We start from the raw sequence: 114,131 nt of genomic DNA, 5'->3' as shown, positions 1-114,131 counted from the left end.
GCCTACAAGGTGAATAAAAACGTCAAGCTGAGCGCCGGTCTGGATAACATCCTGAACAAGACCTACAGCGAGCACCTCAACCTGGCGGGCAACAGCGCCTTCGGCTATTCGGCCAACAGCGCGGTGAATGAACCGGGCCGCACCCTGTGGGCCAAGGTTAACGTCACCTTCTAAGCTATTCACCGGGCGATGGGTAACCGTCGCCCGGTCAGGCGATATGCGATCCGGTTCTTAGGATATGAGTTTTAAGTTTTTCCCATTCGGTTAGGCGGCGATTACTATCATCCTCAGGTTAATCATTGCCCCGGAGGGAATATGCAAAAGATCACTCGTTTTCTGGCCCTGCTCGGCGAGCTGATGATCGAAAAAGCCGAAGACACCGCACCACAGGCTGCCCAGCCTGACGATCGTGACGACGCGTTGCCACCGCGCCTTGAGCGTGGCGTTCCGCTGGCCGACCGCTTCCTGTTCATGTAATTTCCCGCGCTGTTAAATCGGACTGCGTCAGTACCGAGATCACAAAGAGAAAATGCGGCACGGAAAGCACCACGCGCCGCGTCAGCCCCACGTCCGCCAGCGCCTGGCCGGTGATGCCGCAGAAACCGGCGCCGTCCGGCGAGACCACCACCTGCTCCAATTCGCAAAATTGCGCCAGCGTCAGGTTTTCATGCAGCTTAGGGTGACCGACTCTGCCCGCCAGCACATAGCGTTCACTGAACAGCGTACGCTGACGCAGACCGGTCGGCGCCCCTTCGCGGGTGTGAAACGCCAGATCGATCTCTCCCTGTTCCGCCAGTTTGGCGATGCGTGACGGCGTGGTTTCCAGCACCGCCAGCCGGGTGCCGGGCGCCGCCGAGCGCAAACCGTTCAGCGCCGCCAGCGCCTGACTCAGCGGTTCCCGCAGCTGTTCCGCTCTGACGGTCGGACGCATGCCGCGCGGGCCGGGCAGCAGCAGCGGATCGTCAAATATCGCTCGCAGTTTGGCGAGATGCACGCTGACCGCCGCTTAGCGCGAGCCGCTCCCCTTATCGCGGCGCTGACACAGCGCCGCCCCCAAGGAGGAGTTTGGCGCCCAATCCCATCATGACCACGCCCGTAAATCTTTGCTGCCAGACCAACAAACGGGGATTGCGGGCGAGCCATTGCCCCACGGTGCCGGAGGCCATCGCGACAGAGCCCAGTGAAAGGATCCCGGCCAGCTTCTGAATGGAACCTAAAACGAGCAATTGCAACCAAACCGGCCCGTTTTCTGGGTTAACAAACTGCGGCAGAAAAGCAAACATGAACAGCAGCGACTTAGGGTTGGTCAGGCTGTTAATCGCCCCTTCTTTCACCGCCTGCCACCCGGTCATCATCCGGGGTTTCAGTGCGGCATCGGAACGCTGCCGGCTTACCTTCAGCATTTTTATCCCCAGCCAGACCAGATAGGCGGCTCCAACCCAACGCAATACGTCCAACGCCAGCGGATAAGTATGCAGCAAGGTGGCGAGACCGAGCACCAGCATGGAAACCTGCACCATGCCGGCGACAAAAACCATGCCGAAAACATTGAGCAGCGCGATACGGCGGCCTTGGCCGATACCCCGGGCCAGCGTGAGCATCATGTCCGGTCCGGGAGACAGTTCCAGGAGGGTGAGTGCAACAAGAAAAGCAATAAACGTTTCGGCCGAAGGCATGGGGTTATCACCGGCTAATCATAGGAGACGGTAATCATATTCCTCCCCGGACATTCGCAACAGCACTATCAGGCGCATCCGGGGCGTATCGTTAATTCAGGGCGGCGAGAAATGCCCGATAGCCCTGCGCGCTGCTGTCCAGCTCGTGCTGCTGAACCTGCTCTGCCGCCCCGTCCGAAGCGGCTTCCTTGCCGTAAAAGGCAAAGAACGAAGCATAGTCGGCCCGCACGTAACCGGCGGTGACTTCAAACGGCCGGAAGATTTCCTCCAGCGAGTAGCGATAACGCCCTTCACGCGCGTAATCTTCTGCGCGCACGCCCGCCGTGACCGCCAGCGCCAGTTTCTTGTTCTGCATCTTATAGCCGCTGCGGGAACCGTAGGCCCAGCCGTAGGTGAGCACGTCGTCCAGCCATTTTTTCAGCAGCGGCGGGCTGCTGAACCAGTAAATCGGGAACTGCAGCACGATGTTGTCATGCGCTTCAATCAACTGCTGTTCTTTGGCGACGTCGATCTGCCAGTCCGGATAGGCCTGATGCAGTTCGTGCACGGTATACAGCGCCGGATAGCGGCGCAGTTCCTCCAGCCAGCGTTTGTTGACCACCGAGTTCGCCATATCGGGATGGGTCACGACCACCAAGGTTTTCATACTGAGTTCTCCAGTCAGGTGTTTCGACGCATCTTAGGGTATGCTGACAGAATGTAAAATACGCACACTCACGACACATACTTACCCTGGAGAAAGTGTAAATGACCGCCGAATCCCGCTGCAGCCCAACGGGCATCAGCCTCGAAGACACCGGCTATGGCTATACGCTGTCGGTGATCAACGGCAAATACAAAATGATTATTCTCTACTGGCTGGCGCTGTATAAGCCGGTATTGCGGTTCAACGAACTGCAGCGCTGTATCGGCACCATTTCGTACAAGACGCTCAGTTCGACGCTTAAAGAGCTGGAAAAAGATCGGCTAGTGGTGAGAAAGGAGTATCCGCAGATCCCGCCCAAGGTGGAGTACAGCCTGTCCGAGCGCGGGCGTTCGCTGATCCCGGTGATCGACATGATGTGCCACTGGGGGGAACAGCACCGGCCGGAACCGCCGGTGCCATAAGGGGTTAATTGTCCGCCGCCGCTGAGGTTGCCGGCGCGGGTTCATCGTGCTCGACCAACGCGTCTGCCGGCCGGCACTGGCGCAGCGTGCGCACGCTGCAGGCCACCAGCACGCCCAACAAGGCGGCGAACGCACCGAACGACAGCACGCTCATCAACGGGGTAAACATCTTGCCCAGAACGCCGAGCCCCAGCGCGCCGATCGAATCGCCGGTCACGTCCTGTGCGGTGCCGAGGCTGTTCACCCGCCCCAGCAGATGGTCCGGCGTGTTGCTCTGGATCAGCATGAACTGCAGAAGTGAGGCGATGGCATTGGCATAGCCGTAGCACACCAGCGCCAGCAGCGCCGGCGCCAGATGGCTGAACAGCCCCAGCGATGCGATGGCGGTGAACGCGACGATCGCGGCGGCCAGAATCAGCACGCCAGGGCGAGAGAAACGCCCCACCCAGCCGCTGGTCAGCGCGCCCAACATCGCACCGAGCGGCACTGCGGAGTACATCAGGCCAATAGAGGAGGCCCCGACGTGGTAAGCGTCCTGCGCCAGCGCCGGGAACAGCACCCTGACGGCGCCGACGATGCTCATCAACATCCCCAGCAACACCACCGAGCCGACCACCTTATTGCGCCAGACAAACTGGAAGCCGCTGGCGAGCGCGCGCAGCGGATGTTCCGGCTCCTGCTGCTGCGGCAGCAGCGTCGGCAAGCGCACCAGCGGCACAAGGGTGCCCAGCGTCCCGGCCGCCGCGACGGCGAAAGCGAGACCGACGCCGCCGAACACGATGATAATCCCGCCCAGCGCCGGCGCCAGGATCGCGCCGATGCGCACCGTCACCATGCTCAAGGCCCCCGCCGCCGCCAGGTTTTCACGCCCCACCAGCAGCGGGATCACCGCCATCAGCGCCGTCATGCCCAGCGCGCCAAAGAATCCGTCCCAGGCTGCCAGCAGGTAGAGCGCCCACAGCGACGGCGCCGGGGCGAAGGCGTTCAGACTCAGGGCGACAAAGCCCAGCCCGCAGGTGCCGCGCGCGAACAGGATCAGCTTGCGGCGATCGTAGCGATCGGCGAGTACCCCGCCCAGCATCAGGCCGATAAACATGCCCACCCCGTCCAGCGCCACCGCCACGCCCACCTGCAACGTGGAGCCGGTCATCGCCTGGATCTGAATCGGCACCCCCACCGCCAGCATGCCGAGGGAAAACACCGACAGCATGCGGGCGCAGAAAATCGCACGAAAATGCGCATTGCTTCTCAGCAAACTGAAATCAAGAAAAAAAGAAGGTCTGGCCATAGTGTCCTGCATATCATGTTTTAGTACGGGCCGTGGCGCACGCCCCGGCCCGGTTGCGTTATATCAACCCGTATTGCCGCGTCAGCAGCGAATGCAATAGCGGCCCAAGCGTCTCCAGCGAGGCCGGCGACAGGATGTCTGCGTGCTCGCAGCCTTGGTGATGGCAGATCAGCCCATCCAGATACGGCGCCCACACGGCGTTGATATCCATCTCTGGCGGCAGCGTCCGGTCGGCGACGAACAGCGTCGCCGTGCCGTGGAAACGCTGACTGCGCGCCTGAGAAAGAAGGCGCACCGCGTCGCGGTAGTTGGCGACAATGCTGTCAAACATCGCCGCCTTCTCCGCCATCAGCGCCGGATCGCCATGATCTTCCGCCATAAACTCGGCCTGCTCCTGCGCCACCTCCTTCTGCGCCTCCTCCTCGGTGGGGCCGGTCCAGTCCTGGCCTTCCGGCGGATAGGTATCCAGCATGCCGAGGAACGCCACCTCCTCCCCCTGCTGCTGCAGACGCGCGGCCATCGAATGCGCCAGCGTGCCGCCGAGCGAATAGCCCAGCAGGTAGTAAGGCCCCTGCGGCTGCAGGCGGCGCAGAGTGGCGAGATGACGATCGACCATCTGCTCAATGTCTTCGCAGGTGGCGATGGCGCCATCCGGCCTTGGCGACTGCAGCCCGATGATGGGGTAGCTCCCCGGCAGATAACGGCTCAGCCCCGAGTACTGCCAGGCGAAACCGGAAGCCGGGTGCAGACAGAATAGCGCCGGGCCTTGGCCGGCCCGCAGCTGCAGGCATTCGCCGACGCCGCGGCTTTCGGCCGAGTTGGCGGCCTGCACGTCATCAAGCAGATGCGCCATCTTCTCCAGGCTACGGGCGAACATGATTTGCCCGACGGTCAATGGCCGAGGGACGCGCCGCCGCAATTCCGCCGCCAAACGCATCGCCAGCAGCGAGTGGCCGCCCAGTGCGAAGAAGTCGTCGTCGGCGTACACGTTTTCACGGCCCAGCAGTTCCCCGAACAGCGCCGCCAGCAGGCGCTCGCTGTCGCTGTGCGGCGCGCGGCCGCTCTGCGGGTTCAGCTGCGGCCGTGGCAACGCCTTGCGATCCAGCTTGCCGCTGGCGCTGAGCGGGAAGCTGTCGGTCATGACATAGCTGACCGGCATCATATGCGCCGGCAAACGCGCCTCCAGCGCCTGATGCAGTACGGCGGTATCCAGCGTCACCCCCGGTTGGGCGATCAGCCAGGCGACCAACTGCCGCATATCGGCGCCGCCCAGTCCCGTCGCGCCCTCGCCCAGTTCGATGGCGTGCACCGCCGCTTGCGCTACCCCCGGCTGCGCCAGCAGCGCCTGCTCGATTTCACCCAGCTCGATGCGCTGGCCGCGGATCTTCAGCTGATCGTCGCTGCGGCCCAAATACTCGACGCTGCCGTCCTCCAGCCAGCGGGCGATATCGCCGGTGCGATACATGCGAGCGCCGTTGCCGGCGGGATCGGCGACAAACCGCTGCGCCGTTAATCCCGGCCGATGCAGATAGCCGTCGGCCAGCTGAATGCCGCGCAGGTAGAGATCGCCGGCGCAGCCGACGGGCACCGGCCGCAGCATGGCGTCGAGAATGCTCAGTTGGGTGTTCCAGACCGGTTTGCCGATCGGCACGCCGGCGCCGCTCACCGCCGCCAATGCTTCGCCGGACGCCGGTTGATAGGTAACATCGACCGCCGCCTCCGTCGGACCATACAGGTTATGCAGCGGCGCGGCGACCAACGCCTGGTAGCGGGATGCCAGTTCACACGACAACGCCTCACCGCTGCAGAACACGCGTTTCAGGCTGGCGGCGGCGCGCTGCGGCGCCCGTTCGTTCAACGCCTCAACCCAGATAGCCAACATCGACGGAACGAAATGCAGCGTGGTTACGCCATAGTCGTCGATCAAGGTCGTCAGCGCCTGCGGATCGCGGTGCGCCTCCGGCGGCGCCATCACCAGACGCGCGCCGACCATCAGCGGCCAGAAGAACTCCCAGACGGAAACGTCGAAGCTGCACGGCGTTTTCTGCAGGACCACGTCCTGCGCATCAAGCGCATACTCATGCTGCATCCAGAACAGACGGTTGACGATCGCCCGGTGGTTCACCACCACCCCTTTCGGCCGCCCGGTCGAGCCGGAGGTATACAGCACGTAGGCGGGATAATCGCCGTTCCCCGCCGGTGGGCGCGGCGCAGGCACACGCCCGCTGTCATCCAGCGCATCGAACCGCAGCGTCGGCGCCAGCGCGGCGAAGCGGGCATCCAACGCGCTCTCGGTGATAATCAGCCGTGGTTTGGCGTCCTCCACCATGTAGGCCAGCCGCTCGTCCGGATAGCCGGTATCCAGCGGCAGCCAGGCGGCGCCGGTCTGCACAATCGCCGTCAGCGCCAGGCTGAGGCGCACGGAACGCGGCAACGCCACCGCGACGATGTCCCCCGGCTGAATGCCAGCCGCCGTCAGCCGTTCGGCCAACAGCGCGGCCTGGCGCTGCATGTCACGGTAGCTGAGACTGTGCCCGGCGTCCTGCAGCGCGATGCGTTCCGGCGTGCGCCGCGCTTGCTCGGCGATCGCCTGATGCAAGGTGGTGTCCGCCACCGCCTGCCCGGTGCGGTTGACTGCCGCGACCAGCGCCTGCTCCTGCGGCGTTTGCAATTGCCAGCGCGGCAGCGGCAGATCCGGCTGCGCTATCCACTGTTGCAGCAGCGCCATCAGCCGTGCGGCGAAGCGTTCAGGCTGCGGCACCGAATCGCGGTATTCCATCAGCAGACGCAGGCGCTCGCCCGGCAGCACCAGCAGCGTCAGCGGATAGTGGGTATAGCCTTTGTTACGGATGGCATCGCAGCGCAAGGAACCTGCGCCGCCAAGCAAGGCGTCGTTGTCCGGGTAGTTTTCCACCACCAACAGCGTATCGAACAGCGTGCCCGCCCCGGCCAGATGCTGAATCTCCCCCAAGCCCAAATCGTCGTGCTCCAGCAGTTCAATCTGCCGATGCTGCAGTTCGGTCAGTTGATCCGTCAACGAACGGTCATGCTGCAGACGAACCCGCACCGGCAGCGTGTTGCTGAACAGGCCAACGTGTTCCTCAATCCCTTCTATCTGGCCAAAGCGGCCGGAAACCGGCGAGCCGAACACCACGTCCTGATGGCCGCAGCAGCTGGCCAGCTGCTGCGCCCAGATGCCCTGCATCAGGGTATTGAGCGTCAGCCCGCGTTCGCGACACAGGGTCAGCAAGCGCCTTTCCTCGGCCGGCGGCAGCGTCATTTCCAACTCATGCACGCGATCGTTATGCGATTCACCGAACAACAACGTCGGGCGCACATCCTGCAGCGTCTCGCGCCAGAGGCGGCGCGAGGCGTCGGCATCCCGCGCGGTCAGGCGGCGCACGATATCGGCGTAGTTCGAGCGCAGCGGCGGCAACGCCTGCTCGCCTTCACGCAGGGCCAGCATCAGATCGTTGAGCACCACCGGCGTCGACCAGCCGTCGACAATCAGATGGTGTGCGTTAAGGAACAGCGTGTAGCGTTCGCTATCGCCGTGTTTGATCCGCCGCGCATGCAGCATCGCACCCGGCTGATTAAACAGATCGCGCCGCAACTCTTCCTGTTCCAGTTCATGCAGCGCCTGCGCTTCTTGCTCTTCGGACAGCGGCGGCAGCTTACGGCTGTCCAGCGGCCAATGGCTTTCCTGCGGTATCAGCTGCAGCGGTTCCCCCTCGCGGTTGAACCGGGCGGCCAGCTGCGGATGGCGGCGGATCACCGCATTCAGCGCTTGCTGGAGTTGATGTTCGTCCAGCTCGCCGCAGAGGCTCAGGCGCGTCAGCGAGTTATAGCTGCCGCCCTGCTGCGCCGTCTGCGCATGGAACAGCAGGCCATGTTGCAACGGCAACAGCGGCAACGCCGCGGCCAACGGCCCGCACTCTTGCTCCCAGGCGCGCACCGTCTCATCGGCAACGTTCGGCTGGGCGATCTCGGCCGCCACCAACGTTGCCGCCGCGCGTTCGGGATGACGCTCGGCAAACTCGCACAGTGAACGCACCGCTTGCTCGATGCCGCTGTGCAGCTGCGCAATGTCGCTCTCGCTGAAAATCGCCTCCAGCCAGCTCCAGTTGATCGCCAGGCAGGCGCCGTCGCGCCGCTCTTCGACAAAGATATTCACCTCCAGGCCATACGACAGCGCCTGCTGCGCATCCTGCGCCACGGCGAAGGCGTCGCGGAAGCGGGTTTGGCTGCGTTGCGGCGTCCAGTGTCCCTCATCCTGGCTGAAACGCCCGAGGTAGTTGAACAAGATCTCCGGCGCATTGCGCTGCGCCAGCGCCGCCAGTTCGTCACGCTGCGGATGCAAATAACGCAGCTGGCCATAACCGACGCCGCGATCGGCCACCGCTCGCGTCGCCCGTTTCACCGCACGCACGGCCTCATTGTGCTCAGCGTCATGCAGTTCAATGTGCAGCGGATACTCCGCCGTCAGCCAGCCGACAGTGCGGGCCAGATCGAGTCCGTCGTCCAGTTCGGCGCGGCCGTGCGACTCCAGAGAGAAACGCAGCGAAGCAGCCTGGAAACGGCGGCGGCAGGCCTGAGCCAGCGCGCACAGCATGATCTCTTCAACCTGCGCGCGGTATCCCTGCGGCAATGTGCCGAGCAGCGCGGCGGTCAGCCGGCTGTCGAGCAGCGTGCGTTTTTCCGATACGTCGCCAGTGCGATCGCTAAGCGGATCCAGCGCGCGTCGCCCCAAACGCGGTGCGCCGTCCGCCAGCATCCGCCGCCAGAACGGCAGCTCGGTTTCCCGGCGTTCAGCGTCGGCTCGTAGGCGTGCAGACCACTCATAGAGCGAGGTTTCTTCCGGCGGCAAGGTGATCGGCTGCCCCTGCATGGCGCTGTCGGCCACCTGCCGCAGCTCGTCGAGCAGGATGCGCCAGGAAACGCCGTCGACTACCAGGTGATGGATCGCCAGCACCAGCCCCAGGCTCTGCCCGTCGCGCTGCAACAGGATGCCTTGCATCATGGTGCCGGCAGCCGGTTCGAGATGGTCAAGTGCGGCATCAAACGCCTGTTCCGCCGCTAACTCTAGCTCACCGGACACGGTATCAACCTGCATCAGCTCACCGGCGGCGGCGGTTTCAACCACCAACTGACCGTCGCGGATCCGCGCGCCCAGCGCCGGGTGCGCCGCACGCAACTGCTCCAATGCATAACGCAGCTGTTCCGGTTGCAGCTCGGCAGGCACGCGCAGAAAAACGCCGTGCGCGAAGCGACGATGCATATCGCCCGTCTCGGCAAACCAATGCAGGATCGGCAGCCCGTCGATCGGGCCTTGTTGCACGCTGCGCGCAGCCTGAGAGTCTACGGCCAGCGGCTGCATCGCCTGCGCCATGCGCGCGGGGGTGTGCAGCGCGAAGATCTCGCGCGGCCGCAGCAGATACCCTTTGCGCCGCAGGGCGGTGCCCAGCCCCATCGCCGAGATGCTGTCGCCGCCGAGCGCGAAGAAATCGTCGTCGGCGCCGATGCGATCCATCCCCAGCAGCTGCGCCATGGCGCCGCAAATCAGCCTTTCCTGCTCGGTGGCCGGCTCGCGAATGCTTTGCGCCAGCGTCTCCTGCGGTTTGGGCAGCGCCTGGCGGTCAATCTTGCCATTCACGTTAAGCGGCAGCTCCGGCATCACCACCAGGATCGCCGGCACCATATAATCCGGCAGACGCTGCGTCAGCTGCCCCAGCAGCTCGCTTTGCAGCGAGGGTGAGGCACGGCGCGCGTCATCCTGCACCGAGCAGTAACCGATCAGGCGATAGGTGGCGCCGATCGGCTCGGCGATCGCTACCGCCCGCCCCACGTCCGGCAAGGCGGCCAAGGCGCTTTCCACCTCACCCAGCTCGACGCGGAAGCCGCGCACCTTGATTTGGTGATCGGTCCGGCCAATGAACACCAGCTGGCCCTCCGCGCTCCAGCGCATCAGATCGCCGCTGCGGTACATCACCTCGCCTTCGGCGAACGGATTGGCGACAAAGCGCGCCGCCGTCAGATCCGGGCGCCGCAGGTACCCGCGCGCGATGCCTTTGCCGGAAATGTACAGCTCGCCCGCCGCGCCGATCGGCACCGGCTGCAGGCGGCCGTCGAGCAGCCAGACTTCGGTATTGGCGAGGGGACGGCCAATCACCGGCTGTTCGGCGGCCGTGACCGGCGCGCCGAGGGTATCGACGGTGTATTCGGACGGGCCGTAATAGTTGTGGATTTCCACCTCCGGATGCTGCTGCATCAGGTTCCACAGCGTCGGCGTTGCCGCCTCGCCGCCGATCATCACGAACGCCGGCAGCGGGAACTGCCCCTTCAGCAGGCCGCAGTCCACCAGTTGCGAGAAGAATGACGGCGTGATGTCCAGCAGATCGATCGGCGTCTTTTGGGTTTGTTCGAGCAGCGCCCAGGGATCGCGGCGCAGCTCCTCATCGAAGATGACCAGTTCGCTGCCCATCATCATGCAGAACAGCGGTTCCCAGGAGGAGTCGAAAGAGAACGAAGCGGTATGGCCGGCGCGCAGGCGGCGCGCATGGCGAGCCTGGAATTTTTCGATCGCCGGGCCAAACAGCGAGGCCTGATGCGACAGGAACAGGTTCAGCAGCCCGCGGTGCGTGGACATCACGCCCTTGGGCTTGCCGGTCGAACCGGAGGTGTAAATCATATAGGCCAGATGCGCCTCGTTCAGCGGCGCACGCCGTTCGGCATCCGTTATCGGCGCAGCTTCGGCGGCCGCGCAGCGCGCCAGGCACGCTGCGTCGTCCAGGCACAATACCTGTGGCAGATCCGGCATATTGGCCTGCGTAGCGCGGTGGGTCAGCAACATCGCCGGCCGCGCGTCGTCGCACATCAGCGCCAGGCGTTCACGCGGGTAATCCAGATCGAGCGGCATATAGGCCGCACCGCTGGCCAACACGCCGAACAGCGCGACCAGCGTGTCCACCGAGCGCGGAATGCCGATGGCGACCACGTCTTCCGCGCCGATGCCGCTTTCGATCAGCACTCGCCCCAGCTGCATCACCCGTTCGGAGAGCTGACGGTAGCTGAGGCGCACATCGCCGCAGGCCACCGCCAGCGCCTCGGGCTGCCGCTCAACCTGGCGCTGAAACGCATCCATGATCGACACCATGCCCGTCGGCGGCGTCAGATGCGCGCCGCGCCCCCAGGCCGCGAGCTGTTTTAACTCCCCTTCGCCGATCAACGCCAGTTGACCGTTCGGCTGGTGCGGCTGTCGCGCCAGTTGCTGCAGCCAATGGCCGATGCGCTCCGCGTGGTGATGCAAGGTGCGCGGCGAGTATTTGGCCGGGTTGGCCACCAACGACAGCGTCAGCACGCCGTTGCGAAAGCCGATCTCAAACTCGAGATCGTCGACCGGCCCCATCGCCAGCGTATGGGTAACGGCCGCCTGCCCGTCGAAGGACAAGGCGCTGTGGTAAACCTTGACGTTGATCACCGGGCCGTACAGTTCCTGATGGCCGCCGACCAGACCGAGATCGCGTTTGATCTGCTCCGCTTCATAGCGTTGATGGCGGCGCGCCTGTTTGATTTGCGCCACGGTCGCCTGGCAGACGTCCGCCAGCGACATCTCCGGCGTCACATTCAGCAGCAGCGGCAGCACGTTAACCACCGGGCCGACCGCCGCCAGCGCCTGGGAGCCCATACGGCGCATGAAAGGAAAACCGAGTGAAAAACGGGTTTCGCCGCTCATGCGCGCCAGATACATCGCCAGCGCCGCCGTGACGATATCGGCCGGTTGCAGCGACTGCAGCGCGCCATCGCGCAGCGCTTCGTCAAACAGCGATTCCGGCAGCACCAGCGCCTGTTTGAGCGGCCGGGCGCCCGGTTCAACCTCCCGACTCTCCGTCGATAACGACAGCGGCGACGGCAAATCGCGCAGATGCTGTTGCCAGAATTCGGCCGCCCGCCGGCGCGCCGGCGACGTTTGCCATTGCTGAAACTCTTCCACCACCTTGCCGAACGGGGTAAACGGCGATGCCGCCGGCGACAGCCCGTGACGCAGCGCGCGATAGATATCGGCGATCCGACGGGTGATGGCCTCGAAGCTGAAGCCGTCCAGGGTCAGATGATGAAAGCGCTGGTACCAGAACCAGCGATCGGCGCTGACGCGGATCACCGCATGGCGATAGAGCGGCCGTTCGCCGTCCGCCGGCAGCTCCTGCGCCAGATCGTCGTTCATCAGCGCCAGCGCCGCCTGCTCGGCGTCCGGCCGCGCGCTGAAATCGAACCACTCCGGCGCCTGCACGCGTGCGGGATCGGCTATCAGCGGTAAACGCTGCACCGGCTGGCCGTCCTGCGCCTCAAAGAATCGCGCCTGAACCGTATCCGCTTCGGCCAGCCCCTGACGGATCGCGCGCTCCAGCGCCGAACGATCGATAGCGCCGTGCAGTTCGGTGTAGTGCGCCACGGCGAAGCTGTTGCGGCGCAGAGCGATTTGGTCGGCGATCCAGATCCCCGGTTGCGCAGCAACCAGCGGATAATCCCGATACTCGACCTGAGTATCCGGTAAAGAAAGCGTTTCTGACATGGTGTCTGTCCTTTCCCTCAAACGGAATATATCGATTGTGCCTGGCGCTTAACGCGCCGCATCCGCCGCTTTCAGCGCCGCCGGCCGCATGTCCTGCCAGTGCGTTTCGATGTAGTCGATGCACTCGCCGCGCGACGCCGGCCCCATCAGCACGCGCCACCCCTGCGGCGTATCGGCAAACTGCGGCCACAGCGAATACTGCTGCTGCGCGTTGACCAGCACGGAGAAACGGAGGCTTTCGTCATCGAACGGGTTTTGTTGTTCCTGAGTCATTTGCATTACCTGTCTGTCAAAATGTGGGATTACTTCATTGCGGAAAGCAGCCGGCGCACGCCGTCCACCAGGCCGCCGCGCCAGCAGAGCGCGTCATGTCCGCCGGAATACACGCGGTAGTCGGCGCGGTGCCCGGCCGCCGTCAGCGCCTGGTGCATCTGGCGATTGACGAATTCGATGTCCGCCTCCCGATCGCCGGCCTGTTGGATCACGGTGAGCTTGGGTGCCGCCGCGTTGCGCTGCCGAACCTGGCGTATCAGCCAGCCTTCCTCCAGTTCGTGGCGTTTTTCAAACTGGGTCACAAATTGCACCGTAGGCCACCAGAAAGAGCCGGACTGGCTCAGCACGTGGCCGAAGCGCTCTGGCCAGTGCAAACCGGCGTATAACGCCGCCAGCCCGCCGTAGCTCTGGCCGGCGACCACGGTGCGCGCCCCAGTCTCGCTGAACGCTTCGCGGCGCTGCGCCTGCGGCAGCAGTTCGTCGATCACCGCCTGCCAGAAGACGGCGTTGCAGGGCAGCTCGTTTTCCCGGTATTCACCATCGATAGCATCGATCAGCAACCAGCACGCGGGCGGCAACTGCCCTTTTGCGGTTTCGTTCTCGATCACCGGCAGCAGCGCATGCCTTTCGATCCAGTTTTGGCCGTCGAGCAGCAGCACCAGCGGGCGGTTCGCTTTCACCGCCGCGTCGCCGCTGGCATACAGCCAAACGCGCCGCTGGTTACCCAGCCGTTCGCTGAGCCACTGAAATCGCTGTAGCCGCGCCTCATCCAGCGGCCGATCGGCGGCCTGCCAGGCGCTTTGATCGTCGGCATCCGGTCCTTGCGCCAGGGATACGGGCCGCGGGCGATGAGACGGCCCCAGCGAGAGCCGATTCAGCGGATCGGCGATCGCCAACGGGAACAGCGATACCCACCAGGCACGCTGCTGGCGGTCGCGTAACGTTTCGTCGTCGCTGAAGACGGGGGGGAGATCTCGCTCGGTAATGGGGATCAGGCTGTAGCTGCCGCGCCAGCGGCGATCGATAACGGCCGAGCCGTACCAAACGTCGGTGCCGGGGAGCCGAGTCAGGCTGCTGGGGGACGTGCTGTGGTGATCGGTAATGCCGTTGATATCGGCGTAAACGCGGCATATCGGCGAGTGCCGTTGATCGCCGGCGGGGTCGCGCCATAGCCAGGTCATTTTGACGTGGCGTTCGTCGAGCGCGTCGACGATGGGCGTGCCCTGCGCGGCAACCTTCTGCCACCACGCGGATTGCCCTACCGCCTCTTCACGCAGCCATTGCGCCGCCAATCCCTCAAGGTCGTTTCCTGGCCTCTTTTCCGGCAAAAACTCCATAGCGCCCCTTACATAACATGAGTGATTTTTACAAAACCTGACAATCGTATTGATACTCATTATCATTTTCAATACTATTTGTCGGATTTTTACCGTCGTGCACATACGGCGTCTCCGCGTCGACGGGTGAATACCGCTCGCCGATATTTCGGGGTTTATCAGGGTGGCATAACACACAACGCAGGTATGCAGGAGAGATAATGAAGATTAAAAACAAAGGGATAGCTAACGGGAATGCGGAGGCGATGTCCGCCAGGCGTCTGTTGCTGGGATCGGCGCTGGCTTTACTGCCCTTGGCGCAAAGCGCGTCGGCCGCTGCGGACGAGACGATTTTGGTGACCGCCGACGCGCAAAACAGCCTGACCGCTCCGGTCAAAGGGATCGTCGCCAAAGAGAGCGCCGCCGGCACTAAAACCGCTGTCCCGCTGCGCAAGACGCCGCAGTCCATCTCGGTGGTCACGCGTGAGCAAATGAACGACCAGGAGCCGGCATCGGTCGCCGACGCGCTGAACTACACCAGCGGGGTAATCACCACCTACCGCGGCAACTCCAACCGCAATGACGAAGTGATCAGCCGTGGCTTCCGCTATGCGCCCAAGCTGCTCGACGGCCTGCACTTTGGCCTCTCGAGCCAAAACGGCGGCGCCGGGCAGATCGATCCCTGGCTGCTGGAGCGCGTGGAGATGGTGCACGGCCCGGCCGGCGTGCTGTACGGTCAGGTCAGCCCCGGCGGCGTGGTAGTGATGACCAGCAAGCGCCCTACCGCCCAGAGCATTCACGAAGTTAAATTCAGCACCGGCAACCGCCATCTGGCGGAAACGGCGTTCGATTTCGGCGGCAAGCTCAACGACGACAACACCCTGTTCTATCGCCTGAACGGCATCGCCAGAACCGAACATGAGTTCGTCAAAGACAGCAAGCAGCAACGGGTGGCCATCGCCCCGGCCTTCACCTGGCTGCCGAACGAAGACACCAGCTTTACGCTGCTGACCAGCTACCAGAACGACCCGAAAGCCGGGTCGCGCAACTTCCTGCCGCGTGCCGGCACGCTGTTCCCGACCAGCGCGGGCTATGTGCCCTATGACTTCAACGTCAGCGAGCCCAGCTTCAACAAATCGCGGCGCGAGCAGGCGTCGATCGGTTACAGCCTCGAACATAACTTCAACGATGCGCTGTCGTTTACCCAGAACCTGCGCTTCACCCACCGCGATGAAGACTATAAATATCTGGTCTATAACGTAAATTCTGACGTTAACGACCACACCGTCACCCGCATGGCGCAGCATGAAACGCAGATGACCAACGAGTTTGGCGTGGATAACCAGCTGAAGGGCCTGTTCGATACCGGCGAGGTGAAACACACCGTGCTGGGCGGGCTGGATTATCGTTACAGCCATATCGATTCGAAGATGTATCGCGATCGCGGCAACGACTACCCGATCGACTGGGCTAACCCGACGCATAGCAGCATTGACGGCAGCGCGCTGACGCTGGCTTCCAGCGACTTGAAAACGCTGAATCAGGTCGGGGTGTATCTGCAGGACCAGCTGGAGTGGAATAACTGGAACCTGCTGCTGTCCGGCCGCCAGGACTGGTCGCAGGTCAACACCCGCGATCGCACCGCCGGCGGCAAAGAGCAGACCTACAACGATGCCCAGTTCACCGGCCGCGCGGGCCTGCTCTACGCCTTCGACAACGGCATTTCGCCGTATGTCAGCTACAGCACCTCGTTCGATCCTAACCTGTATCCGAGCGCGCCGGGCGCCGATCCGCTCAAGCCGACCACCGGCAAACAGACCGAGGTGGGCGTGAAGTACCAGATCCCGGGCGGCAATACCCTGCTGACCCTCTCCTGGTTCGACATTACCCAGCGCAATGTGGCGTCCTATAACCGTCTCACCTCCGCCTATGAGCAGATTGGCGAGGTGAAATCCAAGGGGATTGAGGCGGAAGTGCACGCTCAGCCGACGCCGGCGATCAAGCTGACCGCCGCCTATACCTACACCGACGTAGTGACCAAAGACTCCAACTCGGCGGACGAAATCGGCCACAGCCCGGCGGGCATCCCGCGCCACGCGGCGTCCGCCTGGGGCAGCTACAGCTTCCTGAGCGGCGCGCTCAACGGCCTGACCGTCGGCAGCGGCGTGCGTTACATCGGCGATGCGCCGGCCGACGCCACCGGCCAGTACGACGTGCCGCACTACACGCTGTACGACGCCATGGTGAAGTATGACCTCGGTCAGGCTTCGTCGGCGCTGCGCGGCGCTGCGCTGCAGCTCAACGTGCAGAACCTGACGGACAAGAAATACGTTTCGTCGTGCAGCGGTGAGTACGCCTGCTTCTACGGCAGCGGCCGCAGCATTATCGCTTCGGTCAACTACCGCTGGTAACGACAAGGGGCGGCCATCGCCGCCCCTTTCTTCCGCCTTTCTCGCCGCCTTTACTCCTGCTTCAATTCCCGCAAGTGTTTGTACACCGTGGCGCGCCCCATCGACAGCACGTTGGCGATGTAATCCGCCGCGCTTTTGGCCTTGAACGCCCCCTGATGATAGAGATCGCTGACCAGCCGCCGTTTCTGCTCGCGGCTCAGCGCGCCGAGCGCAGCGTTCTCGCGCCGCAGCCAGTCATGCAGGAAGGTGTTGATCTTCTCCTGCCAGTCGTCTTTGAACAGCTGTTGCGGCTGCGGCTGCAATCGCGTGACCGATAAAAACATGTCCAGCGCATTGCGGGCGTCCTCGAACATCGCGGTGCTCAGGTTGATGCACAGCAGATAGCTGGGCTTGCCCTGCTCGTCGCGCGCGGCGATGCTCACCGAACGCATTTTTTTGCCGTCCCAGTTCAGCTTTTCATAGGGGCCGGTCACGCCGGCGCCGCCATCGAGCTCGAAGTCTTCCAGCCCGGCGTCATCGCCCGGTTTGCGCTTCGACAGGTTGTTCGCCAGATAGGCAATCTTGTTGGTGGCCAGATCGTGGATCACCACTTCCGCATTCGGGAAAAACAGCGCGGCGATGCCGTCGGCGACCGATCGCAAAAGGTCGAGTTGAGAAGAAGAGTTCGGCACGCTGGGGGTCTCCGTATAGCCCGGTTTGGTTTGCGGTTCAGCCGCTTAGCATACCGCAGTTGCCGCCGCTTGCCGAGCGGAGCGGCGGCAAGCGGCGTATCCTTCGCCGGTTATTCCGCCTCGGCGCCGCGCCGATAAAACACGTAGCTCTCGCGCGCCACGCTGTCGCGGACCCGATAGCGCCAGATCAGGCCGAGCGTGGTAAACCACAGCGGCATGCTGCACAACGCGATCAGCGTATCGCGATCGAACACCATCAGCACCAGCGTAAAGGCGAAAAATGCCAGCGTCAGCCAGGCCATCGCTACCCCGCCCGGCATTTTGAAGTGGGAAGCGGCGTTCAGATCCGGCCGCTTCTGGCGATACACCAGGTAGGCGACCAAAATCATGCCCCAGCTGTAAACCACCAGGATCGCCGCCACGGTAGAGACGATGGTGAACAGCGTCATGACGTTCGGCACCAGTACCAGCAGCAAGGTGCCGGCCACCATGCAGAAGCAGGAAAACAGCAGGCTGCGGATCGGAATGGCCGTGGTGCGCGACAGAATGCGGAACTGACCGTGGGCGTGCTTTTCCATCGACAGGCTGTACAGCATGCGGGTGCTGGAATACACCCCGCTGTTGGCCGAGGACATCGCCGAAGTCAGCACCACGAAGTTGATCACCGCGGCGGCGGCCGGCAGCCCCGCCCGATCGAACAGCATCACGAACGGGCTGCTGTCCGGCGAGATGTGGCTCCATGAGGTGACGGCGATAATGGTCAGCATCGAGCACACGTAGAAGACGATGATGCGGGCCGGGATCGCGTTGATCGCCTTCGGCAGCACCTTCTCGGGGTTTTTGGTCTCCGCCGACATCGTGCCCAGCAGCTCGATGCCGGTGCAGGAGAAAATGGCGATCTGGAAACCGGCGAAAAAGCCGAAGATGCCGTGCGGCATGAAAATGGCGGGATCGGTGACGTTATGCAGCGAAGCGGTCACGCCGTCCGGCGAAGTCCAGCCGCTGAACACCATCCAGGCGCCGGTAGCGATCAACGCGACGATCGCCACCACCTTGATCATCGCGAACCAGAATTCGGCCTCGCCGAACATCTTGACCGACAGCATGTTGAACAGACACAGAAACCCCAGCGTCAGCAGCGCCGGCAGCCAGGGCGAAACGTTCGGCAGCCAATATTGCACGTAGCCGCCGCACACCACCACGTCGGCAATGCAGGTTACGACCCAGCTCAGCCAGTAGGACCAGCCGAGAAAAAAGCTGGCGCGCGGCCCCAGGTATTCGGAGACAAAATCGGCGAACGAGCGGTAATCGAGCCGGGTGAGCAGCAGCTCCCCCATCGCTCTCATCACCATGAACATGAAAAAGCCGACGATGGCGTAAGTCAGCACGATGGAGGTGCCCGACAGCGCGATGGTCTTACCGGAGCCCATAAATAGCCCGGTGCCGATGGCGCCGCCGATCGAAATCAGTTGAATGTGGCGCGCACTCAGCCCGCGCTGCAGGGTTTGGGCACAGTGAGGCCCCTCGGCTGAACCTGGGCTCAGCCGATCGCAGTGGTTTTTTGTCATGGTGTTACCTGTCCGTCGTTAAGGCGATTAAGCAACCGATGCGCGGTTGCAGCAGGAATGAAACGCCCGCGGGCGCTCTAACCGGCAAAAAAATTGAGACCAAACGCTGCCCGCCCCGTTGTGACAGGGAGGTAATAATAATGGGTACCAAGAAAATGCTCTCGTGAGCCGTCGTATCGCCCACGTTTGGCGTACAAAGCCTGAGCGTGGTGGGTAAACACTACAATATCAAATGGTTATACTTTCCCTTGTGCAACAAAAAAACGACGCCGGAGCCGTTTTAACATTAATTTAACTCTGGCGAGGGGAAATGCCATTGTCAACATGGCAGTTAAATAAAATGAAACTTTTTGATCACATTCAAGCTTCTGAAAAATAGATAGAAAGGGTTTTTATGCGCTTTATATGCATAAATTATGCATGTGATCGCTCACCGCCGACAAAAAGTAATTAACTATTCATTTACCGCTCTGCAGGCGGCGAAAAACCGTCCGCTGGCCCGATGAGAGGGGGGCTAACAACCGGCATAATTAGTGGTAAATTTAGCGTCGCAAAGTGTTATGCGCTTGCTAATCCACGGTTAAACGAAATAAATACCTCTAATATATAAAGGTTGGTTATGGAAAAGCTATCCTACGCTTCAGACAGCAGCACCACCGCTTGGGCTACATATCTGCAACAAATCGATCGCGTCGCCCCTTACCTCGGTGACCTGTCACGCTGGGTTGATACGCTGCGTCACCCTAAGCGCGCTTTGATTGTCGATATCCCGCTGCAGATGGACGATGGCACCATCCGTCACTTCGAAGGCTTCCGCGTACAGCACAACCTGTCGCGCGGGCCGGGCAAAGGCGGCATCCGCTTCCACCCTGACGTCGATCTGAACGAAGTGATGGCCCTGTCCGCCTGGATGACCATCAAGTGTGCCGCGGTCAACCTGCCGTACGGCGGCGCCAAGGGCGGTATCCGCGTCGACCCGTTCAAACTGTCTGAAGGTGAACTGGAGCGACTGACCCGCCGCTACACCAGTGAAATCGGCTTCATCATCGGGCCACAGAAAGACATTCCTGCGCCGGACGTCGGCACCAACGCCAAAGTGATGGCCTGGATGATGGACACCTACTCCATGAACCACGGCACCACCATCACCGGCGTGGTCACCGGCAAACCCATCCACCTCGGCGGCTCCCTGGGCCGTGAGAAAGCGACCGGCCGCGGCGTGTTCGTCACCGGCAGCGAAGTGGCCAAGCGTCTGGGCGTGCAGATCGAAGGCGCCAAAGTGGCGGTACAAGGCTTCGGTAACGTGGGCAGCGAAGCGGCCCGTCTGTTCGTCGGCGTCGGCGCGCGCGTCGTCACCATCCAGGACCACTCCGCTACCCTGTTCAACGCCGACGGCATCGACCTGGCCGCGCTGACCGAATACCAGGCCAAGCACAAGCAGATCGCCGGCTTCCCTGGCGCCAGCGAGATCGAAAGCGAAGCGTTCTGGTCGGTCGACATGGACATCCTGATCCCTGCGGCGCTGGAAGGCCAGATCACCCGCCAGCGCGCCGAAATCCTCAGCGCCAAACTGGTGCTGGAAGGGGCTAACGGCCCAACCTTCCCAGAAGCGGACGACATTCTGCGCTCCCGCAACATCACCGTGGTTCCGGACGTTATCTGTAACGCCGGCGGCGTAACGGTCAGTTACTTCGAGTGGGTGCAGGACATGGCGAGCTACTTCTGGAGCGAGTCCGAGATCAACGAGCGCATGGACAAGATCATGACCGACGCGATGGTCCACGTCTGGAACAAGGCCTCCGAGAAAGAGTGCAGCCTGCGCACCGCCGCTTACATCGTGGCCTGTGAGCGCATCCTGACCGCACGTAAAGAGCGCGGCATCTACCCTGGTTGATACCCGTATTCCGGCCTGCCCCGGCAGGCCGGATTTTCCTCAGCGCAAACAGCGTTTCAACACCTTACCGGTACTGGTCATCGGCAAGCGTTCGACAAACTCGACGATACGCGGATACTTGAACGCCGCCAGCCGCTCCCGGCTCCAGGCGATCAGCGCTTCTTCCTCGATCGGTTCTTCCGTTTCCTTCAATACCACCACCGCTTTGATCTCTTCGCCCAGCGAAGGATGCTCGACACCGATCACCGCCACCAACGACACCGCCGGATGGCGAATCAGCGCCTCTTCAATCTCGCGCGGATAGACGTTGAACCCGCCGCGAATGATCATGTCCTTGGCACGATCGACGATAAAATAGAAGCCGTCGGCGTCGCGGCGCGCCAGATCGCCGGTGCGAAACCAGCCGTTTTCCAGCACCTCCGCCGTCGCTTCGGGGCGATTCAGATAGCCTTTCATGATGTTGTAACCGCGCACCGCGATCTCCCCCACCTGATCGACACCGTCGATCGGCTGCCCGGTGACGTCGAGCAAGCGAACCTCCACGCCCCAGATCGGTTGGCCGATGGAGCCGGGTTTGGTCACGCGGTGCGGATGGTTAAAGGTGGCGACCGGACTGGTTTCCGACAGCCCATACCCTTCGAGAATGTTGACGCCGAAGCGGCGCGAGAAATCCTCCAGGATCTGCACCGGCAGGCTGGCGCCGCCGGACACCGCCATACGCAGCGTGCTGCGCAAGCGTTCGATATCCGTGTGCTCATCCAGCGCATTCAACAGCGCCCAATACATGGTCGGCACCCCGGCGAAAAAGGTGATGCCGTGCCGTTGCATCAGCGCGATGGCCTGTGCGGCGTCGAAGCGCTCGACCAGCACCAGGGTGGCGGCGGCGGCAAATCCGGCGTTCATCTGCACCGTCGAACCAAACGTGTGGAACAGCGGCAAGGTTACCAGGTGACGATCGGGATTCGCCTCTGAGCCGTCGAACAGCCGCACCGATCCCAATGCGTTGAGCACCAGATTGGCGTGGGTCAACTCCGCACCCTTGGCCCGGCCGGTGGTGCCGCTGGTATAGAGCACCACCGCCGTGTCGCTTTCGAGCGTCGCGGCAGACGCGAACTCAGTGGACTGTGCGGCTATCGCCTGGCTGAAACGCTCCCCCTCGAGCGGCAGCCGATCGCCGATAATAAACACCTCGCGGCATTGTTCCGCCTTCGCCGCCACCCGCAGCGCCTCTTCCCCCAACGGCAGAGTGCTGCTGCCTTCGAAACAGAACAGCGCCACCGCCGCCGAATCCGCCAGGTAATAGTCGAATTCGGCGCTTTTAAGCAAAATATTCAGCGGCACCACCACGGCGCCGCTTTTGAGGATGCCGTAGTAGATAGCCGGAAACTCCGGCCGGTTTGTGCAGGCCAGCGCCACCCGTTCACCGGGCTGCACGCCGCGCGCGACCAGCAAATTCGCCACCCGGTTGGCCATTTCATTCAGCGCCCGATAGCTGAGCGGGATATCGTCCTGTATCACCGCCGGCCGCTCCGGCCAGGTACGCGCACTCTCTTCAAGCAAGGTTGCCAGATTCAGCATCGGGGATTCTCCCTGGGGTTGAGCGACGAGAAAAGCGCCGCAGTATCACGAGTATAGATAGGCGCTTTGCGGTTCGCATTCCAAGGGGGGCTGGGCTATACCTTAGGCATTCCCCCTCCTGCAGGAGTTGTGATCATGAGCAAGAAAAAGATCCTGATGCTGGTCGGCGACTACGCCGAAGATTACGAAACCATGGTGCCGTTCCAGGCATTGCAGATGATCGGCCATTGGGTGGACGCCGTGTGCCCCGGCAAAGCCGTCGGCGACTATATCCAGACCGCGATCCACGATTTTGACGGCGCGCAGACCTACAGCGAGAAACCCGGCCACCGTTTCACCCTGAACGCCGACTTCGCCGCCGCCAAAGAAGAGCACTACGATGCGCTCTTGATCCCCGGCGGTCGGGCGCCGGAATACCTGCGTCTGAACCCCGACGTGATCGCGCTGGTACAGGCGTTTGACGCCGCGAAAAAACCGATCGCCGCCGTTTGCCACGGTCCGCAGCTGCTGGCGGCGGCCGGAGTGTTGAAAGGCCGCACCTGCAGCGCCTACCCGGCCTGCGCACCGGAGGTGCGGCTCGGCGGCGGTCATTATGCGGAGATCGGCATCGATCAGGCGCACGTCGACGGCAATCTGGTCACCGCCCCGGCCTGGCCGGCGCATCCGCAGTGGCTGGCGAAGTTCGCTGAGGTATTGGAGCAGTAATGCGGCGCTAACGGAGCTGCTCGATCAGAAAATGGATGTCGTACAGCCAGCGTTTGGCGCGCGCGGAGCGCACCAGCATAGACACGCACAGCGGCCGGGTGTGTTCTTTACAGGCGGAGGGAGAAAACCAGCGCCCGGTATTGCTCGGCGGCTGGAAATACAGCTCGTGGTTATAGTTGCCGCTGTCGACGCCGAAGGTGTCGAAGTAGCGGCGCATCAGCGTGTTGGAGTCGCTGAACGACAGATTGAGCACGGTGTTAATCTCGGTTTCCGGGGTGATGGCCACGCCCTTCTGCAGCCGCCCTGATGCGTTGAAGGCGGCGATAAGCGCGATGACCTGTTGCTGAATGTCTTCTGCCATGACGACCTCGAGCCGATATGAAGAAAAAGTGAGTGCAATTACCTGTCTGACTCTGCCCGCCGCGGCGAGTTCGGGCCGCCGCGCGGGTTTTCCGTTTCTTTACACTTTCCATAAAAAGCGCGCGCAGCCAAACGCCCGGCGCGCGCGGTCGAAGGTTAGCGGCTGAGCGTCGTCTTGTCGGCGATGACGCCATCCCCCTGCCGCTCGGCGGCAACCCCGCCGCCCAACACTTTATACAGGGTCGCCTGATTATCGTACGCCGTCTGCTGCGCGGCGATCAGCGACTGCTGCGCCGTATACAGCGTGCGCTGCGCGTCCAGCACGGTCAGATAGCTGTCCACGCCCTGGCGGTAGCGCAGTTCGGCCAGACGATAATATTGCTGCGCCGCCGCCACATAGCCGGTTTGCGCCGCCAGCTGCTCCCGCAGCGTGGCTTTGCGCGCCAGCGCGTCGGCGGTTTCCTGAAATGCCGTCTGCACCGCTTTCTCATAGGTGGCGACATACAGATCTCTCTGCGCTTTGCTGTAGTTCAGTTGCGACGTGTTATAGCCGCCGCTGAAAATCGGCAGGCTGATGCTCGGGGCGAATGACCAAACGCCCGCGCCGTGGCTGAACAGCGACGAGAGTTCACCGCTGCCCACCCCGCCGCTGGCGGTCAGGCTGATCGACGGGAAGAACGCCGCCCGCGCCGAGCCGATATTGGCGTTGGCGGATTTCAGGTTATGCTCCGCCTGCAGCACGTCCGGCCGCGTCAGCAGCACCTGCGAAGAAACCCCGGCCGGCAGGTCGCGCATGATCCCGCCCAGCGTGTCGATGCCGCCGGGCAGCAGGTTTTCCGGCACGCTTTGTCCCACCGCTAAATCCAGCGCGTTTTTCGCCTGCGCGGCGCTGGTCGCATAGCTGGCGGCGTCCGATCGCGCCTGTTGATAAACGGTCTCCGCCGACGCCACGTCGACCAGCGACGAGATGCCGTGCTGCTGGTTCTTGCGTGTCACCTCCAGCGACCGTTTGGCGCTTTCCATCGTCTGCTGCGCCACCGCCAGATTGCTGCGCTCGGCCGCCACCGCCACCCAGTCGGTGACGATGTCGGCGATCAACGTCAGGCGGGTACTTTTCGCCGCCTCCGAGTTCGCCAGATAGGTTTCGAACGCCGCCCGCGACAAGCTGGCGTTTTTGCCGAACTGTTTTGCTCGTCCACCACCAACGCGGTGGCTTCGCCCTTGGCGTTGCGGGTGATGCCCTGCTGCGGCGCCAGAATGGCTTTGGGATCGACGCCGTTATCCACCGTGGCGTGGATATACATGCCGGGCAACAGCTCATGTTCGGGGTTGGGGAACACCGCGCGCAGCGTGACCGAACCGGTGGCCTCATCCACCGCCACCTCGGTCAGCTCCAGCTTGCCGGGGTGGGCATAAGACGTGCCGTCCTCCAGCTTAATGGCGACCGGCGTGACCGCGCCGCGCTGTAACGCCGCCTGTTGGCGCCGCAGTTTAAGCAGTTGGGCGCTGGACTGGGTCAGATCGACATAGATCGGATCCAGCGCGCGGATGGTGGCCAAGGCATCGGTCTGGCCGGCGGTGACCAGCGCGCCCGGCGTCACCGACGAAATACCGATGCGCCCGGCGATCGGCGCACGCACCTGGGTATAGCCGAGATTGATGCGCGCCGTCTCCAGCGCCGCCTGGTACTGCGCCACCGACGCCACGGCCTGCAGATACGCGGCTTTGGCGTCGTCTGCGTCCTGTTTGGAAACGCCGTTTTCTTTGACCAGCGCCGCATAGCGCTGCGATTTGAGCCGGGTGGATTGCACCGTAGCCTGGGCGTTTTTCAACTGGGCGGCGGCCTGATCGTAGCTGGCCTGATAGCTGGCGGGGTCAATTTGATACAATGCCTGCCCGGCTTTCACCTCGGCCCCTTCGGTAAACAGCCGCTGCTTGATGATACCGTCGACCTGCGGCCTCACGTCGGAGGTCATGGTGGCGTTGACCCGGCCGGTCAACTCGCTGCTCAGGGTCACTGACTGGCCGCGCAGCGTGACCACGCCGACCTCCTGCTCACCGCCTGCGCCCGCCAGCGCACCGGCGTTTTGCCCATCGCAGCCGGCCAGCAACAGCGACAGCCCCAGCGCTAAAAGCGTTTTCCTCTGCATTGCAATACGATCCTATTGAGAATGACTATTCTCAATATATCGAATGCCGCAATGCGCTTCTGAAAGGGTTGCGTAAGGATTGCGTAAAATCTTTTCGGGCTGGAAAACGCGCAGCGCGGTGGGTTTATCCTAATCTGCGCGCAAGCGTCAGCGCCAAAATCGTGGCGATGCTGATACCCGCCGCTCCCAGGAAAACGGCGGATGAACTGCCGGGAATGGACGCCATAAAGGATGACAAGAACTGGCCGGAGAAAATCGCCATCGATAAATAGGCCAGATTTCGCCCCCGGGTGCGGGGGGAGCTTTTTTCTACGGTCATATGATTAACCAACGGCACCGAGAAGCCGAACCCGCATCCCATCAGAATGCCGCCGGCAACAAATGCCGCAGTGCCGTGCGCAGAGGCGAAGAGCAGATGCGCTGCGGCATAACAGACAAACGCCGCGCCAAGCGCGCCGTTTTCTCTGAGTAAAGCCACCAACCTGGGCATCAGCGCGGCGGCAAAAACGGCGATAAGCGAGATAAACGACAGGAAGTATCCCGTTTGCGCCGCCCCGATATTCATGTGGTGGAAATGCTGCGGGATGATAATGATCCCGGTGAAGAAGCAGATCATGGAAAGCACAGCGGAAAAATAGACCGCGGTTAATCTGCCGGCGCCGGTGGAAATGGCATCACCGCGCTGAACGTTGTCTGATTCGCCCACATCGGACTGGGGTTTGGGCACAAACAGCAACTGCATCGCCAGCAACACCCAGGCGACAAGATACAACAGGAAGGGCCAGCGCCAGCCGAGCGTCGCCAACAGCCCGCCGATAAACAGAAAGATGACGCCGCCCAGCTCGATCGACATGCCTTGCGAAGCGATCATTTTCAAGCGCGCCTGCCCGCTGTAAAAAGCAGAAATCAGACCGGTGCCGGCTGACATCACGATCGCCGTGGCGCCGCCAAGCAGCAGGCGGTCGAGCATCACCGGCCAAAAGCCGCGCAGGAACAGCCCCCCCGCCCCAAGCAGGCCATACAACAACAGCCCCCAGCTGAGCGCCGCGTAAGCGCCCGCCCTGTCAATAAAACGTCCGGCGAAGGGGCCAAATATCACCACGCCCAACGACGGCACGGTGACCAGCCAACTGGCCGCGGAAGGCGTGCCCAACTGGCTCGCGATCTCCGTCAAACCAGGAACGATCACGCAACCGACCATGATCGTCAGACAGGCCACGGCCAAGAGCGTAAACGCCGCCATTTTTCTTAATTCACGCATAGAGTGCCTCACTGAAAATATCCGATATATGGATATGATATCCACAATTCGGACGGTATTCTTGAGGCTTCTGCCCAACATGTCAACGCGCGAACTGTAAATCGAATGTCAATCCTACCCTGCCAACGTCGGCAACCCTCCAGTTATTACCTGCAATGGCTGGCAGGCGCTTTTTGGCAATCCATGCGCTTTGTCACTCAATGAGCGTTGACATCGCCCACATCCGGCAACAGAATAATAACCATTATTCGGATGAATGATCCATCATGCGGATAATTCGAAATCAATATCAACCACACCACATCTCGCTGCCGTCAAGTCGGCGACAACCTAAGTGAGGATCTCATGAGTAAAGAAATTTCACGTCGTAATATCATCAAGCGCATTCCGCTGTTGGCTGGCGGCGCCTTGCTTTCTCAATCCCTGCTGTCTTCCGCCATGGCGGCGCCATCATCCGCCCTACCGGCGGCGGCGCGGAAAGGCGCGTTTACTGATGCGGGCGCATCGCTCGATAAGTCATTGATTTCCTACTATCAGGTGCCGATGCAGAAACGCTTGAAGATCAATGAGAAAGGCATTCAGGGCAAGCCCTACGCCGAGTTCTTCGACAGCAATCTGGATGCGCCCGTAGAGATGATCCGCGCGCTGGAACAGGGGCCGTTGGCAAAAGAACACATCCTTCAACCCACGAAAGCGGGCCTGAAAACCCTATTGGAACGTTTTGACGAGTTTCCGGTATCGGGTTACGCCGTCGTTGAGGATGGCGGCCCCTGCGCCTATGCGCAAAGCCGCCATATTTTTCCGGGCGTGACCACGGAGATGTTCAAGTGGTGGTTCTGCTGGCACCCGATCGAGAGCGAACGCTATTATCTGTGGTTCCCGCATGCTCATATCCACAACTCGGTTGTCGATCCCAAGCGTCTGGCGGATACCCGTCTGTCCTACGCTGAGCGGCTGTACGGCAACCCGAACCACATTACCGAGTACATTGGCGATAACTATCTTGACGGCGTTATCCATTTTAATGCGCCGGAAAGCTTCGGCGTCGAGAGCGAGTTGCTCAAAAAGCATCGCTTTACCTTTAACGCCAGCGGCATCATCACGCCTTATGATGCGCAATCAACGCCGCTGGTGTTGATGATTCATCTGGGTCGCGACACGCCGCAAGGGATGGAAATGGTCAACCGTTACTGGATCGGCACGCATGAATCCTGGGATAGATTCGATAAGTTCCCGGACGGCGGAAAACGCTCCCGCGAATACATCACAAAAGCGGGGATGACGAAAGCGTCGCTGGAAGGCTTTGCTTATGAAATGGCCGTCCACGATATGACGGAGTTTTCTTCGCTCGGCCGTTTCCTGCCTGAAATTTATGCCCGGTTCGGCAACAGCTGACTGCCGCCTTCCCCTCGCCAACGCAGCGCCGGGGGCGAGGCATGCTTGCCCATGCGGCGTTTAGCGCCTGCCGGGCCAAACGCCCCGGCTTGTTATGCCAGCATCGCCTCGATTTCCGCTTTGCACTGCATCAGCGAACCGAGCAGATGGTCAAACTTTTCCTCGAAGCGCATGGCCGGAACCGCAATGGATATGGCGTAAAGCTCGTTGACGCCGATATTGAGATAAACGCCGACGCCACAGACGCCGCGAGCGTGCTCTTCGCGATCGATGGCGTAACGACGGATCCTGGTTTCCCGAATGTCCTCCAGTACGGATGAGACGGTTCTGAGGGTATTATCCGTTCTGACATCCGGCTGGCCGCCAAGCAGATCCGCAATCTTTTCGTCAGGCAGCTCGGCCAGAATGGCTTTGCCATGCGCCGTGCAGTGGCACGGAAAGGCGGTGCCAACGGCTGATACGACGCGAAGTTCCTGATCGGAAACAAACTGGCCTACCGATACCGCGTGGCTGCCGCGGTAAACGCACAAATCGACGGTTTCACGCGTGCGGCGGCCCAGCGTTTCCATCGCCGGTTTTGCAAGGGTGATCACATCCGTATGCGCGGAAGCCGCCAGGCGGGCGAGCGCCGGCCCTAATTGAACGCCGCCGCTGCCCATGATGAGCAGCTGTTGCGATTCAAGCGAGGTGACCAAACGGTGTACGGTGGTGCGCGGCAGCCCCGTTTCCCGGGACAATTGAGAGATGGTCATGCCCTTCGGTTGAGTTTCCAGCGCCCGCAGCAGGGTGGCGGCCCGGGCAATCACCTGTGAGCCGCTATTATCCGCGTCATTACTCATCGTGATGTTCCACATTAAATGGGGTCAGGGACGAAAGAATATCACAGGTTGTCCACATATTGGATAGGTGGACAAGATCCATGGAAAATCCCCCGCCTACCTGCCTCATCACAAATACCAGGATTTTTTTAGAGCAACACAGTGAGATAAAAGCAATAGCTCCCCCATGATATTCAGGATGGCAGTCTGCCCATGCTTCATCATCGCGCAGGCGCCTACGCCAACAGCCTCGCGTACCTACGGCTTTTTACGGCTTCGCCAATCTGAACACCGTTTTGGTGTGCCAATAGTAGTCGATCGCCGCCGCGATATTCGGCATCCAACCGTCCGGCTCATAGGGCACGAAGCCGGAAAAACCCAGCCTGCGGGCAGAGACCTGGAACCCCGCGCCGGAGAAAATGCGCGCATAGTCGTCCAGCGAGCGATCCTGCACCACGGTATGCGTCTGTTCAGCGACCCTTGCGCGCCATTGCGGCCACAGCGGGTTGTCGGTGTGGCAACCGGTCACCGCATAGTAAACGCCGCCCGGTTTCAGCGCCCGCAGCATATCGGCGGCATGCTGCGCGATATCTTCGATCAGGTAGATGACTTCATGGCTGAAAGCGATATCGAAATGGTGATCCCAGCCTGTCAGCCGCGTGTCGGTTTGATAATCGATCGGCAGGTTTCCTTTCAGGCGATTGGCGTGTTCGACGGACTGGCGGGCGATATCGACGCCTAGCCCTTCACGAAATGGCCGGATTTGGTGCAACAGACGCAGAAAACCGCCCTGATTGCAGCCGAAGTCCAGCACCCTGACGCCGGACAGTTCGTGTTCCGGCACCAGAGTTAGCAGATGCCGCCAGATAGGTGCATGGCCTTCGGCCATGGCCTGCTCTGCGTGCGGATCGCGATACCAGGTGGGAATGCTCAAGGGTGAGTCGTTCATGATGGCCTCCTTATGTTTCCACTCAGCCAACCACAGCCTATGGCGACAAACAACCGTGCGCGCATTTTTTGAACATTCACTGCTCTGGTTTGCCATGCACCGGCAGCTGGCTGGTCACGCAGTGAATGCCGCCGCCGCCGGCCGCGATGGCGTCGATCTCCAACTGCACCACCTTGCGCTGCGGATAGAGCGCCGTCAACAGCTCAAACGCCGCTTTATCCGCCTGCGGATCGCCAAACTCAGGGGCGATCACCGCGCCGTTGATCACGAAATAGTTGATGTAGCCCGCCGCAAAATCGGGATTGTGGCGGCTGAAACGACTGTCGCGCGGCGCCAGCGGCGGCGAAAGCGTATGCACCTGCAGCTTGCGGCCGTCGGCGTCGGTCGCTGCCTTGAGGATCGCCAGATGCGCCTGGGTAACCGCATGATCATAAGAGGCCGGATCGGTGTCCAGGTTGGCCACCACCACGCCCGGCCGCACGAAACGGGCATAAAAATCGACGTGGGCATCGGTGATGTCCCGGCCTTTAATGCCCGGCAGCCAGATAATTTTGCGCAGGCCGAGCATCGCCTTCAGCTCCTGCTCCACCCGATCGCGGTTCCAGCCTGGATTACGGTTTGCATTCACCCAACTGCTCTCGGTCATGATGCCGGTGCCGCGCCCATCCACCTCAATGCCGCCGCCTTCCCCCACCAGCGCGCTGCGGCGCGGCTGAGCGACGCCGTATTTTTTGGCGGCGAACGCCGCCAGACGCGCATCCTTGGCATGCTGCTGCTTATCGCCCCAGCCGTTGAAGTTGAAATCCACCGCGCCCAGCGCACCGGCGTCGTTGATGACGAAATTGGCGCCAATGTCACGCATCCAGATGTCATCCAGCTCGGTGACGACATAGCTGACGTTCTGACTGCCGCAGGTGGCCTCCGCCAGCTGCCGTTCGTGCGCGCGGCAAAATACCGTCAGCGGCTGAAACTCGGCGATGGCGCGGGCGATGCGCCCCTGCGCTGCCTGCACGTCCGCCGTGAACCCGCCCCAGATGGCCTTCTGGGCGCCGAAGGCGAGAAACGCCCGCAGCTGAGGTTCCCCTTCGTCGGGCATCCGCCAGGCCGGATTAAGCGCAGCTTCTGCGTGACCGCGTAATGGAAAGCCCAACGATGCCGTCAAGCCGACGCCGGCCACCGCCGAAAGCTGCTTGATGAAGGTGCGACGCGATGACATAAACGACCTCTTTTAATTAATTTAAATTCAAATGGTTAACCGAATTTTTCACTCTCCGGCACTTGAATCCCATGCTAGTCTTCCCCTGCCACCGCGACAAACGATATATTTAGTGGATATCTGATTAGACAGGCTTATCGATAATGTTAAAACACTGGCCCCCTTTGAGCGCACTGCGCGGTTTCGAAGCGGCGGCGCGCCTGGGCAGTTTTCATCAGGCCGCCGAAGAATTGCACCTGACCCAGTCGGCCATCAGCCAACAGATCCGCAGCCTCGAGGCGTTTTTGGAACAGCCGCTGTTCTTCCGCACCGGCCGCAGCGTAACGCTGACCGACGCCGGCCACGATTTGTTCAGCACCGCACAGGTGATGCTGCAACAGTTGGCCGTCGGCATTCGCCGTTTGGATCAGTACCGCAAACCCAACCAGCTGATCGTCAACACCACCCCGGCCTTTGCCCGCCACTGGCTCGCGCCGCGGCTGGGCGAGTTCAATCAGCGGCATCCGCAGATCGATCTGTGGCTGTTCACCAGCTTTGAACCGCCGGATATGGCGACGGACAGCATCGATCTGGCGATCCGCGACGATCTCAGCGCGCAGGCGGACTGCACCTTTAACGTTCTCTGTACCGACCGGCTCTATCCCGCCTGCCACCCCAGCCTGCTGGCGTTGGCGCCGGAGCAGCGCGTGACCTTGCACGGCGAACGCGAGATGGACTGGAGCCACTGGACGGTGGCGGGCGGCGCGCACGTCGGCCAACGCGACAGCGGGCTGAACTTCTCCGATCCTGGTCTGCTGCAGGACGCCGCCTGCAACGGCCTCGGCATTGCGTTGGTCAGCCAACTGCTGGCGCAACACGCGCGCGACGTCGGGCTGCTGCAACCGTTAACCGAGCAACGCGTGCGCGGCGCCAACTGGGCGTGGCTGCTGCACCGCGACAGCGAACACAATCCGCTCGCCCGTCACTTCTGCCAATGGCTGCAGTCGGCGCTGCCCGCCGGCGCATAACGCGTCACGTCACGATTTGCTACTCTGGTCAGGCGGCCCCGCCTGACCGCTGCTACCTTCAATAAAGCGTCGCAACAACCCGAAGAAAACGCGCTAACCTGCTGTTTCAAAATAATTAGTTGAATTCACCTGATAACTGAACATCGCTAAAAGGATCTTCTATGTCTGCCGGTTTATTGAAAACGATAGCTCTGAGCGTGGCCCTTGCCTGCACCGTTCCCGCCGCCTTTGCCGCCGATCTGACCGCCGGCGCGGTCGCCGCCCCGGATCAGTATGGCGCCAAGGTCGCCGCGCACATTCTGCAGGCCGGCGGCAACGCGGTCGACGCGGCGGTCGCCACCGCCTTTACCCTCGCGGTGACCTACCCTGAAGCCGGCAATATCGGCGGCGGCGGATTTATGACGCTGTATGTCGACGGCAAGCCCTATTTTCTCGACTACCGCGAAGTGGCGCCCAAGGCCGCCAGCAAGACCATGTATCTGAACGAGAAAGGAGAAGTGATCGAAAATCTCAGCCTGGTGGGCAGCCGCGCCGCCGGCGTGCCGGGCACCGTGCTGGGGTTGTGGGAAGCCCATAAACGCTTCGGCAAACTGCCGTGGGCCGAACTGCTGACGCCGGCGATCGGCTACGCCCGGCAAGGTTTCACCGTAGCGGATCAGCAGTATCAGTACCGTGAAGACGCCAACAAGCTGTTCGCCGGTAAAACCAACTTCGGCGACTATTTCGGCGCCATGAAGCCCGGCACGGTGTTCAAACAGCCGGAGCTGGCCGCCACCCTTGAGCGCATCGCCAAATCGGGCGCCGACGATTTTTATCACGGCGAAACCGCCCGCCTGCTGGTGGCGCAAATGCAGCGCGACAACGGGCTGATCGGCGCGGCGGATCTGGCCGACTACCGGGTGAAATGGCGCGAACCGATGCGCATCAGCTGGCGCGGCAACACCGTGTATACCGCCCCGCTGCCCAGCTCCGGCGGCATCGCGCTGGCGCAGCTGCTGGGGATAAAAGAAGATCGCGCCGCCGACTTCAAGGACGTGCCGCTGAACTCGGCGCGCTATATCCACCTGTTGGCGGAGATCGAAAAACGCGTGTTCGCCGATCGCGCCGACTACCTCGGCGATCCGGATTTCACTAACGTGCCGGAAGCGCAGTTGATCGCCCCTGATTACCTGCAAAAACGCGCCGCCGAGATCAATCCGCAGGCGATCTCACCGACCGAGCAGGTACGGCCGGGGCTGGAAACCCACCAAACCACCCATTTCTCGATCGTCGATGCCGCCGGCAACGCCGTCAGCAACACCTATACGCTCAACTGGGACTTCGGCAGCGGCGTGGTGGTCAAAGGCGCCGGCTTCCTGCTCAACGACGAGATGGATGACTTCAGCGCCAAACCGGGCGTCGCCAATGCCTTTGGCGTGGTGGGCAGCGACGCCAACGCCATTGAGCCGGGCAAACGCATGCTCTCCTCGATGAGCCCGACCATCATCACCCGCGACGGCGACGTCACCCTGGTGATCGGCACCCCGGGCGGTTCGCGCATCTTCACCTCGATCTTCCAGGTGATCAACAACCTCTACGATTACCACCTGCCGCTGGCGCAGGCGGTGGCCGCCCAGCGCGTACACCATCAGCTGTTGCCGAAAGACACCGTCTACTATGACAGCTTTGCGCCGCTGACCGGCAAACCGGCGGACGAGCTGAAGGCCATGGGCTACACCCTCGAAGACCAGGGCTGGAACATGGGGGATATTCAGGTCATCCGCATCGATGGCCGCACGCCGGAAACCGCGTCCGATCCGCGCGGCCGCGGCGTGGGCCTGGTGGTGAAAAAGTAACGCCCCGGCGGCCCGCCTCAGGTTAGACGGGCCGCTACTTCCCCGCATTGACTGCCGCTGCGCCCTTTCTTACTCATCTATACTGAAGCGACAGGCTCGCGTTTGACGACGGCGGCGTCTGCCTTCCTTCTTAGACGATAACGAAAATATTAATTTTAAATCAATCACCTGCATTTATCGTAAGCGGTGTCGGAGGCAATCAATAATGGCGAAAAGACGAGCAGTACCCGGTGTCCATCCCTACGATGGGCCCGCCGGCGGTTGGGGCGCGCTGAAAGCGACGGCCATCGCCGTGCGCACACAGATGGATACCCTGGAAGCGCCGGTGACGCTGATGCGTACCAACCAGCCCGACGGGTTTGACTGCCCGGGATGTGCGTGGCCGGATAAAGAGCATCGCTCCACCTTTCAGTTTTGCGAAAACGGCGCCAAAGCCGTGACCTGGGAAGCGACCAGCAAGCGCGTGACCCCAGAATTCCTGGCGCAAAATACCGTGACCTCACTGCTGCAAAAAACCGATTATCAGTTGGAGGACTACGGCCGTCTGACCACGCCCCTGTTTTATGACGCCGGGACGGACACCCTGCGCCCGCTGGCCTGGGACGAGGCGTTCCAACGCATCGCCGCCGTCTTGCAGACGCTGCCGCCGGAACAGGTGGAATTTTATACCTCCGGCCGGGCGTCCAATGAAGCGGCCTACCTGTTCCAGCTGTTTGCGCGTGAATTTGGCAGCAATAACTTTCCCGACTGCTCCAACATGTGCCATGAGCCGACCAGCGTTGGCCTGCCGCAGTCGATCGGCATCGGCAAAGGCACTGTCTCGCTGGACGACTTTGACAGCGCGGAGCTGGTTATTTCCATCGGGCACAACCCGGGCACCAACCACCCGCGCATGATGGGCACGCTGCATGAGCTCGCGCGCAAAAAAGTGCCGATCATTGTGTTTAACCCGCTGCGCGAGCGGGCGCTCGAACGTTTCACCGATCCGCAAAACGTCATCGAAATGGCGACCTACAGTTCGACCCCGATCGCTTCAACCTACTATCAGGTCAAAGCCGGCGGCGATGCCGCGGCGCTCAAAGGCATCGCCAAAGCGTTGCTGCAGTTGGATGATGAGCATGGCAATGCGCTGGATCACGCCTTTATTGCCGAGCACACTGAAGGGTTTACGGCTTTCGACGCCGATCTGCGGGCCACCCGTTGGGAAGCCATTGAGGCGGAAAGCGGTCTGACGCGTCAGGATCTGGAACAGGTCGCCGCCGCTTACGCGAAATCCAACGCCACCATCGTGACCTACGGCATGGGCATTACGCAGCACAATAAAGGGACGGCCAACGTGCGCCTGATCGCTGACCTGCTGCTGCTGCGCGGCAACATTGGCAAACCGGGCGCCGGCATTTGCCCGCTGCGCGGCCACTCTAACGTGCAGGGCAACCGCACCGTCGGCATCACCGAAAAACCCTCGGCCGAATTTTTGGCGAAGCTGGAAACGGTGTTTGGCTTCACGCCGCCCAAAGCCCACGGTCACGATGCCGTGAAATGCATGCAGGCGATGATCGACGGCGCTTCGAAAGCGTTGATTTGCCTGGGCGGCAACTTCGCCGTGGCGCTGCCGGACCCCGAGCAGAGCTTCCCGGCGATGAAAGCGCTGGAGTTAAGCGTGCATATCGGCACCAAACTCAATCGCAGCCATCTGTTGGTGGCGAAAGAAACTCTCATTCTGCCCTGCCTGGGCCGTACCGAGCTGGACCTGCAGGCCGGCGGACGGCAATCGGTGACGGTGGAGGATTCGATGTCGATGGTGCATGCCTCGTCCGGCAAATTAAAACCGGCGTCGGAACTCCTGCGTTCGGAACCCGCCATTGTGGCCGGCATGGCCAAAGCGGTGATGCCCGCCAGCAAAGTGCCCTGGGATGAGTTGGTCGAGGATTACGATGTGATCCGCGATCTGATCGAAAAAACCATCCCCGGCTTCGACAATTACAACGCGCGCATTCGTCAACCCGGCGGTTTTCGCATGCCATTGCCGCCGACAGAACGCCAGTGGCCGACGGCGACGGGCAAAGCGATGTTTTCGGTGTTCAGCGGGTTGCACGAAGACCAGATTGCGGCGGAACAAAATACGCTGCGGCTGATCACCCTGCGCAGCCACGATCAGTACAACACCACCATCTATGCCTTGGATGACCGCTATCGCGGGGTTTTCGGCAGGCGCGATGTGCTGTTTATGAATGACAGCGATCTGCAACGTTTGGGGCTGGAGCATGGCGACGTGGTCGACCTGGAAACGGCGCTGCCCGGCAGCACCCAACGCCTGGAAGGCATCACGGTGATCGCCTACAACATCTCGGCCGGATCGGTCGGCGCCTACTACCCGGAAGCCAACGTGCTGGTGCCGTTGCATTACATCGATGAGGAGAGCGGTACGCCTTCGTACAAATCGGTGCCAATCCGCGTGAAGCTAAGATCCAAAGAGGTGCGCGCGGTCGATATCGCCTGACGGAAGCGGTTTGAGCCTTTCTCCGCATGGAGAAAGGCTTCTCCCCTTTATACCTGCGCCACCAACACATTAACGTTGGCGGGGAAAACCAATCCTTCCAATGCATTACCGCTGTCGGAGGTCACCAGATAATCGACCTCGGGCCATTTGGCCACCAGCGTCATCGCATGCCCGCGCAGCTTGTTTTCGTCGGCCAGCACAATGCACTTGCGGCTCTGCGCAATCATTTTGCGCGCGATGGCCGCCTCATTGACGTTTTGATCCATCACCCCGGTCTGCACATTAACCGCACCGGCGCCGATAATGGCGTAATCGGCGAAAAACGCTTCGATATTATTCAACGCGATCGCGCCCAGGCACGCCATTTTGGAGTCGATGAACTGCCCGCCGATCAGCACCACGTCGATGGAGTCATTTTCCAGACAGACGTTGGCGATCAGCGGCGAGTTGGTGATGACCGTCAACTGATCCACCGTCGCCAACTGCCGAGCGAACTCCAGCGTGGTGGAGCCGAAATCCACGAACACCGTATCGCCCGGTTGGATCAGCGTCACCGCTTTCTCCGCGATGGCGCGCTTCTCAGCCTCGGCGATTTTGGCCCGCTCATTGAATTCATGCTCGAACTTGAACTGGCTGCTGACCGCGCCACCGTGGATCTTCTTGATCAGCCGATAGTCTTCCAGCTTGTTCAGATCGCGCCGAATGGTTTCCTGCGAAACCTGGAATTTATCCGCCAGCTCATTCACGTAAACCCGGCCGTTGGCCTGGATCAGCGCCAGTATTTCATTGCGCCTTTCCACGGAATTAGAGATATCCATTCACATTACACTCGCTGCCTTAAGTAAGAGTGACTGCTTCCGCCGAGACTCGCGGCGTTAACTGACGGAATACTACGGGTTTCATGGCGTTAGACGCAAGCCGTAGCCGCCGTTCATCCGGTGGGTTCGATGCTGATGTGCAGCGCGTCACGCTCGCCGTCGGGCGGCAAGGCGATGTTGCGCAGCAGGATCCGCCGTTCCGGCAGGCAGCGATGCGTTTTGCGGTACAGCACTTTCTCCCCCAGCCGCACCACCACCGAACCGGACACCGCCTGTTCCACGCGCATATTGATCGTGACCGTGGCGGGTTTGCCGATCAGCGCCACGTTGGCAGGCGCGGTCAGGCGGATCCGCTCGTCATGCCGCACCGGGAGGATTTGCCGCGCCGGCGGCAGCGTGCGCTGCAGCGAACGGGCAACGGCTTCGCCGACGAGCAGCCCTTCCTGATAACACTGGTCGCCCATGTCTGCCGGATGCAGCATGTTACCGACGGCGAAATAGGCGGCGTCGGAACAGCGGCCGAACTGATCGGTCAGCGGGCAGCCGCTGTCCGGCCGCTGCGCCAGGTGGCTCTGGCGGATCAGCGTATACTCCCCGGTGAAGCGGCCGGTGAAGATCAGGCTATCGCAGGCGATGCGCCGTTTCTCTCCCTGGCGATTCTCCACCTCGATGGATTCGACCCGATCGCGGCCGGCAATGTCGGTCACCCGCGAATAATAGTGGATCGGCACCCCCATCAGGCGCGCATAGAGCGCGCTCAGCCGCCAGGCGACGGGCCTGCCGCCGCTTTCAATCATGGCGACGGCGCGCACGCCGGCGTTGCGCAGCGTCCACAGCGCGGAGAAACTGACCAACTCGGTGCCGACCACCACCGGCGCCTTGCCCGGCTGCAGCCCGCGCAAATAGACGAACTGCTGCAGCGCGCCGGCGGTCAGCACGCCCTGCGGCCGCAGGCCGCTCACCAGGCGTGGATGACGCGGCGTCTCGCGCACGCCGGTCGCCAGGATCACCCGCTGCGCTTTCAAGGTGCTGACGCCACGGCGGTCCGTGATGGTCAGCTCACCGTCTGGTTTGATGGCGAGCACCGTCACGCCGGTACGGATCTCTACCTGCCCGGCGCGCGCCAGTATCTTATCGACATAGGTGGACCCCAGCATCGGCCGGTAAAAAGTCTGCAGCCCGAAGGTGGGATGTCGGCAGTGCCTGGGCACGCCGCCCGCCTGTTGTTCCCGCTCCAGGATCACCACATCCTCGATGCCCGCCTGCCGCAGCGCGGTCGCCGCCGCGATCCCCGCCGGCCCGGCGCCGACAATCGCCACCTGATACTCAGTTTTCATCAATGCTCCCTACGGCCAGCGTTTGGCCAAAACGATCGCCCACCATTTCCTCCACCCGGCTGCTGCAATAGAAACCGTTGCAGCGCCCCATCATCACGCGCGTGCGGCGCCGCAGCCCGCCGATGCATTCCGGCGGCACGGCGGAATCGAACGCCGCCTCTATCTCCCGCTGGGTCACCAGCTCACAATGGCAAACGATGCCGCCGTTGTCCGGGCGCGCATAATCGCGCAGCGCATAGTCGGCAAGCATCGGCATCTGCGGCCAATGCACGGTCTGCGGCGTTGTCAGCGTGAAGCACGGCGTAAAGTGGTCGCGATAGAGCTGCTCCACGTATTGCGCGATGCCGAGCGCCGCCGTCAGGCCGGTGGAGCGAATGCCCGCCACGCAGATCCACTGCCGATCGGGATAGTGCTGAATGCGGTAGTGTTTCTGTTCGGTCGCCGGGCGTAATCCGGCATAGCTGGCGGTCACACTGTAATTCGCCAGCGTGGGCAGCAGCCGGGTGCCCTGTTCGATCAGCTCGCGCATTTTGGTTTCGTCCACCGTCGCCGTCTCGCGATCCTGCTGCTCTTCGGCGGTCGGCCCGAGCAGCAAATTGCCGAAGATGGTTTTCGACAGCAGCACCCCTTTGGTGATCGCCGTCGGCACCGGCAAGATGATGGCGTTGACCTGACCGGCGGCGGCCTTATCGAACACCAGGAACTGCCCTTTGCGCGGGCGGATTTCAAACTCGGGCTGATGGCAGAAACTTTCTACCCGGTCGCCCTGATTGCCGGCGCAGTTGATGACGATTTTGCCGTGAAACTCGCCCCGGTTGCTGGTTAGCCGCCAGCCGGTCGGCAAGCGTTCGGCGCCGGTCACCTCGGTATTGAAGCGATAGTCGCCGCCGTGTTTGACACCTTGCGTCAGGTACGCCAGCGGCGTGCTCCAGGGATCGATCACGCTCTCCCCCGGTACCTCTACCGCCGCCAACGCGCCGGGCGCCAGTTGCGGCTCACGGCGATACAGCTCGGCGGCGTCGATCTGCGCCACGTCCAGCACGCCGTTGTCATGCGCCTGCTGCACGATCGCGGGCAGCGCCGCCAGCTGCTGCTCGTCCCACGCCACCACCAACGCGCCGGTAGGCAACAACGGCAAATTCATCCGTTCACGGATGGCGATAAACTCCCGGTAGCCGGCCTGCATGCAATGCAGTTCCAGGCTGCCGCTCGGCGCATCGAAGCCGGTATGCAGCAGCGCGCTGTTGGCTTTGCTGGCGCCGGACAGGATATCGCCCCCCTTTTCCAACAGCAGCGTACGGGCGCCCATCAGGCAGAATTTGCGGAATACCGCACACCCGACCACACCGCCGCCAATCACGACAATGTCCCAATCCGTTTGTTCTTCCATCATGCTGATGTCCCGTTTTGATGTGATAACCACAATAAAACCACACAATAACCGCATTTGAAATGATAAAAACAACACAACTCCCAAAAAAAGGCCGCAAAAGGCGGTGATAAGCAAAAAGTATGAGGTCGATCACGCGGGGTTATTTTATCTTGTGATTTATGTTGCTTTAATGTGTGAAATTGAAGATAGATTATTAAAACAGTCACACAACCAACACCAGGCACAATAAAAAAACAAAACCTATAAGAGAGCGAAGCAATGATGAATCAACGTTATGCCGCGATTGATCAGGGAACCACCGGCACCCGGGTCGTGGTGTTCGGCGAAGACGGCAGGCACCATTCGCCGGCCAGCATGCCGCACAAGCAGATCACCCCCAATCCGGGCTGGGTGGAACACGACGCCCTGGAGATTTTGGCGAATATCCGCCGCTGTCTCAGCCAGTGCGACATGGTGGATGCCATCGGTTTAGGGCATCAGGGCGAAAGCCTGCTGGCCTGGGACGCCGACAGCGGCCTGCCGCTGTACAACGCCATCGTTTGGCAAGATCAGCGCACCGAGCCGGAGATCCAGCGCCTGAAACGCGAAGGCGTCGAGCCGCTGGTGATGGCGAAAACCGGCCTGCCGCTCGATACCTACTTCTCCGCCAGCAAGATGGGCTGGCTGATGAACAACGCGCCAGGGGCCAGGCAGCTGGCGCAACGCGGCCGCCTGCGGCTCGGCACCATGGACGCTTTCTTCCTGTTCCACCTGTGCGGCCGGCACCTCACCGACTATAACTCGGCCTCGCGCACCTCGTTGTTCAACATTCATACCCTGCAGTGGGACGAGGAGCTGTGCCGTTTGTTCGGCGTACCGATCGACAGCCTGCCCGAGGTCAGAGACAACATCGGCCACTTCGGCGACGTCGCGCTCAACGGCAAACCGGTGCCGCTGACGGCCTGCATCGTCGACCAGTTTGCCGGCACATACGGCCACGGCTGCCATCAACCGGGGCAGATGAAGATCACCTTCGGTACCGGCGCCTTTTTACAGGCGATCACCGGGCCGCGCCCGATCGACGCCGGCGAGTCCGGCCTGTTGCCCACGCTGTGCTGGAAGCTGCCCGGCAGCGAGCCGGTGTATGGCCTGGACGGCGGCGTTTATAACGCGGCCTCCGCCATTAACTGGGCAAGAAAGATAGGCCTGTTCAACGATTTCGATGAATTCGGCGATTTTCCGGCCCAGCCGGCCATCGCGCGCGGCCTGGCCTTTGTGCCCGCGCTCTCTGGGCTGGCCTGCCCGTACTGGGATCGCTCCGCCGCCGGGATGTGGGCCGGCCTGTCGCTGGAAACCGAACGCAAGGATCTGCTGCAGTCGATCCTCGAAGGCATCGCCATGCGTTCCGCCGAGGTGATCAACGCCATGGATAAACTGAAACCGATCGGCGACAGCATTTCGGTGGACGGCGGCCTGTCCGCCAACCGCTATTTCACGCAGTTTCTCGCCAACCTGATCCAAAAGCGCATCGTCTCTCCCGCCAATAAGGAGATCACCGCCCAAGGCGTTGCGCTGTTGGCGCGTAAAGGACTGGGGGTGGAACATCCGCTCAAGGTGCTCAACCGCTATGAAGTGACGGAACCCGCCGAGGTCGATATGGCGGTCTGGTTTGCCCGTTATCAGGAAATCATCGCGCGCTCGCGCGGCTTACGTTCATCGCAGGAGGAACACCATGGCTGAGTTCGGTAATTTCATCATCTATATCATCATGGCCGGCACCCTGATCGGCGCGTTGGCGTCGATCGTCAAGCCGGAAGGCGAGCTGGGGCGTGAGTTCGTCAACGGCATTCATGCCATCGGCCCGGTGTTTCTCGCCCAGGCTGGCATCATGGCCGCGATCCCGATCATCTCTTACCTGATCATGTACAGCATCGGCCCCTTCTTCTCGGCGCTCGGCTCAGACGCCTCGATCGCGGCGCTGGCGGTGATCGCCGTGGACATGGGCGGCTACCAGTTGGCCGACGCCATCGCCGCCAACCGCGATATGTGGATCGTCGCCATGCTGGTGGGTTACACCTCCGGCGCCAGCATCGTCTACCTGATCCCGGTCGGGCTTATCATGCTGAACCGCGACGACCATAAATATCTGGCGTTGGGTGCCATGGCGGGCCTGATCAGCATTCCGTTCGCCGTGCTGATCGCCCTGGTGACCATCACCTTCAATAACCTGCCGGTCAGGGAGATCATTTCCACCACCTCGCCTGCCGCGCACTATCTGCAGCTGGACTTGCTGCAGGCGCTGCGGCTGCTGTCCCCACTGTTCGCCCTGTGCTTCCTGTTGGCACTGGGGCTGAAGCTGCGGCCGGCGGCCATGGTGAAAGGATTCCTGATCTTCGGCAAGGCGGCGGACGCCTTTATCAAACTGGTGTTGGCGCTGTGCATCATCGAGCATTTCACCGGCGTGTTTAAAAAGGTGTTCGGCGGCTGGGTATTCGATCCGTTATTTGCCGACAAAGACGAATTATTCCGCGCTATCGAGATTGCCGGTTACATCGGCATTATGTTGGCGGGCACATTCCCCATTTGTTATTTATTCCAGCGCTATTGCCGCAAGCCGATGCATTTCATCGGTAAAAAGCTCGGTTTATCGGATACCGGCGCGCTGGGCTTTATTATGGTATTGGCCAATATCATCGCCGTTTATCACCTGTTCAAAGGCATGCGGGCGCGCGATAAGGTGCTGTGCGTGGCCTTCGGCATCTGCGCGCAGGCCACGTTGGGCGATCACCTGGCGTTTACCGCCAACTTCCAACCTTCGCTGGTGTTGCCGATCATGATGGGCAAATTCCTCGGCGGCATGATCGCCGTGCTGATCGCCATAAAAATTTCAGTGCCGGAGGCTGAATTGCTGGAAAAAGAACAGACGCAAAGGCAATCGACGGCCATCGCCGCCGCCGCTCGCTAAATTTATCCCTAAGCCATAAAAATAAACGGGGCGCCGCCTCACGGGGAAGCTGCGCCCTTTTTTCGTCCCTGACAACAATTATTGAGAGAACAAACGCTAATGAGAAAAATATTTTTAGCCTGCCCCTACAGCCACGCCGACGCCAACGTCGTGCATCAACGCTTTATCGCCTGCAACGACGTCGCCGCCGCTATCGTGCGCGCCGGCAACGCCGTTTTTAGTCAGGTCAGCATGTCGCATCCGATCAATCTCTGTTTGCAAGATCTCGACAAAACTGCCATCGGCAAGCTGTGGGCGCCGATCGACGCGCTGTTCATGGCGGCGATGGATGAATTGATCGTGCTCGACTTGCCGGGTTGGCAAGAGAGCGGCGGCATCAAGCGCGAGATGGACGCTTTCGCGGCGCGCGGCTGCCGCGTCAGCCTGTGGTCCGAGGTCGCAGGCGAGTTCAACTGAGGCGTGCGCCCCGCCGCTTGGCGCGACGGGGCAGCGGCCTATTTGCCGTTGGCCAATTCACCGTACACCACCTGGCCGCGGAAACCGCGCCGCACCTGCTGGAACAGCTCGCGGAACGCCGGGTAATCCTGCGCCTGGCACAGCGCTTCCTTGCCGCGAATGGCGTTCACCTGCAGGCGGTGATTGACGGTCACCTGCTGCCCGTCGCGCCGCCACGCGACGCGATAGTCGCCCGCCGCATTGCGGAATTGCCGATCTTTCGGAATGGCGATGATCGGCACGTTGGCCGGCAGCTGCAGACGGTAGGTTTCATCGTAGCGCTGCGCGGTGCAGTAGAACGGCGTTTCGTTGCCCGGCGCCGCCGTGGTGGTATACAGCGTGCGGAACGATTTGCCGCCGGGCGGGTTGGGCAAGGTCATGCCGCCCACCACGCCGAAATCGACGTAGTCGTCCGCCTTGAAGCGGAAGCGGTAACCGAACTGCTTTTTGAGATCCAGCGGATCGCTGTTCATCGCCACCTCGCCGCTGCCGTCGATGCCGGAGGCGGACATGATCGTCGCTTCGGCCTGCGCCCGGTTCTGGCGGTTGATCTGCGAGAAGTAGCCCCGCAGGTCAATCTCTTCCACTTCGCTCAGCCGGCGCTCGGTCTCCCCCTGCAGATTGCCCGCCTTGTCGAACACGAAATCGACGCTCAGCGCGCTCTTGACCGGCTGCTCGTCGCTGCCCGGGGTGCGCGCCAGCCTGGCGTCGCGCGTGAGCAGTACCGGCGCGCCCAGATCGCCCTCCGGCAGTTGCCCGAAACGCGCCCAGGGATTGGTGGAATCGAGGTACAGTTTGAATTCCGGCACATAGGTGATGGCGTGATTAAAGCGGCCGAGCAGCGGCACGTTAGGCAGTATCGGGCCTTCGTCCATGCCGATCAGCACCGGCGAGCTTTCGATGCCCTTGGCGGCGAGCAGCGCCTCCAGGATCACCACGTGATCCTTACAGTCGCCATAGTGGTTATCGAGAATGCTCTGCGCCGAATTCGGCTCCAGCCCACCATTGCCCAGATACACCGCCACATAGCGAATGTTTTGCGCCACCCAGCGATAGAGGGCCTCCGCCTGCTCGCGCCGATCGCTGATGCCGGCGGTAATGTTGTCCGCCAGCGCCTGAATGCCCGGCGTCACCTTTGCCGCCGCGCCGGCCTTCAGCTGGTAGGCCTTGGCCAACTGCGGCCACTCGCGGTAGGTGCTGGCCATGATGGTCGGGCTGAAGGTCCAGCTGTCCGCCGCCCAGTTTTGCGCCTTCATCGGCGCGCTGCGCGAATAATGCCAGCGCCAGTGCGCTTGGCCGTTGCGGATCTGCGGTTGGTCCCCGCCTTCAACGCCGCGCGTGAAGATATGCATCGGCAGCTTGGCCGGCGCCTGCAGGGTCACTTCGGCGTCGTCGAACTGATCGAAAACGCTGAACGTCTCCCACAGGCCGAAATAGTCGGGGAAATACGGGGTGTTTTGCGTGCGGCGCAGCTCATACACCACGCGCGATCCCGGCGCCAGGTTGGAGAACACGATGACGCGCACTTTGCGGTCGGCATACAACGGCGCCGTGGCGCTGGAGTAGCTCTCCTGGGTGTAGATGCGGTCGGGCGCCACGTCGTGGCGCTGGCCGTCGGCGGTCAGCGTATAGGCGGCGACCACCTCCAGCGTTTCCATTTTTTCGCTGTAGCTCAGGCGGATCTGGCTGAATTTCTCGATCGCCGCCTTGGTCTTCAGCAGCACTTCGTAGCTTTCCGTCTTCACGTTGGTGGCGTTGGCGTTAACGCGATAATCCGCGCGATAGCGCACGAAGCTGAAATCGTTGTTGGCCGTGTCGTTCTGGCCCTGATCCGCCGCGGCGGGCGGTGCAGCGGCCAACACGGTGGCCGGATGCGTCGCCGTCAAACCGGCGAGTAACAGTATGGAAGGAATAGCGATTTTCATCTTCGGTCCTTGAAGGGTGTTAAGCAGCGACACCGGGCCATACGTCCGTCCCGGCGTCAAAACAGGCGGGCACACTAATATAATTGAGAATCATTTTCAATAAACGAACCATCAACGCCCGGGTTAGCCCTGCTCGATCAACATGACGGCGGTGGTCTCCGGCTCCAGCGCTTCGAAAATATGCTCGCGATCGGCGGAGTAACTGATGTAATCCCCGGCGCTCAGCACCTGCGGCTGATCCGCCGGGCCAAGGCGCGCGCGCCCGCTGCTGATGATCACATGCTCGACGGTGCCCGGCGGATGCGGCCGCGAGCATTTCGTTTCACCGGGTTGCACCCGCAGCCGGTAAATGTCGCGCTGCGCGCCCGGTGGACAAGTGGCCAACAGCGTGGCGGCGTAGTTGCCCTGCTCCGACAGCGCCGGCGTTCCCTCATGGGCGCGGATCACTTGCACCGGCCTGCTCGGCTGTGAAATCAGCCGGCTGACCGGCACATCCAGCGCCATCGCCAGCGCCCACAGCGTTTCCAGGCTGGGGTTGCCGCTGCCGGCTTCGAGCTGCGACAGCGTGGACTTGGCGATACCCGCGCGCTTCGCCAGTTCGGTAACGGACAGATTCAATCGCTCCCGCTCACGGCGGATTGCCGCCGACAAGAGGCCAATCGGCGTGATGTTCTGCATTAGGCTCTCGCTCATTGTTCGTTATACCATTCAATTGTTCGGCTTGACGAACGGCGTCAACCGTGTTCATCATAATGTTCGATTGTTCATTTTAATGATTAAGCGACTTCACCACAAGCACGGTCAGGCCGCGAGGGAAACGACATGAAAACGAAAACGCGCGGCGCAGTGCAAATGATCCTCGCCATGACGATCTCCGGCACCGTCGGTTGGCCGGTGATCGTGTTAGGGCAGCCGCCCGCCACGGTGGTGTTTTGGCGCTGCGCGTTCGGCGCGCTGGCGATGCTGGCCACCTGCGCCGCGCTTGGGCAACTGAAATCAGGCGCCATCAACCGACGGCAGCTGGCTTTCGCCGTCCTGGGGGGCCTCGCGCTGGTGCTCAACTGGACGCTATTGTTTGCCGCCTATGCGCATGCCTCGATCGCTGTCGCCACCGTGACCTACCATGTTCAACCGTTTATGTTGGTGGCGCTGGGAGCGCTGCTGTTCGGTGAAAAACTGACGGCTAACCGGCTGGGCTGGCTTCTGCTGGCGTTCGCGGGGATGGTGTTGATCGTCACCGGCCGGCAAAGCGGTGGCGGCAATGGCGACTATCTGCTGGGCGTGGCGCTGGCGCTGGGGGCGGCCCTGATGTACGCCCTGGCGGCGGCGATCGTCAAACAGCTGGCCGCGCTGCCGCCGCAGCTGATCGTGTTGATTCAGCTGACCGTCGGCGCGCTGGCGCTGGCCCCGTTCGCCGGTCTGGCCCACCTTCCCGCAGATTCGTTCGACTGGCTGCTGCTGGCGACCCTCGGTCTGGTGCATACCGGGTTGATGTCCACGTTGCTCTATGGCGCGATCCAGAAAATCCCCACCGCTCTGGTCGGCGCGCTGTCGTTTATCTACCCGGCAGTGGCGATCGTGGTGGACTGGGCGGCGTTCGGGCACCGTCTCAGCCTGTTGCAGCTGCTGGGCACGCTGGCCATTCTCGGCGCGGCGGCGGGCATGAACTTCGGCTGGCGATGGCCGCCCGCCGCGCACCGGGCCGGTAAAATCGGTTAATCCCGCCTGACGGGCAAGCTATGCACAATAAGGCATTCGCCTTGTGTCCGGCGCGGTGCTATTTATTTAAACCGTGTAGGGTAGAAGGAGTGTTCTATGTGGCATCACCGCCTGCAACGGCGCATCCGTTTCAGCTACTGGAACGAACTGTGCGTCACAAAAAAATAAGGGAAGGCGCAAGCCTTCCCTTTTGTCATTCACCGCTCGGGTCAAAAACGGTCGGTTTTCACCACCTCGTCGAACGGCAGCTTGCCGATGCGCGGGTAAGGTTGCCCCGCCGCCTTGCCGATAGCGACCATCAGCGCGATCTGATAATGCGCCGGCTTATTGATAATCTCGCCCACCGCGTCGAAATCAAAACCGTCCATCGGGCAAGAGTCGTAGCCCTGCGCCTTGGCCGCCAGCATCAGCGTCTGGGCGAAGATGCCGCTGCTGCGCATCACCTCGTCGCGCTGCACCTGCGGCTTACCGCGATAATACTGATCGACGGCCGGGATCATGAATTGTTGCACCGGCTCCGCGGCCTCGGCCCAGACGGTTTTTACCTGTGACTCCCAGCTCGACAGATCGCCGCACAGCACGACCAGCATCGACGCGTCGGTCACCTGCGCCTGCCCCCACGCCGCCTCGCGAATTTTCTCGCGCTGCGCGCGATCTTCAATCAGCAGCGGGCGCCAGTGCTGCAGGTTAAACGCGCTGGGAGCGCCCTGCAGCGCGATAGTCAGCAACGCTTTTTTCTCTTCGAGCGTCATCACGTGCTGCGCATCGAACTGCTTGGTGGCGCGGCGCTGGCGGATTGCGTCTAACGTATTCATTTTACTGCCTCTGTCCATGTGAAAAGCTCTATTGTCGCCAACGCGGCGTGGCTGTCCAGCCCCCGGCGGCTATTTCTGCGCGGTTTCGGCGCGCAAGCGGCCGACCTGCGCCGCCAGGTCCGGCCACGGCGCCTGACCGGCGTAATGCTGCCGCAGGTAGTTGAGCAGGATGGCGATTTGCGCGTCATTCAGGTTATGGCGAAAGCCCGGCATATAGCCCAGCTCGGCGTTCGCCGGCCGCTGTATGCCGTCCAGCACCACGCGAATGGCGTTGTCCGGCGCCTCGGCGAACAGGTTGGTATTCAGCGCCAGAGACGGGCGCACCCCCGCCATCTGCGCGCCTTTTTCCTGCGCATGGCACGCCATGCAGGCACCGGAAAACAGCCGCGCCCCTTGCGAACTCAGGGGCTCGACCTGGCGCTCCGCCTGAGCGTTCAAAGTTGCCGCCGCGGCCTGCGCCGCCGCTTCCGGATGATAGCTGCGCAGATAGACGGCGATCGCCTGCAGGTCGGCCTGCGGCAAGCGCGACAGCCCTTCTTCGATCACCGGCGCCATCGGGCCGGCGGCGACGCCGTGGTTGGCCGAGTAGCCGGTGCGCATGAAATCGACCAGATCCTGCTGTGACCAGGCGAGCGGCGCGGGCGAGCGGCCGGTCAACGCCGGCGCCGTCCAGCCTTCCGCCACGCCGCCGGCCAGGTGCTCGCCGCCGGTTTTCTCGCCGAACAGCACGTTGCGCGGCGAGTGGCAGGCGCTGCAGTGCCCCAACCCTTCGACCAGGTACGCGCCGCGGTTCCAGTCGGCGCTTTGGGCTGGCTGTTCCGGCAACGCGCCCGGCGTCAGGAACAGCAGGTTCCAGGCGAAGATGCCCTGGCGAATGTTGAACGGAAAGTGCAGATCGGTGGCCGGCGGCCGGTACTTGACCGGCGGCTGCGACATCAGATAGGCATACAGCGCCTGCAGATCGTCGTCGCGGGTGCGGGTAAAGGCGGTATAGGGAAACGCCGGATAGAGATAGCGGCCCTGGCGATCGACGCCGTGGCGCATGGCGCGTTCGAACGCCGCGTAGCTCCAGCTGCCGATGCCGGTTTCCACGTCCGGCGTGATGTTGGTGGTGTAAATGGTGCCGAAGGGGATCTCCATCGCCAGCCCGCCGGCGTTGCGCTCGCCGCCCGCACGGGTGTGGCACACCGCGCAGTCGCCGAGATCGGCCAACGTTTTGCCGCGCGCGATCTGCGCCTCGCTGAAACTGTGGGTCGCATCGGCGGCGAGAGGCGCAATCTCCGGCTGCCAACTGGCGACCACGCCGGCGACCACCACGGCGATCACCGTGACGCCACCCCACCCGACGATTTTTTTCATCTTACTCATCTTTGCTGTCCTTGTTCGTTACGGGGGGTTAATGGCCGGCCTGAGCGCGCAGCGCGGCGAGCACCCGCGCCGGTGTGAACGGCACCTCGCGCAGGCGCACGCCGAGGGCGTCAAACAGCGCGTTGCCGATCGCCGCCGCACTCGGCACCGAGGCGGACTCTCCTGCGCCCATCGGCGCTTCGTCCGGGCGGTCGATCAGCTGGATATCGACCTGCGGCAATTCGTCGAAGCGCAGGATCGGATAGCCGCCCCAGTCCAATGACGTCACGCCCGACGCGTTGAAGGTCACAAACTCTTTCAGCACCCGGCTGGCGGACTGGATAATGTTGCCGTGCACCTGATGGCGCACCCCGGCCGGATTGATCATCCGGCCGCAATCATGCGCCACGAAGATTTTATCGAGCGTGATCTGCCCGGAAAGGCGATTGACGCTGAGATCGCACACCCAGGCCGCCCAGGCGGCGCCGAAGCCGGGAAATTTGCTGTGGAAATAGCGCGCATAGGCGAAGCCGCGGCCGCTCACCACTTCGGCGCCGGCGGCGCGCGACCGGTGCGCCGGGCCGTCTTGCCAGTTCGCCTGGCGCTTCAGGGCCTCAATCAAGGCCACTGTGCGCGGATCGTTCAGGTAACGCAGGCGAAACGCGATCGGATCTTCGCCGGCGCGCCAGGCCAGCTCGTCGATCCAGGACTCATGGGCGAACACGTTGGGCAGCGCCGAAACGCCGCGCATCCACGAGGCCCGCACGATCGGCGCGGCGTCCTGGCAAATCACCCGCATGTGCGGATACTCGTATTGCGGAATGGCGGTGCGATCGCCCATCTGTTGCACGTCAGCCCGGTTGGCCACCTTGCCGGTCAACACCAGCGGCAAGGTCACCGCATTGTTGGAGGGATAGCTGGTTTTCAACTCGTAGGCCGCCACTCGGTTTTGCGCGTCGAGGCCGCCGCGCACCCGGATCAACTGACCGGTGCCCTTCGGCTCCCAGCCGGATTCCTGTTCGCGCATCAGCTGCACCCGCACCGGGCGGCCGGTCGCCCGCGCCAACAGCGCCGCGTCCGCCGAGACGTCGTCGGCGCAGTTGCGGCCATAGCAGCCGGAGGCCTCCATGCGGGTGATATGCACCTGCTCAGGCGCCAATTCCAGCAGCGTGGCGATATCTTTGCGCAGATCGTGCGGGTTTTGCGTGCCGGACCACACCTGCGCCCGCCCGTCTTTAACCTCCGCCACTGCGCAGGAAGGGCCGATCGAGGCGTGCTGATGGTAAGGCCAGACATAGTCCGCCCGCACTTCGGTATGCAGCGATGCCAGCGCGTCGTCCGTGCCCGCATCGTCGCGCAGCACGCGGTCGGTTTTCGGGTTGGCTGCCAGCGCGGCGGGCAGCGCCTCCGGCGACAGGTCCGGCAGGCCGGCCCAGGGTTTCCATTCGGTTTTCAGCCGGCGCATGGCGGCGATCGCCTGCTCTTCGCGCTCGGCCACAATGCCGATGAAATCGTTGATCACCACCAGTTTCACGATGCCCGGCAGATGCGCGATCGAACTTTCATCCACCGACAACAGGCCGCCGCCCAGCGGCGCGCTGCTGTCGGCGCCTGCGTAAGGCGGGCGCACCACCCGGCCATGCAGCATGCCGGGCAAACGCAGATCGTGCACGTAGGTCAGCGCGCCGCTGACCTTGGCCGGAATATCGACCCGGGCGACGGCGCGGCCGACATAGCGGCTCTGCTGTTCACCGTTCAGCGGCACGTTTTTATCCAGCGCCACGTGCAGATTCTGCCCGCTCGCCAGCTGCGCATAGCTCAAGGCGCGCCCCGGATTCTTGGTCACAAACACCTGCCCCGCCGCCGCCGTCAGCTGGTCGGCCGGCAGTTCGAAGGCTTTGGCCGCCAGCGCCGTCAGCATATGCCGCACCTGCGCCGCCGCCTGGCGCAGCGGCACCGACGTCACCTGAAGGGTGGCGCTGGCGATAGTTGGCCCCTGATCCGGCGTGCGTTGCGTATCGCCGAGGATCATCGTGACGTGCTCGAACGGCACGCAAATTTCGTCGGCGACGATCTGCGCCAGCGCGGTGCGAATGCCGGTGCCGAGATCGACGTGGCCGTTGAATGCCGTCACCCGGCCGTCGGCGGTGAGGCTGATAAAACTGTCTACCCTGTCCAGCGGCAGCTCGGCAGGCGTTGGGGCGGGCTCGGCGGCGAAGGCGTTAAACGGTGCGGGCAGCAGGCTGCTGACCATCACCACACCACCGGCCTGCAGCAGCTGGCGGCGGGTCAGTTCGAGGCGGCTCATGCTTGCCTCCGTGCAGCCAGCAGCGCGCGGGCGCGTTCGGCGGCGCGCAAGATCTCAAGATGGGTGCCGCAGCGGCACAGGTTGTAGGCCAGCTCTTTCTTGATCGCCTGTTCGTCCGCCTCGGGTTCACGTTCGAACAGCGCGACCAGCGTCATGATCATACCGTTGACGCAGTAGCCGCATTGCGCCGCCTGCTCATCGATAAATCCTTGCTGCACCGGGTGCGGCGTTTCCGGCGTGCCCAGGCCTTCCAGCGTGGTGACGGACTTGCTTCCTACCGCGGCCAGCGGCATTGAGCAGGAGCGAGCGGCGACGCCGTCGATAAGAACGGTGCAGGCGCCGCACTCCCCCAGGCCGCAGCCGTATTTGGGGCCATTCAAGTGCAGATCGTTGCGTAACACGTACAACAGCGGGGTCTCGGGCGAGATATCGCCGAGTGGAACCACCCGGCCATTAACATTGATTTCCATGGTGAAACTATCCCTTAAACAAACGGATTTAATCCGTAACATCACTGCGTCGAATAATTGAGCAGCATGCTAATAATTATCATCAAAAGACTTGATAATGTTAAGGGAATGTGGCCGCCATGGCTTTAACGAAAAGTGGGTATTTTCTATAAATTTCCGATAGATAAGCCCGGTTTTATGATTGCGTCCCGTGATTATTGGCGTTCGTCAACGCGGCCTCGGCACCGTCGACCAACAGCCGCACGCTGGCTTCGAACAGCGCGTCTGCGCCCTTATCCTGCAAAGTTTCCCAGCCTTCGCACAGCAGCGGGTAACGCTGGCGATCGGCATCATTCAGCGTATCGTCCGGCTGCATTTGCTGCTCTTCCAGCACCCAGCCTACGACGAAGCGCCCGACGGCGAACAGCAAATTCACCGCGCGTTCAGGCGTCAAGCCCGCCCGGCACAGCAGCGCCACCTTGGCCTCGATAATGGCGAATTGCGGCTCCTGCGGCCGGGTGCCGGCATGCAGACGCGCGCCGTCGCGGTAAGCCAGCAGAGCCCGACGGAAATTGCTCGCATTGGTGACGACCCAATCCTGCCAGGCCATATCGGCGGGCAGTTCTTCACGGTGATCCAACATGATGGTTTCCGCCATCGCTTTCAACAGCTCGGCTTTGTTCTTGAAATGCCAATAGAGCGTGGGAGATTGCACGCCGAGATGTTGCGCCAGGCGACGGGTGCTCAAAGCATCGATGCCGATTTCATTCAGCAGCGCCAGCGCTCCGCGCAGGACGGTTTCACGCGTTAAACGTATCGCAGTATTTTTTTCGCTCATCTCTCTATCACTGATAGGGTAACTATGGAATACTCAATACTCTATCACTGTTAGAGTCACAATCTTGAAAAAAACCATGCTGGTTATTTTGTTGACGGTGTTGCTGGATGCGGTGGGCATCGGTCTGATCATGCCGATCCTGCCGGCGTTGTTGCGTTCGCTGGGCGGTCTTGACGCCGGCAGCCTGCACTACGGCGCCCTGCTGGCGGCCTATGCGTTAATGCAATTTCTGTTCTCGCCGATCCTCGGCGCGCTGAGCGATCGTTTCGGCCGGCGGCCGGTGCTGTTAATTTCACTCGCCGGCGCCGCGGCCGACTACCTGCTGATGGCGTTCGCGCCGACGCTGGCCTGGCTCTATCTGGGCCGGTTGCTGGCGGGCATCACCGGCGCCAACATGGCGGTCGCCACCGCTTACGTTACCGATATTACTCCTGCCGGCCAGCGCGCGCGGCGTTTCGGCCTGGTGGGCGCGGTATTCGGCGTCGGTTTTATCGTCGGCCCGCTGCTCGGCGGTTCGCTGGGCGAGTGGCATCTGCATGCGCCCTTCCTGGCGGCGGCGGCGATGAACACCGTCAACCTGGCGATGGCGTTTTTCCTGCTGCCGGAATCGCGTAAACCCCGCGCCCGCGCCGCCGAGAAAATCCGCCTCAATCCCTTTTCGTCATTGCGACGGCTGCACGGCAAACCGGGCCTGCTGCCGCTGGCCGGCATTTACCTGATCATGGCGCTGGTTTCACAGGCGCCGGCCACGCTGTGGATTTTATACGGCCAGGATCGTTTCGGCTGGAGCATGATGGTGGCGGGCCTGTCGCTGGCCGGTTACGGCGCCTGCCACGCGCTGTCGCAGGCCTTCGCCATCGGCCCGCTGGTCGCGCGGCTCGGCGAACGCAAGGCGCTGCTGATCGGCCTGACCGCCGACGCGCTGGGCCTGGTGCTGTTATCGATCGCCACGCGCGGCTGGGCGCCCTTTGCGCTGCTGCCGTTCTTCGCCGCGGGCGGTATGGCGCTGCCCGCGCTGCAGGCGTTAATGGCGCACAAAGTGGACGACGACCATCAGGGTGAGCTGCAAGGGACGCTGGCCAGCATGGGCAGCCTGATCGGCGTCGCGGGGCCGCTGATGGCGACGGCGCTGTATGCCGCCACGCGCGATGTCTGGCCCGGCCTGGTCTGGGCGTTGGCCGCCGCCCTCTATCTGCTGGTGCCGCCGTTGCTGGCGCGTTCGCGCGAGCGTGACGCGGCATAGCGTAGAGATCCCCTTCTCCCGCTTAAGCTCATTTATGGCTAAGCAAGGCATTATTCAGCATAAGCGGGCGCTTTACACGCCAGTGCGCCGCTCATTATCATCGCCCTTATCCCGCCGCAGGAAAATTTGAATGCTGTTTCATGGTGTTACGCCCAGCGCGTATCGCTATTGTTCACTTCGCCTATCGGAAAATCAGGATGAGAAAACTCACAACGCCGCTGATCGCCGCACTGCTGCTGGGCCTGTTTAGCCTGCCGGCCGGCGCGCAGGAGAAACCGCAGCAAATCACCATCGGTTACCAGAAAGCCAACATTTTTGCGCTGCTGAAATACCGCGGCACGCTGGAAAAAGCCCTTGAGCCGCAGGGCGTCAAGGTTCGCTGGATAGAATTCCCCGCCGGCCCGCAGATGTTGGAGGGGTTGAACGTCGGCAGCATCGATCTGGCGGCGACCGGCGACGCGCCGCCGGCCTTCGCGCAAGCCGCCAAGGCCGATCTGGTTTATTTGGCGCATTCGCCGCCCAGCCCGAAAACCGAAGCCATCGTGGTGCCGCAGGATTCGCCGATCCGCTCCGTGGCCGATCTGAAAGGCAAACGCGTGGCGTTGAACAAAGGGTCTGACGTCAATTACCTGCTGGTGAGCGCGCTGGAACAGGCCGGCTTGAGCTACAAGGACATCACGCCGGTCTATCTGCCGCCGAGCGATGCCCGCGCCGCCTTCCAGCGCGGCAGCGTCGACGCCTGGGTGATTTGGGATCCCTACTACGCCGAGGTGGAAACCCGCGCCAACGCCCGCCTGCTGAAAGACGCGGAGGGCCTGGTGCCGCACTATACCTTCTATCTCGCCAGCCGCCGCTTTGCCGAAACCTACCCGGACAGCGCCAAACAGGTGATTCAACAGCTCGGCGCGCTGAGCGACTGGGCCAACGAGCATCCACAGGAAGCGGCGGCGATCCTCGCTCAGAGCACCGGTCTGGATCAGGCCATTTGGGCCAGAGCCATCGCCCGCATGCCGTTCGGCAGCCAGCGCATGTCGCCGGAGGTGTTCAGACAGCAACAGCAGTTGGCGGATAAATTCACCGCCATCGGGCTGCTGCCGGTTAAGGTGGATGTCAACGCCGCCCGCTGGTCCGAAGATAAGCCCGAGGCGCCATAGCCTTTGCCGCGCTTTGGTTTTAGAAAGCAGAAACCGGCATTTTGCCGCCGGCATCAGCCGGCCTATGCTAACCCTGTGTGATGAAACGCGGTTTCATGGCATGTCTTCCGGAACGTTTTGCTTTAATTTGTTCGTCGTGAACCCTGGGCCGCCCCTGACTGGTGCGGCTTTTCTTTTTGTTCGGCAGTGTCGGCGGCGGCGAATTTTGCTATGGTAACCCGCAGATAAATGTCCCGTTTTCAGCCGCCGGATCGACTCATGTTCACCCATAAAGCAATCGCCGAGCTCAACGCCCTGGAGCTGATGGTTTATAACTACGTCAGCAAACACAAAAATCAAGTGATGTACATGACCATCCGCGAGCTGGCCGAGGCCGCCGGCGTATCCACCACCACCGTGCTGCGATTTTGCAAAAAAATGGGTTGCGACGGTTATTCAGAATTTCGCATCCGTTTCAAACTGTATCTGGAGCAAAGCGATGCGCCGCCGGTCGATTCCGGCATCGGCGAAATTCTCAGTTTTTTTAAAAGCGTCAGCAACGACGAATTTAATCAGTTACTCGATGAAGCGGCGCATCATATCGCCGCCGCCGAGCGGATTATTTTCGTCGGCATCAGCACCTCTGGCGCCTTGGGGAAATATGGCGCGCGTTTCTTTTCCAACGTCGGGAAATTCAGCACCCATATCGACGATCCTTATTATCCCGTCAACAGCGATATGTATAAAAACGCGGTGGCGATCATGCTGTCGGTTTCCGGCGAAACCGAAGAGATCCTGCGGCTGGCCAGCCAATTCAGTCTGCACCACTGCAAGATCATCAGCATCACCAACAACGAAACCTCTTCGCTGGCGCGGCTGGCGGACTTTAATCTCTCCTACCACGTGCCGCAGCATTTGATCGGCGGCCATCACAATATCACCACGCAGATCCCCGTGCTTTACATTATTGAAACCATCGGCAAACGGCTTGGGCATATTAATTCGGCAAAATAAAACAGGCTGTTTTTTTATTGTGACAAATCACTTTGTCCGGCGATTTGTTATATCGTGACATTTCTTTTGGTCTTGTTACTCTATTGGCAATGCGAACGTTATTATCCTTCATTAAATAAGATGAGACATTGACGATGAAACAGTTGCCGAAAGATTTTCTGTGGGGAGGCGCGGTCGCCGCGCACCAGGTTGAAGGCGGTTGGGATCGGGGCGGCAAAGGCTCAAGCATCGCCGACGTGCTGTCCGGCGGTTCGCACGGCGTCGATCGCGTGATGACCGACGGCGTGCTCGACGGCTACCGTTACCCCAACCATGAAGCGGTGGACTTCTACGGCCGCTACAAACAGGACGTGGCGCTGTTCGCCGAGATGGGCTTCAAATGCTTCCGCACCTCGATCGCCTGGACGCGCATCTTCCCGAACGGCGACGAAGCAGCGCCAAACGAGGCCGGCCTGCAGTTTTACGACGATCTGTTCGACGAGTTGCTGAAATACGGCATCCAGCCGGTGATCACCCTGTCGCACTTCGAAATGCCTTACCATTTGGTGAAAACCTACGGCGGCTGGAAAAACCGCCGGGTGGTGGAATTTTTCGTGCGCTTTAGCGAAGTGGTGATGCGCCGCTACCGCGAGAAGGTGAAGTACTGGATGACCTTCAACGAGATCAACAACCAGAGCAACTACCGCTACCCGCTGTTCGGTTACTGCTGTTCCGGCGTGGACTACACTCAGGAAGACAACCCGGAGCAGGCGCTGTACCAGGTATTGCACCACCAGTTCGTCGCCAGCGCGCAGGTGGTCAAACTCGGCCATCAGATCAACCCGGAGTTCAAGATCGGCTGCATGCTGGCCTGCGTGCCGTTCTACCCTTATTCCTGCAAGCCGGACGACGTGATGTACGCCGTGGAGGCGATGCACCAGCGCTATCTGTACACCGACGTGCAGATGCGCGGCTACTACCCAAGCTATCTGCTGCGCGACTGGGAACGCAAAGGGCTGAAGATCGAGATGCAGCCGCAGGACGCACAGATCCTGCGCGAGGGCTGCACCGACTACATCGGCTTCAGCTATTACATGAGCAACGCGCTGCAGGCCAACGCGGTGGAAGGCAGCGACGGCATGTTCGGCTTCCCGGGCAACGTGCCGAACCCGCACGTCAAGGCTTCCGACTGGGGCTGGCAGATCGATCCGGTCGGGCTGCGCTACTCGCTGAACGTATTGTATGAACGTTACCAGAAACCGCTGTTTATCGTGGAGAACGGCTTCGGCGCCTTCGACAAGGTGGAAGCGGACGGCCAGATCAACGATGACTATCGCATCGACTATCTGCGCGCCCATATCGAAGAGATGAAAAAAGCAGTGATTGAAGACGGCGTAGACCTGATCGGCTATACGCCGTGGGGCTGCATTGACTGCGTATCGTTCACCACCGGCGAGTACAGCAAGCGCTACGGCTTTATCTACGTCGATAAACACGACGACGGCACCGGCACGCTCGAACGTTCGCGCAAGAAAAGCTTCGACTGGTATCGCCGGGTGATCGCCAGCAACGGCGAACAGCTTTAACCGCACGGCAGACCAATCAGGGGCGATATTCGCCCCTTTTTACTTTATTGCGCCTTACTCCGCCGTCTGCCCGGCGGCGAGGTACTTCGCCATTTCCGCCGGCGGCACCATGCCGCCGCCGGTCGCCCACACCAGATGCGTCGCCTGCGCCAGGCTTTCCGCACTCACCCCTTGCCCGCTAAGCTGTTGCGCATTGGCCTCCATGCGCCACGGCCCGGCCATGCCCGCCAGGGCGGAGGGTTCCAGCTGGATATGCTCGTGCCTGTCCAACAACCCGAGCAACGCGAACATCTCTTCGTCGCTCAGCGTGTAAAATGCGCTCAGCAGGCGCTCCATCGCCCGGCCGACAAAACCCGAGGCGCGCCCCACCGCCAGCCCGTCCGCCGCCGTGCGGTTGTCGATGCCGAGATCTTGCACCGCAATGCCGTCATGCAACCCGCTGTAGACGCCGAGCAGCATGCAGGGGGAATGGGTCGGTTCGGCGAAAATGCAGTGAACGTGATCGCCGAACGCCAGCTTGAGACCAAAGGCCACACCGCCCGGCCCACCGCCGACGCCGCACGGCAGATACACGAACAGCGGATGCTGCGCGTCCACCACAATGCCCTGTTCGGCAAACTGCCGCTTCAGGCGGCCGCCCGCCACCGCGTAGCCGAGGAACAGGGTTTGCGAGTTTTCATCGTCGATAAAGAAGCAATTCGGATCGTTCGCCGCCTGTTGGCGCCCTTGCTCGACCGCCACGCCGTAATCTTCGGCGTATTCCACCACCGTCACGCCATTGTCGCGCAGCTTCTGTTTTTTCCACTCTCGCGCATCCGCCGACATGTGCACGCTGACATCAAATCCCAGGCGGGCGCTGATGATACCGATGGATAATCCCAGATTGCCCGTCGATCCGACGGCGATGCGGTACTGGCGGAAGAACTGACGAAACGCATCGGAACACAGCCGGGCGTAGTCGTCGCCGATCTGGAGCAGCCCCGCCTCCAGCGCCAGTTTCTCCGCGTGCGTCAGCACCTCATAGATGCCGCCGCGCGCTTTGATTGAACCGGAAATCGGCAGATGGCTGTCCTTTTTCAATAGCAGACGCCCGCCCAACGCCTGCCCATAGCGCCGATCCAACGCCTGCTGCATGGCGGGGATCGCCACCAGCTCGGACTCGATGATCCCCTTTGTCGGCTGGGTTTCCGGGAAGGCCGCGGCGAGATAAGGCGCGAAACGCGCCAGGCGCTGCTCGGCTTCGGCCACGTCGGCGGCGGTCAGCCCGACATGGGGCAAGCCGGCGGCCAGCGTGGTCGCACGCGGATTGAACCAGGTGATCGGCTCGAGGGCGACCATTCGTTGCAGCAGCGGATGCTGCGCAACCCACGGTTGGATCTGTGATTTTTGCATAAGAGTCCCTGACTGATTTGGCGTTGCCGTCACCATGCCGTGAACGCCGGCGGCTGACAAATGATAAATTCTGAGTTTGAGGTGCAATAGATTGATGCAAACGCGGCGTTAGCCTGCCGTCACGCCAAACAGCATGCCCACGCCTGAGGAGACCGCCATCGCCAGCGCGCTCCAGATCAGGATACGCGCCACGCCCGGCAAGATCGGCGCCCCGCCGGTTTTCGCGGCGATGCCGCCGAGAACGCCGAGAGAAATCAGCGCCGACGCCACCAGCGCCGCTCGCGTCCAGTCGAGCGGTGCCCACAGCGCCACCAGCAGCGGCAGCAGCGCGCCGAGGGAGAAACTGAGGGCCGACGCCAACGCGGCCTGCAGCGGCCGGGCGCGGGTGACGGAGGAAATGCCCAGCTCGTCGCGCGCGTGCGCCTCCAGCGCATCATGCGCCATGAGCTTTTCCGCCACCTGCCGAGCCAGCGCCGGATCCAGCCCGCGATGCACGTAGATTGACGTCAGTTCGCGAAACTCCCCCGGATAGTCTTCGAGCAACTCCGCCTGCTCTTCCGCCAGCGCGGCCTTTTCGGTATCCGCCTGCGACGAGACCGACACATACTCACCGGTGGCCATCGACATCGCCCCGGCCACCCACCCGGCGACGCCGGCGATCATCAGCGCGGAATGCGCGGCGCTGGCCGCCGCCACGCCCAGCAGCAGGCTGGCCGTCGAAACGATGCCGTCGTTGGCGCCGAGCACCGCCGCCCGCAGCCAGCCGATGCGTTCAATACTGTGCCGCTCTCGATGCATCCTTTCTCTCCTTCGTTCTCTTACCGCTAGCCCCGCGCCGCCGCTTCCAACCCGGCGATGTCGATTTTGCCCATCAGCAGCATCGCTTCCGTGACCCGCCGCACACGAGCGGCGTCGGGATCGTTCATCAACTCCGTCAGGCGCCGCGGCACAATTTGCCAGCACAGCCCCCAGCGATCGCGCAGCCAGCCGCACTGCTCCGCCTCGCCGCCCTCGCTCAAGGCATCCCACAGCCGGTCGACTTCCGCCTGATCGTCACATTCCACCATCACGGAGAAACTGTGGTTGAACGGATCCAGCGGCCCGGCTTCGATCGCCGCGTAGCGCTGGTCCCCCAGCGTGAAAGAAGCCAGTTTCACGCTGCCGGCCGGGCCGCTCGGCGTATCCGCCGGCAGGTCGGAAAACCAGTTCACGGACGAACCGGGGATCAGCGCGACATAGCAATTCAGCGCCGCTTCCATGTCCTTTTCAAACCACAGATGTTGCGTAATTCTGGCCATTTGCGCCTCCTTTACGCATCGAGGATCGGCGCGAACCCGCCAAAGATCATGCGTTTGCCGTCAAACGGCATCTCACCGAGCGCCTTCATGCGCGGATCGTTCATCATTTTCTCGTTGGCGGCGTCGCGCACCGCTTTGGAGGGGTACTCTATCCAGCTGAACACCACCACTTCACCTTCTTGCGCCTTCACCGCGCCGCGAAAGTCGGTGAGCTTGCCGTCGGGCACGTCATCGCCCCAACACTCCACGATGCGCGTGGCGCCAAACTCTTTGAACAGCGGCGCCGCTGCGGCCGCCAACCGGTGATAAGCCTCCTTGTTGGCGGCCGGTACCGCCACCACAAAACCGTCTACGTATTTCATCCTGGTATCCTCTTGTCTGATTAAGGACAGTCGGTTCAGCGCGGGCGACGTTGCCTGCGCCCCCTACCAGTCTAGACGGCGGGCGCGCAACCCGGATCGGAAGTTCAGCGCTCAGGATCGTTCGGTGGGTCAGAGTCCGGCGTGGCGACCCGGTTACGGCCGGCGTTTTTCGCTTTGTATACCGCCAGATCCGCCAGTTTGAGCAAGTCGGCCAGGCTGTGGCCGGAACCGCCCGGGCAGGTCACCATGCCGATGCTGACGGTGATCTGCAGCGGATGGCCGGCCGGCATGGTGATCGATTCCGCCTCAATGCGTTGCCGCAGCCGTTCAGCCAGCTGCAACCCTTGCTGTGGCTGGCCGAGCGTCGAGACGATAGCGAACTCTTCGCCGCCCATGCGGCCGAACAGATCATCGACGCGCAAATCGGCGGCGATCGCACGGGTAAAGGCCATCAGCGCCTGATCGCCGCCGGCGTGGCCGAAACGATCATTGATCGATTTGAAGTAATCAATATCAAGCATCATGACGCATACCAACTCGCCCTTTTGGTCAATCATCCGCTCGCCGCGCTGCATAAACGCATTGCGCGTCAGCACGTGGGTCAGCGCATCGTGGTTCGCCACATGCTCCAGCGTGCGCAGCAGCGCGCTGCGCGCATAGTTCATGCTGGCCACGGCGATGGGCCCCAGCGCCAGCAGCGCGATGCCCAAACGCATCGATACCGCGTTTTGCAACACCTGCATGTCGAGCGTCGTGCTAAGCAACCCGAAATCGATCGCCAGATGGCACCACAGCACATAAATCAGCACCGCAATCATGGTGCAGAACAGCGAAAAGGACATCGCCAGCCACAGCAGCACCGGCATGGGAAAGATCACCGCCCCGGGGCCGCCGATCAGCACGCTGCAGATCGCCGCCAACGCCAGCAGCGCCAATACTGCCAGTTTTCGTCCCGCGCGCGGCCATTGGCTGCGCTGCGTCACTATGCTGCGGGCCGCGCGCAAGCGATGCCGCCAATCGGCGGGAAACGCCAGAATAAACGGCATCAGCGTGACGTAGTTGGTGAACTCGGATGAGAACCACAGTGCCAGCGAGGTCAAATAGGGCCTGCCGAACAGCCACTGCGAGGCCGCCGCGCCCACCAAACCGGTCGCGGCGGCGGCGGCCAGGCAGATGCCGAACAGGTACATGCTGGAGGCGCCACGCTGCAGCATACGCGCTGGCGGCGACAGCCGCATGTACAGCAGATACCCCACCACCACGCCGGTCAGATTGGCGGCGTTCAGCAGCAGCGCCTTTTGCAGCGAACTGCCGGTCAGCAGGTCCGCCGCCAGATAACCCAGCACCGCCATGCCCCAGCCGGCGCGCGTGGCCCACTGCGGGCGACGCACCAGAAACGCCAGCAGTACGGCGTTTACCGGCCAGAATATCGCCAAAAATCCGACGGGGCGGCTCACGATGCCCAACAGGCAAACCGCGAACACCAACAGAAAGACGGTGAGTGCGGGCCAAATTTTCCGGGCATCGGACAACGAGGTGGTTTGCATCTTGGATCCAGAGACTTCTGCTGCGTAAGGTGACAATCTGTTCGTGTCACAACCGTCGACGATGAGGAGAAGATAAGCGGCCGACTCGCCTATTATTGCCAGTTTTGCTGGCCCGGACATCTGTTTATTCATCTAGGAAAAATATATTTGTGTATCAATATATTGACGACACCCGCATACCTGGCACAGAAACGGCTAAAGCGGACGCTTCACTTTGAACATTTCACGCCCCAGTTGGCCTGTTACCGGTAAAAACCGCCGTCTTTTTCCTCAAAAGCAAAATAAGATTGGGCTATGTGGGGTTGTTTTTTCATCCCGCGTCAAAACGCCTTGCGATACATCACAAAACCGGGACGCTCCGCCACCTTGTCGTACAGCCGCATGGCGATCTGGTTGGTTTCGTGGGTATTCCAATACACACGCGGCAACCCCAACTGCTGCGCACGCTCGTAAACCGCCGCGATCAGCGCCCTCGCCACCCCTTTGCCGCGCACCGCCTCTGCGGTGAACAGATCCTGCAGATAGCAGTTGGGCTGCAGCTGAATGGTGCTGCGGTGCAGAAGATAGTGCGTTAATCCAACGACCTGCCCCTGATGCTCGGCGACCAGAGCGTACATCGGTTCATAGGCGTCGAAAAAACGCCGCCAGGTGGTCTGTGTCACCTCATCCGGCAGCGCCGTTGCCCCCTCCCGGCCGTAAAAGGCGTTATACCCTTGCCACAGTGCCAGCCAGGCGGCGTAATCCCGTTGTTCCAACGATCTGACCACGATGCTTTCGCTCATGATGTCCTCTTCGATGATGCCAAAATGCCCCGCCTCCAGCATAGAACAACGAGCGTCAACGCGCAGGCGGCGGCATCACACCGGCGAGAAAATCCAGCAGCGCGCGGTTGAACAACGCCGGCCGCTGCAGCGGCGCGAAGTGGCTGCCCCCCGGCAGCGTCACCAGACGAACGCCGGGGATGCGGTGGCTCAGGTAAGCGGCGCGCCCTGCGCGGCAAAGCGGGTCAAATCGTCGTCGATTTGCATCTTTCTCCCCTCATTCGCCGAGGTTGAGCATCAATACGGCATCCAGGGAGTATAGTTCGCAGCGGCAAGCGGTGCCGTTCGCTTTCCCGGCATATACTTAAAGGAGGAATCGCAATGGAGGACGGTGAGATGAAGAAGATAATTCTCGTGTTTTTGACGTTGATGCTGAGCGGTTGTATCGGCGGAGGCGGCGGCCCATCGAATGCGCCTTCGGCATCGCCAAATGAACCTTACACCTGCACCAAATCCAGCGCCAACAGCGACTGCTCGCAATCGGTGGAACCATCGATGTACTAGCCGCGCTCGGCGGGCCGTCGCTTAACGGCCCGCCGCCTCAAACCGGCACTAGGAGGAGTGCTCCTCTTCATTGGCCTGATATCGCGTCGCCTGCTGCTTCATAAATACCACTTCCTGCGGGCTGGACAGGCTCACTTCCTGCGCGCGCAGCAGCTTGAGGATATTGAACAGCAGTTCGCTCTTGGTGGCGCCGACCATGCGCGGGCTCGGCACATAGCCGGTCACGCTCAGGATAATGCCGTCCGGCCCCAGTTGGCTGAAGCGCACGTAAGGCGCCGGCGTGTCCAGAATGGTTTCGTACTCGTTATAGGCGCTGAGCAAGATATTGCGCACCTGCTCCGGATCGATCGAGGTCGGGAACGTCAACGCGATGGTCACCACGCCTTGCGCGTTGCCCATGGTGGCGTTACGCACGTTCTGAGAGATCAGCTGCGAGTTCGGTACGATCATGGTGGAACGGTCGCTGAGCTGGATTTCGGTAGCGCGCACGTTGATGCGCCGCACGTCGCCCTCCACGCCGCCGATGCCGATCATATCCCCGACCTTCACCGGGCGTTCGGTCAGCAGGATCAGGCCGGAAATAAAGTTCTTCACAATCTCCTGCAAACCGAAACCGATACCGACCGACAGGGCGCTGACGATCCACGCCAGGTTGCTCCACTGGATGCCCAGCGCCGCCAGGGTGATCAGAATCACCAGCACATAGCCGATATTGCTGAACAGCGTCACCAGCGAGGCGCGGATGCCGACGTCCGAAATGGTCTTCGGCAACAGCTCAGAGCCAAGCCAGCGCCGTACCGCACGCAGGATGTAGATGCCGATCGCCAGGCAGATCACGGCGTTGAGCAGGTTGCCGGGCACGATGTTGAAACGCTGCAGCCCTTCGCCGGTCAGGATGGAGACGATTTTCTCCATCAGCGAGCCCGGCGTGGTGCTGCCGAACGAGCCGTTGAACAACGCGATAATCATCAACAGCAACAGTGAACATTTGGCCAGCGCGGTGGTGATGATCGACATCTGCTCCAGATGGCGATCCTTGAAGCTGAGCGTTTTCTTCAGCATCTTGCCGCTGACGGTCTGCGGCGAAAACAGCGCGGCGCACAGGTCGGTGGCGAACAGCACCATGAAGTAGAACGCCATCAGCACCAGCACCACCCAGATCAGCTGGTAGGTCAGGAAACGGGCGAAGGCGATGTAGCCGATAAGCAGGGAAAGCAGGATCACCACCGAACACACCAGGGTGACGATGTGCACCAGCCCGCCGACCAGCGTGCGTTTTTCCAGGTGCGCGCCCTGCTGCTCCAGACGGCGACGAATGCGCTGGCCGCGCAGCGGCGCCGCCAGCAGCACCATGCCGATCAGCCCCGCCACCAGGCCATTGCCGAAGATGGTGGTGGCCAATGAGGCGCTGACGACGTTGTTGATCAGCTCCACGGTGCCGAACGCCAGCGCCAGACCGGCCAGCAGCGGCGAGAAGTAACGCAGCCCGGCGGCCACTTCATTGTCCAGCGAAGCCAGACGCCACGACGGGCGATTCAGCGACAGCGCCGCACGCCCCAACCCGGCGATCAGCGCGCAGAAAATCCCCAGACGGTTAAAGCCTTCGGCGAAGTCTTCCAGCATCACCGGCAGCGGCTGCACGCGGATAAAGACGTAATACAGCAGGTTCAGCGCAATCGAGGTGGTGATCACCGTCACCGCCACGGTGATGATGGCCATAAAGCTGCGGCGCAGGCGCCCGTCCGGCAGGAAGCGAATGCTGATCCAGGCGAGGAAACGCTCGGACAAATAGCGCCCCCAGGACCAGACGATCACCGCCAGCGCCAGCAACGCCAGCGTGCCGTACCGCCATTCGTCCTGCCAACTGGCGTCCCAGGCCGCTTTCATCTCGGCGTTGAACTGGTCCAGCCGCTGCACGTCATCCGCTGACGGCTGCACCACCGGCGTCCAGAATTTGACGCCCAAAATGCTGCCGGTGTTCAGCGCCAGCTGGGTTTTGAACGCCACCCGACGCAGATCGCTGATCTGCTGGCCCAGATCGAAGGCGCTGGTCTTGATGGCCTGCGCGCGTTTTACCGCATCGTCCAACTGCTTCTTGCTGCTGTTCAGCGCATTGCGCTGCTGGGCGACGGCCGGGGTTTCCGGCAGCGCGCCGGCCGCCGGGGCCGGCCCCAGCACGTCCAGCTGCGCCTGCAGTTTTTCCTGCACCGGCTGCAGATCGGCGGACAATTTATCCATGCTGGCGACCAGATCGTCCGTCGCCAACCGCAGCTTGCTGAGCTGGGTGTCGGTCGTCGCTTTGGAAACCAGCTGCTTCATGCTGTCCAACTGCTTTTGCGCGGCTTTCAGCTGCGTAGCGGGATCGGGCGCGCTTTCGGCGGCGGGATCATCCTGGGTGGCGGCGACGGCGGCGAACGGCGTCAGTTGCATACCCAACAGCAATAATAACAACAGCAGGAACGGGCGAGGCTTTAACATAAATTCAGTGCTCAGCATCATTATCTGATAGACAGACGAACAGGCGGCGGATGAACCGTCGCTTAACCATAAACGCTAATTATAATAGCTGCTTAATGTCGGCCGAAATACAGTAATTATTCCCATTGTGTGCCACGCGCCCGCGCTCGCCTTAGCTTGCTGATAATTCAGGCGCTTTTACACTGGCGATACGGCATGAAGCGCTCTATAATCCAGCCACCGATTAACCTGCAACCAATAAAAGGAGACTTACTATGCTGACGTGTGAATTGGTTTTTCACTCACACTTCTTTGGTAATCGTCGCCGCTCAAGCATTACCGGTATCGCGCTGCGATAACCCAGCTTGAGCGAAGCTTACTAAATCCAGGATCTTCCCTCCGGCTTACCGGGTTGTCGTCAGCAATATTTGACGATAGGCATTGTCATGCCTGTAACTCTTGAGTAAGCAATGAGCACATTACTGTCTGCACAATCTGTCGGTTACGACAACGCGTTCGGCGTCCTGCTGAGCGAGATTTCCTTCAGCCTGAAAAAAGGCGACCGCATCGGTTTGATCGGCGATAACGGCTGCGGCAAAAGCACCCTGCTGCAAATTCTCAGCGGCGACCTGCCTGCGCACACCGGAACGGTGACATTGTCACATCAATGTCTGATGGCGCGCATTGAGCAGCATCTGCCGCCGGAGCTGCACGCCAATACCCTGCTGGATGCGGTTCTGGCGCGGCTCCCTGCGGGCCAACACCTCAGCGAACGCTGGCGCTGCGAAGCGCTACTGGCCGAGCTGGGGTTTGAACCAGAGAGCTGGACGTTGACCGCCGGCACCCTCAGCGGCGGCCAGCATACGCGGCTGCTGTTGGCGCGCGCGCTGATCCGCCAACCCGATCTGCTGCTGCTCGACGAACCCAGCAACCACCTGGACCTGCCCACGCTGCTGTGGCTGGAACAGTTCTTGCGTAACTGGACCGGCAGCTTCGTGCTGGTGTCGCACGATCGCTACCTGCTCGACCAGGTAACCAACTGCACCTGGATCCTGCGCGACAAAACGCTGCAGTTCTTCCGTTTGCCCTGCTCTGCGGCGCGCACCGCGCTGGCGGAACAGGACGCCGCGGACGAACAGCGGCGCCACGCTGAGCAAAAGGAAATCGACCGGGTGGAAAAAAGCGCCAAGCGCCTGGCGACCTGGGGCAAGGTCTACGACAACGAAGATCTGGCGCGCAAGGCCAAGCAAATGGAGAAGCGCGTCGATCGGTTGAAGGAAGAACAGACCACCCTGACCGCCGGCAGCCCGTGGCGGCTGCGGCTGCAGGGAGAAGCGCTGGACGCCGATCGCCTGCTGGCGCTGCCGCACTGGGCGGTGCGCCCGGCGCCGGATGCGCCGGTGCTGTTCAGCCTGGAACATCTGCGCGTGAAAAGCGGCGATCGCATCGCCATCGTCGGGCGCAACGGCTGCGGCAAATCGTCGCTGCTGCGCCTGCTGTGGCGCGAGTATCAGCAACAAACGCAGCGCCCGGCGCTGTTCCATCCGCGCGTGCGCATCGGCTATTACGATCAGAGCCTGCAACAGCTACGCGATGAAGACACGTTGAGCGAAGCGCTGGCGCAGTTTGCGCCGCTGACCGAGGAACAGCGGAAAATGGCGCTGATCGGCGCCGGGTTCCCTTACCTGCGCCACCATCAGCAGATCCGTTCGCTGAGCGGCGGCGAGCGTTCGCGGTTGCTGTTTGTCGGCCTGACGCTGGCCAACCATTCGCTGCTGTTGCTTGACGAGCCCACCAACCACCTGGATATGGCCGGCAAAGAGGAGCTGGCGGAAACGCTGCGCCAATTCCCCGGCGCCGTCATGCTGGTCACCCACGATCGGATGCTGATCGAACAGAGCTGCAACCGCTTTTGGCTGATAGACCAGCAAAAACTGGAGGAGTGGCACGATCTCGCGCCGGTGTACCAGCGCCTGGCGGGTGAAACGCCGGCTCTGCCGACGGCGCACGAGGCCAACGCAGACGCCCCGACGCCAAACCCGCAGTTGGAAGGCGAAGAGGCGTTGCTGACCGCCCTGTTTGCCCTCGAAAGCAAACTGGAGGCCGACCTGGCGCGTAAACCGAAGCATCAAAAACCGGAGCTTCAGGCGCGTTGGCGCCGCGAGATTGCCGACATCACCGCCCGGTTGCATCTGGGCTAATCCCACAGGCCGCCCGGCGGCCTGTCAGGCTATTGACAAAGAGGGGAAAAAGCGTGGTTTTTCCCCTCTTTGTGGCGATCAGCCGAAAATCAATAAATTGATTTTCCTTGTTTTTTATTCGGTGCTCTCTGCCAACCCGGCAAGGGTATAAAGGCCGCCCGGCGGCCTGTTTTTTCCTCTTTGCAAAAACCGCGTGCCGCCGCCGGCTTGAGGCGCGACACGCTGCGCTTTTGTTATCCGCAGCGCTGAGCGACACATTACTTTCATCATTCTCTGGCAGGCTACTGCCATTCTTTTTTTCGTTATCAGGCACTCCATGACATCACTCTCTCCACGGGACATCGAGGCGCGCTACCGCTTCGCGCGTGAGATCGCCCGCGCCGCCGCCGATCTCGCCTTCAGCTTTTACCAACGCCGGCAAAGTCTGGCCGTCGAGTTTAAACAGGGCCTGCAGGACGTGGTCAGCGAGGCCGACCGCCGCGTCGAGGCGCTGATCCGCCGCATGATTAACCGGCGCTTTCCCCTGGATGGGTTTCTCGGCGAAGAGAGCGGCGGCAGCGGCGATAACGCCGCCTGCCTTTGGGTCGTCGATCCGATCGACGGCACCGCCTGCTTCCTGAACGGGCTGCATACCTGGTGTATCGCGATAGGCGTGGTGATCGACGGTGAGCCAGCGATCGGCGTGGTCTACGATCCCAACCACCGCGAGATGTTCCGCGCCTGCCGCGGCCAAGGCGCTTTCCTCAACGGGGAACCGATCGGCGTGCATGCCGGGCGCAGCGTCGCGGATGGCGTGATGGGCGTCGGGATATCACCGCGCGCCTCGGCGGCGGAATTCAGCGGTTTTCTCTGTCGCCTGCTGCAGGCGGGCGGCATGTTCGTGCGCAGCGGCTCCGGCGCGTTGATGACCGCCCAGGTGGCCGCCGGGCGCCTGCTAGGCTATTACGAACCGCATATGAACGCCTGGGACAGCCTGCCTGGGCTGGTGCTGACGCGCGAAGCCGGCGGCGTGGCGAATGACTTTATGCACCACAACGGGCTGCAACGCGGCAACCCGCTGCTACTGGCCAACGCGGCGCTCTATCCGCAATTGGCCGAGCTGATTCAAACGCCGGGCTTGATCGGCTCGACGTGCCCTATCGCGCGTGAGATGGCCGGATAAAGCGCGCGCAGCCGCCGCTCGACCCGATCGACCGCATCGTGCGCGGCGGCGATGGTTACCGCCGGCGACACCCGGCAGTGGAAGTTGACGATGATGCCGCCGTCGGTTCTGCGCGCCCGGATGTTGTGCACGTCTTGCACCTTATCCCCCTGCTCCAGCGCCGACTGCAAAATCAGCCGGATATCGGCCAGCTCGGCGGCGGAAACATCCTCGCTGGCCAGCCAGTGCGGCGTCTGCGGCTCCAGATGGGTCTCTATCTCGGTGTCCTCGCCGATCGCCTGACGCAGGATCCCTTCTATCTCCGTGGCGATATCATGCGCCTGCGCCACGCTGGCGTTGGCCGGCACAGCCAAATCCATGCCGATCGCCATGCGCGTCGGCAACTGCTGCAAGGTGACGTTCTGCACCTGCGCGCCGTGATTGGCGGCGATCGCCCGAATGCGCGTCGCCATGTCTTCGTCGCTGCGGGTCTGCGGCACCGCGATGACGGTAAACTCCGCCTTGGCATACTGCTCCCGCAGTCGTTCGACGATTTCTCGCTTGAGCGCATCGATGCGCTCCAGCGGCAAGGTGCGGCACACCGCCACCGTGATCTCGACAAAAAGTACGGCGCCGGCGTTGCGAATACGCACGCTGTCGCAGGCCAGCACCGCCGGGAAGCTGTCCAGCGTGGCGCGAATCGCCTCGGTGGCTCCGGCCGGCGCGGCATCCATCAGCGAGTCGAAGGAGCGTTTACCCAGTTTGATTGCCGCGACAAAGATAAAACCGGCGACGATCAGCGCGGCGATGGCGTCCGCACGGCCAAAGCCCAGCAGCACAAACACCATGCCCAGCAGCACCACGCCGGACGAAAGCATGTCGGAGAAGAAATGCAGCGCATCCGCTTCCAGCGCCGCGCTGTCGGTCGCCCTGGCGACGCGGTTGAGCGCCCGCACGCGGAAAAAATCGACGCAGATGGAAATCAGCAGCACCGCGATCACCACCGGCGCCGCGACGATCTCATGCGGCTGCCCAAGCAGGCTGCTGCCCGCCTCGTAGACGATCCAACCGGCGGCGCCGAGCAACAGCAACACCTCGAACAGCGCCGCCAGGTTTTCCACCTTGCCGTGGCCGAAGTGGTGATCGTCATCGGCGGGTTTATCGCTGATGCGCACCGCCAGCCAGGTGATGCTGGTGGCGATAAAATCGGTGAAAGAGTGGATCCCTTCGGATATCAGGCCAATACTGCCGGTAAAAATGCCGGCGACGAATTTGCCCGTGGCCAGCAACCCGCTGGCGATCATCGAGTTTCTGGCCACGGCCTGTTTTTCATTTTGCATGATGCTGCTCACATTCGGACGGTGATTTATTTTTTTACTTTAGAGGATAATTGCCAGACAAAGGCGATCAGCAGCATACTGCCAGAGAAAGTCAGCATGAGGCTAGTAAGAAAATTGGATTTTCCGGTGGAATAAAAATAAATCTCATTCACCCCCACCGAAATCATTAAAATGGCGTAGAGCAATCCCAGAATAAGAATCGTCATTATTATCAACTCCCGTATCAGGCCGCGCGTTCAGCGCGCCGCTAAATCCTCCCCATAATAAATAGCGATCACGGGGAGGATGCATCTAGGCGGATCTTTAGCGTTCATTAATCATCCCATTTGGTGCTCATATAGGCCGCCAACAGGCCCAACGAGCTGATCATTGCCAGGAACCCCATAAAAATAGTCATGTTTCCCATTATTTTGTCCTCAGGTTAAATGTTATCGATAAAATCCCCTTGCGTTAAATATCGGGGTTGGTCGGCATCCATGGTTTTTAACGTCCTCCTCAGGCTTGTCACATTTCCGCCCTTTACGGGCGGAGCGGTTTAAATACCCAAAACGTGTTGGGCGATTTTGAAATAAATAATCAGGCCGGTGCCATCGATAAAGGTGGCGATAAACGGCGCCGACACCACGGCAGGATCGATGCCGAGACGTTTCAGCAGCATCGGGATGATCGACGAAACAATGGCGCTCCACACGGTGATCGCCACCAGCGACAGGCTGACCACCAGCGTCACCTCCATGCCGACGCCCATGATCCAGGCGCGCACCCAGGCCGCCAGACCGATGGTGACGGCGATCAGCAGCGAGGTCGTGACCTCCTTGCGGATCACCGCGCCCAGGTTGCGCAGGCTGACCTCGCCCAGCGCCATGGCGCGCACCAGCGTCGAGGTGATCTGGGTGCCGCTGTTGCCGCCGGTGCCGATCAGCAACGGGATGAAGAACGCCAGCGCAATCGCCGCTTCGAGCTGATCTTCAAACGCTTTCAGCACGTTGCCGGTGTAGGCTTCAGCGACGAACAACATTAGCAGCCACACCGAGCGTTTGCGCCACAGCGCCCACGGGCTGGTCTCCAGATAAGGCTTGTCCAGCGGCAGGCTCGCGCCCTGGCGTTGTGCATCCTCGGTGTTTTCATCCTCGACCAGCCGGGCGATCTCACGCTCGCCCAGTACGCCGACCAGCGTGTTATTGGCCACCACCGGCACCACGTCCAAACCGCCTTTGCCCAGCAGATGCGCCACGTCGTTACGGTCATCGTCGGGTGAAACCTGGAAATAGCTGTAATCCATCATTACACCGACGGCTTTATCCTGTTCTTCGCACTGCAACAGTTTTTTCACCGACAGTGTGCCGCGCAGATGATAATCGTCCGCGGTAATAAATACCCGGCTGGGAATTTCGTCCGTTTTGAGCTGTGAAAGTAAATATTCCCGGGCATGATTGACCGTCATCGTTGCGGGAACGGTAATAAAATCGGCGTTCATATAACCGGCGACCGAAGTCTCGTCGAGAGTTTCAGTCGCGTTCAGCGCCGGAGAAGAAGAGTGTTGATGTGACTTGATCATTTTGTCAGTCCCTATTTCTGTTGTGAACTTCAACAGCGAATCGCATAGGGGCGTAACCACAGAGGGAGTGCAGACTGCCTATCTCCGCGTCCAGGTTTTAGCACTATACAACGTATCCGAGTTGTTGCTCGGAAGTTACTTTGGGCTGAACCTTAATCCGATAAAGCCTGTCTTAACCTTGGGCATCTCTCGATGTCGTCAGATCAGTAACCTGTGTTTGTATAGGAGCCTCGCCAAACGAGATACTGCATATAAACTACCGGCGCAGTATAGGCGTTGTTTTATCCGGCGGGAAGAAAAGATTGCCCGTCGTTTATGGAGTATTTAGGATAATGTTAATTAAACGGCCATTTATAAAAACGGCTGATATAAATCAGCCGTTTTTTATTTTTCAGTGTTCGAGAATGTAGACGTTTTTATCGTATAAGGCGCCCTGACGAGTAAAGTCGATCCCCTTCACGTAAGGTTTGATGAGCGTGGCGTTGGCTTCGTAGTAAACCGGCGCGACCGGCGTATCGACGGCCAGCACCGCCTCGGCCTGCTGGAAATACTGCTGCACCTGCTGCGGTGTCGGCGCCGCCGTCGCCTGATGCAGAATGCGATCGTACTCCGGATTGCGGTATTTGGGGCTGTTCTCGCTGCTGTCGGAACGGAACACGTTCAGGAAAGTAGACGGATCGTTGTAATCCGCCAGCCAGCGAGTAAAGGCCACGCCGTACTGCCCGCGGTTGATATTGTCCAGCGTGACTTTGCGCTCCTGGCTTTGCAAGGTGGCCTCTGCGCCGAGGTTCTTTTTCCACATGGCGGCGGCGGCGATGACGATCTTCTTAATGGTGGCGTCATTGCTGTACAGCACGGTAAAGCGCAGCGGATGCTCGGCGTTGAAACCGGCCTGCGCCAGCAGTTGCTTCGCCTGGGCGTGGCGTTGTTCCGGCGTCAAACCGGCCGCGGCGCCGGGCTGCAGGCTATAACCGCCCGCCCCGGTTGGGGTAAAGGTCCAGGCCGGCTGCTGGCCGTATCCCAACACTTTGCCGGCGATAATCTCTTTGTCCAGCGCCAGGTTCAGCGCCTGGCGCACCCGCACGTCGTTAAACGGCGCCTGGCGGTTGTTGAAGGCGAAATAGCTGGTGGAGAGCAGCGGATAGGTCACCAGCTGTTGCTCGCCGAGCGTTTTTTTCAGCTGCTGATACAGCTCCGGCGGCGTGGTATACCCCAATTCAACCTCACCGGCGCGAAAACGCGCCACTTCCGGGAAGCCCTGGATCGGCAAGAAGATGACCTTGTTGAGCACGGTATTGGCGTTATCCCAATACTGCGGGTTACGTTCCACCACCACCTTTTCGTTCACCACCCACTGGCTGAGGCGGAACGCCCCGTTGCCGACAAAGTGCGCCGGCTGCGTCCAGTTTTTGCCGTACTGCTCCACCACCTTGCGGTTAACCGGCAAAACCGGGAAATGCACCAGTTGCTTGAGCAGATAGGAATTAGGCTCCGACAGCGTCACCTGCAGAGTGTGCGCATCCAGCGCCTTGACGCCCAGCTCGCTCGGCGATTTGCTGCCGGCGTTGATCGCCGCCGCATTCAGCACGTAGGCCGAAGCCAGATAGCTGCCGTACGGCGAGGCGGTTTTCGGATCGGTGAGGCGCCGCCAGCTGTATACAAAATCGTCGGCGGTCACCGGATCGCCGTTCGACCATTTGGCCTGCGGCCGCAGATGGAAAGTCCAGACGTTGCCCTGATGCTCCCACGTCTGCGCCAGTGCCGGGATCACTTCACCGTCTTTTCCGACGCGCAGCAAGCCTTCGAACAGATCGTTGAAGATGTAGAACTCCACATTGCTTTCGGCCAGGTTTGGATCCAGCGTCGCCGGTTCATACCCGTTGGCGCGCACCAGTTCTTGCACCGCCGCCAGTTTAACGCCTGCCGGCACCTCTGCGGCATGGGCAGCCGTAGCATTAAAAGCCAGGAGGATTAAACCAGCCAGTTTCTTGCCATTAAATGAATATTTCACGTCGATATCCCTGATTAGTGTTTTATCGCGTTTAATATGCAATGAGACAGTGGAATAAATTAAATCATTAATCGCTATGAGTCATAACCAAAAGCGGTGTTGAATTTCTTTCATTATCAAAGAAGTACTGGCGACAGAACGATGAAAGACACGAGGATAAACGCGGAGACCGGCATTGCCGTCAGGAACGCCGTGAACCGGCGGTGACATAAATTCAGGCAATCAATACAAGATTATTCCAGCCGAAGCTTAACTTATCCTTAGGGCAATTCATTTTGTGAGCGATCGTCAAAAATAATTTAATACGAATCGTTTTCACTATCATTATTGATGTTCTTGGCTAAAATCGGCCTGCTTGCGCTCGCCAGGCGATATTCGTTTTCTTCATTCGAACGCTAAAAAGGATAACTGCATGAAGCTGCGTATTTCATCTCTCGGCCCCGTCGCCCTGCTCGCCTCCTCGATGATGCTGGCCTTTGGCGCTCAGGCGGCCTCCGCCGACCAGGGCATCGTTATTTATAACGCCCAGCATGAAAATCTGGTGAAATCCTGGGTCGACGGATTTACCAAAGACACCGGCATCAAGGTGACGCTGCGCAACGGCGGCGACAGCGAACTGGGCAACCAACTGGTACAGGAAGGCAGCGCTTCACCTGCCGACGTGTTTCTGACGGAAAACTCCCCGGCGATGGTGTTGGTGGATAACGCCAAGCTGTTCGCCCCGCTGGACGCCGCCACGCTGGCCCAGGTGGAACCACAATATCGCCCAAGCCACGGCCGCTGGATCGGCATCGCCGCCCGCTCTACCGTGTTTGTTTATAACCCGGCCAAACTGAGCGACGCGCAGCTGCCGAAGTCACTGCTGGATCTGGCCAAGCCGGAATGGAAAGGCCGCTGGGCCGCTTCGCCGTCGGGCGCCGATTTCCAGGCGATCGTCAGCGCGCTGCTGGAGCTGAAAGGCGAGAAAGCCACGCTGGACTGGCTGAAAGCGATGAAAACCAACTTTACCGCCTATAAAGGCAACAGCACGGTGATGAAAGCGGTCAATGCCGGCCAGATCGACAGCGGCGTGATCTATCACTACTACCCGTTCGTGGATGGCGCGAAAACCGGCGAGAACAGCAACAACATCAAGCTGTATTACTTCAAACATCAGGATCCGGGCGCCTTCGTCAGCATCTCCGGCGGCGGCGTGCTGGCTTCCAGCAAGCATCAGCAGCAGGCGCAGGCGTTCATCAAGTGGATCACCGGCAAACAGGGCCAGGAGATCTTGCGCACCAACAACGCCTTCGAATACGCCGTCGGCGTCGGTGCGGCCTCTAACCCGAAACTGGTGCCGCTGAAAGATCTGGACGCGCCGAAGGTAGACGCCGCGCAGTTGAACAGTAAGAAAGTTGTCGAACTGATGACCGAGGCGGGCCTGCTGTAAGGCCCGCCGGCAAACCGAGAGTTTTTGATCGTTATGTCAAACCTGAGTACCCACGCCGCGCAGACCGCGCGGCGTTATTCCGCTATCCCCCGTCACCCGCGGCCAGCGGCGATCGTGGTGGTCAGCGCCGTGTTGCTGTCGCTGCTGGCGCTGTTGCCGCTGGGATTCGTTATCGGCGTGGCGGTTGAAACCGGCTGGCAAACGGTCAAAGCACTGGTTTTCCGCCCACGCGTGGCGGAGCTGCTGTTGAATACTTTGTTGTTGGTGGTGCTGACGCTGCCGATTTGCGCCGTGCTGGGCGTGGCCCTGGCCTGGTTGACCGAACGCACCACGCTGCCGGGCCGCCGTCTCTGGGCGGTATTGGCGACCGCGCCGCTGGCGGTGCCGGCCTTCGTGCAAAGCTATGCCTGGATCAGCCTGGTGCCGTCGATGCACGGCCTGGGCGCCGGCGTTTTCATCTCGGTGCTCGCTTACTTCCCGTTTATCTACCTGCCGGCCGCCGCCGTGCTGCGCCGCCTGGATCCCGGTATCGAAGACGTCGCCACCTCACTCGGCTCCCGGCCGCCGGCGGTGTTTTTCCGCGTGGTATTGCCTCAACTGAAACTGGCGGTCTGGGGCGGCTCGCTGCTGATCGCGTTGCACTTGCTGGCGGAGTATGGCCTGTACGCCATGATCCGTTTCGATACCTTCACCACCGCGATCTTCGATCAGTTCCAGTCGACCTTCAACGGCCCGGCGGCCAACATGCTGGCCGGCGTGTTGGTGCTGTGCTGCCTGGGGCTGCTGTTGCTTGAGGCCATAAGCCGTGGCCGCGCACGCTATGCCCGCGTCGGTTCCGGCAGCGCACGCAGCCAAACGCCGCGCCGCCTTTCGCCGCCGCTCGCCGCGCTGGCGCTGCTGCTGCCGATCGCGCTGACCGCGCTGGCGTTGGGCGTGCCTTTCATCACCCTGGCCCGCTGGCTGTGGCTGGGCGGCCTCGACGTATGGCGCAACGCCGATCTGTGGCCCGCGCTGTGGCAAACGCTGTCGCTGTCCGCCGCCGGCGCGCTGCTGATCACCCTGTGCGCCATTCCGATGGCCTGGCTGTCGGTACGCTATCCGGCCCGGCTGTATCGGGTACTGGAAGGCTGCAACTACGTGACCAGCTCGCTGCCCGGCATCGTGGTGGCGCTGGCGCTGGTGACCATCACCATTCACAGCTTCCGGCCGATTTACCAGACCGAAATCACCCTGCTGCTGGCGTATCTGCTGATGTTTATGCCGCGAGCGTTGATCAACCTGCGCGCCGGCATCGCGCAGGCGCCGGTGGAGTTGGAAAACGTGGCGCGCAGCCTGGGCAAATCGCCAGCGCAGGCGCTGTGGAGCACCACGCTGCGGCTGGCGGCGCCGGGCGCCGCCGCGGGCGCTGCGCTGGTGTTCCTGGCGATCGCCAATGAATTGACCGCCACGTTGCTGCTGGCGCCGAACGGCACCCGCACGCTGGCCACCGGCTTCTGGGCGCTGACCAGCGAGATAGACTACGTCGCCGCCGCGCCTTATGCGCTAATTATGGTGGCGCTGTCGCTGCCGCTCACCTGGCTTCTTTATTCTCAATCTAAACGCACGGCGGGACTATGAGCACGCTCGAACTGCACGGTATCGGAAAATCTTACAACGCCATCAGAGTGCTGGAACATATTGACCTGCAGGTTACCGCCGGCAGCCGCACGGCGATCGTCGGCCCTTCCGGCTCCGGCAAAACCACTCTGCTGCGCATCATCGCCGGCTTTGAAATCCCCGACGGCGGCCAGATCCTGCTGCAGGGGCAAGCCATGGGCAACGGCGGCGGCTGGGTGCCTGCGCATCTGCGCGGCATCGGCTTCGTTCCGCAGGATGGCGCGCTGTTCCCGCACTTTACCGTCGCCGGCAACATCGGTTTTGGCCTCAAGGGCAGCAAACGCGAGAAACAGCATCGCATCGAGGCGTTAATGGAGATGGTGGCGCTGGATCGCCGTCTGGCGGCCCTGTGGCCGCATGAACTGTCCGGCGGGCAGCAGCAGCGGGTCGCGCTGGCGCGCGCTCTGTCGCAGCAACCCCGGCTGATGCTGCTGGACGAGCCGTTCTCGGCGCTGGATACCGGCCTGCGCGCCGCCACCCGAAAAGCGGTGGCCGAACTGCTGACGGAGGCCAAAGTAGCGTCGATCCTGGTCACCCACGATCAGAGCGAGGCGCTGTCGTTCGCCGATCAGGTGGCGGTGATGCGCAATGGCCGGCTGGCGCAGGTGGGCGCGCCGCAGGATCTTTATCTGCGCCCGGTCGATGAACCGACCGCCAGCTTCCTTGGCGAAACGCTGGTGTTGACCGCCGAACTGGCGCACGGCTGGGCCGACTGCGCACTGGGGCGCATCGCCGTCGACGATCGCCAACGCAACGGCCCGGCGCGCATCATGCTGCGCCCGGAGCAGATTCAAATCGGCTTGTCAGATCCGGCGCAGCGCGGCCAGGCGGTGATCACCGGCATCGATTTCGCCGGCTTCGTCTCTACGCTCAACCTGCGGATGGTCGCCGGCGGCGCGCAAATCGAGATCAAAACCGTCAGCCGCGAAGGCCTGCAGCCCGGTTCTCAGGTCACTCTCAACGTAATGGGCCAGGCGCATATTTTCGCCGGCTGACTCACTTAAGGCCGGGCTGCTCCCCGGCCTTCTCAGCGGCAAATCTTGTCGCGGCGCGGCTTTTTCGGCGCCAGCAGATAATCCACCACGCTTTCGTCAACGCAGCTGTCGATGCCGTTCAGCGCCAGCGTATGCCCGTCGCGTTCGCGGGTGATCAGCGGGCTTTTAAAGGCGGCGGCCATCACTTGCGCGTTGCGGTACGGGGTAGTCGGATCGTAGCGCTGGGCAACGAACAGCAGCGGCGGCAACGCGGCGGACGCCACCGGGGTGTGCGGCCGATCTTTGCCGCGGTACGGCCACAGATCGCACATTTCCAGCGGGTATTCGTGCAGCGGCAGATAGTGGGCATACAAAGCGGCGGTATTGATCTCCTGCCGCTGCCGGCGCAACTGCTGCGGATCGGCCGTCGGGTTGGCGACGTCGGCGCAGGTGATGACGTTCAGGGCGTCATCGGCATCCGGCGAATAGCTTTCGTCGATCAGATCGGAAACCTGCTGCCCGGCGATGCCGGCATCGAGCTGGCGCAGCACGGTGGCCAGCTCATGCCAGCGCTCCGGCCACAGCAGCAGCGAACGCGTGACCGTCAACACGTCGTCGGCGGAGATTTCATAGCCTGCCGCAGTGACGAACGGCTGCTCGTGCAGCTTGCGCAGCAAGGCGTGATAGCGCTGCAGCGCCTGATTGGCGCCGCCGCCCAGCTGACAGCTGTCGGTTTTACCGCAGTAGGCGGCGAAGCGCAGGAAGCTTTGCTGGAAACCCCGTTCCTGGTTCAGCCGCTGGGTGAAATCGTCCTCAGCCAGGTCCACCACCCCGTCGAGCACCAGCGCGCGCGTTTTCTTCGGAAAACGCTCGGCATACAGCGCCGCCACCTTGGTGCCGTAAGAGTACGCCACCGCCGTCAGCCCTGGCTCGCCCAGCGCGTGGCGGATCGCATTCAGATCGTTGACCGCTTCGTCGGTGCCGATATGTTGCAGCACGTCCGCGCCGGTCTGTTTGATGCAGGCGGCAATCAGGGCGCGCGTCTGGTTCTCCGCGCCGGCCACGTCGTTGTCGTCCGGTTCAGGGCGTTCGTCACCTTCGGCCAGCTGGCAGGAGATTTTCGGCGTCGATTGGCCGACGCCGCGCGGATCGTAACCGATGATGTCGTAGGATTTACGCAGCCTGGCGACGTGGGCGTCGTTGCCTAAATAGGGGTTGATGCCCGGCAGGCCCGGCCCGCCGCTGATCGTCACCACGCTGCCCTTTTTCGGCCCGGTGGCGGGCAGCAGGGTCAGCGCCAGGCGCACGGTCTGTTCGCCCGCCTGCACGGTATGAGCGGGCGGCGTGGCGTACGCCAGCGGCACCTCGAGATAGCCACAGCGCAGCCCCGGCGGCGGCGCCTCATCGAACCAACGCTGAAAGCCGCTGTTGAGACAAGATTGCCAACGAATGCCGTTTCCGGCCGCCGCCCCGTGGAGCGCAGGCTTAGCCTGAGCGGGCAACGCGGCGGCAGTCGCGGCGAGCAGCGCCAGAATACGCAGTACTGACATGGGGAGTCCTTTCAACTCAACGAATCGGTCAAAGGGTAACGGTACCCGGTTAAACCGCTAGCCAATAGAACACAAAAAGCCGCGCGGGTGAAGCCGTCACCGCGCGCCCGGCAAGACTTTTCTCTGCTCGGATTGCTCTTATAACGCACAGAATGCTGCAAAAAACGTCGTTTGCCTGCTAGGCTTAGGGTTCATTATCCCACAAGGAACAGGAGAGCAGCATGTTTGGAAAAGCGGAAGACAAAGCCAATGAAGCCGCAGGCGCGGTAGAAGAAGCGTTCGGCAAAGCCGTTGATTCGCCGGAGCATCAGGTGCGCGGCGCGGCGCGCAAATACGCCTCCCAGGCCAGCTATGCCGCCCGAGACGCCGCGGACAGCGTAAGAACGCAGGTGGAAGCCAACCCGCTGGCCGGCGTGGCCGTTGCGGCGGCGGTCGGCATCGTTTTCGGCTTCCTGCTGGGACGCAAATAAGCGGCGAACGCGCCGCTCGACAACAGGCCCGTTACGGGCCTTTTTTTCGCCTGTGTGCAAACTTTCATCTATCACAGCCATCGCTTAAAAAAACCAACGCCTTCAACTACGATTAGTTTGTGACCAGAGCGAGGCTCTGCGATCCGACGGATAACCCTATGAGGATTATCACCATTATCCATGCTGTTTAAGCCGCTCTCCTTCACGCGGCTAAGAAAGGTTGATTATGGCTCGCACCACCCCTATCGAACGTTACCGCAATATCGGCATCTCCGCGCATATCGATGCCGGCAAGACCACCACCACCGAGCGGATTCTGTTTTACACCGGGGTCAGCCACAAGCTGGGTGAAGTGCATGACGGCGCGGCGACCATGGACTGGATGGCGCAGGAACAGGAGCGCGGCATCACCATCACCTCGGCGGCCACCACCTGCTTCTGGAACGGCATGCAGCATAACTATCCGCAGCACCGCATCAATATCATCGATACCCCCGGGCACGTCGATTTCACCATTGAAGTGGAACGCTCGATGCGCGTGCTGGACGGCGCCGTGATGGTCTATGACTCGGTGGGCGGCGTGCAGCCGCAGTCGGAAACCGTCTGGCGCCAGGCCAACAAGTACAAGGTGCCGCGGCTGGCGTTCGTCAACAAGATGGACCGCATCGGCGCGGATTTTTTCCGCGTGCGTAAAATGATGATCGAGCGCCTGAAAGCCAACCCGGTGCCGATCGTTATCCCCATCGGCGCCGAAGACCGCTTCAGCGGCGTGGTGGATCTGGTGCGGATGAAAGCCATTCTGTGGGACGAAGCCTCGCAGGGCATGAACTTCAGCTTCGAAGAGATCCCGGCCGACCTGCGCGAATCGGCGCAGGAGTGGCGTGAAAACATGATTGAAGCGGCCGCCGAAGCCTCGGAAGAACTGATGGAGAAATACCTCAATCAGGTGCCGCTGAGCGAAGAGGAGATCGTCCACGGGCTGCGGGTGCGCACCGTCGCCGGTGAAATCCAGCCGATGCTGTGCGGCTCGGCGTTCCGCAACAAAGGGGTGCAGCGCATGCTGGACGCGGTGATCGAGCTGATGCCCTCGCCGCTCGATGTGCCGCCGATGGAAGGCCACGGCGAACACGATGAAATCATCACCCGCAAAGCAGACGACAACGAAAAGTTCTCGGCGCTGGCGTTCAAGCTGATGACCGATCCGTTCGTCGGCCAGCTGACCTTCGTGCGCGTCTACTCCGGGGTGCTGGCCAAAGGCAGCAGCGTTTACAACCCGATCAAAGGCAAAAAGGAGCGCATCGGCCGCATCGTGCAAATGCACGCCAACGATCGTAAGGACATCGACGAGCTGCACGCCGGCGACATCGCCGCCTGCGTCGGCCTGAAGGACGTCACCACCGGCGATACGCTGTGCGATCCCGGCGCCATCATTACGCTGGAGCGCATGACCTTCCCCGAGCCGGTGATCGCCCAGGCGATCGAGCCGAAAACCAAGGGCGACCAGGAGAAAATGGGCATCGCGCTGCAGCGCCTCTCTTCGGAAGATCCGTCGTTCCGGGTGCGCACCGATGAAGAATCCGGCCAGACCATTATCTACGGCATGGGCGAGCTGCACCTGGAGATTATCGTCGATCGCATGCGCCGTGAATTCGGGGTGGAGACCACCACCGGCAAGCCGCAGGTGTCGTACCGCGAAACCATCCGCAAGCGGGTGGCCGACGTGGAAGGCAAGTTCGTGCGCCAGTCCGGCGGTAAAGGGCAATACGGCCATGTGGTGCTGACCGTCGAGCCGAACGAACCCGGCAAAGGCTTCGAGTTCTTCGATGAGATCAAGGGCGGCGTCATTCCGGGCGAGTTTATCCCGGCGGTGAAAAAAGGCGTGCTCGAGGCGCTGAACAACGGCGTGCTGGCCGGTTATCAGGTAGTGGACGTCAAGGTGCACCTGACCTTCGGTTCTTACCATGACGTCGACTCGTCGGAACAGGCGTTTCGCATGGCGGCGATCTTCGGCTTCAAGGAAGCTTGCCGTCTGGCGGATCCGGTGATCCTGGAGCCCATCATGTCGGTGGAGGTGGAAGCGCCGGAGGATTACGCCGGCAACGTGATGGGCGATCTCTCCTCACGCCGCGGTCTGGTGCAGGGCATGGAAGAGATCCCGGGCGGCGGCGGCAAGGAAATGCGCGCCAAGGTGCCGCTGTCCGAGATGTTCGGCTACTCGACCACCCTGCGTTCGATGTCGCAGGGCCGCGCCACCTACACCATGGAATTCAGCCACTACGCCGAAGCGCCGCGCAACGTGGCCGAAGAGATCATTCACCACAGCAAGCGTTAACCCTCACGCCCGCCGCCACGGCGGGCGTCACCTCGGATTGTCCTCCAGCGCCACCACCACCACCACCACCGGTTGCGGCTTGATGCGCATGGCGTACACCACGCCGGCGATCAAACAGACGATGCCTGCCAGCGTCAGCAACGGCGGCCAGGCCTGGCGCAGCAGAAAGGTATACGCCAACCCCGCCAGAATTTCGAACACGATGAGCGGCCCCACCAACACCGTCGGCAGCCGCTGGCTGGCTTCGTTCCAGCACAGCGCCCCCAGCCAGGAGCAGAACACGCCGATGATCAGCATCAGTGGAATAAACACCTCGGGGCGCGGGCCGAACGGCAAGGCGAACGCCGGCTCGCTCAATGCCAATTGGCCGCAGACTGCCAGATAGCCCAGCAGCGCCAGCGGCAGCGTCACCAGCCCCTGCGCCGTGGCCCAGGTGGCCGGCCGCTGCGTCGGATTCTCCCGCAGCCAGCGTGAATTGCGCAGCGGGAACCAGGTCCAGCACGCCACCGCCAACACGGCCAGCCCAAGACCGCTGAGATAGCGCCAGCCGTCGATCGATACCGCATTGCCGCGCAGCTCGGCGACGTTCACGCACGCCAATCCACAGACGATCAGCAGCAGCGCCGGCGCCAGCTTGCTCCAGGCCAGGCGCCCGTCGTGCCGGCCGTAAAACAGGTTGGCGCAGATGGCGATCACCACCGGCAAGGTGCCGATGATCATGGTCGAGACCGGTGCGCCGGTGCGCTGAATGGCGCTGGCCAGGCACAGGTAGTACAGCAGATTGCCGATGGCTGTCAGCTTGAGCGCTTCCAGCCAATCCTGGCGCCGCAGCTTGCGCAGGCGGCGGCGATCAAACCAGGCCAGCGGCAAGGTAATCAGCCCAAAGGCCAGATAGCGCCCGGTGGACTGCAGCGCGGCGGGATAGTCCGGCACCAGCAGCGGGCCGACGAAAATCAGTCCCCACATCAGCCCGGCGGCCAGGGCAAACACAACGCCAATGAACATAACGACTCCGACAAACGGCCGGCGCGGCCAACCCGCCCGACAAGACAGCGGCAGAGTAACGAAAACGCGGGGAGGAATGATTGTAGCAGGTTGCTGTTTTAGCCCAATTTCACCTGTTTCTGGAAACGCACCGGCGTGACGCCGTAACGGTTAGCGAACGCGCGCGTCAGGTGCGCCTGATCGGTCAACCCCGCCGCCGCCGCCACCTGTGCGGCGGGCATGCCGCGCTCCAGCATGCGTTTAGCCTGCGACAGCCGGATCGCCATCAGCATCTGCTGCGGAGAGACGTGATATTCGGCCTTGAACTTGCGCTGGAAATGGTACGGGCTGAGCGAGACCAGATCGGCCAGTTGGTGGAGGGTTACGGCCTCGGCGTAATTATCGTGCAGGTAGCTTTTCACCACCTCGAAACGGTGCGCCGCCTCGGCTTTCTCTCGTTGACCGGTGCGGATATGCGGTTGCAGCAACTCGACGGCCTCCAGCAGCAGGCCGTCGAGCGTGAGCGGATCGTCGGTTTGCCACAGCATGGCGAGAATGGCGGACAGGCGCTGCGCCGCCCGCGGATCGTGGCGCACCGCATCAGTAAACCACTGGCTCCGATCGCCGGACAGCTGCTCCAGCGCCTCGGGCGCCAGATAGAGCATGCGGTAACACCAACCGCCCGGCGTTTCGGCTTCGCCGGTGTGCAGCTCGTCCGGGTTCATCAGTACCAGCGCGCCCGGCGCCGCCAAATGCTGCGCCCCGCGATAGCGAAAACGCTCCGCCCCGGTATCCACGGTGCCGATGGCGAAGGCGTCATGGGTATGCGGCTCGAAGGCATAGCGCTCAATGTGCGCCTGATAGAGTTCGACGCCGGGCAGATGCGACAAATGCCGGAACTGCGCGCAATCCTTCTCGAACGGAAACTGTTGTGGAACCCCTTGCACCCGACCTCCTCATCCGTGCTGACAATCTGCTCAGCATAGCCAAAACATCGCCGATTGAGTAGCCGCCCTGGTCCTTTCGTGCCCCTCGCCTGGACGATCGCCGCCATTCGGCGTAGGGTTAAGGTCCCTGTCCCATTCAGGCGCGCCGCATCGCAAAACTCAGCGGCCCCTGACCACTCCGTAAACAAGAGGCAACAATGTATCCGGATACTCAACTGTATATCGATGGACAATGGCGCAACGCGCTGGCCGGGAAAACCCTGCCTGTCACCAACCCCGCCAGCGACGAGGTCATCGGTCAGGTGGCGCACGCCGCCACAGAGGATCTCGATCTGGCGCTGGCCGCCACCGAGCGCGGATTTAACCTCTGGCGCAACACCGCCGCACACCAGCGCGCCAACCTGATGCGCAAAGCCGCTGCGCTGCTGCGCGAACGCGCCGACGCCATCGCCGCCATCATGACGCAGGAACAGGGCAAACCGGTGGCGCAGGCCAAGATTGAAATTCTCAACGCCGCCGACGTTATCGACTGGTTCGCCGGCGAAGCCAGCCGCACCTACGGGCAGATCATTCCGTCCCGCGCCCGCGACGTGCAGCAGCAAACCCTGAAACTGCCGGTCGGCCCGGTGGCCGCCTTCACGCCGTGGAACTTCCCGATTAACCAGATCGTGCGCAAGCTGTCCGCCGCGCTGGCGGCGGGCTGTTCCATCATCGTCAAAGGCCCGGAAGAAACCCCGGCCTCCCCGGCAGAGCTGATCAAAGCCTTCGCCGACGCCGGTATCCCAGCCGGGGTGATCGCGCTGGTGTACGGCACCCCGGCGGAAATCTCGGAATACCTGATCCCGCATCCGACCATTCGCAAGATCTCCTTCACCGGCTCCACCCGCGTGGGCAAACATCTGGCGGCGCTGGCCGGCCAGCATATGAAAAAGGCCACCATGGAGCTGGGTGGCCACGCGCCGGTGCTGATCTTTGACGACGCCGATCTCGACGCAGCGGCCAAAGAGCTGGCGCAGTCGAAGTTCCGCAACGCCGGCCAGGTCTGTATCGCCCCGACCCGCTTCCTGATCCAGCAAGGCGTTTATGAAGCCTTCGTGGAGAAATTCACCGCTGCCGTGCGTGAGCTCAAGCTCGGCAACGGGCTGGAAGACGGCGTGACGATGGGCCCGATGGTGCTGGGCCGCAGCGTCGACAATATCGAGGCGCTGGTGCAGGACGCTATCGCCCACGGAGCGAAGGCCAGCACCGGCGGCAAACGCGTGGCGGGCAAAGGCAACTTCTTCGAGCCGACGGTGCTGCGCGACGTGCCGCTGAGCGCGCGCGCCATGTCGGAAGAGCCGTTTGGCCCGGTCGCCCTGCTGCGCCCGTTCGCCACCTACGACGAGGCGATCGCCGAAGCCAACCGCCTGCCGTACGGGCTGGCCGCCTACGCCTACAGCCGCAACATCGCCACCGTCAATGCGCTGGGGCGCGACGTGGAGAGCGGCATGCTGAGCATCAACCACATCGGTTTTGGCCTGCCGGAAACGCCGTTTGGCGGCGTGAAAGACTCCGGTCACGGCACCGAAGGCGGCAGCGAAGCGATCGAATCCTATCTGGAAACCCGCTTCGTCACCGTCGCCGGCCGTTAATCACGTGTCTGATGAATAGCCAAACGCCCCGCAATGCGGGGCTTTTTTTTACTCGCGAGCCAGCTCGAACAGCCGTCGCGCCGCCGGGGTCAACCCCAGCATGTGTATGCAGGCATGCACCATGCCCGGCAACCGTTCGCAGCGTACCGCCACACCCGCCTCACGCAGCCGCTGCGCATACTGTTCGGCCTCATCGCGCAGCGGATCATATTCGCAACTCAGAATGGTGGCCGGCGGTAACCCGCGCAGCGTGGCGGCGTGCAGCGGTTCGCCGTAGGGTTCGCGCCGCTGAGCCAGATACTGCTGCCAACAAAATACCATCGCGTCGCGCGTCAGAAAGTGCCCCTCGACAAACTCGCAATAGCTCTCCGTCGCCATTTCGCGGCTGAGCGCCGGGTACAGCAGCAGTTGGCGCTCGATATGCGGGCCGCCGCGATCCCGCGCCAGCAGCGCGACCGCCGCCGCCAGATTGCCCCCGGCGCTGTCGCCGCCCACCGCCAGGCGCTGCGCGTCGATCCCCAACTGCGGCGCCTGTTGCACCACCCAGCAGAGCGCCTGATAGACATCTTCCAGCGGCTGCGGAAACGGATACTCCGGCGCCAGACGATAGTCGACCGACAGGATCACCCGGCCGGTGGCGTTAGCCAGCGCCTGGCAGGGCTGGTCATACAGCGACAGCGAACCGAGGCACCAGCCGCCGCCGTGGGCGAACAGCATCGCCGGTTGTGCGGCAGCGCGCCTTTCCCCCGCCGGTAGATAGGCGCGCAGCGCAATCCGGTGCCCATCGGTGGCGACCACCGTATAGTCCCTGACGCCGCCGCTCGGTGCCGCCTCGCCCTGCAGCAGACGCAAACCGGTTTCCGTGGCCGCCCGCATGTCCGCCAGCGACGCGGGCGGCGGCACATCGGCCGATGCCGTCAAAAAGGCGGCGATGCGTTCATCAAGCGGCATGCTGTTCTCCCGCCAGGAACGGTGTAATCAATGCGATAAACGCTTCATGACACTCCTCGGTGATGAAATGGCCGCAGCCGGCGACCGTTTCGCCCCGCAGATCGCGCGCATTGCCCTGCAGCGTCGTCAGCGGCGCGTCGCCGGTGGCGTGTTCCGCCCCCACGGTCAGCACCGGCATCGTCAATGGCGTGGCGGCGCGCACTCGGTTCTGGCGAACGGTCTCCGGGATCGCCCGGTAATAGTCGAATCCGGCGCGCAGGCCGCCCGGCGCCGAATAGGCGGCGATATAGACCTCAGCCGCCACCCGATCGCGCCGATAAGACCAGCGGTTGAAGATATAGCCAAGATACTCCCGTTCGCGCCCCTGGGTCAGGGTCTCCGGCAAATCCGCCAACTGGTTGAACATGAAATGCCACAGGAAGATGTTCTCCTCCGGCGCGACGAAAATCGGCGGCGGCGGCGCCAGACCGGGGATCACCGCCTCCGTCAGCACCAGGCGCTCCACCGCCTGTGGGAAATCGCTCGCCATGGCGTAACCGACCCACATGCCGATGTCGTGGCCGACCAGTTGGTAACGTTCGTGGCCCAGTTGCGCCATCATCGCGTGCAACGCCGCACCGATGCTGCCGGTGTCGTAACCGCCGACGGGCTTGTCAGAGTCGCCGATGCCCGGCGGATCGACGGCGATCGCCTGAAAACCGGCCGCCGCCAGGGCGCGCATCACATGGCGCCAGGTGTACCAGGTTTGCGGCCAGCCGGGGATCAGCAACACCGGCCGCCCTTCACCGGCTATCACGCAGTGGATACGTTGGCCATTGACCTGGGTATAGACGTGTTCCGCCCCGAGATCCTGCAACAGGATCTCGTTCTCTTGTTGTTTCATGGGGTTAACTCCCTGTGGGGTCAGGCTCAGCGAATGCCGAGCAACGCATTGATCTGCTGAGGATTGACCGGCGCACCGGCGAAGTCATCGAACACTTTGTCGGTGACATGGATGATGCGATCGCGAATGAAGGCCGCGCCTTCGCGCGCGCCGTCCTGCGGATTTTTCAGGCAGCATTCCCACTCCAGCGTCGCCCAGCCCGAATAGCCGTACTGCGTCAAACGGGAAAAAATGCCGTTGAAATCGACCTGACCGTCGCCCAGCGAGCGGAAGCGGCCGGCGCGATCGATCCATGACTGATAACCGCCGTAAATGCCCTGGCGGCCGGTCGGATTGAACTCGGCGTCCTTAACGTGGAACATGCCGATAACCTCTTTATAGATATCGATAAACTCCAGATAGTTGAGCTGCTGCAGCACCATATGGCTCGGATCGAACAGCACCCGGCAACGCGGGTGGTGGCCGACGCGTTCCAGAAACATCTCGTAGGTCACGCCGTCATGCAGATCTTCACTCGGGTGAATTTCGTAGCACAGGTTGATGCCCTGCTCGTCGCAGGCGTTGAGCACCGGCAGCCAGCGTTTGGCCAGCTCGTTGAACGCGGCGTCGATCAATCCTTCCGGGCGCTGCGGGAACGGGAACAGATAGGGCCAGGCCAGTGAACCGGAAAAGGTGCCCAGCTCGCTGAGCCCGAGCCGCGCCGAGGCTTTTACCGCCAGCAGCATTTGCTGCCGCGCCCACTCGCCGCGCGCTTTGGCATCGCCGTGCAGCGCCGGCGGCGCGAAGCTGTCGCACAGCGCATCGTAAGCCGGGTGCACCGCCATCAGTTGGCCGAAAATATGGCTGGTCAGTTCGCTGACCACCAACCCATGCTCCGCCAACATACCGGTCAGATCGTCGCAGTAGGTTTGGCTTTGCGCAGCGGTGGCCACGTCGAATAAACGCCGATCCCAGGCCGGGATCTGCAACGCGCTAAAACCGGTCTGCGCCGCCCACTCGGCAATGGCGGGCAGGCTGTTGAACGGCGCTGTCTCATCGCTGAACTGCGCGAGATGCAGGCTTGGACCTTTGAGGGTTTTCATCGTAAGCTCCAATTAGTTGTCGATTGACAAACAATAGGAGCAAAGCGTGGCGACCGCAAGCGAAATTTATAAAGGCATTGGTATTCCCGCCGATTTAGGCGATCCTATGTCGCTGAATGGCAGGTAAATTGGAGCAGCGAATGGCAGGCAGACCGCGCGAGTTCGATCGCGAACAGGCGCTCTTGAAGGCGCGAAACTTATTTTGGCGGCAGGGTTACGAAGGCACCTCGATGTCGGATCTGGTGGCGGAATTGGGTATTGCTTCCGCGCGCATCTACAAAGCGTTCGGCTCCAAAGAGCAGCTGTTCCGCGAGGCGATCGCCAGTTACGAAACCAAGGAAGGCGGCTTTGCCGATCGCGCCTTCGCGCAGGAAAGCGGCATTCGCCCGGCGCTCAAACGCCTGCTGGAAGATGCCGTGCGGCTCTATAGCCGGCCGGATCTGCCGCAGGGCTGCATGGTGGTCTCCTCCGCCGCCAGCGTCAGCGCGGAAAACGACGGACTCAAAGTTTGGCTGGCAGAGCATCGGCTGCAGCGCACGCAGCAGATCGTCGAACGGCTGCGCCAGGCGGTGCAAACCGGCGAACTGCCGGCCGACACCGACGCCGACAGCCTGGGGGACTATTTCGCCGTCTTCTTGCACGGCCTGTCGATTCAAGCGCGTGACGGCGTCACAGAAGCGCGGTTATTGGCGGCGATGAACGTGGCGCTCAGGGCATTGGGCAACCGCGCCTAATCGATTCTTGAATGCGGTTCAAACTCCGGCGCGTTTTACCTATGGCTGTGGAGGAACCGCGTTTGTGACAAAATCTGCGACGTGAGGATTGGTATTTTCCGGCTTGTGAATCAAAGCAACCTGATACGGGATCTGTTCTCCACTAAGCCGACAAAAAGAAACGTTTGCCCAGCCGCATTTTTGCATGAATTCAGGGACCAGACTGACTCCTAATCCCGAAGCAACAAGGCCGACTATCGTTTCCATCTGCACGGCTTGCTGAACAACCTCAGGAGCAAATCCTGCCTTTTCGCAGGCCTCAATGATAGCGCGATAGAGACCTGGCCCTTCCTGCTCGGGAAACAATACCCACGGCTCCCTGGCCAGGGCAGAAAGCGAAAGAACGTCGCTTGTTCCGGCAGGATGTTTACTCGGCATAACGGCAATCAGCGGGCAGCTAAAAAATGGATGGCAAGACAGTTTCGGTATGGCGTATTCAGGAACAGGTAAAACCGCAATGCCAATATCAAGCGTGTCTTCCAAAAGGCTCACAACCTGTCGCGCGGTGGTCATTTCTTTCAGTTCAAGGACGACCTCCGGACAGGAAAAGTGAAAACGGGCGACTATTTCGGGAAGCAGATGTCTGACGGCGGAAGCGACAAAACCGATGCGCAAAGCCCCCGTCATTCCCTGGCCGGCGCGTCGTGTCAGCAACATCGACCGTTCCATCTGCATCAGCGTCGCAGCCGCTTCTTTCTGTAACACTTTGCCTGCCGGCGTCAGTGCCGTTATACGATTAGTTCGTTCAAAAAGCCGGGTGCCCAACGTCTCTTCCATATGACGGATCGCAGCGGTAAGGGGCGGCTGAGCCATATGCAGGCGCTCTGCCGCTTTCCTGATATTCATGGTCTCCGCAACAGCAAGAAACTGGCGAAGCTGACGCAGGGTGAGCATATCGCGATACCTTAAACGTATTAAGAAAGCCTCACGATAGTATTAGACACACAAGCAAGGCCGCCAGAAGATGCTTTCTGTATATATTCGCGGAGCAGAAATAACAATGAGCATACTCAGATCGTTGTCACTGACTTACCGAAGCCTAAATATGTTGCTGGCCCTCCTTGTGATGTCGGCATCACCCACACTGGCTGCATCGAAAGAAAATGAAATCTCCGCGCCGATAAAGCGAACAGACAGGTACATTGTGCTTGCGGACGGAGAGCAACTCCATGTCAGGGAAGTCCGCCTGAAATCTGAAGGCAAGATACCGCAACCGCCTGTGCTGCTGATTCATGGCGCGCGGGTTCCCGGCCTCGCCTCCTTTGACTTGCCTGTCAAAGGCGGCTCTCTGGCGGCAGATCTGGCATTTGCAGACTTTCGAGTGTACATCCTCGATCTGCGGGGGTATGGGCTATCCAGCCGCCCGGCCGCGATGAATAGCCCCCCAGACCAATCGGCGCCTTTAATCCGCACTGCGGATGCCGTGGCCGATATCGCTCACGCCGTGCAGGCTATTCAGGCGTGGAGCGGCGCCCCTCGCGTTAACCTCCTGGGATGGGCGACGGGAGGACACTGGGCGGGCGCTTATGCGGCCCAATACCCACAGAATGTGGAACGACTGGTGCTCTATAACACGCTTTATGGCGGAACCACCCACCACCCGCTGCTGGGCCAGGGATCGCCGCTGGACGATCCTCAAAACCCGGGACATTTCAACGCAGCCAAATTTGGCGGCTGGAACCTGAGCACGCGGGACAGTCTGTTTGTTGCCTGGGATAACAGCATTCCCGTGGCGGATAAAACACAGTGGCGTGATGAGACAGTTAAACGCGCTTACGGTGATGCCGCACTGGCATCGGACAACACCTCGCAGCGCAGAACGCCACACAGCTTCCGCGCACCGACCGGTGCAATGGCTGACAGCTTTGAACTGGCGATGGGCAGAAAACAGTGGTCGGCAACCGCCTTAACCACCGTTCCCGTATTGGTTGTTCGCTCGGAGCGGGATTTCTGGAGCCGGCCCGAGGATGTTGACGCCATCATGAAAGATGCCCCTTCAGCCGAAAAGCTGGTCATTCCTGAAGCAACACATTTTGTCCATCTCGATAGGGATAACGCCGGCAGACAACGCTTTCTCCAGGGCGTTGTCAGATTTCTGGCGCAGCCTCAGCCCAACGACGGCGCTTGATCTTCCGGCAGATCGACAATCACCAGCGTGCCTTCGCTGCCCGGCAACACGCGGTGCGGCACGCCGGCCGCGGCCTGATACAGCTGCCCGGCCCGCACCACCACTTCTTCCCCCGCCACCTGCAGCCGCAGGCGGCCGCTGATCACCAGCAACCCTTCGCTGTAATCATGCACTTCATCCGCAATGCTGCGCGCATCCATACGCAGCACTTTGATATTGGCCGCACCGACGCGGCCCAGCACGGCGGAACGCCAGGCCTCGGGCAGTTCGGCCGCCTGCTGGTTTAAATCGAACAGCATCGTCATCCCCAGTTGCATGAAAAAACGCACTCTAGCCTGATTCTGTGCCACAGGGAAAGACGCTTTGGTTGCAGGTTATGACCGTTGGTTCTGAGGCGAGATGCGCCGGATGAACGCTTAAGACAGCAGCGCCGCGGCCTCCCGATCGGCGATAATCAACAGGTCCGGATGCAACATCAAAATGCTGGCGGGCACTGCGGCGTCGACAGGGCCGGTGACAATGCGCCGCAAAATGTCCGCTTTGTGCGAACCGTTGACGATCAGCACCAGCTTTTTGGCGGCCATCACGCTCGCAGGCCCCAGGGTGACGTAATGATCGGGCAGCCATTCAGTGCGGCCGCCCACCTCTTTGAGCAAAATGTCCGCCATATCCGGCCTGGCGGAAACCGGCACCCGACAAGTGCGGTCTTCGAAGGCAGTGGTGCCCGGCAGATTGCCGCAGAAATGCCCGTCCGCTCCGACGCCCATCACGATTGCATCCAGCCCGCCATCCTCGGCGATACGCCGATCGTGCTGGAGGTAGTTGTCCGAATTCAAGACGTGCAGTTGCCGCTCGGGGATCGCCGCCGGGCCGAAGAACATACGGTGCAGATTCTCCATGGTGACGCCATAGCCCAATCGGCCGGCGTAAGGAATTTCATCGAAATTATAGTAATGCACGTTGGCGAATTCCGCGTGGCCCTTGACGCGCGGAGCCAACAACTCATACATCCGTTTAGGCGTCGAGCCGGCGGTGATAGCCAGATTGACGCGCTGCGGGCGCAGCATGTAACTCAACAACAGGCTGGCGGCCAGCTCACTCATTTCCTGGTAGTCATTAGCGACGACAAGTTTCATTCCCTTCTCCTTTTGCAAAAAAAAAACCTAACCGCCCATCCGGCCATGTTCGATGCCGGGAGAGAAGTTAGGTTTTGCCTGATCGCGTCAGTAACAATCCGTTTCTTGTCAGGTTATGGCGGCCAGGAATGAAATGCAATCTGCACGGTGTGATAGGCGCCGCAGTTGTGACATTTCTTTTCTTGCCGGCTATCAAGCCGCGCAAATCGCCGCGCCAGGCTGGGCGGTTCGAAGGTTCCGCGCCGCCATGGCCAAACGGCGCTTAATCCCCTCGGCTTTCCGCCGCCTCACGGCGCAGCCACTGCCGCAGATTTTCGCCTTCCTGCGACAGTTCACTGTCCAGCCGAGCGCACAGGTAATAATCGCGGCCGTCGTCGATCGGCAGATCGAACATTTTGATCAACTCACCGCTCTCAAGGTAGTGGGCGATTAACGGTTCACGCATCAACGCGCACCCTAACCCCGCCTGCACCGCCGCCAACGTCAACAATCCATCCTCGAACATCGGGCCGATACTGCGCAGCGGGCGCTTGACGCCGGCCTGCTGAAACCATTGCATCCAGGTATTGCGCTCCTCGTCGTGCAGCAGCGGCAGCGTCGCCAGCTGATCCGGCGTATCGAGCAGACCGTGCAGTTTACTGAATGCCCGGCTGCACACCGGCACCATTTTTCCGGACATCAGCTTCTCGCTGCGATAGCCGGTCCACTGCCCGACCCCGAAGCGGATCGACAGATCGGCGGCGTCGCTCAGGTAATTGCGGTGGTTGGCGTAGACCACATTGATGTCGATATCCGGATTTTCACGCAGAAAACCGCGCAGCCGCGGAATGAACCAGCCCATGCCGAACAGCGGGATCAGGCTGATGGTCACCTGCCGCGACGCGGATTGTTCACGCACGTGTTCGGTCGCCTGGCGCAGCACGTTGAACGCCGAGCGAATCGAACGGTAGTACTCCCGCCCCTCGCTGCGCAGCACCAGGTTGCGCCCCTGCCGTTCGGTCAACGGCATCTGCAAAAATGCCTCCAGCGTTTTGAGTTGATGACTGACCGCCGAAGGCGAAATCATCAGCTCGTTAGCCGCCGCGCTGATGCCACCCAGGCGCGCGATGGCCTCGAACGCCCGCACGGCGCGCAGCGGCGGATCGTTCGGCAGCATCGGCAATGGCTCATCGTACTGTTCTGTTTTTTTCATATATTGACTGTTTTTGGGAAATCGACACTGAAGGAATGGATTCAATATACATAAAAATCAATGCATTAAAATCACTCGTTTTTTGTATAAGAAAGTATTTTTCCGTATTTTACAATTTTTTTAAATTCTCTACTGTGAGCCTCTGACTCATTATCTCCGGACTCTCCTTATGGATACGCTGGTACAGCAAACCGTCAACGGTTTGATGCTCGGCAGCATTTATGCGCTGATCGCGCTCGGCTACACCATGGTGTACGGCATCCTGCGCATCATCAACTTCGCGCACGGCGACGTGCTGATGGTCGGGGCGCTGAGCGCGCTGTCGACGATAAGCGTGTTGCAACACCACTTTCCCGCGTTATCGCCCTACGCCACGCTGCTGCTGGCGGCCCTGTTCGCCATGGCGGTCTGCGCCATCACCTCGATGGCGATCGAGCGTCTGGCCTATCGCCGGTTGCGTAATGCACCGCGCCTGGCCCCGCTGATCAGCGGCATCGGCGTCTCGCTGCTGTTGCAAACCCTGGCGATGCTGATCTGGTCACGCAATCCCCTGATGTTTCCGCAGCTGTTGCCGATGACGCCCATCGCCCTGACCGCAGGCAGCGCCGAACATGCGCCGGCGGTGATCACCGGCACGGCGATCGTCACGCTGGCGGTGGCCGTAGCGGTGATGGCCGGCCTCTGGCTGCTGGTCGAACACAGCCGTTTCGGCCGCGCCATGCGCGCCACGGCGGAAAACCCGCAGGTCGCCGGCCTGATGGGCATCAGTCCTGACCGCATCATCGTTCTGACCTTCGCGCTCGGCGGCGCGCTGGCGGCGGTCGCCGGCATCATGATGGCCAGCAACTACGGCAACGCCGGTTTCTCGATGGGCTTTCTGCCCGGCATCAAGGCGTTTACCGCCGCCGTGCTCGGCGGCATCGGCAACCTGCGCGGCGCGATGCTCGGCGGATTGCTGCTGGGGCTGTTCGAATCGCTGGGCACCGGCTATCTCGGCGAGTTGACCGGCGGCTTGTTCGGCAGCAACTACCAGGACGTGTTCGCGTTTCTGGTGCTGATCGCCGTGCTGGTTTTCCGCCCCTCCGGGCTGTTGGGCGAACGCATCGCCACGCGCGCATAAGGACATCATGATGACCGTTTTGACTCCCCCCGCTCCTCTGGCCAGGCCGCGTCGCGCCGGGCTGGGGCTGACGTTGTTCATTCTCGCCCTGCTGCTGGCGCCCTGGGTGGCGGGTGCCGCCGGCGGCAACTATTGGGTGCGCGTTGTCGACTTCGCCTTGCTGTACCTGATGCTGGCGCTCGGGCTGAACATCGTGGTGGGCATGACCGGATTGCTGGACATGGGCTTTATCGCTTTTTACGCCGTTGGCGCCTATCTGGCCGCGCTGCTGTCGTCACCGCATCTGACGCAGCAGTTCCCGCTGCTGCTGCAGTGGTTCCCCGACGGACTGCATCTGTCGATGCTGTGGCTGATCCCGCTGGCGGCGCTGCTGGCGGCGGCGTGCGGCATCCTGCTCGGCGCGCCGACGCTGCGGCTGCGCGGCGATTATCTGGCGATCGTCACGCTGGGCTTTGGCGAGATCGTGCGCATTCTGATGCGCAACCTGGATCGCCCGGTCAACCTCACCAACGGCCCCAAAGGCATTTCCGGCGTCGATCCGGTCAGCCTGTTCGGCCTGAAGTTTTCCGGCATGCATGAGTGGTTCGGCGTGCGTTTTTCCGGCCTGTACCTGTATTACTACCTGTTCGCCGCGCTGCTTCTGGCGATCCTGTTTATCAGCCTGCGGCTGCAGAATTCGCGCATTGGCCGCGCATGGACGGCGATCCGCGAAGACGAGGACGCCGCGCGGGCGATGGGCATCAACACCCGCAACTTCAAGCTGCTGGCCTTCGCCATCGGCGCCACCTTCGGCGGCGTGGCCGGCGCGCTGTTCGCCGCGTTTCAAGGCTTCGTGTCGCCGGAATCCTTCACCCTGCAGGAATCGATCGCCGTACTGGCGATGGTGGTGCTCGGCGGTATGGGGCACATCCCCGGCGTGATCCTGGGCGCGCTGCTGCTGGCCGCCCTGCCGGAGCTGCTGCGCAGCAGCATGGGGCCGCTGCAGCAGGCGCTGTTCGGCCAGGTGCTGATCGACCCGGAAATCATCCGCCAACTGTTCTACGGCCTGGCGCTGATCCTGGTGATGCTGTATCGCCCAGCGGGCCTATGGCCGGCTCGCCATGCCGGGAGGAACGCCGCATGACGCCGCTGCTCGCTTTAAATCACGTCAGCAAACGTTTCGGCGGCCTGACGGCGGTGGATGACGTCAGCATGAGCATCCGCCAAGGGGAAATCTACGGCCTGATCGGGCCGAACGGCGCCGGCAAAACCACCTGCTTCAACCTGATCACCGGCCTGTATCGCGCCGACGAGGGCGAGTTCAGCCTGTTGGGCCAGCGCTATAAACCGCAGGCCATCGACAAAGTGGCGCAGGCCGGCATCGCCCGCACCTTCCAGAACCTGCGGTTGTTCAACGAAATGAGCGTGCTGGAAAACGTGATGGTCGGCTGCCATGTGCGCACCCGCAACGGCCTGTGGGCGGCGATCGCTCGCCACGGGCGCGCGAAAGAGGAGGAACAGGCGGTGCGCGATAAATCTCATGCGCTGCTGGAGTACGTCGGCATCAGCCAATTCGCCCATTACCGCGCCGGCGATCTCGCCTATGGCCACCAACGCCGTCTGGAGATTGCCCGCGCGCTGGCGACCGAGCCCCGGCTGCTGGCGCTGGATGAACCGGCGGCCGGCATGAACGCCGGTGAAAAAGTGGCGCTGCGCGAGCTGCTGCTGCGCATCCGCGACAGCGGTAAAACGCTGCTGCTGATCGAACACGACGTCAAACTGGTGATGGGTCTGTGCGATCGGCTGACGGTGCTGGATTACGGCAAAGCGATCGCCGGAGGCGAGCCGGCGCAGGTGCGACGTGAACCGGCGGTCATTCAGGCCTATCTGGGAGGCGGCGCGCATGTCTGAAGCCCTGCTGAGCGTTAAACGACTCAAAGTGTCTTATGGCGGCATTCATGCGGTCAAAGGCATCGATTTTATGGTCAACGCCGGCGAACAGGTGACACTGATCGGCGCCAATGGCGCGGGCAAGACCTCCAGCCTGCGAGCGCTGACCGGCCTGCAGCCGTTCGAAGGCGACATCCTGTTCGACGGTTTCTCGATTCGCGGCGTGCCGCCGCACCGGTTGCTGCAACGGGGGCTGGTGATGGTGCCGGAGGGACGCGGCATTTTCACCCGTTTGACGGTGCGGGAGAACCTGCAGCTCGGCGCCTATGCGCGGCGCGACAAATCGGCGGTGCGGCAAGATTTCGAACGGGTGTGCGCCACCTTCCCGCGGCTGAGCGAGCGTCTGCACCAACCGGCCGGGCTACTTTCGGGCGGTGAACAGCAGATGGTGGCGATGGGGCGCGCGCTGCTCAGCCGCCCGCGGTTGCTGATATTGGACGAACCCTCGATGGGGCTGGCGCCGATTGTGGTGGAAGCCATTTTCACGGTCATCAAGCAGTTAGCCCGTGACGGCGTCACGCTACTATTGGTCGAGCAGAACGCCCGCCTGGCGCTGGAGTCCACCGATCGCGCCTATGTGTTGGACAGCGGCAGCCTGAGCCACAGCGGCCGTTCCGCCGACATGCTGGACGATGAAAAAATCAAACAGATCTATTTGGGTGAATAACCGTTGTTTCTTTTAACCGCACCAGGAGTATGACATGCAACAGAACATTCGCATCAAACCGTTGGCGCTGGCTGCCATGACAATGATTCTTAGCCTCCCGGCGCTGGCGGCCGACACCGTGCTGATCGGCCTGGCCGGGCCGCTGACCGGCCCTTCCGCGCGCATCGGCAAAGATCTCGAAAACGGCGCGCAACTGGCGATCGCCGACGCTAACGCGCAGAAACCGACGCTGAACGGCAAACCGGTCACCTTCAAACTGGTGTCCGAGGACGACCAGTCCGATCCGCGCACCGCCGTGGCCGTGGCGCAGCGTTTGGTCGACGAAGGCGTCGCCGGCGTGGTCGGCCACTGGAACACCGGCACCAGCATCCCGGCGGCGCGCATCTATCACGACGCCGGCATCGCCCAGGTGGCGCCGGTCGCCACCGGTCACGGCTATACGCAACAAGGTTTTGACACCAGCTTTCGCGTGATGGGCCACGACGACGACGGCGGCAACTACGCCGGGCAATATGCGGTGAAGACGCTGAAAGCCAAGCGCATCGCGGTGATCGACGATCGCACCGCTTTCGGCCAGGGGCTGGCGGACGAATTCATCAAATCGCTGCAGGCCCAGGGCGTGCAGCCGGTTGCCCGTGAATACGTCGATGACAAGACCGTCGATTTCAGCGCCGTGCTGACCACCGTGCGCAGCAAAAACGCCGATCTGATCTTCTTTGGCGGCGTAGATTCCCAGGCGGCGCCGCTGGCGCGCAAACTGAAACAGCTGGGCATGAACGCGCAGCTGATGGGCGCCGGCGGCTTTGTCAGCCAAACCTTCCTGACGCTGGCGCAGCAGGAAGGTGAAGGCGTCGTTGCGTTGGAGCCGGGGCTGCCGCTGGAACAGATGCCGGGCGGCAAGGCGTTTGAGCAAGCCTACCGCGATCGTTACCACACCCACATCGAACTGCATGCGCCCTTCGCCTACGACGCCACCCGAGTGCTGATCGCCGCCATCGAACAGGCCGGCTCGGCCAACCCGGCCGATTATCTGCCGAAACTGCGCGCCATACATTATCAGGGCGTGACCGGCGCCATCGCCTTCGATGCGCAGGGCAACCTGCAACAGCCGAGCTTCACCCTGTATCGGGTGGTTGACGGCAAATGGCAGCCGCAAACCGTGTTGGGCGGCGCCAAACCACAATAAATCAAGAGGAGCAAGGCGATGAGCTGTGCAAACAACGAGTTGGGCATTTTGGCCCGCAGAAAAATCGAGGCGGAGATCATCAAACCGATCTACCAGATCCTGGTGCGTGAAATCGGCAAGGCGCGCGCCCAGGCGGTGATCGGCGAGGCCATCGAGAATGCCGCCATCGCGGCGGGCAAACAGTTCGCCGCTCAGGAACCGAACGGCGCGGATCTGCGCAGCTTCGCCGCCTTGCAGTACCTGTGGGAAAAAGACGATGCGCTGCGCGTCGAGGTGATCAATCAGGACGAACAGCACTTCGACTATAACGTCACCCGCTGCCGCTACGCCGAGATGTATCACGAGATGGGGCTTGGGGAGATCGGCCACCTGCTCTCCTGCGCTCGCGACAGCCAGTTTATCGTCGGCTATGCGCCTGACGTTGAACTGCAGCGCAGCCAGACCATCATGTCCGGCGCCCCCTGCTGCGATTTCCGCTACACCGCTAAAACACCGGGAGAAGATCAATGACGTATCGAGTCAACGGCGAGCGCCTGTGGCAAAGCCTACAGACGATGGCGCAGTTCGGCGCCATCGCCAATAACGGCGTCACCCGGCTGGCGCTGAGTGAAGAAGATCGGCAAGCGCGCGATCAGCTGCGCGCCTGGGCGCTGGAGGCGGGTTGCACCGTACGCGTCGACAAAATGGGCAACATGTTCCTGCGCCGTGAAGGCGCTCGCCCCGAGCTGGCGCCGGTCGTCACCGGCTCGCACGGTGATTCGCAGCCCCGCGGCGGCCGTTTCGACGGCATCTACGGCGTGCTGGCCGGATTAGAAGTTATTCGTACCCTTAACGATCGGCAGATCGCCACCGAACGCGCGATTGAAGTGATCAACTGGACCAACGAAGAAGGCGCCCGCTTCGCGCCGGCGATGATCGCCTCGGGCGTGTTCGCCGGGGTATTCGACCTGGAATACGGCCTGACGCGCCGCGACGAGCACGGCGTCAGCCTCGGCGACGCGCTGGAGCGCATCGGCTACGCCGGCGAGTATCCGGTGGGCGGCGTGCCGATCCACGCCGCCTTCGAGTTGCACATCGAACAGGGGCCGATTCTGGAAGCGGAGCATCTCGACATCGGCGTAGTCACTGCCGCACAAGGGCAGCGCTGGTATGAACTGGAGGTCGTCGGCTTCAGCGCCCATGCCGGCACCACGCCGATGGATCGGCGCCGCGACGCCCTGCTCGGCTTTGCGGCGCTGGTCACGGCGGTCAACCGCATCGGTTGGGATTTCGCGCCCGACGCGCGCGCCACGGTGGGCATGGCGCAAATTACCCCCAATTCACGCAACGTGGTGCCGGGACGCGTCTTTTTCAGCGTCGAATTCCGCCATCCAGAGGAGTCAATTCTGGAGCAGATGGAGCAGCGCCTGCTGACGGCGGTGAACGCCGTCAACGACGGCAGCCTGACCGCGCGCGCCGAGCGCATCTTCCAGTATCCCCCGGTCGCTTTCGATCGGGGCTGCATCGACAGCGTACGTCATGCCGCGCAAGCGTTGGGCTATCGCCATCGCGACATGATTTCCGGCGCCGGCCACGATGCCTGTTACCTTAACCGCGTCGCTCCGACCGCCATGATTTTCATTCCCTGCGTGGACGGCATCAGCCACAACGAGCGGGAAGATATCACCCCCGCCTGGGCCGCCGCCGGCGCCGACGTATTGCTGAACGCCCTGCTGGCGCACGCCGGCGCCTGATCCTCGCCCCGGTTTCTTGCCGGGGCCAAAAAATATTCAACAAAACGGTTGAATATTAGCCCGCCTGTTCTATATTCAACCATATGGTTGAATTATCTTCCTCACAGCTGGACGCCATTTTTCATGCGCTGGCCGACCCGACCCGCCGCTCGATGTTACGCGCGCTGGCCGGCGGTGAGCGCAGCATCGGCGAACTGGCCGCGCCGCTGCAGATGTCGTTCGCCGGCGCCTCCAAGCACGTGAAAGCACTGGAACATGCGGGCCTGGTGCAACGCACCGTGCAAGGAAGAAACCATATCTGCCGGCTCGAACCCGAGCCTATGGCGCAGGCCATGCACTGGCTGCAAACCTATGAACATTTCTGGACTGAACGGCTGGATGCGCTCGAACAGGCGCTGCTGCAGCCCGAACAGCTTCCTCCCAAGGAGTGAACCATGAATGATTACGGCATGATTATCGAACCCGGCACGCTGCGCATCCAGCGGCTGCTGCCCGGCCCCATCGAACGGGTGTGGGCTTACCTGACCGAATCCGACAAGCGCGCCACCTGGCTGGCGGCCGGCGCCATGAAGTTGGAAAACGGCGCGCCGCTGGAGCTGGAGTTTCGCAACTCCGATCTGGCGGGCGAGCACGAGCCACCGCCGGCCAAGTACAAACAGCACGGCGGCTGCGTCAGCAACCGCGGCCACATCACCTGCCTGTTCCCGCCGCGCCTGCTGAGCTTTACCTGGGCCGAACAAGATCAGGGCCGCCCTTCCGAGGTGACCTTCGAGCTGACGGAACAGGGAAACGCGGTGCTGCTGACGGTCACCCACCGGCGCCTGGCCAACCGCGACGAGATGCTCAGCGTCGCCGGCGGCTGGCACACCCATCTGGATATCCTGCTGGATCGTCTGCACGATCGGGCGCCGCAGCCGTTCTGGAGCACCCATGCCCGGCTGGAAGAAGAGTACCGCGCCCGCCTGTAATTACGACTCGTCCCTGCGCCTGAACGCCAGATAACCGGCGATCAGCGTAAAACTGCCGACCAGCAACACCAGCAGGATAAAACCGTGGTGATTGCTGGCCAGCGGTATCCCTCCGACGTTCATGCCGAAGAAACCGGCGACGATGTTGATCGGCAACGCCAGTACGGTGATCACCGTCAAGGTGTAGAGCGTGCGGTTATTCTGCTCCATCAGCTTGGCGCCCAGTTCTTCCTGCAGCAGCCGGATGCGTTCGGTCAGGCTGGCGAGATCGTTCAACACCACGGTGAACTCTTCGGTAAACTGCCGCAGATCCTGCACCACCTCGCGGCTCAGCCAGGCCGGCGGCCGGTTCAACAGGCGAAACAGCGCGGCCGGTTCCGGCGCCAACAGGCGCTGAAAGCGCAATAACATGCGGCGCATGCGCCCCAGCTCGGCGCGGTTGCGTTTGACGCGGCGGGTCAGCAGGCGATCCTCGATGGTATCGACATACTGGTTAGCCTGCCGCACCACCTGCTCCAGCACGTCCTCCTGCTCTTCCAGCAGGTGCGCCAGCAGCTCGGTAGACGATGCCAGCTCCAGCGCCGTCAGGCGGCCAAGCAGCCGTTCAATCAATCGCACCGGTTTGTGACGCACGGTGACCACCAGCCCACGGCAGCAATAGAGCCACAGCGTCGCCGTTTCCGGGTTGCTGTCCTCAGGGTGGAAAATCACGTCGTTGAGCACCGCGAACAGATCGTCGCCCTGGCGCTCGATGCGCGTGGTGTGGGAACCATGCCGAATTTCGTGGAAGAAAAAGTCGGAAATGGCGAAATGGTTTTTCAGCCACTTCTCCGCCGCCGCGTGGTTGAGATTGAGGTGCAGCCAGACAAAGCCGTCGCCGGACGGCAAAGCCTGGTAGGCCTGACAGATCTGCTGCGAGTTCAGGCGCACCGGCGGCTCACCGGAACGAAACACATGGCCGTAGATCAGCCCGGTCACTTCATCATCGAAATCAAGCTTGTGCATCTTTTCCGCTAACCGTTGCACCATAACGCCTTATCCTGCCTGTTGCCGTTAACCCAAGACCGTCCCCGCTGTTATAACAATCTTTATTTATCGGCGTTAATGATTTTCGCCGTTCCCGATGATTAATATTTTCGTCATAAAAAAGCCACATTCATTCAGAATACTTTTCAGGCGACAGCTACCGCATTCAATCCTCTCAGGAAGGTCATTATGAGCGATAACAGCGCCGTTCAAACGGGTGTGCCGGCCGCCGCCAGCCTGCCCAAACTGCATCAAAAGAACAGTCGACTCACTGTTCTTTTTTTTGTGTTTTTATTAATTCTGGGGATCGCGTTCGCCGGGGTGAACTTATTTAACGACGTCAGCGACGCCGGCGCCGTCTATACCAGTTACATTCCGTTTTTATTATTGGGGCTGGCGCTGCTGATCGCGCTGGGCTTTGAATTCGTCAACGGCTTCCACGACACCGCCAATGCGGTCGCGACGGTGATTTACACCCACTCGCTGTCGCCGATGGTCGCCGTGGTGTGGTCCGGTTTCTTCAACTTTCTCGGCGTGTTGCTCTCCAGCGGCGTGGTGGCCTTCGGCATCATTTCGCTGCTGCCGGTCGAGCTGATCCTGCAGGCCGGCACCGGCAACGGCTTCGCCATGGTGTACGCCCTGCTGTTCTCCGCCATCATCTGGAACCTCGGCACCTGGTGGCTCGGGCTGCCCGCCTCGTCGTCGCATACGCTGATCGGCTCGATTATCGGCGTTGGCGTGGCCAATGCCCTGATCCACGGCCGCACCGGCACCAGCGGCGTGGACTGGGGCCAGGCGATCAAGGTGGGCTATGCGCTGCTGCTGTCGCCGGTGATCGGCTTCGTGTTCGCCGGCCTGCTGCTGCTGGCGCTGAAGCTGTTTGTCAAGAACCGCCAGCTGTACAGCGCGCCTAAAGACAATAGCCCGCCGCCGCTGTGGATCCGCGGATTGCTGATCCTCACCTGCACCGGCGTTTCCTTTGCCCACGGCTCCAACGACGGCCAGAAAGGCATGGGCCTTATCATGCTGATCCTGGTGGGCACCATGCCGATCGCCTACGCCCTGAACCGTTCGATGCCGCCGGAGCAGATCCCCCGGGTGGCGGCGCTGGCGGAGGTGACCAAAAACGAGCTGCTGCGCCAGTTCCCGGCCGGCGGCCAAACGCCGCCGCGCGAGGTGCTGACCGGCTATGTGCGCACCAGCGATCTGACGCCGGAGGTGGTGCCGGCGCTGGCGCAACTGACCGGCGCGATCGGCGATCAAATTCGCCAGTACGGCTCGGTCGACAAGATCCCGGCGCAGGCGGTGTCGAACACCCGCAACGACATGTACCTGGCGTCCGAGACCATCAAGCACCTGAAGGCAGAGCATCAGTTGCAGATCAATCCCGACACGCAGCGCAACCTCGACGCGCTGAAGGGCGAACTCGACAACGCCACCCGCTTCATTCCCTTCTGGGTGAAAGTGGTGGTGGCGATTGCACTGGGGCTCGGCACCATGGTCGGCTGGCGCCGTATCGTGGTGACGGTGGGCGAAAAGATCGGCAAATCGCACCTGACCTACGCCCAGGGCGCCAGCGCCGAACTGGTGGCGATGACTACCATCGGCGCGGCCGACGCCTTCGGCTTGCCGGTTTCGACCACTCACGTACTTTCATCCGGCATCGCCGGCACCATGGCAGCCAACCGCTCCGGCCTGCAGATGGCCACCCTGCGCAATCTGCTGATGGCCTGGGTGCTGACGCTGCCGGCCTCAGTGCTGCTGTCGGCGGTGCTGTACTGGATCTTCAACCATTTCTAACACCGGGCTGATACGGAGAAAATCTGATGACCATGCATGAATTCAACCGCGAAGACGGATTCAACCAGCGCCTGCTGCAAGAATTTTACGACAGCTACGACGAAGAGCTGGAAATGGAGCTGGACGACCTGCGCTTCGACGCGGCAGAAGTCGACAGCGACGCGAAGAAAGCCTGGCGCAAGCAATACTTCCGCGAACTGCTGCGCCTGCAGGGTGAACTGGTAAAGCTGCAGGACTGGGTGATGCGTACCGGCCATCGGCTGGTGATCCTCTTCGAAGGCCGCGACGCCGCCGGCAAGGGCGGCGTGATCAAACGCATTACCCAGCGCCTCAACCCGCGCACCTGCCGCGTGGCGGCGCTGCCGGCGCCGAACGACCGCGAACGCACCCAGTGGTATTTTCAGCGCTATATCGCGCATCTGCCCGCCGCCGGCGAAATGGTGCTGTTCGACCGCAGCTGGTATAACCGCGCCGGCGTGGAGCGCGTGATGGGCTTTTGCAACGACGAAGAGTACGAGGAGTTTTTCCGCAGCGTGCCGGAATTCGAAAAAATGCTGACGCGCAGCGGCATCCAAATCGTCAAATACTGGTTTTCGATCACCGATGAGGAGCAGGAGCTGCGTTTCCTCAGCCGCATTCACGATCCGCTCAAGCAGTGGAAGCTCAGCCCGATGGATCTGGAAAGCCGCCGCCGCTGGGAGGACTACACCGAGGCCAAAGAAATCATGTTAGCGCGCACTAACATTGCCGAGGCGCCCTGGTGGGTGGTTCAGGGCGTCGACAAGAAAAAGGCCCGCTTGAACTGCATCACTCACCTGCTGCAGCAGGTGCCTTATGAGGAAGCCGAAGGTAACGTCATCACGCTGCCGCAGCGCAAACGCAGCCCGGAGTACCACCGTAACCCGGTGCCAGACAACATGGTGGTGCCGGAAATCTACTGACCGTAGCGCAGAGAGGCGGTTGCCGCAGCTCTGCGCAAATACAACGCTTTGATTTCTCTCACGCTAAGGGGCCAGACTCCATGTTAAAGTGGTTGCTTTCCATTTTGACAGGAGTCTTCCATGCGCCAACGCATCATTGTCTGCCCGCTGATTGAAAACGATAACGCCTTCCTGCTGTGTAAAATGGCCGCCCACAAAGGCGTGTTTCCCGGCCAGTGGGCGCTGTCCGGCGGCGGCGTCGAGCCGGGTGAACAAATAGAACAGGCGCTGCGGCGCGAAGTGCGCGAAGAGTTGGGCGCCGCGCTGATCCTCGACAACATCACGCCCTGGACTTTCCGCGATGACGTGCGCGTCAAAACTTACGCCGACGGCAGCCAGGAGCAAATCTACATGATTTACCTGATTTTCGACTGCCATGCCGCCAACCGCGACGTGACGATCAACGACGAGTTCGATGACTACGCCTGGGTGCCGCGCGAGCGCCTCGCGGACTACGATTTGAACGAGGCCACCCGCTTCACCCTGCGGCAAAAGGGATTGTTGTAACAGTTTGAGCGATTATCGCCCTATTTCCTTCACATTTGCCGGGCAGACTCTTTTGATATTTTTTAATCACTTAGGGTCACTATTGCCGCCGTTATGCTTTTATCTCACGCTTTTCTCCGTCTGCCTGTCCGGCGCTTCGGCGCCGCCCTGCTGTTCAGCCTGCTGTTCGTTTTGGCGCCCGTGCATGCCGCTGCACCGCCGCTGGTGCTGAATGCCAAATCGGTGCTGGTCGTCAATCAACGCACCGGAAAGACCCTTTATCAGAAGCAGCCGAACCGCGTGCTGCCGATCGCCTCGCTCACCAAACTGATGACCGCCATGGTCGCCCTGGACAGCAAACGCCCGATGGGCAGCAAGCTCAAAGTCACCGCCGCCGATCGCGATCTGCTGAAGAAAACCCATTCGCGCCTGACCATCGGCTCGGTGCTCAGCCGCCGCGACATGCTGCACATCGCCCTGATGTCTTCGGAGAACCGCGCCGCCGCCGCGCTGAGCCGCAGTTATCCCGGCGGGCGCAAGGCCTTCGTGGCGAAAATGAATCAGAAAGCGCGCGCCATCGGCATGAAACGCGCCCGCTTCTACGATCCGACCGGGCTGACGCCGCGCAATGTGGCGACCGCCAACGATCTGCTGAAGATGGTCAATCACGCCTATCGCTATCAGTCGATTCGCCGCTTCAGCACCGACAAGCAGCAGATAGTGCGCCCCGGCCGCGGCCAGCTGGTTTACCGCAGCTCCAACGGCCTGATCAACAACCCCGCCTGGAAGATCCAGCTGCAGAAAACCGGCTTTACCGACGAGGCCGGCCACTGCCTGGTGATGCGCACCACCATCAAAGGGCAGCCGGTGGTGATGATCCTGCTCGGCGCACAGCCGCGCTACGGCCACTACCGTGACGCCATTCGTCTGAAGGCCTGGCTCGAGGGGTAACATCGCGTCGCTTTACCGTTCTGCGCATATCCAAATCCGTTTTGGATCAATGGAATATCCTATCGCCAATCAGTATTAAGGCGTGCGCCGCCCGCATGGTATTTGTCAGGCATATCTGATGAGGAAAGGAGCGGGAAAATGGCTTATGCCTTGAGCATATTGGAAAAGAGTCCGATCGCCGAAGGGGAAAGCGCCGCGCAGGCGCTGGCGCGCACGCTGCATCTGGCGCAACAGGCGGAACGCTGGGGATATCGGCGTTTCTGGTTAGCGGAGCACCACAATACGCCGCAGCTCGCCTGCCCGTCGCCGGAGGTGCTGATCGGTTATCTGCTCGGCCAAACGTCGCGCATTCGCATCGGCTCCGGCGGCGTGATGCTGCAGCACTACAGCGCCTACAAGGTAGCCGAAAACTTCAACCTGCTGGCGGCGCTGGCGCCAGGGCGCGTCGATCTCGGGGTGGGCAAAGCGCCCGGCGGGCTGCCGCTCGCCACCCAGGCGCTGCAGGCCGCCCATGACCGGCAAAACAAACCTGCCTTCCCGCAGCAGCTGTCGCAGCTGACCGCTTACCTGAACGACGACGCCGAACCGGGCCTGAGCGCCACGCCGTTGCCGCCGCACGCCGCCCAGCGCTTTTTGCTCGGTGCCAGTAAAGAGAGCGCGACGCTGGCGGCTGAATCCGGCTGGGCCTTCGTGTTCGCCGCGCATCTGAACGGCAATCCGCAAGAGATTAGAGAAGCGCTGGAGCACTACACCGCACACAGCGGCGGCCGCAAGGGGCTGCTGGCGGTGGCGGCGATCGTGGCGCAGAGCCCGGAGCAGGCCGCGACGCTGGCGGCGGAGATTCAGCAATACCGCGTGCACGTCGCCGGTGAGCAGAGCGTGACCGTCGGCAGCCTGGCGCAGGCCGAGAGTTTCGTGCAACAGGCCGGCGCCACCGACTACCGCATCGAGCCGCGAGAAAGTCATGTTCTGCTCGGCACCGCGCAGCAGGTGCATCAGCAACTGGCGCAGCTGCAGCTGCAGTACGGCGTGGACGAGTTCATCATCGACACGCCGATCGCCGAACCGACCGCCCGGTTAACCTCGCTACAGCGGCTGGCGGAGGAAAACCTGACGCCGGCTTAGTTGATCGCCGCCTCGGCCCGCATGGCTTCGGACAGATCCTGCGCCAGCGGCGCCAGCTGTGCCGGCACCACGTTGGCCAGGCTAACGCGCAGCGCCGGGCCGCCCTTCAGGCGGAAAGGTTCACCGCCCTGCACCAACCACCCCCGCTGCGCCATCAGCTGCGCGGCGGCGCTTTCCGACCTCACCGGCAACCACAGATGCAACCCTTCACCGACCGCCAGCGCCGTGTGATTCAATGCATTGAGCCGCTGCACCAGTTCATCCCTTCTGGCCTGATATGCCTGTTGCGCCCGCGGCAGTTGCCCTTCCTGCAAGGCCTGTCTCCACAGCCTGGCGGCGATCTGTTGCAAGATATGGCTGACCCAGCGTTCGCTGATGTACTGATCGGCGCGCATCGCCTGCAGCAACGTCGGGTTGCCGCAGGCCAGCGCGATGCGCAGATCCGGGCTGAGAAACTTGCTCAGCGACAACACGTACAGGCCGCGATCGCCGTCGAACGGCAGATGCAGCGGCTGCTGCGACAGCGGCCCCCAGAAGTCGTCGACGATCGCCAGACACTGCGGGTTGTCGCGCAGAAAACGCCGCCACTGTTGCGCGCGCTGCGCAGAGAGCGAAGCGCCGGTCGGATTGTGAGCGCGCGGCGTCAGGATCACCGCGCCGGCGGCCCCGCTTTCCGGCAGCCGACAGCCCTGTTCATCTACCGACAGCGGCAGCGGCCGTAGACGCAGATGGCGCAACAGCGTCAATAGCGGCGGCCAGCAGGGATCTTCCACCCACACCGCCGCACCCGGCTGCACATGGCAGCGCAGCGCCTTTTCCATCGCGTCCAGCGCGCCGGAGAACACCGCCGGTTCCCCCAGCGTGACGCCCTGGCGGCTGAGCCACTCGCGTCCCAGACCGGTCAATACCGGCAGATCGCCACTGATGTCATAACCATTTTGCTGCGGGAACACCTCCGCCGCGCCAAGCGCCAACGCCGGCAACAATGCGGCATCCAGATTGCCGCTGGCCAGATCGCACATTCCCGCCGGCACCTGACGCGGCGTATAGGCCGCACTCACCGCCGCCAGCGGCGGCTCCAGCACCACCGTTCCCGCCCGCCCGCGCGTCGCCACCAAGCCGGCATCGCGCAATCGGGCATAAGCGCTGGCGACGGTATTCGGATTGACCTCCAGCTCCGCAGCCAGTTGGCGTACCGGCGGCAACAGCTCGCCCGGCCGCAGCGCGCCGTCTTTGATGCGTGCGGCGATCTGCTCGGCAATCTGGACAGCGCCGCCGCCTTTTGCATACAATAAAGTCATACATAAATCCTTTTGTACTAGTTCAGACAAGATTAGCAGCTTCCGCGGCCAAAAGTAAGGGGTTCCATGGATAAACATTACGTGCTCGACATTCAGTATGCAGGAAAAGCCTTTGCCCGCCTGGAGATGTTCACCCCCTGGGCAGCCGATCAGCTGGAGCAGGCGTGCGCGCTGTTCCCGGCCGCGCAGGGTTATCAGGTGCAGCTCAGCCAGGTCAGCGAACGCCGCATCGTCTATCAGAGCGGCGCGCAGGGCATCACGGTGCTGGGCGAGTCGCTGGCGCTGACGCCGTTCCCCCACGCTCACGAGGTTAAACAATGAAAAAAGCCGTCGCCATTCGACACGTCAATTTTGAAAACCTGGGTATTCTCGGTTCCCTGCTCTCGCTGCGTGGCTATCAGATCGACTATTACGATGCCGGTCGCGATGATATTCGTGCTATCAATAATGAAGAGACCGATCTGTTGGTGGTGCTCGGCGGGCCGATCAGCGCCGCCCGGCACTTTTCCGGTGAGCAGCGCTATGATTTTCTCGACCATGAATTGGCGCTGGTCAAACAGCGCCTGGCGCAGCGGCGGCCGACCCTCGGGGTGTGTCTCGGCGCGCAGGTGATCGCCCAGGCGCTGGGCGCCGACGTGATTTCGCTCGGCGTCAAAGAGATCGGCTTCGCCCCGCTGACCACGCTCGCGGCCCAAGACGACTCGGTGCTGGCGCCGCTGGCCGATACGCCGGTGCTGCATTGGCACGGCGATATGTTCATGATCCCGGACGGCGCCCGCTGCCTGGCCGGCACGGCGATTTGCCCGCATCAGGCTTTCGACTATCAGGGGTTCGCGCTCGGTCTGCAGTTCCATCTGGAGGCGGATCACCGCGATATCGAACGCTGGTTGATTGGTCATGCCTGCGAGCTGGAACTGGCCGGCATCGCACCCAAGAGCCTGCGCGAACAGGCGGCGCACCACGGCGCACGGCTGGAACAGCGCGCGCGGCAGGTGTTCGCCCGCTGGCTGGATAATAACGAACCAAGGATGTAACTCATGCAACAGGCTTCACCCTTGCGATCACCGTCCATCGACGTGATCAGCATTCAATCTCAGGTGGTTTACGGCAGCGTCGGCAACGGTATCGCCTACCGGGCCCTGCTGAAAAAGGGGCTGGAAGCGCTGCAGGTGCCCAGCGTGCTGTTCGGCTGCCCGCCCTATTACGGCAAGCCGCATGGCGGCGTCATCTCCGGCGAGTGGTTCGGCGGCTTTCTCGACGATCTGATTGCCCGCGGCGTGATGAAACGCACCCGGGCGGTGATCGTCGGTTACCTGGGCGACGTGATGCAGTGCCATATTCTGGCCAACTGGCTGCAGCGGGTGCGCGCCCTCAATCCGCAGATAAGGATCTATATCGATCCGGTGATGGGCGATTACGGCGAAGGGATCTACGTGGATGAGCGCATCGTCAATTGCTATCGTTCGCCGTTCCTGCGGCTGGCCAACGGCCTGACGCCGAACGGTTTCGAACTGGAGCAGCTGTGCGGCCGCTCTCTGAGCAGCCGGGAGCAGACGCAACGCGCCGCGCAGGCGCTGTTAAACGACACCACCGAATGGGTGCTGGTCACCAGTGCGCCGGGCGTGGCACAGCACGAAGACGAAGTGGGTTTAATGTTGGTCACCCGGCAGGAAGCGCAGTGCTTTACCCATCCGAAGGTCAAATCGGCGGTCAAAGGCACCGGCGATCTGTTCACCGCACTGCTGGTGAGCCATCTGCTGCGCGGCGCCGCGCTCGATGCGGCCGTGGTTGCCGCCGGCGGCGAAGTGTGCGACGTACTGGCCGAAGCGGCGCATTTCGGTTGGGAAGAAATCGGCAGCCTGCGGGCGTTAAAACCGTAAGACCTGTGGAGAGTCAGGGGCAGCATGCCCGCCCCTGATAAATATCAGCGTTTTTTCTTTTTGTTGAAATCCAACTCGAAGGCGAACACCGCGCTCTGAATTTTTCGCTCCATCGCCAGCCCCAGCTTGAGGAAACGGCACGACAGGCGCGAGAAGTGCACCACCTGGTCGTTATCGTCGGTTTCCTGATCGTCGTTGACCACCACCAGCTCCATGTTGACCTTGAAGCTGCCGTAGCTGCCCAGCTCCAACTCCGCTTTCTTGAACAGTAGGCCCGGCTGGAAGAAATCCGGCAGCGGGCCGTCGAAGCGCAAACCAACGCCGCCGGCGGACAGATCGTGGATCCGCAGTTCATAAGGCGTGCCGTCCGGGTATTCGCCGGTACAGAAGAATTGGCGCCAGTGCGGCGTGGTGATGCGGAACTGCCGACGACGCTGGATGTAGACCAACTCCTGCGGCAGCCGGGTCGAGCAGGCCTGCACGCCCTGATGCTCAGTCATCTCCGCCTGTTCTACGGAAAACTCGATCTTGGCGTCGTGGCTTTCAATCACGATGGTACAAGCGCCCTCGATGGCGCTTTCCGCTTCTTCACCGCTAAACACGATGTTATCCGGCCCGACGCTCAATAACAGACTTTGAAACCGTTGCTGCTGATTCTCTACGCGCAGCGGCGTGCGCTGTTTGCAAATTTCACGCAAAATCGCCAGAACTTCAAAACGTTCCCGTTTAACAAACAGTCCGTTATCGCTGTGCTCCACACGTCTCTCCTGACTTTTTTCTAATGACGTATTACGTATTACGTATTACCTATTCCTTACGGTTATCATCTCTGGGAATATTCCTAAAGTCAAATTTGCCAGCGCTGCCAGGCCTGTGGCAACAGGCGTGCGAAACGTTTCGCCCACGCCTGTTGCCCGCGTTCGTCGGCGATCAGGTCCTGGCGGATTTCGATGCCGACATAAGGCAACCCGCGCCGTTCCGCATGAACCGGCAACGTGTAGTCGGTGGCGTCGGTCATCGCATAGGGTTCGTTGATCCCCACCTGCAAATCCCCCTCTTCGCGCAGCAGTTCGGCCAACAGATGGGCAAATTCCGGGTAGCGATTAAACAGCAACCCCACCTGCCAGGGGCGCGATTCCCCTTTGAACACCGGTGTGAAACTGTGCATGGCGATCACCGCCGTCGGCAGTTCGCGCAGCTGACGTTGCCCCAAATGATCGTCGATGGCGTGGTGATACGGCAAAAACACCTCACGCTCGCGCGCCAGCGCGTGCTCGGCGTCAATACCGATATTGCCGGGTATCGGCGTCAGTTCGGACAAATGCGGGATCGAGCTGGCGATGCCTGGCGCCCGGTTGCAGTCGATCACCAGCCGTGAATAACGCTGGTGGATCAGGGTGGCGTCCAGCTGACGGCTCAGATGGCGCGACACGTTCAACGCGCCGATGTCCCAGCCGATGTGGCGTTCGATCTCCCCCGGCGGCAAACCAAGGTCGCCAAGGGATTGCGGTATCGCCTTACCGGCGTGATCGCACAGCAGCAAAAAGGGCGCTTTGCCGCGCGGGATTTCAACGGCGGCGGCAGAGGGTTCATCGGCGGACAATAACGGCGGGATAAACGAATGGGGCATGGCGGGCTCCGGCGGTGGAAAGCAAAACATTTATCGTAGCGCTATCCCGTCGCCGGCCCCAAGGTCGTGCTTAGATCAAAAAGGCATGAGTCAGACTGTAGTCATGCCGTCTCGGCCGGCTGCGGCTGGTGCACCGCGATGTAACGCTGATACCGCGATGGCTTGAGCCGCGTAGTATCCACCAACACCAGTCCATCGATACAGTTGTTGAACGCCGGATCGGTGCCGAAATCGATAAACTGCACCCCGCCCGGTTCGCACAGCTCGGTGTACTGCTTGTACAGCGTTGGGATCGAGCAGCCGATGTTGCTGAGCAGGCTCTTCAGCCGCACCAGATCTTCCTGATAGTTGTCCCCGGCAAACTGCGCCAGCACCTGCGGCAGCGACGCCGGATAAGGCCGCCGCGACTGCGCGAAGGCGTGGTCCGGCGAGAAATAGAGCCGATAGAAGGCGATCAGCAAATCACGTGCTGCCAGCGGCATGCCGCCGGAGATCGACACCGGGCCGAACAGATAGCGGTACTGCGGGTATTTCGACAGATAGGCGCCGATGCCCAGCCACAAATAGTCCAGCCCGCGCTTGCCCCAATAGGCCGGCTGAATGAAGCTGCGCCCCAGCTCGATGCCCTGCGCCAGGATCGGTTCCATATCGCGGTCATAATGGAACAGGCTGTTGCTGTAGATGCTTTCCAGCCCTTTGCGCGCAATTT

Annotated in this window: 98 protein-coding genes, 3 pseudogenes and 1 riboswitch (2 of these 102 running past the window's edge); of the genes and pseudogenes, 46 read left to right on the top strand and 55 right to left on the bottom strand. The window is 61.8% G+C overall.

All coding sequences use genetic code 11. The annotated features are described in order from the left end of the window. On the top strand, positions 1-174 hold the final stretch of the coding sequence (locus tag ACOWVD_RS04385) for a TonB-dependent copper receptor (protein WP_420286772.1). 1,893 nt of this gene lie to the left of the window's left edge; 174 of the gene's 2,067 nt are visible here — the last part of the coding sequence; its start codon lies off the left edge, out of view; its stop codon occupies positions 172-174. Positions 175-315: 141 nt separating this feature from the next. Next, entirely contained in the window at positions 316-477 is a 162-nt protein-coding gene (locus ACOWVD_RS04380) for a hypothetical protein (protein WP_015377897.1), read from the top strand. A 7-nt stretch (positions 478-484) separates the two neighbouring features. On the opposite strand, the pseudogene ACOWVD_RS04375 reads toward ACOWVD_RS04380, so the two are convergent. The 3 genes and pseudogenes from ACOWVD_RS04375 to ACOWVD_RS04365 all read right to left on the bottom strand — a co-directional run. Then, positions 485-1,003: pseudogene (locus ACOWVD_RS04375) on the bottom strand (LysR substrate-binding domain-containing protein); the annotation flags it as partial. A gap of 22 nt (positions 1,004-1,025) precedes the next feature. Beyond that, entirely contained in the window at positions 1,026-1,676 is a 651-nt protein-coding gene (locus tag ACOWVD_RS04370) for a LysE family translocator (protein ID WP_099982074.1), read from the bottom strand. A 91-nt stretch (positions 1,677-1,767) separates the two neighbouring features. Continuing rightward, positions 1,768-2,322 (bottom strand): NAD(P)H-dependent oxidoreductase, encoded by a 555-nt coding sequence (locus ACOWVD_RS04365; protein WP_033633026.1) that lies wholly within the window; start codon positions 2,320-2,322, stop codon positions 1,768-1,770. Positions 2,323-2,423: 101 nt separating this feature from the next. Here ACOWVD_RS04365 and ACOWVD_RS04360 point away from each other — a divergent pair, with 101 nt between their 5' ends. Further along, a complete protein-coding gene (locus tag ACOWVD_RS04360; protein ID WP_004937947.1) occupies positions 2,424-2,783 on the top strand; it encodes a winged helix-turn-helix transcriptional regulator in 360 nt (119 codons plus the stop codon). Positions 2,784-2,787: 4 nt separating this feature from the next. Here ACOWVD_RS04360 and entS read toward each other — a convergent pair whose 3' ends face one another. The 4 genes from entS to fes are packed head-to-tail and all read right to left on the bottom strand — an operon-like array spanning position 2,788 to position 14,250. Continuing rightward, the gene (gene entS / locus ACOWVD_RS04355; protein ID WP_197763550.1) at positions 2,788-4,071 is read right to left on the bottom strand and encodes an enterobactin transporter EntS; all 1,284 of its coding nucleotides are present in this window, start codon (positions 4,069-4,071) and stop codon (positions 2,788-2,790) included. Positions 4,072-4,129: 58 nt separating this feature from the next. Further along, a complete protein-coding gene (locus ACOWVD_RS04350; RefSeq protein ID WP_421105467.1) occupies positions 4,130-12,640 on the bottom strand; it encodes an amino acid adenylation domain-containing protein in 8,511 nt (2,836 codons plus the stop codon). A 48-nt stretch (positions 12,641-12,688) separates the two neighbouring features. Next, positions 12,689-12,913, bottom strand: a complete 225-nt coding sequence (locus tag ACOWVD_RS04345) for an MbtH family protein (protein ID WP_004937955.1) — start codon at positions 12,911-12,913, stop codon at positions 12,689-12,691. Between the two features lie 29 nt (positions 12,914-12,942). Next, the gene (gene fes, locus ACOWVD_RS04340; RefSeq protein WP_239504271.1) at positions 12,943-14,250 is read right to left on the bottom strand and encodes an enterochelin esterase; all 1,308 of its coding nucleotides are present in this window, start codon (positions 14,248-14,250) and stop codon (positions 12,943-12,945) included. A gap of 200 nt (positions 14,251-14,450) precedes the next feature. Here fes and ACOWVD_RS04335 point away from each other — a divergent pair, with 200 nt between their 5' ends. After that, the gene (locus ACOWVD_RS04335) at positions 14,451-16,640 is read left to right on the top strand and encodes a TonB-dependent siderophore receptor (protein ID WP_421105466.1); all 2,190 of its coding nucleotides are present in this window, start codon (positions 14,451-14,453) and stop codon (positions 16,638-16,640) included. A gap of 50 nt (positions 16,641-16,690) precedes the next feature. On the opposite strand, the gene ACOWVD_RS04330 is transcribed toward ACOWVD_RS04335, so the two are convergent. After that, a complete protein-coding gene (locus ACOWVD_RS04330) occupies positions 16,691-17,311 on the bottom strand; it encodes a helix-turn-helix transcriptional regulator (protein WP_015377909.1) in 621 nt (206 codons plus the stop codon). A 110-nt stretch (positions 17,312-17,421) separates the two neighbouring features. Further along, complete coding sequence (locus ACOWVD_RS04325; RefSeq protein ID WP_049240974.1) at positions 17,422-18,879, bottom strand: amino acid permease; 1,458 nt, start codon at positions 18,877-18,879, stop codon at positions 17,422-17,424. 619 nt (positions 18,880-19,498) lie between these two features. Between ACOWVD_RS04325 and ACOWVD_RS04320 the strand changes: the two genes are divergently transcribed. After that, positions 19,499-20,773, top strand: coding sequence for a Glu/Leu/Phe/Val family dehydrogenase (locus tag ACOWVD_RS04320; RefSeq protein WP_164094941.1), 1,275 nt, complete (start codon positions 19,499-19,501; stop codon positions 20,771-20,773). A 39-nt stretch (positions 20,774-20,812) separates the two neighbouring features. Here the strand turns inward: ACOWVD_RS04320 and ACOWVD_RS04315 are convergent, their stop codons facing one another. After that, on the bottom strand, positions 20,813-22,351 hold the full coding sequence (locus ACOWVD_RS04315; protein ID WP_049240972.1) for a long-chain-fatty-acid--CoA ligase: 1,539 nt from the start codon (positions 22,349-22,351) through the stop codon (positions 20,813-20,815). A gap of 135 nt (positions 22,352-22,486) precedes the next feature. Between ACOWVD_RS04315 and ACOWVD_RS04310 the strand changes: the two genes are divergently transcribed. Then, positions 22,487-23,056: a DJ-1/PfpI family protein gene (locus ACOWVD_RS04310; RefSeq protein ID WP_004937978.1), complete on the top strand. Its 570-nt coding sequence runs from the start codon at positions 22,487-22,489 to the stop codon at positions 23,054-23,056. Positions 23,057-23,063: 7 nt separating this feature from the next. Here the strand turns inward: ACOWVD_RS04310 and ACOWVD_RS04305 are convergent, their stop codons facing one another. From ACOWVD_RS04305 to ACOWVD_RS04290, 4 genes and pseudogenes are all read right to left on the bottom strand, one after another. Continuing rightward, complete coding sequence (locus ACOWVD_RS04305; RefSeq protein WP_004937980.1) at positions 23,064-23,417, bottom strand: DUF1493 family protein; 354 nt, start codon at positions 23,415-23,417, stop codon at positions 23,064-23,066. A 155-nt stretch (positions 23,418-23,572) separates the two neighbouring features. Further along, positions 23,573-24,598: pseudogene (locus ACOWVD_RS04300) on the bottom strand (efflux transporter outer membrane subunit); the annotation flags it as partial. Then, positions 24,589-25,566, bottom strand: a pseudogene (locus ACOWVD_RS04295) (efflux RND transporter periplasmic adaptor subunit); the annotation flags it as partial. The pseudogenes ACOWVD_RS04295 and ACOWVD_RS04300, both read right to left, overlap by 10 nt. 124 nt (positions 25,567-25,690) lie before the next feature. Further along, entirely contained in the window at positions 25,691-26,809 is a 1,119-nt protein-coding gene (locus ACOWVD_RS04290) for an MFS transporter (protein WP_080356232.1), read from the bottom strand. Positions 26,810-27,172: 363 nt separating this feature from the next. Here ACOWVD_RS04290 and ACOWVD_RS04285 point away from each other — a divergent pair, with 363 nt between their 5' ends. Beyond that, entirely contained in the window at positions 27,173-28,222 is a 1,050-nt protein-coding gene (locus ACOWVD_RS04285; RefSeq protein ID WP_060559688.1) for a DAPG hydrolase family protein, read from the top strand. Positions 28,223-28,314: 92 nt separating this feature from the next. On the opposite strand, the gene ACOWVD_RS04280 is transcribed toward ACOWVD_RS04285, so the two are convergent. The 3 genes from ACOWVD_RS04280 to ACOWVD_RS04270 all read right to left on the bottom strand — a co-directional run bounded on the left by ACOWVD_RS04280 (position 28,315) and on the right by ACOWVD_RS04270 (position 31,205). Beyond that, complete coding sequence (locus tag ACOWVD_RS04280; RefSeq protein ID WP_004938000.1) at positions 28,315-29,061, bottom strand: IclR family transcriptional regulator; 747 nt, start codon at positions 29,059-29,061, stop codon at positions 28,315-28,317. Between the two features lie 247 nt (positions 29,062-29,308). After that, complete coding sequence (locus ACOWVD_RS04275; protein WP_085336882.1) at positions 29,309-29,989, bottom strand: class I SAM-dependent methyltransferase; 681 nt, start codon at positions 29,987-29,989, stop codon at positions 29,309-29,311. Between the two features lie 76 nt (positions 29,990-30,065). After that, complete coding sequence (locus ACOWVD_RS04270) at positions 30,066-31,205, bottom strand: agmatine deiminase family protein (RefSeq protein WP_021503723.1); 1,140 nt, start codon at positions 31,203-31,205, stop codon at positions 30,066-30,068. A 143-nt stretch (positions 31,206-31,348) separates the two neighbouring features. On the opposite strand from ACOWVD_RS04270, the gene ACOWVD_RS04265 reads away from it, so the two are divergent. The 3 genes from ACOWVD_RS04265 (at position 31,349) to ACOWVD_RS04255 (ending at position 36,547) form a co-directional block, all read left to right on the top strand. Continuing rightward, entirely contained in the window at positions 31,349-32,212 is an 864-nt protein-coding gene (locus ACOWVD_RS04265) for a LysR substrate-binding domain-containing protein (RefSeq protein ID WP_197763541.1), read from the top strand. Positions 32,213-32,373: 161 nt separating this feature from the next. Next, positions 32,374-34,047 (top strand): gamma-glutamyltransferase, encoded by a 1,674-nt coding sequence (gene ggt / locus ACOWVD_RS04260; RefSeq protein WP_164094935.1) that lies wholly within the window; start codon positions 32,374-32,376, stop codon positions 34,045-34,047. Between the two features lie 202 nt (positions 34,048-34,249). After that, the gene (locus ACOWVD_RS04255; protein ID WP_421105482.1) at positions 34,250-36,547 is read left to right on the top strand and encodes an FdhF/YdeP family oxidoreductase; all 2,298 of its coding nucleotides are present in this window, start codon (positions 34,250-34,252) and stop codon (positions 36,545-36,547) included. 47 nt (positions 36,548-36,594) lie between these two features. Here the strand turns inward: ACOWVD_RS04255 and ACOWVD_RS04250 are convergent, their stop codons facing one another. From ACOWVD_RS04250 to ACOWVD_RS04240, 3 genes are all read right to left on the bottom strand, one after another. Then, complete coding sequence (locus ACOWVD_RS04250; protein WP_004938020.1) at positions 36,595-37,365, bottom strand: DeoR/GlpR family DNA-binding transcription regulator; 771 nt, start codon at positions 37,363-37,365, stop codon at positions 36,595-36,597. Positions 37,366-37,478: 113 nt separating this feature from the next. Continuing rightward, on the bottom strand, positions 37,479-38,702 hold the full coding sequence (locus ACOWVD_RS04245; RefSeq protein ID WP_421105464.1) for an FAD-dependent oxidoreductase: 1,224 nt from the start codon (positions 38,700-38,702) through the stop codon (positions 37,479-37,481). After that, on the bottom strand, positions 38,692-40,095 hold the full coding sequence (locus ACOWVD_RS04240; RefSeq protein WP_421105463.1) for an NAD(P)/FAD-dependent oxidoreductase: 1,404 nt from the start codon (positions 40,093-40,095) through the stop codon (positions 38,692-38,694). Before ACOWVD_RS04240 ends, ACOWVD_RS04245 begins: the two co-directional genes overlap by 11 nt. Positions 40,096-40,353: 258 nt before the next feature. On the opposite strand from ACOWVD_RS04240, the gene ACOWVD_RS04235 reads away from it, so the two are divergent. The 3 genes from ACOWVD_RS04235 to ACOWVD_RS04225 all read left to right on the top strand — a co-directional run bounded on the left by ACOWVD_RS04235 (position 40,354) and on the right by ACOWVD_RS04225 (position 43,495). Further along, positions 40,354-41,814, top strand: coding sequence for an FGGY-family carbohydrate kinase (locus ACOWVD_RS04235; protein WP_242141623.1), 1,461 nt, complete (start codon positions 40,354-40,356; stop codon positions 41,812-41,814). Beyond that, entirely contained in the window at positions 41,807-43,039 is a 1,233-nt protein-coding gene (gene eutH, locus ACOWVD_RS04230) for an ethanolamine utilization protein EutH (protein ID WP_033643135.1), read from the top strand. Before ACOWVD_RS04235 ends, eutH begins: the two co-directional genes overlap by 8 nt. Before the next feature lie 99 nt (positions 43,040-43,138). Beyond that, complete coding sequence (locus ACOWVD_RS04225; protein WP_075685916.1) at positions 43,139-43,495, top strand: DUF1937 family protein; 357 nt, start codon at positions 43,139-43,141, stop codon at positions 43,493-43,495. A 38-nt stretch (positions 43,496-43,533) separates the two neighbouring features. Here ACOWVD_RS04225 and ACOWVD_RS04220 read toward each other — a convergent pair whose 3' ends face one another. Both ACOWVD_RS04220 and ACOWVD_RS04215 read right to left on the bottom strand, forming a co-directional pair. Beyond that, positions 43,534-45,459 (bottom strand): DUF3857 domain-containing protein, encoded by a 1,926-nt coding sequence (locus tag ACOWVD_RS04220; protein WP_075685914.1) that lies wholly within the window; start codon positions 45,457-45,459, stop codon positions 43,534-43,536. Positions 45,460-45,582: 123 nt separating this feature from the next. Next, positions 45,583-46,152, bottom strand: coding sequence for a helix-turn-helix domain-containing protein (locus ACOWVD_RS04215; protein WP_197763540.1), 570 nt, complete (start codon positions 46,150-46,152; stop codon positions 45,583-45,585). A 129-nt stretch (positions 46,153-46,281) separates the two neighbouring features. Here ACOWVD_RS04215 and ACOWVD_RS04210 point away from each other — a divergent pair, with 129 nt between their 5' ends. Next, on the top strand, positions 46,282-47,178 hold the full coding sequence (locus ACOWVD_RS04210; protein ID WP_197842833.1) for a DMT family transporter: 897 nt from the start codon (positions 46,282-46,284) through the stop codon (positions 47,176-47,178). 209 nt (positions 47,179-47,387) lie between these two features. On the opposite strand, the gene ACOWVD_RS04205 is transcribed toward ACOWVD_RS04210, so the two are convergent. The 5 genes from ACOWVD_RS04205 to tetR form a co-directional block, all read right to left on the bottom strand. Continuing rightward, entirely contained in the window at positions 47,388-47,993 is a 606-nt protein-coding gene (locus ACOWVD_RS04205; RefSeq protein ID WP_004938044.1) for a nitroreductase family protein, read from the bottom strand. A 69-nt stretch (positions 47,994-48,062) separates the two neighbouring features. Next, positions 48,063-49,361: a c-type cytochrome gene (locus tag ACOWVD_RS04200; protein WP_049240952.1), complete on the bottom strand. Its 1,299-nt coding sequence runs from the start codon at positions 49,359-49,361 to the stop codon at positions 48,063-48,065. 28 nt (positions 49,362-49,389) lie between these two features. Continuing rightward, positions 49,390-51,648 carry a molybdopterin cofactor-binding domain-containing protein gene (locus ACOWVD_RS04195; protein WP_421105462.1) on the bottom strand — a complete coding sequence of 753 codons (2,259 nt, stop codon included), beginning with the start codon at positions 51,646-51,648 and terminating at the stop codon, positions 49,390-49,392. Continuing rightward, the gene (locus tag ACOWVD_RS04190) at positions 51,645-52,118 is read right to left on the bottom strand and encodes a (2Fe-2S)-binding protein (protein ID WP_021503731.1); all 474 of its coding nucleotides are present in this window, start codon (positions 52,116-52,118) and stop codon (positions 51,645-51,647) included. The genes ACOWVD_RS04195 and ACOWVD_RS04190 overlap by 4 nt, the downstream gene beginning before the upstream one ends. 175 nt (positions 52,119-52,293) lie before the next feature. Continuing rightward, the gene (tetR, locus tag ACOWVD_RS04185; RefSeq protein WP_004938056.1) at positions 52,294-52,935 is read right to left on the bottom strand and encodes a tetracycline resistance transcriptional repressor TetR; all 642 of its coding nucleotides are present in this window, start codon (positions 52,933-52,935) and stop codon (positions 52,294-52,296) included. Between the two features lie 64 nt (positions 52,936-52,999). Here tetR and tet(41) point away from each other — a divergent pair, with 64 nt between their 5' ends. The 4 genes from tet(41) (at position 53,000) to ACOWVD_RS04165 (ending at position 57,890) form a co-directional block, all read left to right on the top strand. Continuing rightward, positions 53,000-54,178 carry a tetracycline efflux MFS transporter Tet(41) gene (gene tet(41), locus ACOWVD_RS04180; protein ID WP_164094932.1) on the top strand — a complete coding sequence of 393 codons (1,179 nt, stop codon included), beginning with the start codon at positions 53,000-53,002 and terminating at the stop codon, positions 54,176-54,178. 197 nt (positions 54,179-54,375) lie between these two features. Next, positions 54,376-55,332, top strand: a complete 957-nt coding sequence (locus tag ACOWVD_RS04175; protein WP_015377929.1) for a sulfonate ABC transporter substrate-binding protein — start codon at positions 54,376-54,378, stop codon at positions 55,330-55,332. Positions 55,333-55,590: 258 nt separating this feature from the next. Further along, positions 55,591-56,325 carry a MurR/RpiR family transcriptional regulator gene (locus ACOWVD_RS04170; protein WP_004938065.1) on the top strand — a complete coding sequence of 245 codons (735 nt, stop codon included), beginning with the start codon at positions 55,591-55,593 and terminating at the stop codon, positions 56,323-56,325. Between the two features lie 128 nt (positions 56,326-56,453). After that, positions 56,454-57,890: a 6-phospho-beta-glucosidase gene (locus ACOWVD_RS04165; RefSeq protein WP_152903418.1), complete on the top strand. Its 1,437-nt coding sequence runs from the start codon at positions 56,454-56,456 to the stop codon at positions 57,888-57,890. Positions 57,891-57,944: 54 nt separating this feature from the next. Here ACOWVD_RS04165 and ACOWVD_RS04160 read toward each other — a convergent pair whose 3' ends face one another. From ACOWVD_RS04160 to ACOWVD_RS04130, 7 genes are all read right to left on the bottom strand, one after another. Next, a complete protein-coding gene (locus tag ACOWVD_RS04160) occupies positions 57,945-59,282 on the bottom strand; it encodes a D-serine ammonia-lyase (RefSeq protein WP_049240947.1) in 1,338 nt (445 codons plus the stop codon). Positions 59,283-59,390: 108 nt separating this feature from the next. Continuing rightward, positions 59,391-60,080 (bottom strand): VIT1/CCC1 transporter family protein, encoded by a 690-nt coding sequence (locus tag ACOWVD_RS04155; RefSeq protein ID WP_015377931.1) that lies wholly within the window; start codon positions 60,078-60,080, stop codon positions 59,391-59,393. A 26-nt stretch (positions 60,081-60,106) separates the two neighbouring features. Next, on the bottom strand, positions 60,107-60,580 hold the full coding sequence (locus ACOWVD_RS04150) for a VOC family protein (RefSeq protein WP_015377932.1): 474 nt from the start codon (positions 60,578-60,580) through the stop codon (positions 60,107-60,109). Positions 60,581-60,591: 11 nt separating this feature from the next. Further along, entirely contained in the window at positions 60,592-60,942 is a 351-nt protein-coding gene (locus ACOWVD_RS04145) for a DUF1428 domain-containing protein (RefSeq protein WP_004938082.1), read from the bottom strand. Between the two features lie 104 nt (positions 60,943-61,046). Further along, entirely contained in the window at positions 61,047-62,489 is a 1,443-nt protein-coding gene (locus ACOWVD_RS04140) for a GGDEF domain-containing protein (RefSeq protein WP_015377933.1), read from the bottom strand. Between the two features lie 320 nt (positions 62,490-62,809). Beyond that, on the bottom strand, positions 62,810-63,271 hold the full coding sequence (locus ACOWVD_RS04135) for a GNAT family N-acetyltransferase (protein ID WP_041922341.1): 462 nt from the start codon (positions 63,269-63,271) through the stop codon (positions 62,810-62,812). 55 nt (positions 63,272-63,326) lie between these two features. Further along, on the bottom strand, positions 63,327-63,434 hold the full coding sequence (locus ACOWVD_RS04130) for an alpha/beta fold hydrolase (protein WP_370531148.1): 108 nt from the start codon (positions 63,432-63,434) through the stop codon (positions 63,327-63,329). A 197-nt stretch (positions 63,435-63,631) separates the two neighbouring features. Here ACOWVD_RS04130 and ACOWVD_RS04125 point away from each other — a divergent pair, with 197 nt between their 5' ends. Continuing rightward, on the top strand, positions 63,632-63,814 hold the full coding sequence (locus ACOWVD_RS04125) for a hypothetical protein (RefSeq protein ID WP_004938091.1): 183 nt from the start codon (positions 63,632-63,634) through the stop codon (positions 63,812-63,814). 48 nt (positions 63,815-63,862) lie between these two features. On the opposite strand, the gene ACOWVD_RS04120 is transcribed toward ACOWVD_RS04125, so the two are convergent. Then, complete coding sequence (locus ACOWVD_RS04120; RefSeq protein ID WP_170310334.1) at positions 63,863-66,292, bottom strand: DUF3772 domain-containing protein; 2,430 nt, start codon at positions 66,290-66,292, stop codon at positions 63,863-63,865. Between the two features lie 449 nt (positions 66,293-66,741). On the opposite strand from ACOWVD_RS04120, the gene ACOWVD_RS04115 reads away from it, so the two are divergent. Beyond that, a complete protein-coding gene (locus tag ACOWVD_RS04115; RefSeq protein WP_197799164.1) occupies positions 66,742-68,472 on the top strand; it encodes an ABC-F family ATP-binding cassette domain-containing protein in 1,731 nt (576 codons plus the stop codon). Positions 68,473-68,788: 316 nt separating this feature from the next. Next, positions 68,789-69,634 carry an inositol monophosphatase family protein gene (locus tag ACOWVD_RS04110; RefSeq protein ID WP_049240941.1) on the top strand — a complete coding sequence of 282 codons (846 nt, stop codon included), beginning with the start codon at positions 68,789-68,791 and terminating at the stop codon, positions 69,632-69,634. On the opposite strand, the gene ACOWVD_RS04105 is transcribed toward ACOWVD_RS04110, so the two are convergent. From ACOWVD_RS04105 to ACOWVD_RS04085, 5 genes are all read right to left on the bottom strand, one after another. Then, positions 69,577-70,953: a cation diffusion facilitator family transporter gene (locus ACOWVD_RS04105; RefSeq protein ID WP_049299315.1), complete on the bottom strand. Its 1,377-nt coding sequence runs from the start codon at positions 70,951-70,953 to the stop codon at positions 69,577-69,579. The two genes, ACOWVD_RS04110 and ACOWVD_RS04105, sit on opposite strands and share 58 nt — an antisense overlap. Before the next feature lie 26 nt (positions 70,954-70,979). Then, the gene (locus tag ACOWVD_RS04100; RefSeq protein WP_004938106.1) at positions 70,980-71,159 is read right to left on the bottom strand and encodes a hypothetical protein; all 180 of its coding nucleotides are present in this window, start codon (positions 71,157-71,159) and stop codon (positions 70,980-70,982) included. 107 nt (positions 71,160-71,266) lie between these two features. Further along, the gene (gene mgtS, locus ACOWVD_RS04095; RefSeq protein ID WP_369803928.1) at positions 71,267-71,350 is read right to left on the bottom strand and encodes a protein MgtS; all 84 of its coding nucleotides are present in this window, start codon (positions 71,348-71,350) and stop codon (positions 71,267-71,269) included. A gap of 138 nt (positions 71,351-71,488) precedes the next feature. Then, on the bottom strand, positions 71,489-72,511 hold the full coding sequence (locus ACOWVD_RS04090) for a magnesium transporter (RefSeq protein WP_048323604.1): 1,023 nt from the start codon (positions 72,509-72,511) through the stop codon (positions 71,489-71,491). Positions 72,512-72,586: 75 nt separating this feature from the next. After that, a riboswitch (M-box (ykoK) riboswitch) is annotated at positions 72,587-72,760 on the bottom strand. A 142-nt stretch (positions 72,761-72,902) separates the two neighbouring features. After that, positions 72,903-74,522, bottom strand: coding sequence for an ABC transporter substrate-binding protein (locus ACOWVD_RS04085; protein ID WP_197799161.1), 1,620 nt, complete (start codon positions 74,520-74,522; stop codon positions 72,903-72,905). Between the two features lie 412 nt (positions 74,523-74,934). Between ACOWVD_RS04085 and ACOWVD_RS04080 the strand changes: the two genes are divergently transcribed. Genes ACOWVD_RS04080 through ACOWVD_RS04070 form a run of 3 tightly spaced genes read left to right on the top strand, consistent with a single transcriptional unit; the run spans position 74,935 to position 78,602 of the window. Then, the gene (locus ACOWVD_RS04080) at positions 74,935-75,951 is read left to right on the top strand and encodes an iron ABC transporter substrate-binding protein (RefSeq protein WP_004938115.1); all 1,017 of its coding nucleotides are present in this window, start codon (positions 74,935-74,937) and stop codon (positions 75,949-75,951) included. Between the two features lie 33 nt (positions 75,952-75,984). Next, positions 75,985-77,568 (top strand): ABC transporter permease subunit, encoded by a 1,584-nt coding sequence (locus ACOWVD_RS04075; RefSeq protein ID WP_197799160.1) that lies wholly within the window; start codon positions 75,985-75,987, stop codon positions 77,566-77,568. Continuing rightward, on the top strand, positions 77,565-78,602 hold the full coding sequence (locus ACOWVD_RS04070) for an ABC transporter ATP-binding protein (protein ID WP_164094926.1): 1,038 nt from the start codon (positions 77,565-77,567) through the stop codon (positions 78,600-78,602). Before ACOWVD_RS04075 ends, ACOWVD_RS04070 begins: the two co-directional genes overlap by 4 nt. Positions 78,603-78,634: 32 nt before the next feature. Here ACOWVD_RS04070 and ACOWVD_RS04065 read toward each other — a convergent pair whose 3' ends face one another. Continuing rightward, the gene (locus ACOWVD_RS04065; protein ID WP_164094925.1) at positions 78,635-80,131 is read right to left on the bottom strand and encodes an alpha/beta hydrolase; all 1,497 of its coding nucleotides are present in this window, start codon (positions 80,129-80,131) and stop codon (positions 78,635-78,637) included. Between the two features lie 221 nt (positions 80,132-80,352). On the opposite strand from ACOWVD_RS04065, the gene ACOWVD_RS04060 reads away from it, so the two are divergent. Both ACOWVD_RS04060 and fusA read left to right on the top strand, forming a co-directional pair. Then, on the top strand, positions 80,353-80,601 hold the full coding sequence (locus ACOWVD_RS04060) for a glycine zipper domain-containing protein (protein ID WP_004938127.1): 249 nt from the start codon (positions 80,353-80,355) through the stop codon (positions 80,599-80,601). A 226-nt stretch (positions 80,602-80,827) separates the two neighbouring features. Continuing rightward, entirely contained in the window at positions 80,828-82,933 is a 2,106-nt protein-coding gene (fusA, locus tag ACOWVD_RS04055) for an elongation factor G (RefSeq protein WP_421105461.1), read from the top strand. A gap of 27 nt (positions 82,934-82,960) precedes the next feature. Here the strand turns inward: fusA and ACOWVD_RS04050 are convergent, their stop codons facing one another. Further along, positions 82,961-83,938, bottom strand: a complete 978-nt coding sequence (locus tag ACOWVD_RS04050) for a DMT family transporter (RefSeq protein WP_421105460.1) — start codon at positions 83,936-83,938, stop codon at positions 82,961-82,963. A gap of 98 nt (positions 83,939-84,036) precedes the next feature. After that, entirely contained in the window at positions 84,037-84,864 is an 828-nt protein-coding gene (locus ACOWVD_RS04045; RefSeq protein WP_164123803.1) for an AraC family transcriptional regulator, read from the bottom strand. A gap of 197 nt (positions 84,865-85,061) precedes the next feature. Between ACOWVD_RS04045 and ACOWVD_RS04040 the strand changes: the two genes are divergently transcribed. After that, positions 85,062-86,495 (top strand): NAD-dependent succinate-semialdehyde dehydrogenase, encoded by a 1,434-nt coding sequence (locus ACOWVD_RS04040; RefSeq protein ID WP_164094923.1) that lies wholly within the window; start codon positions 85,062-85,064, stop codon positions 86,493-86,495. A 48-nt stretch (positions 86,496-86,543) separates the two neighbouring features. On the opposite strand, the gene ACOWVD_RS04035 is transcribed toward ACOWVD_RS04040, so the two are convergent. The 3 genes from ACOWVD_RS04035 to ACOWVD_RS04025 are packed head-to-tail and all read right to left on the bottom strand — an operon-like array spanning position 86,544 to position 89,411. Continuing rightward, positions 86,544-87,446: an alpha/beta hydrolase gene (locus ACOWVD_RS04035; RefSeq protein WP_197763528.1), complete on the bottom strand. Its 903-nt coding sequence runs from the start codon at positions 87,444-87,446 to the stop codon at positions 86,544-86,546. Next, positions 87,436-88,329, bottom strand: a complete 894-nt coding sequence (locus ACOWVD_RS04030) for an alpha/beta fold hydrolase (RefSeq protein ID WP_176325895.1) — start codon at positions 88,327-88,329, stop codon at positions 87,436-87,438. Before ACOWVD_RS04030 ends, ACOWVD_RS04035 begins: the two co-directional genes overlap by 11 nt. Before the next feature lie 26 nt (positions 88,330-88,355). Beyond that, positions 88,356-89,411 (bottom strand): sugar phosphate isomerase/epimerase family protein, encoded by a 1,056-nt coding sequence (locus ACOWVD_RS04025; RefSeq protein WP_049240922.1) that lies wholly within the window; start codon positions 89,409-89,411, stop codon positions 88,356-88,358. A gap of 140 nt (positions 89,412-89,551) precedes the next feature. Here ACOWVD_RS04025 and ACOWVD_RS04020 point away from each other — a divergent pair, with 140 nt between their 5' ends. Next, entirely contained in the window at positions 89,552-90,145 is a 594-nt protein-coding gene (locus tag ACOWVD_RS04020; RefSeq protein WP_049240921.1) for a TetR/AcrR family transcriptional regulator, read from the top strand. A 39-nt stretch (positions 90,146-90,184) separates the two neighbouring features. On the opposite strand, the gene ACOWVD_RS04015 is transcribed toward ACOWVD_RS04020, so the two are convergent. Then, a complete protein-coding gene (locus tag ACOWVD_RS04015; RefSeq protein ID WP_421105459.1) occupies positions 90,185-91,078 on the bottom strand; it encodes a LysR family transcriptional regulator in 894 nt (297 codons plus the stop codon). A gap of 106 nt (positions 91,079-91,184) precedes the next feature. On the opposite strand from ACOWVD_RS04015, the gene ACOWVD_RS04010 reads away from it, so the two are divergent. After that, on the top strand, positions 91,185-92,312 hold the full coding sequence (locus tag ACOWVD_RS04010; protein ID WP_421105458.1) for an alpha/beta fold hydrolase: 1,128 nt from the start codon (positions 91,185-91,187) through the stop codon (positions 92,310-92,312). Here ACOWVD_RS04010 and ACOWVD_RS04005 read toward each other — a convergent pair. The 3 genes from ACOWVD_RS04005 to ACOWVD_RS03995 all read right to left on the bottom strand — a co-directional run bounded on the left by ACOWVD_RS04005 (position 92,291) and on the right by ACOWVD_RS03995 (position 94,640). Then, entirely contained in the window at positions 92,291-92,611 is a 321-nt protein-coding gene (locus ACOWVD_RS04005) for a cupin domain-containing protein (RefSeq protein ID WP_049241068.1), read from the bottom strand. The two genes, ACOWVD_RS04010 and ACOWVD_RS04005, sit on opposite strands and share 22 nt — an antisense overlap. 117 nt (positions 92,612-92,728) lie before the next feature. Next, positions 92,729-93,448 (bottom strand): glucosamine-6-phosphate deaminase, encoded by a 720-nt coding sequence (locus tag ACOWVD_RS04000; protein WP_049240918.1) that lies wholly within the window; start codon positions 93,446-93,448, stop codon positions 92,729-92,731. Positions 93,449-93,710: 262 nt separating this feature from the next. Next, complete coding sequence (locus ACOWVD_RS03995; protein WP_044031173.1) at positions 93,711-94,640, bottom strand: LysR substrate-binding domain-containing protein; 930 nt, start codon at positions 94,638-94,640, stop codon at positions 93,711-93,713. Positions 94,641-94,809: 169 nt separating this feature from the next. Here ACOWVD_RS03995 and ACOWVD_RS03990 point away from each other — a divergent pair, with 169 nt between their 5' ends. The 9 genes from ACOWVD_RS03990 to ACOWVD_RS03950 all read left to right on the top strand — a co-directional run bounded on the left by ACOWVD_RS03990 (position 94,810) and on the right by ACOWVD_RS03950 (position 102,243). Then, positions 94,810-95,760 (top strand): branched-chain amino acid ABC transporter permease, encoded by a 951-nt coding sequence (locus ACOWVD_RS03990; protein WP_421105457.1) that lies wholly within the window; start codon positions 94,810-94,812, stop codon positions 95,758-95,760. Between the two features lie 10 nt (positions 95,761-95,770). Next, positions 95,771-96,883, top strand: a complete 1,113-nt coding sequence (locus ACOWVD_RS03985) for an ABC transporter permease subunit (RefSeq protein ID WP_044031172.1) — start codon at positions 95,771-95,773, stop codon at positions 96,881-96,883. Next, positions 96,880-97,650, top strand: coding sequence for an ABC transporter ATP-binding protein (locus ACOWVD_RS03980; RefSeq protein ID WP_421105456.1), 771 nt, complete (start codon positions 96,880-96,882; stop codon positions 97,648-97,650). Before ACOWVD_RS03985 ends, ACOWVD_RS03980 begins: the two co-directional genes overlap by 4 nt. Beyond that, complete coding sequence (locus ACOWVD_RS03975) at positions 97,643-98,356, top strand: ABC transporter ATP-binding protein (RefSeq protein WP_015377959.1); 714 nt, start codon at positions 97,643-97,645, stop codon at positions 98,354-98,356. Before ACOWVD_RS03980 ends, ACOWVD_RS03975 begins: the two co-directional genes overlap by 8 nt. Before the next feature lie 76 nt (positions 98,357-98,432). Continuing rightward, on the top strand, positions 98,433-99,542 hold the full coding sequence (locus tag ACOWVD_RS03970; RefSeq protein WP_254901113.1) for a branched-chain amino acid ABC transporter substrate-binding protein: 1,110 nt from the start codon (positions 98,433-98,435) through the stop codon (positions 99,540-99,542). A gap of 18 nt (positions 99,543-99,560) precedes the next feature. Next, positions 99,561-100,052 carry an L-2-amino-thiazoline-4-carboxylic acid hydrolase gene (locus ACOWVD_RS03965; protein WP_015377960.1) on the top strand — a complete coding sequence of 164 codons (492 nt, stop codon included), beginning with the start codon at positions 99,561-99,563 and terminating at the stop codon, positions 100,050-100,052. After that, the gene (locus ACOWVD_RS03960) at positions 100,049-101,275 is read left to right on the top strand and encodes a Zn-dependent hydrolase (protein WP_421105455.1); all 1,227 of its coding nucleotides are present in this window, start codon (positions 100,049-100,051) and stop codon (positions 101,273-101,275) included. The genes ACOWVD_RS03965 and ACOWVD_RS03960 overlap by 4 nt, the downstream gene beginning before the upstream one ends. Positions 101,276-101,358: 83 nt before the next feature. Further along, positions 101,359-101,706, top strand: a complete 348-nt coding sequence (locus ACOWVD_RS03955) for an ArsR/SmtB family transcription factor (protein ID WP_004938187.1) — start codon at positions 101,359-101,361, stop codon at positions 101,704-101,706. Positions 101,707-101,709: 3 nt separating this feature from the next. Further along, positions 101,710-102,243, top strand: a complete 534-nt coding sequence (locus tag ACOWVD_RS03950) for an SRPBCC family protein (RefSeq protein WP_015377962.1) — start codon at positions 101,710-101,712, stop codon at positions 102,241-102,243. Here the strand turns inward: ACOWVD_RS03950 and ACOWVD_RS03945 are convergent, their stop codons facing one another. Beyond that, complete coding sequence (locus tag ACOWVD_RS03945) at positions 102,244-103,272, bottom strand: transporter (protein ID WP_049240912.1); 1,029 nt, start codon at positions 103,270-103,272, stop codon at positions 102,244-102,246. A 186-nt stretch (positions 103,273-103,458) separates the two neighbouring features. Here ACOWVD_RS03945 and ACOWVD_RS03940 point away from each other — a divergent pair, with 186 nt between their 5' ends. From ACOWVD_RS03940 to ACOWVD_RS03920, 5 genes are all read left to right on the top strand, one after another. Further along, complete coding sequence (locus tag ACOWVD_RS03940) at positions 103,459-105,069, top strand: inorganic phosphate transporter (RefSeq protein ID WP_049240910.1); 1,611 nt, start codon at positions 103,459-103,461, stop codon at positions 105,067-105,069. A 26-nt stretch (positions 105,070-105,095) separates the two neighbouring features. Beyond that, positions 105,096-106,010: a polyphosphate kinase 2 gene (gene ppk2 / locus ACOWVD_RS03935; protein WP_048323661.1), complete on the top strand. Its 915-nt coding sequence runs from the start codon at positions 105,096-105,098 to the stop codon at positions 106,008-106,010. Between the two features lie 120 nt (positions 106,011-106,130). Next, complete coding sequence (nudI, locus tag ACOWVD_RS03930) at positions 106,131-106,556, top strand: nucleoside triphosphatase NudI (RefSeq protein WP_015377966.1); 426 nt, start codon at positions 106,131-106,133, stop codon at positions 106,554-106,556. Positions 106,557-106,649: 93 nt separating this feature from the next. Continuing rightward, positions 106,650-107,486, top strand: coding sequence for a D-alanyl-D-alanine endopeptidase (gene pbpG, locus ACOWVD_RS03925; protein ID WP_004938210.1), 837 nt, complete (start codon positions 106,650-106,652; stop codon positions 107,484-107,486). Positions 107,487-107,624: 138 nt separating this feature from the next. Continuing rightward, positions 107,625-108,611, top strand: coding sequence for an MsnO8 family LLM class oxidoreductase (locus tag ACOWVD_RS03920; protein ID WP_049240906.1), 987 nt, complete (start codon positions 107,625-107,627; stop codon positions 108,609-108,611). Here ACOWVD_RS03920 and ACOWVD_RS03915 read toward each other — a convergent pair. After that, complete coding sequence (locus ACOWVD_RS03915) at positions 108,608-109,912, bottom strand: aminotransferase class I/II-fold pyridoxal phosphate-dependent enzyme (protein WP_049240905.1); 1,305 nt, start codon at positions 109,910-109,912, stop codon at positions 108,608-108,610. The genes ACOWVD_RS03920 and ACOWVD_RS03915 overlap by 4 nt on opposite strands. Positions 109,913-109,978: 66 nt before the next feature. Here ACOWVD_RS03915 and ACOWVD_RS03910 point away from each other — a divergent pair, with 66 nt between their 5' ends. The 3 genes from ACOWVD_RS03910 to ACOWVD_RS03900 are packed head-to-tail and all read left to right on the top strand — an operon-like array spanning position 109,979 to position 111,792. After that, a complete protein-coding gene (locus ACOWVD_RS03910; RefSeq protein ID WP_049240903.1) occupies positions 109,979-110,233 on the top strand; it encodes a hypothetical protein in 255 nt (84 codons plus the stop codon). Next, entirely contained in the window at positions 110,230-110,946 is a 717-nt protein-coding gene (locus tag ACOWVD_RS03905; protein ID WP_118892000.1) for a glutamine amidotransferase, read from the top strand. Before ACOWVD_RS03910 ends, ACOWVD_RS03905 begins: the two co-directional genes overlap by 4 nt. A 3-nt stretch (positions 110,947-110,949) precedes the next feature. After that, complete coding sequence (locus tag ACOWVD_RS03900) at positions 110,950-111,792, top strand: PfkB family carbohydrate kinase (protein ID WP_049240901.1); 843 nt, start codon at positions 110,950-110,952, stop codon at positions 111,790-111,792. Between the two features lie 44 nt (positions 111,793-111,836). On the opposite strand, the gene ACOWVD_RS03895 is transcribed toward ACOWVD_RS03900, so the two are convergent. The 3 genes from ACOWVD_RS03895 to olsF all read right to left on the bottom strand — a co-directional run. After that, positions 111,837-112,550, bottom strand: a complete 714-nt coding sequence (locus tag ACOWVD_RS03895) for a flagellar brake protein (protein WP_049240900.1) — start codon at positions 112,548-112,550, stop codon at positions 111,837-111,839. Positions 112,551-112,639: 89 nt separating this feature from the next. Then, the gene (locus tag ACOWVD_RS03890; RefSeq protein ID WP_154870320.1) at positions 112,640-113,422 is read right to left on the bottom strand and encodes an N-formylglutamate amidohydrolase; all 783 of its coding nucleotides are present in this window, start codon (positions 113,420-113,422) and stop codon (positions 112,640-112,642) included. Positions 113,423-113,523: 101 nt separating this feature from the next. Next, positions 113,524-114,131 carry the end of an ornithine lipid synthase OlsF gene (olsF, locus tag ACOWVD_RS03885; protein ID WP_015377973.1) on the bottom strand. The gene runs 1,114 nt beyond the window's last position, so 608 of the gene's 1,722 nt are visible here — the last part of the coding sequence; its start codon lies off the right edge, out of view; its stop codon occupies positions 113,524-113,526.

Origin of the sequence: Serratia sp. SA088, from assembly GCF_049065515.1 — a bacterium.
Taxonomy (GTDB): Bacteria; Pseudomonadota; Gammaproteobacteria; order Enterobacterales; family Enterobacteriaceae; genus Serratia; species Serratia nematodiphila.
The sequence above is the reverse complement of the archived record's forward strand: the minus strand, read 5'-3'. Positions and strand labels throughout refer to the sequence as shown.

What these genes read in the sequence shown, in the direction of transcription:
- ACOWVD_RS04320 (WP_164094941.1), top strand. Translation starts at nt 19,499, where the DNA reads ATGGAAAAGCTATCCTACGCTTCAGACAGCAGCACCACCGCTTGGGCT.
- ACOWVD_RS04000 (WP_049240918.1), bottom strand. Translation starts at nt 93,448, where the DNA reads ATGAAACTTGTCGTCGCTAATGACTACCAGGAAATGAGTGAGCTGGCC.
- ACOWVD_RS04290 (WP_080356232.1), bottom strand. Translation starts at nt 26,809, where the DNA reads ATGGCGGCGTTTACGCTCTTGGCCGTGGCCTGTCTGACGATCATGGTC.
- ACOWVD_RS04050 (WP_421105460.1), bottom strand. Translation starts at nt 83,938, where the DNA reads ATGTTCATTGGCGTTGTGTTTGCCCTGGCCGCCGGGCTGATGTGGGGA.
- ACOWVD_RS03940 (WP_049240910.1), top strand. Translation starts at nt 103,459, where the DNA reads ATGAGCGATAACAGCGCCGTTCAAACGGGTGTGCCGGCCGCCGCCAGC.
- ACOWVD_RS03955 (WP_004938187.1), top strand. Translation starts at nt 101,359, where the DNA reads ATGGTTGAATTATCTTCCTCACAGCTGGACGCCATTTTTCATGCGCTG.
- ACOWVD_RS04015 (WP_421105459.1), bottom strand. Translation starts at nt 91,078, where the DNA reads ATGCTCACCCTGCGTCAGCTTCGCCAGTTTCTTGCTGTTGCGGAGACC.
- ACOWVD_RS03980 (WP_421105456.1), top strand. Translation starts at nt 96,880, where the DNA reads ATGACGCCGCTGCTCGCTTTAAATCACGTCAGCAAACGTTTCGGCGGC.
- ACOWVD_RS03965 (WP_015377960.1), top strand. Translation starts at nt 99,561, where the DNA reads ATGAGCTGTGCAAACAACGAGTTGGGCATTTTGGCCCGCAGAAAAATC.
- ACOWVD_RS04070 (WP_164094926.1), top strand. Translation starts at nt 77,565, where the DNA reads ATGAGCACGCTCGAACTGCACGGTATCGGAAAATCTTACAACGCCATC.
- ACOWVD_RS04265 (WP_197763541.1), top strand. Translation starts at nt 31,349, where the DNA reads ATGTTAAAACACTGGCCCCCTTTGAGCGCACTGCGCGGTTTCGAAGCG.
- ACOWVD_RS04020 (WP_049240921.1), top strand. Translation starts at nt 89,552, where the DNA reads ATGGCAGGCAGACCGCGCGAGTTCGATCGCGAACAGGCGCTCTTGAAG.
- ACOWVD_RS03945 (WP_049240912.1), bottom strand. Translation starts at nt 103,272, where the DNA reads ATGGTGCAACGGTTAGCGGAAAAGATGCACAAGCTTGATTTCGATGAT.
- nudI (WP_015377966.1), top strand. Translation starts at nt 106,131, where the DNA reads ATGCGCCAACGCATCATTGTCTGCCCGCTGATTGAAAACGATAACGCC.
- ACOWVD_RS04155 (WP_015377931.1), bottom strand. Translation starts at nt 60,080, where the DNA reads ATGCATCGAGAGCGGCACAGTATTGAACGCATCGGCTGGCTGCGGGCG.
- ACOWVD_RS04205 (WP_004938044.1), bottom strand. Translation starts at nt 47,993, where the DNA reads ATGAATACGTTAGACGCAATCCGCCAGCGCCGCGCCACCAAGCAGTTC.
- ACOWVD_RS03900 (WP_049240901.1), top strand. Translation starts at nt 110,950, where the DNA reads ATGCAACAGGCTTCACCCTTGCGATCACCGTCCATCGACGTGATCAGC.
- ACOWVD_RS04285 (WP_060559688.1), top strand. Translation starts at nt 27,173, where the DNA reads ATGAGTAAAGAAATTTCACGTCGTAATATCATCAAGCGCATTCCGCTG.
- ACOWVD_RS04365 (WP_033633026.1), bottom strand. Translation starts at nt 2,322, where the DNA reads ATGAAAACCTTGGTGGTCGTGACCCATCCCGATATGGCGAACTCGGTG.
- ACOWVD_RS03985 (WP_044031172.1), top strand. Translation starts at nt 95,771, where the DNA reads ATGACCGTTTTGACTCCCCCCGCTCCTCTGGCCAGGCCGCGTCGCGCC.
- ACOWVD_RS03975 (WP_015377959.1), top strand. Translation starts at nt 97,643, where the DNA reads ATGTCTGAAGCCCTGCTGAGCGTTAAACGACTCAAAGTGTCTTATGGC.
- tetR (WP_004938056.1), bottom strand. Translation starts at nt 52,935, where the DNA reads ATGAGCGAAAAAAATACTGCGATACGTTTAACGCGTGAAACCGTCCTG.
- ACOWVD_RS04110 (WP_049240941.1), top strand. Translation starts at nt 68,789, where the DNA reads ATGACATCACTCTCTCCACGGGACATCGAGGCGCGCTACCGCTTCGCG.
- ACOWVD_RS04175 (WP_015377929.1), top strand. Translation starts at nt 54,376, where the DNA reads ATGAGAAAACTCACAACGCCGCTGATCGCCGCACTGCTGCTGGGCCTG.
- ACOWVD_RS03970 (WP_254901113.1), top strand. Translation starts at nt 98,433, where the DNA reads ATGACAATGATTCTTAGCCTCCCGGCGCTGGCGGCCGACACCGTGCTG.
- ACOWVD_RS04310 (WP_004937978.1), top strand. Translation starts at nt 22,487, where the DNA reads ATGAGCAAGAAAAAGATCCTGATGCTGGTCGGCGACTACGCCGAAGAT.
- ACOWVD_RS04125 (WP_004938091.1), top strand. Translation starts at nt 63,632, where the DNA reads ATGGAGGACGGTGAGATGAAGAAGATAATTCTCGTGTTTTTGACGTTG.
- ACOWVD_RS04280 (WP_004938000.1), bottom strand. Translation starts at nt 29,061, where the DNA reads ATGAGTAATGACGCGGATAATAGCGGCTCACAGGTGATTGCCCGGGCC.
- ACOWVD_RS04190 (WP_021503731.1), bottom strand. Translation starts at nt 52,118, where the DNA reads ATGGAAATCAATGTTAATGGCCGGGTGGTTCCACTCGGCGATATCTCG.
- fes (WP_239504271.1), bottom strand. Translation starts at nt 14,250, where the DNA reads ATGGAGTTTTTGCCGGAAAAGAGGCCAGGAAACGACCTTGAGGGATTG.
- ACOWVD_RS04090 (WP_048323604.1), bottom strand. Translation starts at nt 72,511, where the DNA reads ATGATCAAGTCACATCAACACTCTTCTTCTCCGGCGCTGAACGCGACT.
- ACOWVD_RS04040 (WP_164094923.1), top strand. Translation starts at nt 85,062, where the DNA reads ATGTATCCGGATACTCAACTGTATATCGATGGACAATGGCGCAACGCG.
- ppk2 (WP_048323661.1), top strand. Translation starts at nt 105,096, where the DNA reads ATGACCATGCATGAATTCAACCGCGAAGACGGATTCAACCAGCGCCTG.
- ACOWVD_RS03950 (WP_015377962.1), top strand. Translation starts at nt 101,710, where the DNA reads ATGAATGATTACGGCATGATTATCGAACCCGGCACGCTGCGCATCCAG.
- ggt (WP_164094935.1), top strand. Translation starts at nt 32,374, where the DNA reads ATGTCTGCCGGTTTATTGAAAACGATAGCTCTGAGCGTGGCCCTTGCC.
- ACOWVD_RS04345 (WP_004937955.1), bottom strand. Translation starts at nt 12,913, where the DNA reads ATGACTCAGGAACAACAAAACCCGTTCGATGACGAAAGCCTCCGTTTC.
- ACOWVD_RS04250 (WP_004938020.1), bottom strand. Translation starts at nt 37,365, where the DNA reads ATGGATATCTCTAATTCCGTGGAAAGGCGCAATGAAATACTGGCGCTG.
- ACOWVD_RS03960 (WP_421105455.1), top strand. Translation starts at nt 100,049, where the DNA reads ATGACGTATCGAGTCAACGGCGAGCGCCTGTGGCAAAGCCTACAGACG.
- ACOWVD_RS04105 (WP_049299315.1), bottom strand. Translation starts at nt 70,953, where the DNA reads ATGCAAAATGAAAAACAGGCCGTGGCCAGAAACTCGATGATCGCCAGC.
- eutH (WP_033643135.1), top strand. Translation starts at nt 41,807, where the DNA reads ATGGCTGAGTTCGGTAATTTCATCATCTATATCATCATGGCCGGCACC.
- ACOWVD_RS03890 (WP_154870320.1), bottom strand. Translation starts at nt 113,422, where the DNA reads ATGCCCCATTCGTTTATCCCGCCGTTATTGTCCGCCGATGAACCCTCT.
- ACOWVD_RS04240 (WP_421105463.1), bottom strand. Translation starts at nt 40,095, where the DNA reads ATGATGGAAGAACAAACGGATTGGGACATTGTCGTGATTGGCGGCGGT.
- ACOWVD_RS04060 (WP_004938127.1), top strand. Translation starts at nt 80,353, where the DNA reads ATGTTTGGAAAAGCGGAAGACAAAGCCAATGAAGCCGCAGGCGCGGTA.
- ACOWVD_RS04325 (WP_049240974.1), bottom strand. Translation starts at nt 18,879, where the DNA reads ATGACAAAAAACCACTGCGATCGGCTGAGCCCAGGTTCAGCCGAGGGG.
- ACOWVD_RS04160 (WP_049240947.1), bottom strand. Translation starts at nt 59,282, where the DNA reads ATGCAAAAATCACAGATCCAACCGTGGGTTGCGCAGCATCCGCTGCTG.
- ACOWVD_RS04380 (WP_015377897.1), top strand. Translation starts at nt 316, where the DNA reads ATGCAAAAGATCACTCGTTTTCTGGCCCTGCTCGGCGAGCTGATGATC.
- ACOWVD_RS04200 (WP_049240952.1), bottom strand. Translation starts at nt 49,361, where the DNA reads ATGAGTAAGATGAAAAAAATCGTCGGGTGGGGTGGCGTCACGGTGATC.
- ACOWVD_RS03905 (WP_118892000.1), top strand. Translation starts at nt 110,230, where the DNA reads ATGAAAAAAGCCGTCGCCATTCGACACGTCAATTTTGAAAACCTGGGT.
- ACOWVD_RS04145 (WP_004938082.1), bottom strand. Translation starts at nt 60,942, where the DNA reads ATGAAATACGTAGACGGTTTTGTGGTGGCGGTACCGGCCGCCAACAAG.
- entS (WP_197763550.1), bottom strand. Translation starts at nt 4,071, where the DNA reads ATGGCCAGACCTTCTTTTTTTCTTGATTTCAGTTTGCTGAGAAGCAAT.
- ACOWVD_RS04120 (WP_170310334.1), bottom strand. Translation starts at nt 66,292, where the DNA reads ATGTTAAAGCCTCGCCCGTTCCTGCTGTTGTTATTATTGCTGTTGGGT.
- ACOWVD_RS04080 (WP_004938115.1), top strand. Translation starts at nt 74,935, where the DNA reads ATGAAGCTGCGTATTTCATCTCTCGGCCCCGTCGCCCTGCTCGCCTCC.
- ACOWVD_RS04065 (WP_164094925.1), bottom strand. Translation starts at nt 80,131, where the DNA reads ATGTCAGTACTGCGTATTCTGGCGCTGCTCGCCGCGACTGCCGCCGCG.
- ACOWVD_RS04005 (WP_049241068.1), bottom strand. Translation starts at nt 92,611, where the DNA reads ATGCTGTTCGATTTAAACCAGCAGGCGGCCGAACTGCCCGAGGCCTGG.
- ACOWVD_RS04370 (WP_099982074.1), bottom strand. Translation starts at nt 1,676, where the DNA reads ATGCCTTCGGCCGAAACGTTTATTGCTTTTCTTGTTGCACTCACCCTC.
- ACOWVD_RS04215 (WP_197763540.1), bottom strand. Translation starts at nt 46,152, where the DNA reads ATGAGCGAGAGCCTAATGCAGAACATCACGCCGATTGGCCTCTTGTCG.
- ACOWVD_RS04270 (WP_021503723.1), bottom strand. Translation starts at nt 31,205, where the DNA reads ATGTCATCGCGTCGCACCTTCATCAAGCAGCTTTCGGCGGTGGCCGGC.
- ACOWVD_RS04225 (WP_075685916.1), top strand. Translation starts at nt 43,139, where the DNA reads ATGAGAAAAATATTTTTAGCCTGCCCCTACAGCCACGCCGACGCCAAC.
- ACOWVD_RS04350 (WP_421105467.1), bottom strand. Translation starts at nt 12,640, where the DNA reads ATGTCAGAAACGCTTTCTTTACCGGATACTCAGGTCGAGTATCGGGAT.
- ACOWVD_RS04315 (WP_049240972.1), bottom strand. Translation starts at nt 22,351, where the DNA reads ATGCTGAATCTGGCAACCTTGCTTGAAGAGAGTGCGCGTACCTGGCCG.
- ACOWVD_RS04170 (WP_004938065.1), top strand. Translation starts at nt 55,591, where the DNA reads ATGTTCACCCATAAAGCAATCGCCGAGCTCAACGCCCTGGAGCTGATG.
- ACOWVD_RS04195 (WP_421105462.1), bottom strand. Translation starts at nt 51,648, where the DNA reads ATGAGCCGCCTCGAACTGACCCGCCGCCAGCTGCTGCAGGCCGGTGGT.
- ACOWVD_RS04135 (WP_041922341.1), bottom strand. Translation starts at nt 63,271, where the DNA reads ATGAGCGAAAGCATCGTGGTCAGATCGTTGGAACAACGGGATTACGCC.
- ACOWVD_RS04235 (WP_242141623.1), top strand. Translation starts at nt 40,354, where the DNA reads ATGATGAATCAACGTTATGCCGCGATTGATCAGGGAACCACCGGCACC.
- ACOWVD_RS04075 (WP_197799160.1), top strand. Translation starts at nt 75,985, where the DNA reads ATGTCAAACCTGAGTACCCACGCCGCGCAGACCGCGCGGCGTTATTCC.
- ACOWVD_RS03990 (WP_421105457.1), top strand. Translation starts at nt 94,810, where the DNA reads ATGGATACGCTGGTACAGCAAACCGTCAACGGTTTGATGCTCGGCAGC.
- ACOWVD_RS04245 (WP_421105464.1), bottom strand. Translation starts at nt 38,702, where the DNA reads ATGAAAACTGAGTATCAGGTGGCGATTGTCGGCGCCGGGCCGGCGGGG.
- ACOWVD_RS03920 (WP_049240906.1), top strand. Translation starts at nt 107,625, where the DNA reads ATGGCTTATGCCTTGAGCATATTGGAAAAGAGTCCGATCGCCGAAGGG.
- ACOWVD_RS03915 (WP_049240905.1), bottom strand. Translation starts at nt 109,912, where the DNA reads ATGACTTTATTGTATGCAAAAGGCGGCGGCGCTGTCCAGATTGCCGAG.
- ACOWVD_RS04025 (WP_049240922.1), bottom strand. Translation starts at nt 89,411, where the DNA reads ATGAAAACCCTCAAAGGTCCAAGCCTGCATCTCGCGCAGTTCAGCGAT.
- ACOWVD_RS03910 (WP_049240903.1), top strand. Translation starts at nt 109,979, where the DNA reads ATGGATAAACATTACGTGCTCGACATTCAGTATGCAGGAAAAGCCTTT.
- ACOWVD_RS04100 (WP_004938106.1), bottom strand. Translation starts at nt 71,159, where the DNA reads ATGACGATTCTTATTCTGGGATTGCTCTACGCCATTTTAATGATTTCG.
- mgtS (WP_369803928.1), bottom strand. Translation starts at nt 71,350, where the DNA reads ATGACTATTTTTATGGGGTTCCTGGCAATGATCAGCTCGTTGGGCCTG.
- ACOWVD_RS04115 (WP_197799164.1), top strand. Translation starts at nt 66,742, where the DNA reads ATGAGCACATTACTGTCTGCACAATCTGTCGGTTACGACAACGCGTTC.
- ACOWVD_RS04275 (WP_085336882.1), bottom strand. Translation starts at nt 29,989, where the DNA reads ATGAACGACTCACCCTTGAGCATTCCCACCTGGTATCGCGATCCGCAC.
- fusA (WP_421105461.1), top strand. Translation starts at nt 80,828, where the DNA reads ATGGCTCGCACCACCCCTATCGAACGTTACCGCAATATCGGCATCTCC.
- ACOWVD_RS03995 (WP_044031173.1), bottom strand. Translation starts at nt 94,640, where the DNA reads ATGAAAAAAACAGAACAGTACGATGAGCCATTGCCGATGCTGCCGAAC.
- ACOWVD_RS04220 (WP_075685914.1), bottom strand. Translation starts at nt 45,459, where the DNA reads ATGAAAATCGCTATTCCTTCCATACTGTTACTCGCCGGTTTGACGGCG.
- ACOWVD_RS04030 (WP_176325895.1), bottom strand. Translation starts at nt 88,329, where the DNA reads ATGAAACAACAAGAGAACGAGATCCTGTTGCAGGATCTCGGGGCGGAA.
- ACOWVD_RS04360 (WP_004937947.1), top strand. Translation starts at nt 2,424, where the DNA reads ATGACCGCCGAATCCCGCTGCAGCCCAACGGGCATCAGCCTCGAAGAC.
- ACOWVD_RS04335 (WP_421105466.1), top strand. Translation starts at nt 14,451, where the DNA reads ATGAAGATTAAAAACAAAGGGATAGCTAACGGGAATGCGGAGGCGATG.
- ACOWVD_RS04035 (WP_197763528.1), bottom strand. Translation starts at nt 87,446, where the DNA reads ATGCCGCTTGATGAACGCATCGCCGCCTTTTTGACGGCATCGGCCGAT.
- ACOWVD_RS04140 (WP_015377933.1), bottom strand. Translation starts at nt 62,489, where the DNA reads ATGCAAACCACCTCGTTGTCCGATGCCCGGAAAATTTGGCCCGCACTC.
- pbpG (WP_004938210.1), top strand. Translation starts at nt 106,650, where the DNA reads ATGCTTTTATCTCACGCTTTTCTCCGTCTGCCTGTCCGGCGCTTCGGC.
- ACOWVD_RS04305 (WP_004937980.1), bottom strand. Translation starts at nt 23,417, where the DNA reads ATGGCAGAAGACATTCAGCAACAGGTCATCGCGCTTATCGCCGCCTTC.
- ACOWVD_RS04150 (WP_015377932.1), bottom strand. Translation starts at nt 60,580, where the DNA reads ATGGCCAGAATTACGCAACATCTGTGGTTTGAAAAGGACATGGAAGCG.
- ACOWVD_RS04210 (WP_197842833.1), top strand. Translation starts at nt 46,282, where the DNA reads ATGAAAACGAAAACGCGCGGCGCAGTGCAAATGATCCTCGCCATGACG.
- ACOWVD_RS04010 (WP_421105458.1), top strand. Translation starts at nt 91,185, where the DNA reads ATGAGCATACTCAGATCGTTGTCACTGACTTACCGAAGCCTAAATATG.